Source organism: Streptomyces sp. NPDC059874, assembly GCF_042731135.1.
In the GTDB taxonomy this organism is placed as follows: Bacteria; Actinomycetota; Actinomycetes; order Streptomycetales; family Streptomycetaceae; genus Streptomyces.
In genome coordinates this window covers 55,691-143,952 of record NZ_JBHWJY010000010.1, presented here as the reverse complement: position 1 = coordinate 143,952, position 88,262 = coordinate 55,691, and the positions used below count along the sequence as shown (strand labels likewise).

The 88,262-nt window shown below is 72.4% G+C and carries 85 protein-coding genes and 1 pseudogene (1 of these 86 cut by a window edge); 40 read left to right on the top strand and 46 right to left on the bottom strand.

Annotation, left to right across the window (positions count from 1 at the left end; all coding sequences use genetic code 11):
* Positions 1 to 131 precede the first annotated feature (131 nt).
* Positions 132 to 743: a hypothetical protein gene (locus tag ACFV9H_RS08810; protein ID WP_385395286.1), complete on the top strand. Its 612-nt coding sequence runs from the start codon at positions 132 to 134 to the stop codon at positions 741 to 743.
* On the opposite strand, the gene ACFV9H_RS08805 is transcribed toward ACFV9H_RS08810, so the two are convergent.
* The 3 genes from ACFV9H_RS08805 to ACFV9H_RS08795 are packed head-to-tail and all read right to left on the bottom strand — an operon-like array spanning position 736 to position 5,885.
* A complete protein-coding gene (locus tag ACFV9H_RS08805; RefSeq protein ID WP_385395283.1) occupies positions 736 to 2,871 on the bottom strand; it encodes a bifunctional serine/threonine-protein kinase/ABC transporter substrate-binding protein in 2,136 nt (711 codons plus the stop codon). The two genes, ACFV9H_RS08810 and ACFV9H_RS08805, sit on opposite strands and share 8 nt — an antisense overlap.
* A gap of 6 nt (positions 2,872 to 2,877) precedes the next feature.
* Positions 2,878 to 5,037 carry an ABC transporter substrate-binding protein gene (locus ACFV9H_RS08800; protein ID WP_385395281.1) on the bottom strand — a complete coding sequence of 720 codons (2,160 nt, stop codon included), beginning with the start codon at positions 5,035 to 5,037 and terminating at the stop codon, positions 2,878 to 2,880.
* Positions 5,037 to 5,885, bottom strand: a complete 849-nt coding sequence (locus ACFV9H_RS08795; protein WP_385395279.1) for a hypothetical protein — start codon at positions 5,883 to 5,885, stop codon at positions 5,037 to 5,039. Before ACFV9H_RS08795 ends, ACFV9H_RS08800 begins: the two co-directional genes overlap by 1 nt.
* Before the next feature lie 89 nt (positions 5,886 to 5,974).
* Between ACFV9H_RS08795 and ACFV9H_RS08790 the strand changes: the two genes are divergently transcribed.
* Together ACFV9H_RS08790 and ACFV9H_RS08785 are read left to right on the top strand one after the other, a co-directional pair.
* Positions 5,975 to 6,511 (top strand): GNAT family N-acetyltransferase, encoded by a 537-nt coding sequence (locus ACFV9H_RS08790; RefSeq protein WP_385395276.1) that lies wholly within the window; start codon positions 5,975 to 5,977, stop codon positions 6,509 to 6,511.
* 58 nt (positions 6,512 to 6,569) lie between these two features.
* Entirely contained in the window at positions 6,570 to 7,847 is a 1,278-nt protein-coding gene (locus tag ACFV9H_RS08785) for a hypothetical protein (protein WP_385395274.1), read from the top strand.
* Between the two features lie 78 nt (positions 7,848 to 7,925).
* On the opposite strand, the gene ACFV9H_RS08780 is transcribed toward ACFV9H_RS08785, so the two are convergent.
* Positions 7,926 to 8,471 carry a class I SAM-dependent methyltransferase gene (locus ACFV9H_RS08780; RefSeq protein ID WP_385395271.1) on the bottom strand — a complete coding sequence of 182 codons (546 nt, stop codon included), beginning with the start codon at positions 8,469 to 8,471 and terminating at the stop codon, positions 7,926 to 7,928.
* Positions 8,472 to 8,653: 182 nt separating this feature from the next.
* Positions 8,654 to 9,418: an MBL fold metallo-hydrolase gene (locus tag ACFV9H_RS08775; RefSeq protein ID WP_385395268.1), complete on the bottom strand. Its 765-nt coding sequence runs from the start codon at positions 9,416 to 9,418 to the stop codon at positions 8,654 to 8,656.
* A 203-nt stretch (positions 9,419 to 9,621) separates the two neighbouring features.
* Between ACFV9H_RS08775 and ACFV9H_RS08770 the strand changes: the two genes are divergently transcribed.
* Positions 9,622 to 10,302 (top strand): TetR/AcrR family transcriptional regulator, encoded by a 681-nt coding sequence (locus ACFV9H_RS08770; RefSeq protein WP_385395266.1) that lies wholly within the window; start codon positions 9,622 to 9,624, stop codon positions 10,300 to 10,302.
* Here the strand turns inward: ACFV9H_RS08770 and ACFV9H_RS08765 are convergent.
* Together ACFV9H_RS08765 and ACFV9H_RS08760 are read right to left on the bottom strand one after the other, a co-directional pair.
* On the bottom strand, positions 10,278 to 11,078 hold the full coding sequence (locus ACFV9H_RS08765; RefSeq protein WP_385395263.1) for an SGNH/GDSL hydrolase family protein: 801 nt from the start codon (positions 11,076 to 11,078) through the stop codon (positions 10,278 to 10,280). The two genes, ACFV9H_RS08770 and ACFV9H_RS08765, sit on opposite strands and share 25 nt — an antisense overlap.
* Positions 11,065 to 11,634 carry a PadR family transcriptional regulator gene (locus ACFV9H_RS08760; RefSeq protein WP_385395260.1) on the bottom strand — a complete coding sequence of 190 codons (570 nt, stop codon included), beginning with the start codon at positions 11,632 to 11,634 and terminating at the stop codon, positions 11,065 to 11,067. The genes ACFV9H_RS08765 and ACFV9H_RS08760 overlap by 14 nt, the downstream gene beginning before the upstream one ends.
* Positions 11,635 to 11,739: 105 nt before the next feature.
* On the opposite strand from ACFV9H_RS08760, the gene ACFV9H_RS08755 reads away from it, so the two are divergent.
* Together ACFV9H_RS08755 and ACFV9H_RS08750 are read left to right on the top strand one after the other, a co-directional pair.
* Positions 11,740 to 12,171, top strand: coding sequence for a nuclear transport factor 2 family protein (locus ACFV9H_RS08755; RefSeq protein ID WP_385395257.1), 432 nt, complete (start codon positions 11,740 to 11,742; stop codon positions 12,169 to 12,171).
* A 141-nt stretch (positions 12,172 to 12,312) separates the two neighbouring features.
* The gene (locus ACFV9H_RS08750) at positions 12,313 to 12,999 is read left to right on the top strand and encodes a DUF4232 domain-containing protein (protein WP_385395254.1); all 687 of its coding nucleotides are present in this window, start codon (positions 12,313 to 12,315) and stop codon (positions 12,997 to 12,999) included.
* Between the two features lie 4 nt (positions 13,000 to 13,003).
* On the opposite strand, the gene ACFV9H_RS08745 is transcribed toward ACFV9H_RS08750, so the two are convergent.
* From ACFV9H_RS08745 to ACFV9H_RS08715, 7 genes are all read right to left on the bottom strand, one after another.
* Positions 13,004 to 13,936 carry a GNAT family N-acetyltransferase gene (locus ACFV9H_RS08745; RefSeq protein ID WP_385395251.1) on the bottom strand — a complete coding sequence of 311 codons (933 nt, stop codon included), beginning with the start codon at positions 13,934 to 13,936 and terminating at the stop codon, positions 13,004 to 13,006.
* Between the two features lie 136 nt (positions 13,937 to 14,072).
* On the bottom strand, positions 14,073 to 14,939 hold the full coding sequence (locus tag ACFV9H_RS08740; RefSeq protein ID WP_385395249.1) for an ATP-binding cassette domain-containing protein: 867 nt from the start codon (positions 14,937 to 14,939) through the stop codon (positions 14,073 to 14,075).
* Positions 14,936 to 15,910 (bottom strand): ABC transporter ATP-binding protein, encoded by a 975-nt coding sequence (locus ACFV9H_RS08735; protein WP_385395246.1) that lies wholly within the window; start codon positions 15,908 to 15,910, stop codon positions 14,936 to 14,938. The genes ACFV9H_RS08740 and ACFV9H_RS08735 overlap by 4 nt, the downstream gene beginning before the upstream one ends.
* Positions 15,907 to 16,815 (bottom strand): ABC transporter permease, encoded by a 909-nt coding sequence (locus ACFV9H_RS08730; RefSeq protein ID WP_385395243.1) that lies wholly within the window; start codon positions 16,813 to 16,815, stop codon positions 15,907 to 15,909. Before ACFV9H_RS08730 ends, ACFV9H_RS08735 begins: the two co-directional genes overlap by 4 nt.
* Entirely contained in the window at positions 16,812 to 17,795 is a 984-nt protein-coding gene (locus ACFV9H_RS08725; RefSeq protein WP_385395241.1) for an ABC transporter permease, read from the bottom strand. The genes ACFV9H_RS08730 and ACFV9H_RS08725 overlap by 4 nt, the downstream gene beginning before the upstream one ends.
* Positions 17,792 to 19,462 (bottom strand): ABC transporter substrate-binding protein, encoded by a 1,671-nt coding sequence (locus ACFV9H_RS08720; protein ID WP_385395238.1) that lies wholly within the window; start codon positions 19,460 to 19,462, stop codon positions 17,792 to 17,794. The genes ACFV9H_RS08725 and ACFV9H_RS08720 overlap by 4 nt, the downstream gene beginning before the upstream one ends.
* A gap of 63 nt (positions 19,463 to 19,525) precedes the next feature.
* Complete coding sequence (locus tag ACFV9H_RS08715) at positions 19,526 to 21,220, bottom strand: amidohydrolase (protein ID WP_385395236.1); 1,695 nt, start codon at positions 21,218 to 21,220, stop codon at positions 19,526 to 19,528.
* A 131-nt stretch (positions 21,221 to 21,351) separates the two neighbouring features.
* Here ACFV9H_RS08715 and ACFV9H_RS08710 point away from each other — a divergent pair, with 131 nt between their 5' ends.
* On the top strand, positions 21,352 to 22,047 hold the full coding sequence (locus ACFV9H_RS08710; RefSeq protein ID WP_385395233.1) for a TetR/AcrR family transcriptional regulator: 696 nt from the start codon (positions 21,352 to 21,354) through the stop codon (positions 22,045 to 22,047).
* Positions 22,048 to 22,068: 21 nt separating this feature from the next.
* Here the strand turns inward: ACFV9H_RS08710 and ACFV9H_RS08705 are convergent, their stop codons facing one another.
* Positions 22,069 to 24,090, bottom strand: coding sequence for a prolyl oligopeptidase family protein (locus ACFV9H_RS08705; protein ID WP_385395230.1), 2,022 nt, complete (start codon positions 24,088 to 24,090; stop codon positions 22,069 to 22,071).
* A gap of 66 nt (positions 24,091 to 24,156) precedes the next feature.
* Positions 24,157 to 25,230, bottom strand: a complete 1,074-nt coding sequence (locus ACFV9H_RS08700; protein ID WP_385395227.1) for an AI-2E family transporter — start codon at positions 25,228 to 25,230, stop codon at positions 24,157 to 24,159.
* 135 nt (positions 25,231 to 25,365) lie between these two features.
* Here ACFV9H_RS08700 and ACFV9H_RS08695 point away from each other — a divergent pair.
* Positions 25,366 to 26,384 (top strand): annotated as a pseudogene (locus ACFV9H_RS08695) (MFS transporter); the annotation flags it as partial.
* 354 nt (positions 26,385 to 26,738) lie between these two features.
* On the top strand, positions 26,739 to 28,070 hold the full coding sequence (locus tag ACFV9H_RS08690; RefSeq protein ID WP_385395295.1) for a nucleobase:cation symporter-2 family protein: 1,332 nt from the start codon (positions 26,739 to 26,741) through the stop codon (positions 28,068 to 28,070).
* A 60-nt stretch (positions 28,071 to 28,130) separates the two neighbouring features.
* Here ACFV9H_RS08690 and ACFV9H_RS08685 read toward each other — a convergent pair whose 3' ends face one another.
* From ACFV9H_RS08685 to ACFV9H_RS08675, 3 genes are all read right to left on the bottom strand, one after another.
* Complete coding sequence (locus tag ACFV9H_RS08685; protein WP_385395224.1) at positions 28,131 to 28,850, bottom strand: helix-turn-helix domain-containing protein; 720 nt, start codon at positions 28,848 to 28,850, stop codon at positions 28,131 to 28,133.
* 232 nt (positions 28,851 to 29,082) lie between these two features.
* Positions 29,083 to 30,036, bottom strand: a complete 954-nt coding sequence (locus tag ACFV9H_RS08680) for an aldo/keto reductase family oxidoreductase (protein WP_385395221.1) — start codon at positions 30,034 to 30,036, stop codon at positions 29,083 to 29,085.
* 10 nt (positions 30,037 to 30,046) lie between these two features.
* Positions 30,047 to 33,271 carry a BTAD domain-containing putative transcriptional regulator gene (locus tag ACFV9H_RS08675; protein ID WP_385395219.1) on the bottom strand — a complete coding sequence of 1,075 codons (3,225 nt, stop codon included), beginning with the start codon at positions 33,269 to 33,271 and terminating at the stop codon, positions 30,047 to 30,049.
* Positions 33,272 to 33,414: 143 nt separating this feature from the next.
* Here ACFV9H_RS08675 and ACFV9H_RS08670 point away from each other — a divergent pair, with 143 nt between their 5' ends.
* From ACFV9H_RS08670 to ACFV9H_RS08660, 3 genes are all read left to right on the top strand, one after another.
* Positions 33,415 to 34,164, top strand: a complete 750-nt coding sequence (locus tag ACFV9H_RS08670) for an SDR family oxidoreductase (protein WP_385395216.1) — start codon at positions 33,415 to 33,417, stop codon at positions 34,162 to 34,164.
* Positions 34,165 to 34,226: 62 nt separating this feature from the next.
* Positions 34,227 to 34,829: an NAD(P)H oxidoreductase gene (locus ACFV9H_RS08665; RefSeq protein WP_385395214.1), complete on the top strand. Its 603-nt coding sequence runs from the start codon at positions 34,227 to 34,229 to the stop codon at positions 34,827 to 34,829.
* Positions 34,830 to 35,161: 332 nt separating this feature from the next.
* Positions 35,162 to 35,896, top strand: a complete 735-nt coding sequence (locus ACFV9H_RS08660) for a class I SAM-dependent methyltransferase (protein WP_385395293.1) — start codon at positions 35,162 to 35,164, stop codon at positions 35,894 to 35,896.
* A gap of 67 nt (positions 35,897 to 35,963) precedes the next feature.
* Here ACFV9H_RS08660 and ACFV9H_RS08655 read toward each other — a convergent pair whose 3' ends face one another.
* Positions 35,964 to 37,517, bottom strand: a complete 1,554-nt coding sequence (locus ACFV9H_RS08655) for an MFS transporter (protein ID WP_385395212.1) — start codon at positions 37,515 to 37,517, stop codon at positions 35,964 to 35,966.
* Positions 37,518 to 37,775: 258 nt separating this feature from the next.
* On the opposite strand from ACFV9H_RS08655, the gene ACFV9H_RS08650 reads away from it, so the two are divergent.
* From ACFV9H_RS08650 to ACFV9H_RS08630, 5 genes are all read left to right on the top strand, one after another.
* The gene (locus ACFV9H_RS08650) at positions 37,776 to 38,981 is read left to right on the top strand and encodes a sensor histidine kinase (RefSeq protein WP_385395210.1); all 1,206 of its coding nucleotides are present in this window, start codon (positions 37,776 to 37,778) and stop codon (positions 38,979 to 38,981) included.
* On the top strand, positions 38,978 to 39,643 hold the full coding sequence (locus ACFV9H_RS08645) for a response regulator (protein ID WP_385395208.1): 666 nt from the start codon (positions 38,978 to 38,980) through the stop codon (positions 39,641 to 39,643). The genes ACFV9H_RS08650 and ACFV9H_RS08645 overlap by 4 nt, the downstream gene beginning before the upstream one ends.
* Before the next feature lie 135 nt (positions 39,644 to 39,778).
* On the top strand, positions 39,779 to 40,069 hold the full coding sequence (locus ACFV9H_RS08640) for an SHOCT domain-containing protein (RefSeq protein ID WP_385395206.1): 291 nt from the start codon (positions 39,779 to 39,781) through the stop codon (positions 40,067 to 40,069).
* Positions 40,066 to 40,923 (top strand): ABC transporter ATP-binding protein, encoded by an 858-nt coding sequence (locus tag ACFV9H_RS08635; protein WP_385395203.1) that lies wholly within the window; start codon positions 40,066 to 40,068, stop codon positions 40,921 to 40,923. The genes ACFV9H_RS08640 and ACFV9H_RS08635 overlap by 4 nt, the downstream gene beginning before the upstream one ends.
* Positions 40,920 to 43,490, top strand: coding sequence for an ABC transporter permease (locus ACFV9H_RS08630; protein ID WP_385395200.1), 2,571 nt, complete (start codon positions 40,920 to 40,922; stop codon positions 43,488 to 43,490). The genes ACFV9H_RS08635 and ACFV9H_RS08630 overlap by 4 nt, the downstream gene beginning before the upstream one ends.
* A gap of 6 nt (positions 43,491 to 43,496) precedes the next feature.
* On the opposite strand, the gene ACFV9H_RS08625 is transcribed toward ACFV9H_RS08630, so the two are convergent.
* On the bottom strand, positions 43,497 to 44,003 hold the full coding sequence (locus ACFV9H_RS08625) for an SRPBCC family protein (protein ID WP_385395197.1): 507 nt from the start codon (positions 44,001 to 44,003) through the stop codon (positions 43,497 to 43,499).
* A gap of 84 nt (positions 44,004 to 44,087) precedes the next feature.
* On the bottom strand, positions 44,088 to 44,993 hold the full coding sequence (locus tag ACFV9H_RS08620) for a LysR family transcriptional regulator (RefSeq protein WP_385395194.1): 906 nt from the start codon (positions 44,991 to 44,993) through the stop codon (positions 44,088 to 44,090).
* Between the two features lie 148 nt (positions 44,994 to 45,141).
* Between ACFV9H_RS08620 and ACFV9H_RS08615 the strand changes: the two genes are divergently transcribed.
* A complete protein-coding gene (locus tag ACFV9H_RS08615; protein WP_385395191.1) occupies positions 45,142 to 45,723 on the top strand; it encodes a dihydrofolate reductase family protein in 582 nt (193 codons plus the stop codon).
* Positions 45,724 to 45,745: 22 nt separating this feature from the next.
* Here ACFV9H_RS08615 and ACFV9H_RS08610 read toward each other — a convergent pair whose 3' ends face one another.
* Positions 45,746 to 45,994 (bottom strand): hypothetical protein, encoded by a 249-nt coding sequence (locus ACFV9H_RS08610; protein ID WP_385395188.1) that lies wholly within the window; start codon positions 45,992 to 45,994, stop codon positions 45,746 to 45,748.
* A 57-nt stretch (positions 45,995 to 46,051) separates the two neighbouring features.
* Positions 46,052 to 46,957 carry a LysR family transcriptional regulator gene (locus tag ACFV9H_RS08605; protein WP_385395185.1) on the bottom strand — a complete coding sequence of 302 codons (906 nt, stop codon included), beginning with the start codon at positions 46,955 to 46,957 and terminating at the stop codon, positions 46,052 to 46,054.
* A gap of 207 nt (positions 46,958 to 47,164) precedes the next feature.
* Between ACFV9H_RS08605 and ACFV9H_RS08600 the strand changes: the two genes are divergently transcribed.
* From ACFV9H_RS08600 to ACFV9H_RS08590, 3 genes are all read left to right on the top strand, one after another.
* Positions 47,165 to 47,827, top strand: coding sequence for a hemerythrin domain-containing protein (locus ACFV9H_RS08600; protein ID WP_385395182.1), 663 nt, complete (start codon positions 47,165 to 47,167; stop codon positions 47,825 to 47,827).
* Between the two features lie 200 nt (positions 47,828 to 48,027).
* Entirely contained in the window at positions 48,028 to 49,431 is a 1,404-nt protein-coding gene (gene lpdA, locus ACFV9H_RS08595; protein WP_385395180.1) for a dihydrolipoyl dehydrogenase, read from the top strand.
* Between the two features lie 113 nt (positions 49,432 to 49,544).
* Positions 49,545 to 50,012 (top strand): MarR family transcriptional regulator, encoded by a 468-nt coding sequence (locus tag ACFV9H_RS08590; protein ID WP_385395177.1) that lies wholly within the window; start codon positions 49,545 to 49,547, stop codon positions 50,010 to 50,012.
* A 31-nt stretch (positions 50,013 to 50,043) separates the two neighbouring features.
* Here the strand turns inward: ACFV9H_RS08590 and ACFV9H_RS08585 are convergent, their stop codons facing one another.
* The gene (locus ACFV9H_RS08585; protein ID WP_385395175.1) at positions 50,044 to 50,544 is read right to left on the bottom strand and encodes a hypothetical protein; all 501 of its coding nucleotides are present in this window, start codon (positions 50,542 to 50,544) and stop codon (positions 50,044 to 50,046) included.
* 233 nt (positions 50,545 to 50,777) lie between these two features.
* Between ACFV9H_RS08585 and ACFV9H_RS08580 the strand changes: the two genes are divergently transcribed.
* Together ACFV9H_RS08580 and ACFV9H_RS08575 are read left to right on the top strand one after the other, a co-directional pair.
* Complete coding sequence (locus tag ACFV9H_RS08580; protein ID WP_385395172.1) at positions 50,778 to 51,599, top strand: serine protease; 822 nt, start codon at positions 50,778 to 50,780, stop codon at positions 51,597 to 51,599.
* A gap of 86 nt (positions 51,600 to 51,685) precedes the next feature.
* A complete protein-coding gene (locus tag ACFV9H_RS08575) occupies positions 51,686 to 52,060 on the top strand; it encodes a toxin Doc (RefSeq protein WP_385395170.1) in 375 nt (124 codons plus the stop codon).
* 42 nt (positions 52,061 to 52,102) lie between these two features.
* On the opposite strand, the gene ACFV9H_RS08570 is transcribed toward ACFV9H_RS08575, so the two are convergent.
* The 10 genes from ACFV9H_RS08570 to ACFV9H_RS08525 form a co-directional block, all read right to left on the bottom strand.
* Complete coding sequence (locus ACFV9H_RS08570) at positions 52,103 to 52,489, bottom strand: hypothetical protein (protein ID WP_385395168.1); 387 nt, start codon at positions 52,487 to 52,489, stop codon at positions 52,103 to 52,105.
* Positions 52,490 to 52,822: 333 nt separating this feature from the next.
* Complete coding sequence (locus ACFV9H_RS08565) at positions 52,823 to 53,740, bottom strand: MurR/RpiR family transcriptional regulator (protein WP_385395165.1); 918 nt, start codon at positions 53,738 to 53,740, stop codon at positions 52,823 to 52,825.
* Positions 53,741 to 53,803: 63 nt separating this feature from the next.
* Positions 53,804 to 54,436: an NADPH-dependent FMN reductase gene (locus ACFV9H_RS08560; RefSeq protein WP_385395290.1), complete on the bottom strand. Its 633-nt coding sequence runs from the start codon at positions 54,434 to 54,436 to the stop codon at positions 53,804 to 53,806.
* Between the two features lie 169 nt (positions 54,437 to 54,605).
* Positions 54,606 to 54,947, bottom strand: coding sequence for a TcmI family type II polyketide cyclase (locus ACFV9H_RS08555; RefSeq protein ID WP_385395161.1), 342 nt, complete (start codon positions 54,945 to 54,947; stop codon positions 54,606 to 54,608).
* Between the two features lie 20 nt (positions 54,948 to 54,967).
* Positions 54,968 to 55,444, bottom strand: coding sequence for an SRPBCC family protein (locus ACFV9H_RS08550; protein ID WP_385395159.1), 477 nt, complete (start codon positions 55,442 to 55,444; stop codon positions 54,968 to 54,970).
* A gap of 1 nt (position 55,445) precedes the next feature.
* Positions 55,446 to 55,700: an acyl carrier protein gene (locus tag ACFV9H_RS08545; RefSeq protein ID WP_385395156.1), complete on the bottom strand. Its 255-nt coding sequence runs from the start codon at positions 55,698 to 55,700 to the stop codon at positions 55,446 to 55,448.
* A 48-nt stretch (positions 55,701 to 55,748) separates the two neighbouring features.
* Complete coding sequence (locus ACFV9H_RS08540) at positions 55,749 to 56,987, bottom strand: beta-ketoacyl synthase N-terminal-like domain-containing protein (RefSeq protein ID WP_385395153.1); 1,239 nt, start codon at positions 56,985 to 56,987, stop codon at positions 55,749 to 55,751.
* The gene (locus tag ACFV9H_RS08535) at positions 56,984 to 58,255 is read right to left on the bottom strand and encodes a beta-ketoacyl-[acyl-carrier-protein] synthase family protein (RefSeq protein ID WP_385395150.1); all 1,272 of its coding nucleotides are present in this window, start codon (positions 58,253 to 58,255) and stop codon (positions 56,984 to 56,986) included. The genes ACFV9H_RS08540 and ACFV9H_RS08535 overlap by 4 nt, the downstream gene beginning before the upstream one ends.
* Positions 58,252 to 58,695, bottom strand: coding sequence for a cupin domain-containing protein (locus ACFV9H_RS08530; protein ID WP_385395147.1), 444 nt, complete (start codon positions 58,693 to 58,695; stop codon positions 58,252 to 58,254). Before ACFV9H_RS08530 ends, ACFV9H_RS08535 begins: the two co-directional genes overlap by 4 nt.
* An 88-nt stretch (positions 58,696 to 58,783) precedes the next feature.
* A complete protein-coding gene (locus ACFV9H_RS08525; RefSeq protein ID WP_385395145.1) occupies positions 58,784 to 59,881 on the bottom strand; it encodes a SchA/CurD-like domain-containing protein in 1,098 nt (365 codons plus the stop codon).
* A gap of 277 nt (positions 59,882 to 60,158) precedes the next feature.
* Between ACFV9H_RS08525 and ACFV9H_RS08520 the strand changes: the two genes are divergently transcribed.
* Positions 60,159 to 61,790: an FAD-dependent oxidoreductase gene (locus ACFV9H_RS08520; RefSeq protein ID WP_385395142.1), complete on the top strand. Its 1,632-nt coding sequence runs from the start codon at positions 60,159 to 60,161 to the stop codon at positions 61,788 to 61,790.
* A 50-nt stretch (positions 61,791 to 61,840) separates the two neighbouring features.
* On the opposite strand, the gene ACFV9H_RS08515 is transcribed toward ACFV9H_RS08520, so the two are convergent.
* A complete protein-coding gene (locus ACFV9H_RS08515; RefSeq protein ID WP_385395140.1) occupies positions 61,841 to 62,101 on the bottom strand; it encodes an acyl-CoA carboxylase subunit epsilon in 261 nt (86 codons plus the stop codon).
* 305 nt (positions 62,102 to 62,406) lie between these two features.
* Between ACFV9H_RS08515 and ACFV9H_RS08510 the strand changes: the two genes are divergently transcribed.
* The 3 genes from ACFV9H_RS08510 to ACFV9H_RS08500 all read left to right on the top strand — a co-directional run bounded on the left by ACFV9H_RS08510 (position 62,407) and on the right by ACFV9H_RS08500 (position 65,485).
* Positions 62,407 to 62,637 (top strand): hypothetical protein, encoded by a 231-nt coding sequence (locus ACFV9H_RS08510; RefSeq protein ID WP_385395137.1) that lies wholly within the window; start codon positions 62,407 to 62,409, stop codon positions 62,635 to 62,637.
* 270 nt (positions 62,638 to 62,907) lie between these two features.
* Positions 62,908 to 64,326, top strand: coding sequence for a glycoside hydrolase family 16 protein (locus tag ACFV9H_RS08505; RefSeq protein ID WP_385395134.1), 1,419 nt, complete (start codon positions 62,908 to 62,910; stop codon positions 64,324 to 64,326).
* A gap of 97 nt (positions 64,327 to 64,423) precedes the next feature.
* Positions 64,424 to 65,485, top strand: coding sequence for a LacI family DNA-binding transcriptional regulator (locus tag ACFV9H_RS08500; protein WP_385395132.1), 1,062 nt, complete (start codon positions 64,424 to 64,426; stop codon positions 65,483 to 65,485).
* Between the two features lie 17 nt (positions 65,486 to 65,502).
* Here the strand turns inward: ACFV9H_RS08500 and ACFV9H_RS08495 are convergent, their stop codons facing one another.
* Both ACFV9H_RS08495 and ACFV9H_RS08490 read right to left on the bottom strand, forming a co-directional pair.
* A complete protein-coding gene (locus ACFV9H_RS08495) occupies positions 65,503 to 66,153 on the bottom strand; it encodes a DUF4360 domain-containing protein (protein ID WP_385395129.1) in 651 nt (216 codons plus the stop codon).
* A 112-nt stretch (positions 66,154 to 66,265) separates the two neighbouring features.
* A complete protein-coding gene (locus tag ACFV9H_RS08490; RefSeq protein ID WP_385395126.1) occupies positions 66,266 to 66,769 on the bottom strand; it encodes a MarR family winged helix-turn-helix transcriptional regulator in 504 nt (167 codons plus the stop codon).
* Positions 66,770 to 66,788: 19 nt separating this feature from the next.
* Here ACFV9H_RS08490 and ACFV9H_RS08485 point away from each other — a divergent pair, with 19 nt between their 5' ends.
* Positions 66,789 to 67,694: a DMT family transporter gene (locus tag ACFV9H_RS08485; RefSeq protein WP_385395123.1), complete on the top strand. Its 906-nt coding sequence runs from the start codon at positions 66,789 to 66,791 to the stop codon at positions 67,692 to 67,694.
* On the opposite strand, the gene ACFV9H_RS08480 is transcribed toward ACFV9H_RS08485, so the two are convergent.
* The 3 genes from ACFV9H_RS08480 to ACFV9H_RS08470 are packed head-to-tail and all read right to left on the bottom strand — an operon-like array spanning position 67,642 to position 69,047.
* A complete protein-coding gene (locus tag ACFV9H_RS08480) occupies positions 67,642 to 68,220 on the bottom strand; it encodes a HutD family protein (protein ID WP_385395121.1) in 579 nt (192 codons plus the stop codon). The genes ACFV9H_RS08485 and ACFV9H_RS08480 overlap by 53 nt on opposite strands.
* The gene (locus ACFV9H_RS08475; RefSeq protein ID WP_385395119.1) at positions 68,217 to 68,588 is read right to left on the bottom strand and encodes a DUF4180 domain-containing protein; all 372 of its coding nucleotides are present in this window, start codon (positions 68,586 to 68,588) and stop codon (positions 68,217 to 68,219) included. The genes ACFV9H_RS08480 and ACFV9H_RS08475 overlap by 4 nt, the downstream gene beginning before the upstream one ends.
* A gap of 15 nt (positions 68,589 to 68,603) precedes the next feature.
* Complete coding sequence (locus ACFV9H_RS08470) at positions 68,604 to 69,047, bottom strand: MarR family winged helix-turn-helix transcriptional regulator (RefSeq protein WP_385395116.1); 444 nt, start codon at positions 69,045 to 69,047, stop codon at positions 68,604 to 68,606.
* Positions 69,048 to 69,219: 172 nt separating this feature from the next.
* On the opposite strand from ACFV9H_RS08470, the gene ACFV9H_RS08465 reads away from it, so the two are divergent.
* Both ACFV9H_RS08465 and ACFV9H_RS08460 read left to right on the top strand, forming a co-directional pair.
* Positions 69,220 to 70,728, top strand: coding sequence for an MFS transporter (locus ACFV9H_RS08465; protein ID WP_385395113.1), 1,509 nt, complete (start codon positions 69,220 to 69,222; stop codon positions 70,726 to 70,728).
* Positions 70,729 to 70,795: 67 nt separating this feature from the next.
* Positions 70,796 to 71,308, top strand: coding sequence for a DUF664 domain-containing protein (locus ACFV9H_RS08460; RefSeq protein ID WP_385395110.1), 513 nt, complete (start codon positions 70,796 to 70,798; stop codon positions 71,306 to 71,308).
* 55 nt (positions 71,309 to 71,363) lie between these two features.
* On the opposite strand, the gene ACFV9H_RS08455 is transcribed toward ACFV9H_RS08460, so the two are convergent.
* Positions 71,364 to 72,725: an FAD-dependent oxidoreductase gene (locus ACFV9H_RS08455; RefSeq protein ID WP_385395108.1), complete on the bottom strand. Its 1,362-nt coding sequence runs from the start codon at positions 72,723 to 72,725 to the stop codon at positions 71,364 to 71,366.
* Positions 72,726 to 72,961: 236 nt separating this feature from the next.
* On the opposite strand from ACFV9H_RS08455, the gene ACFV9H_RS08450 reads away from it, so the two are divergent.
* Positions 72,962 to 73,153 (top strand): DUF5302 domain-containing protein, encoded by a 192-nt coding sequence (locus tag ACFV9H_RS08450; RefSeq protein WP_385395105.1) that lies wholly within the window; start codon positions 72,962 to 72,964, stop codon positions 73,151 to 73,153.
* A 153-nt stretch (positions 73,154 to 73,306) separates the two neighbouring features.
* Complete coding sequence (locus ACFV9H_RS08445; RefSeq protein WP_385395102.1) at positions 73,307 to 73,717, top strand: rodlin; 411 nt, start codon at positions 73,307 to 73,309, stop codon at positions 73,715 to 73,717.
* 42 nt (positions 73,718 to 73,759) lie between these two features.
* On the opposite strand, the gene ACFV9H_RS08440 is transcribed toward ACFV9H_RS08445, so the two are convergent.
* From ACFV9H_RS08440 to ACFV9H_RS08430, 3 genes are all read right to left on the bottom strand, one after another.
* Positions 73,760 to 76,540 carry an AAA family ATPase gene (locus tag ACFV9H_RS08440; RefSeq protein ID WP_385395100.1) on the bottom strand — a complete coding sequence of 927 codons (2,781 nt, stop codon included), beginning with the start codon at positions 76,538 to 76,540 and terminating at the stop codon, positions 73,760 to 73,762.
* A 237-nt stretch (positions 76,541 to 76,777) separates the two neighbouring features.
* The gene (locus ACFV9H_RS08435) at positions 76,778 to 78,538 is read right to left on the bottom strand and encodes a S8 family serine peptidase (RefSeq protein ID WP_385395097.1); all 1,761 of its coding nucleotides are present in this window, start codon (positions 78,536 to 78,538) and stop codon (positions 76,778 to 76,780) included.
* 422 nt (positions 78,539 to 78,960) lie between these two features.
* Positions 78,961 to 79,698, bottom strand: coding sequence for a DUF1838 family protein (locus ACFV9H_RS08430; RefSeq protein WP_385395094.1), 738 nt, complete (start codon positions 79,696 to 79,698; stop codon positions 78,961 to 78,963).
* 141 nt (positions 79,699 to 79,839) lie between these two features.
* Between ACFV9H_RS08430 and ACFV9H_RS08425 the strand changes: the two genes are divergently transcribed.
* The 6 genes from ACFV9H_RS08425 to ACFV9H_RS08400 all read left to right on the top strand — a co-directional run bounded on the left by ACFV9H_RS08425 (position 79,840) and on the right by ACFV9H_RS08400 (position 85,620).
* Positions 79,840 to 80,850, top strand: a complete 1,011-nt coding sequence (locus ACFV9H_RS08425) for a DUF1996 domain-containing protein (protein ID WP_385395092.1) — start codon at positions 79,840 to 79,842, stop codon at positions 80,848 to 80,850.
* 83 nt (positions 80,851 to 80,933) lie between these two features.
* Positions 80,934 to 81,548 (top strand): sigma-70 family RNA polymerase sigma factor, encoded by a 615-nt coding sequence (locus tag ACFV9H_RS08420; protein ID WP_385395089.1) that lies wholly within the window; start codon positions 80,934 to 80,936, stop codon positions 81,546 to 81,548.
* Positions 81,545 to 82,270, top strand: a complete 726-nt coding sequence (locus ACFV9H_RS08415) for a zf-HC2 domain-containing protein (RefSeq protein WP_385395086.1) — start codon at positions 81,545 to 81,547, stop codon at positions 82,268 to 82,270. Before ACFV9H_RS08420 ends, ACFV9H_RS08415 begins: the two co-directional genes overlap by 4 nt.
* 664 nt (positions 82,271 to 82,934) lie before the next feature.
* The gene (locus ACFV9H_RS08410) at positions 82,935 to 83,900 is read left to right on the top strand and encodes a RimK family alpha-L-glutamate ligase (protein ID WP_385395084.1); all 966 of its coding nucleotides are present in this window, start codon (positions 82,935 to 82,937) and stop codon (positions 83,898 to 83,900) included.
* The gene (locus ACFV9H_RS08405) at positions 83,897 to 84,715 is read left to right on the top strand and encodes a RimK family alpha-L-glutamate ligase (RefSeq protein WP_385395081.1); all 819 of its coding nucleotides are present in this window, start codon (positions 83,897 to 83,899) and stop codon (positions 84,713 to 84,715) included. Before ACFV9H_RS08410 ends, ACFV9H_RS08405 begins: the two co-directional genes overlap by 4 nt.
* 50 nt (positions 84,716 to 84,765) lie before the next feature.
* On the top strand, positions 84,766 to 85,620 hold the full coding sequence (locus ACFV9H_RS08400) for a DMT family transporter (protein WP_385395079.1): 855 nt from the start codon (positions 84,766 to 84,768) through the stop codon (positions 85,618 to 85,620).
* A 48-nt stretch (positions 85,621 to 85,668) separates the two neighbouring features.
* Here the strand turns inward: ACFV9H_RS08400 and ACFV9H_RS08395 are convergent, their stop codons facing one another.
* The gene (locus ACFV9H_RS08395; protein WP_385395077.1) at positions 85,669 to 86,358 is read right to left on the bottom strand and encodes a TetR/AcrR family transcriptional regulator; all 690 of its coding nucleotides are present in this window, start codon (positions 86,356 to 86,358) and stop codon (positions 85,669 to 85,671) included.
* Positions 86,359 to 86,456: 98 nt separating this feature from the next.
* Between ACFV9H_RS08395 and ACFV9H_RS08390 the strand changes: the two genes are divergently transcribed.
* Positions 86,457 to 88,223 carry an ABC transporter ATP-binding protein gene (locus ACFV9H_RS08390; RefSeq protein ID WP_385395074.1) on the top strand — a complete coding sequence of 589 codons (1,767 nt, stop codon included), beginning with the start codon at positions 86,457 to 86,459 and terminating at the stop codon, positions 88,221 to 88,223.
* On the top strand, positions 88,220 to 88,262 hold the 5' end (the start) of the coding sequence (locus tag ACFV9H_RS08385) for an ABC transporter ATP-binding protein (protein ID WP_385395071.1). The gene runs 1,673 nt beyond the window's last position; 43 of the gene's 1,716 nt are visible here — the first part of the coding sequence; its start codon is at positions 88,220 to 88,222; its stop codon lies beyond the right edge, outside the window. Before ACFV9H_RS08390 ends, ACFV9H_RS08385 begins: the two co-directional genes overlap by 4 nt.

Below are 88,262 nucleotides of genomic sequence, written 5' to 3'. Positions count from 1 at the left end.
TTTGACCCCCCCATACGCCGGGCGCCGGCCCAGCCGCCCGTCCCCCCGGCGCCCTTAAACCCCCCCGGGGCCGGGCCCCCCCGCGCGGCGGCCGTCCGCCGGACCCCTCATCCCGAGCGGAGCCCGCGACGATGACGCGCATTCGAATCGTTTTCACGACCGTACTGGCCGCACTCGGCCTCATGTTCCTGACGCCCGTCGCGGCCCACGCCCACGGGGACACCCTGAAGGTGGTGGTGACCGGGCAGCGGGAGGGCCGGGTCACCGCCGACATCACCTGGGAGAACGACGGGGACGCCGTCGAGGAGAACGTCGCCGCCACCGTGAACGCGACGAACCCGGACGGCTCGCGCACGCTCGGTCCCTGGCGGCTGGTCCGCGACACCGGCACCTCGAAGGCCGCGTGGACCACGACCGAGGCGCTCCCGCCCGGTTCCTGGAAGGTCACCGTGGACGTGGGCTTCCCGGCCCTCGGGCACGGGGAACTCGACGTCGCCGTACCGGTAGTGGACCCGGCGCCGGTCACGGGCACCGCTGCTCCCTCGACTCCGTCCTCGGTGCCTTCCTCCGCCCCGGCCACCTCGGCCGCTCCGGCGACCGCACCCGTCCCGACGCCGGAGCCTGCTGCCGACACCGCCGACTCCGGCCTGTGGTGGACGACGGCCGGCGTGGCGGTGCTCGCCCTCGCGGGGGCGGCCACCGGAATCCTGATCCGCCGCAGGCGCAGGCTCCGGCTCAGGTGACGTCGGGGTACAGGCCCAGGTATCGGTACGCACCCGATTCGACGCGGTAGAGGTGGGACACACGCGTTCCGATCAGGGCGTGGGTGTCGCCGTCGAAGGCCAGCGGCTTGGCCAGGCCCTGGTACGTAGCGCGGAAGATCCTGCGGGCCAGGCCGGCCCGGTCGCGGGCTTCCTCCCCCAGCCCGTTCAGGGCCTCGGCCAGCAGGCCCACGCCGTCGTACGCCTCCATGGCCCAGCGGGCGGGCGGTTCCCGGTACGCGGCCCGGTGCGCGGTCACGAACCCGGCGGCCGCCGGCACGGCCGCGGGGTCGCCGAAGAAGGCACCGAACACCCAGCCCTCGGCCGCCCGGTCGGCCGCCGTGAGGAACTCCGGCTCCATGACGGGCTGGGCCCCGACCCGGGGACCCCGGAACCCGGCATCGGTCAGGGCGCGGGCCAGCCGGGCCGCGCGCTGCGGCGACGTGCCCGCGTAGACCACGGCCTCCGCCCCGGCCTCGGTGAGCGCGCGCACGGCGCCCGCGAAGTCGGAGCCGCCCTCGGGAATCCTGTGGACGCTCACCGAACCCCTGGCCGGGGGACTCTCCTGCAGGCTGCGGGAGAACCGCCAGGCCGGATCCCCTTCGGCCGGATCCTCCACGACCGCCGTGCGGCGCGAGGGGTGTACGACGGTCAGGTAGTGGATCACCGGGTTGACCGGCCCGTCGTCCGTGGGGCGGGTGGAGCACAGCGTCCGCCATTGGACGTGCGCGCTCTCCGCTCCGGTCGCCGATACCAGGAGTTGTGTGAGACCGGCCGTGCTGCAGGCGGCGGCCAGGTCGGGTACGGCCGCATCCCAGGTGGGGCCGGTGAGCGCGAGCACGGCGGGGTCGGCGGCCAGTTCCTTGGCCACCTGCGCGGCGCGCGCCCGGTCGCCCCCGTCGTCGGCGACCCGCAGGGCCAGTCGGAACGCCGCGTCCGTACGGGCGTTGTGCCGGTCGACGGCCAGCCGCATGCCGCGCTCGTGTGCCAGGCCGGTGGCCTTGCCGGGGCCGGTCAGATCGGCCTGGAGCCCCAGCGTGAGCACGGGCAGGTTCCGGTCGGGTCCCGCCTGGGGCGGGGAGCTGCCGGCGGGCTTGCGCGTACTGAACCAGGCGACCGGTGCGCCGACGGCGACGAGGGCTCCGCCGGCCGCGAGGAGCCGCCGGCGGGTGAGGTTCCCCCGGGCAGCCTCCGCGATGTCGATCCCGGTGGGCTCGGGGGCGGGCAGGTCCAGGGCCCGGGTGGAGCGGTCCGCGATGAGCCGGAGCAGCGGGGCCGGCAGCCAGTCCGCCGCGTCCGCCGGACGGTGCCCGACGAGGAGGGCGGTGAGTTGCGCGAGCGTCGGCCGGGATTCCGGGCCCTTCGCCAGGCATGCGCTGACGGCCTCCAGCAACTCTCCCGGCAAGTCGCCCAGTTCGGGATCGTCGTGGACGGTGCGGAAGACCACCCCGGCCGCGTGCCCGCCGCCGAAGGGATTGCGCGCGGTTCCGGCGTACGCGAGGACGCAGCCGAGGGAGAAGACGTCGCAGGCCGGGCCCGCCACGGGGCCGCCCGCGCGGGCCAGTTCGGGTGCCAGGTAGCCGGGGGTGCCGACGACCGCGTCCGCCGCCGTCAGAGTGGTCGCACCGGCCGCGCGCGCGATCCCGAAGTCGATGAGGCGGGGGCCGTCGGGGGCGAGCAGGACGTTTCCCGGTTTGACGTCGCGGTGGACCAGGCCGGCCGCGTGCACTTCTTCCAGGGCCTCGGCGAGCCGCGCGCCGAGGATCCGTACGCTCCGGGCGGGCAGCGGACCGTACCCGCACACCGCCTCGGCCAGTGATGGGCCGGGAACGAACGGGGTGGCCAGCCAGGGCTCGCGGGCCTCCGGCTCGGCGGCGACCACCGGAACCACCCAGCGCCCGGTCAGCCCCGCGGCGGCCTCGGCCTCGCGGCGGAACCGGGCCCGGAAGGCGGGGTCCGCACCGTGGTCGGCGCGGATCACCTTGACGGCGACCAGGTTCCCGGCGGGTGACCGGGCGAGGTACACGGTGCCCATGCCGCCCGATCCGAGCCGGCCCAGCAGTCGGTTTCCGCCGATCGCGGACGGATCGGCCGGGAGGAGGGGACGCATCCGCCGCTACGCCGCCGGGGGTTCGGTGACCGGACCCACGTAGCGGATCCGGCCGCCCTCCACCCGGTGGACGTAGTAGGTGTTGCCCTTCACCTGCCGGTTCTGGTCGAAGACGTACTCCTTCGTCAGGCCGCGGAAGGAGCCCTGCCCGAGAGCGGACAACAGCTCGGCGCGGGCCGGGCGGGCGCCGCCCTGCGCCGCCGCCACGAGCCGGTCGATGACCAGAGCGGTCGCGTCGTAGGCTTCCGCCGTCCAGATTTCGGGCTCCGCGCCGTACGCCGCCCGGTGCGCGCGGGCCATGTCGGCGACCGCGGGGGCGTCGGGGCCGGTGTACGGGGTGAAGAACTGCCAGCCCTCGGCGGCCGGGCCGGCGGCGGCGAGGAACTCGGGGCCCGCGTTGGTGTAGTCGGCGATCCGGGGTCCCTTGAAACCGGCGGCGTCGAGCAGCCGGGCGACCTTGGCGGCGCCCGCCGCGCTGCCGGAGTAGAAGAGGCAGTCGATCCCGTGGGCGAGCAGGTCCGTGACGACCGGGGACAGGTCCGCGGTGCCGCGCGGGACCACCCGTGCGTAGGAGGTGGCCTGTGGGGAGACGAGGTCGAGGGTGCGGTTCACCTGGAGGACCGCCTGCCAGCCGTCCACGTCGCCGTCCCGGTCGAAGAGGGCGCCGAGGCGGCGCAGGCCCAGCTTCCCGGCCAACTGGAGGTTGACTGCTTGTCCTTGACCCAGGGAGACGGCGCTGGTCTGGAAGAAGCTGCGCCGGTCGGTGATGCCGAAGGCGGTGGCCAGGGCCGAGACGGTGAGCAGGGGCAGCGAGGCCTCACCGTACAGCTCCAGGCAGGGGGTGACGGCGGCGTTGCCGGTCGGGCCGATCACGGCCAGCACGTCGCGGTTGGCGATGAGGCCGGTGGCGGCGGCCGCGGAGCCGTCGGCCCGGCCGGCATCGTCGGCGGTGGCGACGGTGAGCGTGAAGGGCTTGTCCTTACGGGAGTTGAAGGCGTCCACGGCCAGCCGTACGCCGCGTTCCTGGGCCTGCCCTGCGGCCTTCTGCGGGCCGGAGAGGTCGGCCTGTACCCCGATCACCCACTGCCGTGACGCGGCAGCGGCCCCCTTCTTCTTCCGGTCGTCGTCCTGCAGGGCCAGCCAGGCGGCCAGGCCGCCGCCGGATGCGAGTACGGCGCCCGCGGCGGCGAAGCCGAGGAAGCGCCTGCGGGAGGGTACGGACCCGGCTCCGGGGGCGGGGGCGGCGTCCGGGTCGGCGACGGTCTCGTCGATGCCGGGCAGGGCGAGCAGGGTGGCGGCCCGCTCGGCGATGGTGGCGACGACCGGGTCGGGCAGCCAGGCGGTGCCCTCCTCCGGGGTGTCCTCGGTCAGCCTCTCGTCGAGCTCGGCGGCCGTGGGGCGGATGTCGGGGTGCTTGGCCAGGCAGGTCCGCAGCAGCTCGGCCAGTTCGGGGTCGGCGAGGACCTCCGGGCCGAACTCCGGCTCGTCGTGGACGGTGCGGTAGAGCACCGCTTCCACAGTGCCGGTGCCGTACGGCAGCCGGCCGGTGGCGGCGTAGGCGAGGAGGCAGCCGAGCGCGAAGACGTCACCGGCCGGTTCGGCGGGGCGGCCCTCGGCCTGCTCGGGCGGGATGAAGCCGGGGGTCCCGATCACCGCGTCGGTGACGGTGAAGGTGGCGTGTTCGCCGCCCCGGGCGATCCCGAAGTCGATGAGCCGGGGCCGGTCCATGCCGAGCAGCACGTTGCCCGGCTTGACGTCGCGGTGCACGAGGCCCTGGCGGTGCATCACTCCGAGGGCCTTGGCCATGGCCTTGCCGAGGATCCGTACGGCACGCAGCGGGAGCGGCCCGTGGGCCGCGACGGCCTCGGCGAGGGATGGCCCGGCGACGAAGGCGGTGGCCAGCCACGGTTCGTGCGCATCCGGGTCGGCGCCGATGATCCGGACGGCCCAGGGGCTGTCCACTTCGGCGGCGATCTGCGCCTCGCGGCGGAAGCGGGCCCGGTAGTCGGCCTCGTCGGCGTACTCGGCGCGGATCACCTTGACGGCGGCGAGCGCGCCGTCGTCGTTGCGTCCGAGGTAGACGACGCCCATGCCGCCGGCACCGAGCCGCCCGAGGAGGCGGTAGTCGGCGATCCGGGAGGGGTCCGAGGGGTGCAGCCGTTCCATCAGCCGGCCGCCTTTCCGAGCTCCTGCTCGGCATTCAGGAACATCCGGCCGGTGCCCTCCGCGACGAGAGTGTTCAGCGCCTCGACGGTGAAGCCCTCGGCGCCCTTGACCGCGACGGCGACGGTGACCGGCCCGAACTGCCCCTGGGACCAGATGTAGGGGTGTGGGCCGCCGCTCTCCGAGCTGACGTACTCGCCGGATTCGAGGAAGGCGTCCTCGGTCCATCTGTTCATCTGCTCCCCCTGGCTGAAGGGGGCTCCCCAGAGGTTCTTGAGCTCCTCGCCCGCCTTCAGCCGCTGATCGGGGCAGCGCAGGACTTCCTCCATCGCGTTCGCGGTTTCCCAGCCGGACTCCTGCCGGTTGCGGTGGACGGTGACGGTCGCGTTGATCTGCACGCGGCCGTGGCCCTCCTTGGCCGGGACGTGGAAGTAGCGGGTACTGGTGGCGAGTACGTCCTCGGGCAGGCGCGAGGTCCGCCAGACGCAGTCCTCGCCGAGGACGGGCCAGCGGGCCGGGTCGCTCTCGAACGGACTGCTGCGGACCACCTCGGGGCCCAGGACCTCCTGCCCGATGACGATGCGGGCGAGCAGGGCGCGGGCCTCGGCGCGCGTCTTGGGCTGCTTGGACTCGTCCAGCTCGAGGATCCGCTGGGCGGTGGACGTGCCGGACGGCGCGGGTTCGGACGCGGCGGGTGCGGACCCTGCGGGGGCGGACGTGCCCGTCGCGGACGGGGTGCGGTCGGCGCCGCCGCCCTTGCCGTCACCCCCGGCTGAACAGCCCGTCAGTACCAATAGGCCCGCTGCCACGCACCCGTAGGCGCGCAGCGCGGAGCTGCGTCCATATGTCATGTGACCCCCCACGGCAGCGATCGTACCCAGTCGTGGATCAGATGAACTGCCTTACGGAGAAGGGATCTTGAGGTGGAACAATGGGGTCCATGCGCATTCGAGCCGCACGTGACGTCGAACTGACCGCCCTCCAGGACATCGAGCGGGCCGCCGGGCTGTGTTTCCGGGACATCGGCATGCCGGAGATCGCCGACGACGAACCGCTCCCCCTCGGGGAACTCGCCCGCTACGTGGCGGCCGGCCTGGCCTGGGTCGCGGTCGACGGGACCGGGACCGGGGCCGACGCCGAGGCGGGGGCCGCGCCTCCGGTCGCGTACCTGATCGCCGACCGCGTGGACGGAGGCCTGCACGTCGAGCAGGTGTCCGTGCACCCGGACCGCGCGCGCCGCGGCATCGGTAGGGCCCTGCTGGACCGTCTCGCGGAGCGGGCCGTGCGCGAGGGGGCGCCTGCCCTGACCCTCACCACCTTCACCGAAGTCCCCTGGAACGCCCCGTACTACGAGCGCTGCGGGTTCCGGCCCCTGGACGACGGCGCGCTCACTCCGGGCCTGCGGGAGATCCGGGCGCGGGAGGCGGAGCACGGCCTCGACCGGTGGCCCAGGGTCTGCATGCGCCGCGTCCTGTAGCGAATCCGTAGCACTGCGCCCCTTCTGGCCTGCGGCGACAGGTCCGCATACTGACGCCGTGAGTGACAACGTCAAGTACCTGCCCCCGGCCGCGATACCCGAGGGGGGCGCCGCGAACTGGGCCGTCGACGACGCCCGGCAGTGGTGGGCGGCGCGGACGCCCGGCTTCTTCTCGCCCGCGGTCGGCGGTTGGGTCCTCGCCCCGCTCGTGCTCGCCGGGATGATCCTGATCGGCTGGAACGAACCGGAGGGCGACGGCCGGGGCACCGGTTGGGCCAACTACTGGTTCGTGGTCCTGCTGTTCTGCCTCCCCCTGTGGTTCCGGTTCCTGCCGGTAGCCGCGATGGTGGCCACCTCGGTGATCGCGGTGGCCGCCGGCATCGCCCTGAACGGTGCGGCCGAGGCCGGTGACACTGCGGGCCGGGTGGGTGCGTGCCTGGTCCTCGCGGGCTGTACGTACGCCTTCATGGGCGCACTGTGGCGCGTGGGCTCCCGTGGCAAGCAGCGCGAACTCGCCCTCGCCGCCGCCGGGAAGGCCCAGGCTCCGCTGCCGTTCACACTCCCCAGGGCCCACCTCCGGCGCGGCCTGCGGCTGATGCTCATCGGCGGCGGACTCTGCCTGGCCGCCGCCGCACTGCTCATCTGGGGCCTGGTCCAGGACCTCGGCGCCCGGCGCGGCGAGGCCCCGTACGACGCCGTCGGCCAGCAGATCCTCGCCATGTTGCTGCTCATCCCCGGCACTCCCCTGCTCGGCCGGGGCGTCACCGCCCGCCTGGCCGCCCGCAGGCTGCACTCCGGGCCGCAGCCCGTACTGCGCGTGGGAGTCCGGGCCCGCCACTCGAGCCACATGTGGCTGTACCCGGACGCCCGCACCACCGACGCGCCGGCGCTGATCGCCTTCCGGGACCGGATCGGGAACTCCGAGCACCGGACCAGGACCCTCCTGGGCGGACGCGAGGACCGGTTGCGGGTCAAGCACCACGACATCGACAAGGAGCGCGAGCCCTTCGAAGCACTGCTGTACGGCCTGCCGTTCGAGGGCGCCGAGATCGTCCTCGAATACGCCACGAACGTCGGCGGCAGCACCATCGACGCCGAGGTCATGGCGGTGCAGCTGGTTCCGGAGCGGCGATACAGGCCGGGATCGTGGACCGCGGGCAAGACCTCGCACCGGCTCCGGCTGCGCGAGGAGCAGGCCCGCCGCCGGGAGAGGGAGGCCGCGAGGAGCTCCGATTCGGGAGGCGGGGGCGGGGGCGGGGGCGGCTGCGGCTCGTCCAGCAGCTGCGGCAGCAGTTGTTCCAGCAGCTGTGGGGGCGGCTGCGGCGGAGGAGACTGAGCCGGGCTCGCGGCGGACCGGTTCGCCCGTCGCTCTCCCGCGTCGGCGGCCGGCACGTCACGGTGAGCCGGCGCACGGTCAGCGCACGGGCCTCGTCGCGACGATGACCGTGACGGCGACGGGCCGGTCCCAGGTGGTGGTCTCGATCCGGGAGAACGCCGACTTCGCGAGCCGGTCGGTCAGGTCTTCGAGGTCGTCCGGGGCGGCGATGAGGGCGAGGCCTCCCCGGGGCGCGAGAAGGGTGTCGAGGTCGGCCGGCAGCCGGTCCCGGTCCGTCCGGTGGAAGGCGTCGCCGATGACGCACAGGTCGATGCGCGGCAGGCAGAGTCGGGTGACGGCGGAGGCGTCGCCCTCCAGCCAGGAGATGTTCGAGCGGCCCCGCTCCTCGGCGAGGCGCGCCCCTTCGGCGAGTACGTCCGGTTCCGGATGGACGGCGTAGACGTGGTCGACCACCGCGGCCAGGGACAGCGCGAGCGCGCCGGGACCGTCCGGACGGGCGGAGCTCGCGCCCAGGTCCAGTACGGTCTGCGAACCGTCGAGCGCGAACCGGTCCGCGAGCAGCGCGGGAAGCTCCGCCTCGTACGGCGGCCGGTGGCGGGCGTCGGACGCGAAGGGCATGGACATGGGGTCCTCCTTGGCCGGGGTTGCGTCCGCCGATCGTGGATCAGAAGCGGGCGCGCGCGGCGGAGGTTAACACCTCATGTCCCCCGTATTGATTCCAGGTTACGACGCGGGATGGACGCCGCCGGCCGGCGGTATCGCGGCGGCACGGGGGCAGCGCGGCGCCCGGCCGCCGGTCGCAGGCGTCAGAGGTCCTCGGCCACGCCCGGGGTCAGGAGGCGCAAGCGGCCGGCGAGGTCGGGGGCGGCGAAGGCCTCCTCGATGCGGGCCGGGGCCTCGGTGAAGTGCTCCCAGGACTCGAAGTGCAGGGGGACCACGGTGCGGGCGCCGAGGGTGCGGGCGAGTTCGGCGCCCTCGGCGGCGCTGAGCGAGAAGGCCAGGTCCCCGGTGGTGGGGAAGTGCGCGTCGCCGAGGTGCAGGAAGGCCGTGTCGATGGCGAAGCGTTCGCCGATCTCGTCGAGCGCGTCGTGGCGGACGGTGTCGCCGGAGATGTAGAGCGTGCCACCGTCGTACTGGACCACGAAACCGGTGACGGTTCCGGTCACCGCCTCGGTGCCGGCCGGTCCGTGGCGGGCCGGGGTGGCCGTGACGTGCACGGTGGTGCCGCCGACGGTGACCTTGCGGGTCTCCCAGGGCTCCAGGCCCTCCACGTCGCTGCCCAGTCGGCCGGCCGCTTCGGGCGTGGTGAGTACGAGTCCGGCGCCGGCCAGGACCTCGCGGCCCGAGACGTCGAGGTTGTCGGCGTGCTGGTCGTGGGAGAGCAGTACGAGGTCGACGGGCGGGAGGTCGGCGGCCGCGAGGGCGGCTCCGGCGGTCCGGCGCAGCGGTCGCGCGGCCGGGTACTCGGCCGCGGCCTGGTCGAGGGCCGGGTCGGTGAGGACGGTCAGCTCTCCGATGCGCAGCAGGACGGTGGCGGTGCCGAGGTGGGTCACGGTGGTCGGTGAGGACATGGTCGACGCTCCTGGGCGAGTGAGGCGATCTCGACGAACTCCAAACTAAACAGCTTGGTTCAGAGTGTCAACTAAACGGTTCAGTCTTCATGGTGAACCGTTTGGTGTACCCTCCGTACCCTCCGTACCCTCCGTTCGACGCGGCGCCTCTACCAAACCGTTCAGTTCATATACTGAGACCCCCCACGATCCGAAGGACCCCCATGGACGCCGACACCACGAACGCCACGGACGAATACGGCATCCCGATCATCCCGGACCCCTCCGACAACGCCCAGCGCAAGCGTCAGGCGATCATCGACGCGGCCGTCGCGGAGTTCCTCGCCGAGGGGTACTCGGCCGCCTCGATGGATACGATCACCGCCCGGTCCGGCGTCTCCAAGGCGACGATCTACAAGCACTTCGGCAACAAGGAGCGGCTCTTCCTCGCCGTCATCGGCGGCATACTGCCCAAGACGTACGCCGGCCTGGAGCCCTGCAACTCCACCCTGGCGCAGGCCCCCGACCTGCGGGCCGCGCTGATCGGGCTGGCCGGCGACTTCGCGACCGTGCTGTTGCGCCCCGACATCATGTCCCTGCGCAGGCTGGTCATCGGCGAGATCGACCGCTTCCCGCAGCTCGGCCAGCTCTGGTACCGCGTCACGTACGACATGAACAACGGCCCGCTGACCGAGGCCATCACCGAACTGGGCAGGCTCGGCAGGCTCGACGTCCCCGATCCCGAGCTCGCCGCGCAGCAGCTCATCGCCGCCACGGTCGGCGTCCTCCAGCTGGTGCGCACCTTCGCCCCCGACTCCGAGATCGACCGCGCGGAGCTCACCCGCGTGGTCACCTCGGGCGTCGACCTCTTCCTGGCGCGCTACGCCGTCCCGCCCACCTCGTAGGCGTCCTCCATCGGCAGGAGCTGCGGGCGTTTGGCCGTCCGACCGTCGCCGGAGGAGCGGCCGCGCAGCCGGCGGCCGAGCCAGGGGCCGAGGAAGCCGGCCAACCAGCGCGCTTCGGCCACCGCCGTCCGCAGGCCCGTCGCGGGCGGGAGGGGCGGCAGCGGGTCGGCCCAGGTGCCGTCGCTGCCGGGCAGCCGGAGGGCGTGGGCGAGGGCGGCGGCGATCCGTTCGTGGCCGAGGGAGCTGGCGTGGAGCCGGTCCACGGCCCACATCCGCGGGTCGGTCGCCACGGCCTCGCGGCCGGTTTCGGCGACGGTGACCCCGTGCCGGGCGGCCGCCGCGCGGATGCGGTCGTTGAGGTCGAACACGCGTGGGCGAAGGGGCCGGGCGAGCGGCGCGATCTTCCCGATGTCGGGGAAGGTCACGGTCACCACATGGGCACCGGCGGCCGTGAGCGCGGCGAACATGTCCTCCATGTGCCCGACCGTCTCCGCGGCGTCGAACGAGGGCCGGAGCAGGTCGTTGACCCCGGAGACCACGCTGGCCAGGTCGGGGCGCATCGCCAACGCCGGCGCCAACTGCTCGGCGCGGACCTGGGCGGCGACGCGTCCGCGCACGGCCAGGTTGGCGTACCGGAGCCGCGGTTCGGCGGCAGCGAGGTGCTCGGCGAGCCGGTCGGCGAAGCCCCGGTGGCCGACGGTGTCGTCCCCGTCCCCGAGCCCTTCGGTCTGGCTGTCGCCGAGGGCGACGTAGCGCAGGTACTCACCGTTCGCCACGGGTTCTCCGCCTTTCCTGCAGGACGGCCATGGCGCGCAGGCACCAGTCCCGGTGGCCCTGTTCGAAGGCCACGCCCCGCAGGGCCGTCAGGTACCCGCCGACTCCCTCGCCCCGGAGCAGGAACTCCTCCTCGTCCGCGTCGCCGCGGATCTGGGCCAGCAGTTCATCGAGGTCCTCGATCCTGGCCTCGGCTTCGGCCGCACGCTCTTCGAGCTGTTTGATGACGGATTCCGTGTCGATTCCGTCGGCGGCCTGGACCATGACGAGGAGGTCGTCGCGGATGACCGTGGGCTTCAAGCGGGCCTCGGTGAACGCCTCCAGCTCGGCCCGACCCGCGTCGGTGACGTGGAACACGCGCTTGTTGGGCCGGGTCTCCTGGATCACCTCGCGCCCTGCCACGAGACCTTGCGTCTCCAGTTTGGCCAGCTCCGCGTAGAGCTGCTGGGGCGAGGCGTGCCAGAAGTTCGCGACGCCGAGGTCGAACACCTTCGTCAACTGGTAGCCGCTGTACTCACCCTCCAGCAGCGCCGCCAGCACGGCATGTCTCAAGGCCATGGAAGCAGTCCCCCTTCCCTTTTCGCGTCGTTCTCTGCATCCTACTCAAGAACATGATTAGTCAGAATCTTGAGTATGCAGATTCTTGAGCATCAAGGAGGGGTCATGGAGACTGCCGCACGCTTCCGCACCGCCGTGGAGAAGCGCGATCTGACCGTGCTGGACGAACTGTTCACCGACGACATCCGGCTGTACAGCCCGGTGAAGTTCAAGCCCTTCGAGGGCAAGCCCCTGGTCCTGGGCCTCTTCGGCGTGCTGCTGCGCACCTTCGAGGACATCCGGTACGTGGGCCACTTCGAGGGATCCGCGGAGACCAGCGGGGACGGGGCCGAGGCCCCGTCGGTGATCCTGCCCTTCCGGGCCACCGTGCGGGGCAAGGAGGTGCACGGGATCGACCTGTTGCAGTTCGACGAGGAGGGCCGCGTCAAGGAGTTCACGGTGATGGTGCGCCCGCAGTCCGCGGTGCGGGTCCTGGGTGAGGCCGTCCTGGCCGGCCTGATCGCCGACGGGCTCGTCCCCGATCCGGCCGCCTCCTAGGGCGTGTGTCCAGTGGACGGACATCGGCCACTTGGACGGAATGGTGACCTACACTTGCCGAGTCCGTAACGGTCCCACTGAGCAGGGATTTCGGGGATTCCGCCGGGGCAGAACCGAACCGTCGACCAAACGATTCGAGCCATGCGAAGGCACACGGGGGCCACCATGCACACCGCCCGCACCAATTGGAAGCGCTACGCACTAGGGGCCGCGGCCGTCGCCGCGCTCCTCTCGTCCACGGCCTGTGAGTCCGGGGGCACGAACGACGGCAAGAACGCCACCGCCTCCGGCGCTCCGAGCGTGACCGGCACTCCCGGCCCGTCGCAGAGCCCGGGTGGCGGCGGCTCGGCCACTCCCGGCGGTGGCGGTCAGACCACCGTCGCGGCCTGCAACGACAACGACCTCTCGATCACGACGTCGGCGTGGCGACAGGACTCCGGCCAACACTTCCTCATCACGGCCACCAACTTCACCGACAAGCCCTGCACCTTGTACCACTACCCGTACGTCCGCTTCGGCGTCGACATGGAGGATCCGATCGGGCCGATGGAGTCCAAGCCGAAGGCCATCGCCACGATCGGGCCGAAGGAGAAGGCGTACGCGGGCGTGTTCGTCTTCCGAGCGGGCCAGCAGACGAAGACCGTCACGTCGTTCGCCCTCGGCTACCAGGACCGCGCTCTCAACAGCAACCGGGACGTGGGGTCGTTCGACATCAGGTTGGCGGACGAGATCGGTTCCCTCACCGTCGGGCCCACGCCCAAGGTCACGTACTGGAACACCGATCTCGGCGCCGTCGAGGACTTCCTGTTCAGGTCGGGCAACAACTAAGCGCTCACAGGGCGCGGCCGAACTCCAGCCTGTCGGCGAAGTTCTCGTAGCCGGCCCTCGTGAACGCCTTCGCCATGGCCGTGTTGGCCGCGTCGCAGTCCCCGCGGATCTCGGCGGCGCCGTTCGCCGCCAGGATCCGCGTACCGCGGACCACGGCGGACGCGGCGTAGCCCTTGCCGCGGTGGGCGGGCGCGACGCCGACGAAGCCGATCACGTGCACGCTCGGGTTCCGCGCCGGCAGGCTGATCACCGCGGGGGTGCCGTCCGCGTCGTAGCCGATCTCCCACCATCCCGGCTCGTGCGCCAGTTCCGCCGTTTCCTCGAAGAGCCGCTCGGCCGCTTCGCGCGCCCCGTGGGTCCGGACGTCGTCGGCCAGTCGGGCGTCCGAGGTCTCGGCGAGCAGCTCCTCCAAGAGGTCGACGAACGGCCCGGGGCCGAGGTCGGCGAGGGAGCGGAACGTCAGCCGGGGATCGTCGGCCGGCAGCTCGTCGGGAACCCGCAGGCCGAACCTGCGCCCGTCGCGGATCACGCGGAATCCGGAGCCGCGCAGCAGTTCGCCCCGGCGCTCCGGATCGCGCTGGAACTGCGGCGCCTGCGCGGGCGAGTCGACGACGTGCTCCAGCTCCTCCGCGCCGAGCTCGCGCGCCTTCCGGGCCGCCGCGTCGAGCAGCTCGGCTCCCACCCGGGCATCCCCGGCCGGGGCCTCGAAGAGGACGAAGGCGTAGGGAACCTCGTGTCCCGGCAGGGTCCACAGCACGACGCTGCCCACCAGCCGCCCCTCGCCGTTCTCGGCGACCAGGCACCACTCGGGCCGGGTGCACTTCGCCTCCAACAGCCCGTCGAGGTAGGCGCGGGTCGCGGCGTTGCGCTCGGCGTCGTCCGGATACGTGAGCAGCGCGGGAAGTTCGTGGGGGTGTGCGGAGCGGATCGACGTCACCAGGCAGCCTTCATGGAGAGGGGAGGATCAAGATCGAACCGAACCTATCCCCCAACTCGGCCCCGGACCAGCCCTTTCCGCTCGGAGCGGCCTCCCCCGCCGGGGCCCCTGCTCCCGGGGCCCCGGCGCCCGCGCGTCATGGCCTCGGAGTGCCGCCCAGGAGGTCCGGTTCGCGGCGTCGGCGGCTGATCGAGTCGGGGTCCCAGCCCGGTCGGGGTACAGAGGCCAGCAGCAGCCGCGTGTAGGGGTGGTGGGGGTCGGTGAGGAGCTCGGTGACCGGGCGGTGTTCCATCGTGCGGCCCCGGCACATGACGAGTGCCTCGTCGCAGACGTAGCGCACGACGGCCAGGTCGTGGCTGACGAAGACCAGGCCGATGCCCGTGTCGCGGCGGATGTCCGCGAGCAGGTTCAGCACCTGCGCCTGGACCGAGACGTCCAGCGCGGACACCGCCTCGTCGAGCACAAGGACGGCGGGTTCGACCGCCAGCGCCCGGGCGATCGCGGCCCGTTGGCGCTGGCCTCCCGACAGGTGGCGGGGCAGGGCGGCCGCCTCGCGGTCGCCGAGACCCACCTGGGCGAGCAGCTCCCGGACCCGCGCGGCGCGAGCCGTGCGGTCGGTCGTGCCGTGCAGCCGGAGCACCCCGTCGATCGTGGCGCCGATGCCGATCCGGGCGTCCAGGGAGAGATAGGGGTCCTGGAACACGATCTGTACGGCCTTGGCTCTGGCCAGCCGCGCCGGTCTCCCCCGTACGGAGGCCGCCAACGGTGTGCCCTGGACGAGGATCTCGCCCGCGTCGGGGCGTTCCAAGCCGATCAGCATCCGGGCCGTGGTGGTCTTCCCGGAACCGGATTCGCCCACGATGCCGAGCGCCCCGCCCGCCCGCAGGGAGAAGGACAGGTCGTCGACCGCGACGACCTCCGTGCCGCCCGTGCGGTAGGTCTTGCGCAGGCCGGTCACCTTGAGGAGTTCCGCGCCGGGTGCGTCACTCGGCTTGGTGCTCAACTGTCCTCCTTGCGGGTGAGTTCGGCGACGCGGTGGCAGGCCACCTCGGCCGGGCCGTGCTGTTCGAGCTCCGGCGGGCGCCGGTCGCAGCGGCCGGGTTCGGCGAAGCGGCAGCGGGGTGCGAAGGCGCAGCCGGGCACGGACTCCAGGAGCCCCATGGGGGCGCCGGGGATGGGGGTGAGGCGGGTCAGGGGGCCCGTGAGTGGCGGGGAGGAGCCGAGCAGGCCCACGGTGTAGGGGTGCCGGGGGGCGGCGAACAGCTCTGCCACCGGGGCGGTCTCCACGATCCTGCCCGCGTACATCACGTAGATCCGGTCGCTGACGGAGGCCGCCAGCTCGATGTCGTGGGTGATGAGGAGGAGCCCCAGGCCCCGTTCCCGTTGCAGTCGTCCCAGAACGGCCAGGATCTCGGCCTGGGTGCTGACGTCGAGCGCGGTGGTCGGCTCGTCGCAGAGCAACAGCTTGGGCTCGGTGGTGAGGGCCGCGGCGATCACGACGCGCTGGAGCATTCCGCCGGACAGCTCGTGCGGGTACTGCCCCAGGTGCCGGGCCGGGTCCGGGAGGCCGACCGCGTCGAGCAGTTCGACGGCCCGGGCCGCGGCGCGCGTCTTGGTCCAGCCGTGGACGAGGCGCAGCGGCTCGGTGAGGAAGTCCCCCACCCGGCGTACCGGGTTGAGGGCGGCGCGCGGGTCCTGGTAGATCATCGCCGCCTTGTCGGTGCGTACGTCGCGCAGGCTCGCGGCGTCGGCGCCGACCAGGTCGGTGCCGTCCACCCGGACCCGGCCGCCGACCTCGGCGCCCCGCGGGAACAGTCCGAGGGCGGCGCGGGCGGTGACGGACTTGCCGGACCCGGATTCGCCGACGAGGGCGACGACCTCCCCGGCGGCGACCTCGAGGCCGACGCCGTCGAGGACCGGGCGGGCCATCGAGGGGAGGGTGACACGCAGGTCGTCGTATGCGAGCAGTGTCATCGGGAGTCCCTCCCCGCGAGCCGGTCGCCGAGGTCTTCCCCGACGACGTTGAAGGCGACGACGACCAGGACGATCGCCGCGGCCGGCACGATCGCGGACAGCGGCAGGCCCTGCAGGACGGCTGCCTGCCCTTGGTTGATCATGGCGCCCCAGTCGGGGGTGGGGGGTTGGACGCCGAGCCCGAGGAAGGAGAGCGCGGCGAGGTCGAGCAGCGCGTAGCCGAAGTTCACCGTCGACTGGGCGAGCAGGGTCGGGGCGATGTTGGGCAGCAGCCTGCGGACGGCGACGTACAGGCCGGAGTGGCCCTGTACCCGGTAGGCGGCGATGTAGGGGCGGGACTTCTCCTGGACGGCGAGCCCGCGGACGAGGCGTGCGGTGTACGGCATGTAGGCGATCGCCATGGCGATCACCGGCGCGGTCATCCCCTTGCCGAACAGGGCCACCGCGAGGATCGCCAGCAGCAGCGCCGGGAAGGCGAACAGCACGTCGAGGACCCGGCCGATGGCGGTGTCGATCCAGCCGCCGCGCCACGCGGCGAACAGGCCGACGGCGATGCCGAGGACGGTGGAGAACAGGACGACGGCGAGCGGGCCGGCGAGGCTGGTGCGGGCGCCGACGATGAGCGCCGAAAGGGTGTCGTGACCGCCCTGGTCGGTGCCCAGCCAGTGCTCGGGGCTCGGCCCCAGCAGGGTGTCGCCGAGTCGGCCGAACGTCGGGTCCTGCGGGGCGATCCAGGGGGCGAACAGCGCCACCAGGACGAACACCACGAGCAGTACCAGGCAGGTCCGTTGGAGCGGGCCGCCGCCGAGCCGGCGCAGCCGGGCGAACCGGTCGGGCCGGGTGCGTGGAGGGCGCGGGACGTTCGGGGTGCGGGTCTGGGTCCCGGCTTCGTGCAGGGTGCTCATCGGGCGCTCCCCGCCGCCGCCATGCGCGGGTCGATCAGCGGGTGGACGAGGTCCACGAGGGCGTTGACGACCACGAACGCGGCCACCACCAGCAGCACGATCGCCTGGACCACCTGGAAGTCCAGCTGGTCCACGGACTGCACGAGCAGGGACCCCACTCCGGACATTCCGAAGGCGGTCTCCACGATCGCGGTGCTGACGAGCATGCCGGAGACCAGGAGCGCGGAGACCGTCACGATCGGCCCGAGCGCGTTGCGCAGTACGTGGCGCCGGATGACGGTGCGCCGTGGGGTTCCCCGGCTCAGCGCGACCTCCACGTGTTCGCGGCGCAGTTCGTCGAGCATCGCCGAGCGGGTCACCCGGGTCACCAGGGCCGTGAAGGTCACGGACAGGGCGGCGGCCGGGAGGATCACGTGGTGCAGCCGGTCCAGCACGCCGGCGCCGTTCCCGATCGTCGGGAACCAGCCCAGGCGGACGCCCAGGACCGACCTGAGCAGCAGGGCCGCCACGAAGGCGGGCGCCGCGGCGCCCACGGTCACCATGAGCATCAGCGAGCGGTCGGTGCGCGACCCCCGGCGCAGCGCGCCGACGATCCCGGACCCGATGCCGAACACCGCGATCATCAGCGCGGACACGCCGATCAGCAGCAGGGACGAGGGCAGCCGCGACCAGATGACCGCGCCGACGTCCTGGTGGAAGAGGTGGGAGCGGCCGAAGTCGCCGTGCAGGACCCCTTCGAGCCAGTTCCAGTACCGGATCAGGAACGGTTCGTCGAAGCCGTACTGGCGACGGATCTCGGCGAGCTGCTCGGTGCTGGGGCTTCGCCCCTTGGTGAGGAAGGCGGCCGGGTCGCCGGGCGCCAGGAACAGGGAGGAGAAGACGAGGAAGGAGGTGACCAGCAGGGTCGCCGCCATGCCGGCGAGGCGGAGGAGCACCCGTGCGGCCCGGGCCAGGGCGGTGGTCGCCGCCGGGGCCGTCATCCCTTGGCTCCGATCTCGGCCGCCCACGGGTGGTAGAGGTAGGCGATGGAGGGCTGGACGCCGGTGATCCGCTTGCCTAGGAAGACGCTGACGGGCTGGGTGTACAGCGGCAGCCAGGGCAGCTCCTGCATGGCGATCTTCTGGGCCTCGGCGTTGGCCTCCGCGTGCAGGCCGGGTTCGTAGGCTCCGATGGCCTTGTCGACGGCCGCGTCGAACCCGGGGTGGGACCAGTTGCCGTAGTTGCTGTACGCGCCGGTCTGGAGGGAGCCGTACATGTCCAGCGGGTCGGTGATGGACGTGTACCAGAAGGTGAGGAAGAGGTCGATGCCCTCGCGTGCGGCCGGGTCGGTGAAGAGGGTCGTGTACTTCTCCGCCGACATGGAGTTGATCTCCGGCTTGAGGCCGATGGCGGTGGCGGCCTGGGCGACGGCCTGCGTGATGATGGTCGTCTGCGAGTCCAGCGGGCTCGTCGCGATCACGACCTTCTGGCCGTTGACTCCGGCCTCGGCGGCGAGCGCCTTGGCCTTGGCCGGGTCGTACGGGTACCTCGGCAGGTCCTGTCGGAGCTTGTCGCGGGTCGTGTCGGGGGCGTCGGCCCACAGGTTGTCGGTGACGAGCGAGTCGGAGACCTCGCCGACCCCGCCGGCGCCGGCCTTGACGATGCCCTTGCGGTCGGTGGCCATGAGCAGGGCCCGGCGCACCCGGGGGTCGCCGAGGGGGCCCTTGAGGTTGCTGACGACCTCGTCGGCGACGGTGGTGTTGCGGCCGAAGTAGAGGGTTCCGGCCTGGGTCGAGCCGAGTTGTGCGTACGCGTTCGGCGGGACCATCCAGCCGCCGTCGACCTCGCCGCTCTGGAAGGCGTTGACGCGGGTCGTGGCGTCGGCGAGGAAGACGAACTTGACCTGGTCGGACTTGGCCTTGAGGGCCGGGTTCCAGTAGTCGTCGAACCGCTTGAGGGTGAGCGACTGGCCGGAGGCCCACGAGTCGAAGGCGAACGGGCCGGTGCAGTTCACGCCGGTCTGCGGATTGCCGTAGTCCTTGCCGGACTTGGCGAGGGTGGCGGCGGACTCCACGGTGCCGGGACCGGCGGCGAGGTACTTGTTGAAGGTGGAGTCGGGCTGCGTGAGGGTGACGGTGACTTCCATCGGCCCGGTCTTGTCCACGGACTTGACGTTGCGGAGGGGGTTCGCCCAGACGCCGGCCGTCTCCGGGGCGAGGTTGCGGCGCAGGGAGGCGACGACGTCGTCGGCGGTGAGCTTCGTACCGTCGTGGAAGCGCACGCCGGGGCGGATCTGGTAGACCCAGGTGGTGGGCGTGGGGTTGGTGTACGAGGTCGCGAGGTTCGGCGAGGTCGTCAGGTCCGGGTTCCAGCGCAGCAGGCTCTCGCAGACGTTGGCGAGGATCTGGTTCGGCGGGTAGTCGAACGAGTAGGCGTAGTCGATGGTGGTCGGCTCGGCGTAGATGGACCAGGTGAAGGAGTCCAGCTGCCCGGTGGCGGCGAGTGTCCGGTCCGTGATCTTGTAGGCGACCGCCCCGTCCTTCGCCGGGTGTGCGGTGCCGCTGCACGCGCTCGTGATGAGCACGGTGGCGGCCGCGAGGGTCGCGGCGACGGTGCGGCGGGCGCGGCCGCGGCGGTGGAGCGGGGTTCTCGTACGGGCTGATGACATCGTCTGACTCCCTGAGGGATGAGCTCGGTGGGGTGGGTGACGCGGGTCGTCGCTTCGGATTGCTCAGTCGGTGGCGGCGAAGACCGGTTCGCCGTCGATGTACGTGCGCAGCACCCGGGTGTCGGCGATCTCCATCGGGGGGTGCTCGAAGGGATCCCGGTCGAGGACGACGAGGTCCGCGTACTTGCCCGCCTCGACGGTGCCGGTGACGTGGTCGAGGTGGTTCACCCAGGCGCTGCCGGCGGTGTAGGCGGTGAGGGCCTGGGAAAGGGTCAGGGCCTGTTCGGGGAAGAACGGCGGCGCCGGCTCGAAGGCCTCGGGCGAGTTGGGGGCCTCGTCCGGTACGGAGCGGTTGACGGCCACGTGGATGCCCCACAGCGGGTTGGGGCTGCTCACGGACCAGTCGCTGCCCGCGACGAGCCGGGCTCCGGCGCGCTGGAGATCGCCGAACGGGTACTGGAGGGCGGCCCGTTCGGGTCCGAGGAAGGGGATGGTGAGCTCGTCCATCTGCGGTTCGTGCGCGGCCCACAGTGCCTGGATGTTGGCGGCGGCCTCCAAGGTCGCGAAGCGGCCGATGTCGTCGGGGTGGACGATCTGGAGGTGGGCGAGGTGGTGACGGTTGTCGTTGGCGCCGTTGGCCGCGCGGGCCGCGGCCAACGCGTCGAGCACCTCCCGCACGGCGCGGTCGCCGAGGGCGTGGAAGTGGATCTGGAAGCCCGAGCGGTCGAGCCGGGCCACGGCCTCGGTGAGCAGTTCGGGGTCGATGAAGCTGAGCCCGGAGTTGCCGGTGGAGCAGCCGCAGCCGTCCAGGTAGGGCTCCAGCAGGCCTGCGGTGAAGTTCTCGGCGATGCCGTCCTGCATCATCTTCACGCTGGTGGCGTTGAAGCGGCCGACCCGGCCGGTGCGGCGGCGCTCCTCCAGTTCGGGTATCTGCTCCAGGCCGCGTTCGCGGTCCCACCACAGGGCGCCGACGACGCGGGCGCGCAGGGAGCCCTCGCTTGCGGCGCGCAGGTAGACGCCGAAGTTGTCGGGGTTTCCGGGGAAGGCGCCGATCATGGCGTCCTGCCAGCTGGTCACGCCCAGCGAGAACAGGTGCTCCTGCGCGGCGAGCAGGCCGGCGTGCGCCTCGTCCGGCGTCGCGATGGGCACGTGGCGGGCCACGAGGTCCATGGCGCCCTCCTGGAGGGTGCCGGCCGGGCTGCCGTCCGCCTCGCGCTCGATCCGGCCGTCGGCCGGGTCGGGGGTGGTGCGGTCGACGCCGGCGATCCGCAGCGCGCGGGTGTTGACCCAGGCTCCGTGCCCGTCCCGGTTGGTGAGGAGGACGGGCCGGTCCGGGACGACCGCGTCGAGCATGGTGCGCGTCGGGATGCCTCCGGGAAAGGCGTCCATCGACCAGCCGCCGCCGCGGATCCAGGCCGCGTCGGGGTGGTCCGTGGCGAATTCGGCGACCGCCGTCAGGTAACCGTCGATGGTGCGCTGCTCGCTCAGGTCGCAGCCGAGCATTTGGACGCCGGCCACCGCCGGGTGCACGTGGGCGTCCTGGAAGCCGGGGACGAGGAGCCCTCCGGCGAGGTCGACGACCTCGGTGGCGTCGTCCGCGAAGGCGCGGATCGTCGCCTCGTCGTCGACGGCGAGGATCCGGCCACCCCCTACGGCGACGGCCGCGTCGATCGGGGTGGGCGAGGTCCCCGTGAAGACCCGCCCTCCCACGAAGACGGTGTCGGCCCGTCGCCCGGTCCGTTGCCTGTTGCTGGCCATCGACGCATCCTCCGGCTCGGCGGGGCGAAACCCGCACGGCGTGTTCGTTGAGGAGGAGTGAACGGGAGCGCAACACTGTTGTCAACGGTGTTGCGCTCGCTCTGATCCAAATCGATACACTGGGCCGCACCATGCCGAAGTCATCTGAGACCACCACCCGGTCCAAGCGCGCGGGCAGCCAGCTCACACCCGACGCGATCATCGAAGCGAGCCTGCGCATCGCGGCCCGCGGCAGCGAGGACGCCTTCACCGTCCGACGACTCGGCGAGGAACTCGGCGCCGACCCGACCGCGATCTACCGACACTTCCGCGACAAGGACGACCTGCTGCTCTCGGTCGCCGACCGGACGCTCGGCGAGGTGCTCGACAGCATCCCCGAGGGCCTCGACTGGAAGGACCGGCTGCGGGCGCTCGCCGACGGCTCCCTCGAAGTCGCGCTGCGGTACCCGGTGGTCGGCTCGACCATGGCCAGCCGGACCACCCGCCGGCCCAACGAGTTCCGGGTCGTCGAGCTGATCCTCGGCGCCGTGACGGAGGCCGGCCTCGAAGGGGCCGAGGCGGCCGTCCACTACCGGATGGTCGGCGACTCGCTGCTCGCGTACGTCGGCCAGCGCGCCGCCTACCTGCTGTTCGCCCCGGAGATCCGGGAGGCCGACGAGAACTCGTGGAACCGCGAGTACCGCCTGGTCGACCCCGAGGGCTTCCCTCACATCACCCGGCTCAGCGGTGAACTGGCCGAGGTGACGGACGAACAGATCTTCAATGCCAGGGTCGAGGCATTGATCACCGCGATCGAGACGCGGGTCCGGACGCTCCGCGGCGCGTAGTCCGCGCCGGGGAGCGTCCGGTCACCTCCGCGGGGTCAGCCGCTCCCACAGGAAGGTGTGGACGAGTGCCTCGTTGAAGGCGGTCTGCCCGTGGTCGGTGGCGCCCGCGTGGCCCCCGCCGAGGTGCTCGTGGAAGAGGACGGGGTGGCCGTGCTCGCGCAGCCGCGCGGCCATCTTGCGGGCATGGCCGGGGTGGACGCGGTCGTCGCGGGTCGAGGTCAGCAGGAGCAGCGGCGGGTACGGCGGCCCGTCCGTCCGGATCCGGTGGTACGGGGAGATCCGTTCCAGGTGGGTCCGGTCGGCGGGGTCGTCCGGGTCCCCGTACTCGGCGATCCAGCTGGCGCCGGCCAGCAGCTTGTGGAAGCGGAGCATGTCGAGCAGTGGCACGTGGGCGACGACCGCGCCGAAGAGTTCGGGGTCGCGGGTGAGCATCGCGCCCATGAGGAGACCGCCGTTGCTGCCGCCCTCGATGCCCAGCTGCGCGGGCGTGGTGATGTCCCGGGCGACCAGGTCCCGGGCGACGGCGGCGAAGTCCTCGTACGCCCGGACCCGGTTCGCGCCGAGGGCCGCCTTGTGCCAGGCGGGCCCGTACTCGTGCCCGCCGCGGATGCCCGCGACCACGTACGTGCCGCCGCGCGCGAGCCAGGCGCGGCCGGTGACCGCGCTGTACCCCGGGACCATCGAGATCTCGAAGCCGCCGTACCCGTAGAGCAGGGTGGGTCCGGGGCCGGGGCGGTCCTCGGGGCCGACGACGAAGTACGGCACCCTCGTGCCGTCCGCGGAGCTCGCGAAGTACTGGCGTACCGCGAGTCCGGCGGTGTCGAAGAGCGCCGGTTCCTGCTTGAGGCTCTCGCTGTCCCCGCCCACCGTGCCCCGGTAGAGGGTGGAGGGCTGGAGGAAGCCGGTGACGTGGTGGAAGTACTCGTCGCCCGCGTCCGGGTCCGTGCAGGTGACCGAGGCCGTGGACAGCGGAGGTACGCCGGACAGCGGCGCCCGCCGCCAGCCGTCCGGGCCCGGGGTGAGCAGCTCCATCCGGGAGGAGACGTCGGCGCTGGTGCTGAGGATCAGGTGGTTGCGGGTCCAGCTGTAGCCGGCGAGCGCGGTTCGCTCGTCCGGGGCGAACAGCACCTCGGCCTCCCGCTCCCCCGCGAGGAAGGCCTCGAAGCGGAAGGCGAGGAGGGTGCCCTCGGGGTGGCCCAGCCACGGCGATTTGGTGGTGACGGTCAGCCAGTCGCGGTGGACGTGGGCGCTCGCGTCGTCCGGTACGTCGATCTTCAGCGGCGGGCTGCCCGCCTCCTCGGGGAGGAGGAACAGCTCCTGCTTCCAGAAGTCGATCTGGCGGTGGACGAAATCCCGTTCGAAGCCGGGCGTGTCGTCGCGCCAACCGGAGGCCGACAGGTCCGAGGGCCGTCCCTCGTAGACCTTCTCGGCCTCGGCGAGCGGCGTGCCGCGCCGCCAGCGGCGCACCTGGAGCGGGTAGCCGGACCCGGACATCGAGCCCTCGCCGAAGTCCGTTCCGATCCACACCCGGTCCCGGTCGATCCAGTCGATCCGGGTCTTGGCCTCCTCGACCGTGAATCCGTCCTCGACGAACTCCAGGGTGTCGAGGTCGAACTCACGCACCACGCAGGCGTCCGCGCCGTCCCGCGACAGCATGACCAACGCGTGCCGGAATTCGGGTGCCAGCACGGCCGCGCCGGCCCAGGCCCACTTCTCCCCCTCGGCCTCGGCGAGCGCGTCCAGATCCAGGAGCACCTCCCAGGCCGGCCGCTGCGTGCGGTACTCCTCCAGCGTGGTGCGGCGCCACACCCCGCGCACACGGTCCGCGTCCTGCCGGAAGTCGTACAGGTGCGGGCCCCGGCGGACGACGTAGGGGATCCGGCCGTCGTCGTCGAGCACCTCGCGAACCTCGCGTTCCAGCACCTTGAACCGGGGAGAGCCGGTCAGCGCGGCAACGGTCTCGGCGTTGCGCTCCCGCACCCAGGCGAGGGCTTCCTCCCCGGATACGTCCTCCAACCAGAGGTACGGGTCTTCATCAGTCATCCGCCGATTGTGCAGGACGCGATCGTGAGCCGCGGACCACCTCGCACAGGGCGGCTCCGCAGGAGATCACTCGCCGGCGCCGAGGCCGGGCGCGGGCACGGCCGCGACGCGGTCCTCGCGCAGGGCCGTGCGCACCGACCAGACCACCGAGACCAGAGGGACCGCGACCACGGCGCCGACCACTCCGGCCGCGATGGTCCCCGCGACCACCGAGATCGCCACGACGAGGGGGTGCAGCCGGACCGCCCGGCTCATCACCAGCGGATGCAGCAGATGGCCCTCGATCTGGCCGATGACCACGATCAGCGCGATCACCAGGCCCGCGACGAGCGGTCCCTTCGCGGCGAGCGCGACGACGGCGGCGACGGCCAGCGCGACCGGCGATCCCACCAGGGGGACGAAGGCCGCGAGGAACTCCAGCAGCGCGAGCGGAACGGCCAGCGGGACTCCGAGGAAGTACAGGGCCAGTCCCACGAGGACGGCGTTCACGGCCGCGACGATGACGATCCCGTGGGTGTATCCGGTGAACGTGCGCCAGGCCGCGCGCCCGGCGACGCCCACGCGGCTCCGCGCCGCCTCGGGCAGCTGCCCACAGAACCACGACCACTGCCGGTCGCCGCCGTAGAGGAAGAAGACCGAGCAGAAGACGGCGAGGGCGACGACGGTGAGGACGTGCACCAGTTGCCCGGCGCCGCTGACCGCCCTGCTGAGGAGGGTGGAGCGGTGGCTGGAGAGGTACTCGCCGACCCGCGACTGGACGTTGGCGAGCGCGTCCGGGTTCAACCGGAAGGGCGGCCGCTCCAGCCATTCCTCGATGCTGTCGAGTCCCCGGCGGAACTCCCGGACCAGGGTGGTGCTCTCCCCCGCCACCGCCTCGCCGACCAAGACCAGTACGCCCAGGAGCAGCGCCGCGCTGCCGAGGAGGCAGAGCGCGACGGCGAGCGACCGGGGCAGGTTCCGCGCGAGGCGCCGGGTCGGCGCGGACAGCAGCGCCGCCACCACCAGCGCCAGGAAGAGGGCGACGGCGATCTCGTGGAACCGGCCCAGCACGGCGAAGACCGCGTACACGGCGGCGCCGACGACCAGCAGACGCCAGGCGTACGACGCGGCCGTACGCAGGAATGGTGACACCGGCTGCATGCTCCATGGCTGCCACGGCCGCGCCGCGTTGCCACGCCCCGGGCCCCTGATTCCCCCGTCCGCCGGGGGCCGCGCCGCCGGTGACCCGAACGTCACCCGGGGAAATTCCGTTGCCCGGGCCCCGACGGGCACCGAGTCGGGGTGCTCGCCCACGTACTGCTGGTGAACGCGCTGCTGCCGGACCCGATGCTGTGGCCGCTGTACGTCGTCGCGGCGGGCGTGTCGGCGCTGACCGGGCTCCAGCGGCCTGCCCTGGATTCGCTGATGGCGCGGATCGTGCCGCACGACCAGCAGACCGCCGCCGCCGCGCTGAACGGGCTGCGCTACCAGTTCGGCGCGATCGCCGGGCCCTCGCTGGCAGGCGTGGTCGTGGCGTACGCCGGTTTCGCCGCGGCCTACACGGTCACGGTCGCCGGGTTCCTGGTCTCCGTACTGTTGTGCCTGCGGCTGCGCCCGGCTCCTCCCGCGGCGGGCGTGGAGCGCCCGTCGCTCCGGGGGATCGCGGAGGGAGCGCGGTACGCGTGGAGCCGGCCCGTGCTGCTCGGCACGTACGCCGTCGACCTGGCCGCGATGTTCTTCGCCTTCCCGAACGCCATCTACCCCTTCCTCGCGGACGAGCTCGACGCGGTCTGGGCCCTGGGCCTGATGTACGCGGCCGGCGCGGTCGGGTCGCTGCTGCTCGGGCTGACCAGCGGCCGGCTGTCACGGGTACGCCGGCACGGGCTGCTCGTGGTGTGTGGCGCGGCGGTGTGGGGGCTGGCGGTCGCGGCCGCGGGCTGGTCCCCCGACATCTGGATCGTGCTGCTGTGCCTGGCGGTGGCCGGCGCCGGGGACATGCTGAGCGGGCTGGGCCGCGCCACGATCTGGAACCAGACGATCCCCGAGGAGCTGCGGGGGCGGCTCGCGGGCATCGAGGTGCTCTCGTACAGCGTCGGCCCGCAGCTCGGCCAGGTCCGGGCGGGCACCATGGCCGGTTGGACCGGTACCCGTACCGCCTTCTGGAGCGGCGGTCTGGCCTGCGTGGCGTCGGTGGCGATCCTCGCGGCGCTGCTGCCGAAGCTGACCTCGTACGACGCGACACCGACGAGGACGCGCGGCTGCGCCGGGCCGCGAAGCAACGGGAGCGGGAGGACACGGTGTCGGTCCCGGAGTAGACGGCCAGGGGCGGCTCAGGGTTACTCGCGAGGAAACACAAGCTTTGGCTATGGTGAGCGCCCTCCGGTCGGACGACCTTCGGATCCCATGAACAAACGGGGTTCCGATACACCGATCGAAGAAGGTCCTGCCAATCCAGGACGCAATCGCATAGTGCAGAGCGACGTGGTGTCGGCAACACCGCCCGGCGTCGGCTCGGTACGAGCCGGCCTGCCCTCGCCCTGCCATCCAGGGATCGAGAGCGGCGGTCTTCTCATTCACCTACCTCGCAAGGCAAGGCAGAGATGGCACGCACCCCCCGTCGGTCCTCCCGGCAGTCCTCCCGACAGCAGACGCATCCCGTCGACGAGCTGTTGCCGGTCCCCCAGCTGGCGCTCTACGGCTTCCAACACCTCCTCGCGTTCTACGCGGCGGCGGTCATCGTCCCGGTTCTGGTCGGGAACGCGCTCGGACTCTCCCGCCAGGAGCTCGTCCACCTCATCAACGCGGACCTCCTGACCTGCGGTATCGCCACGATCATCCAGGCCCTCGGCGTCTGGAGGGTCGGCGCCCGGCTGCCCCTGGTCCAGGGCGTCACCTTCACCGCGGTCTCCCCGATGATCGCGATCGGGACGGGGGCGGGCGGCGGCACGGCCGGCCTGCTCGTCGTCTACGGAGCGGTGATCACGGCGGGCATAGCCACGTTCGCGTTCGCGCCGCTGTTCAGCAAGCTGGTGAAGTACTTCCCGCCGGTCGTCATCGGCACGATCCTCACGATCATCGGCATCACCCTCATACCCGTGGCCCTCCAGGACGCCGCGGGTGGCGCGCATCTGATCGGCACTCCCGCGTACGGGGACCCGAAGAACCTCGCGTACGCCCTCGGCACGCTGCTCTTCATCCTCTCGATGGTCCGGATCGGCAAGCCGTTCCTGAGCAGCCTCGCCGTCCTGCTCGGACTCCTCGGCGGCACGGCGGTCGCGTGGGTCTTCGGCGACGTGGACCTCTCGGCGGTGCGGGAGAGCGACTGGTTCGGGGTCACCACGCCCTTCCACTACGGGATGCCGCGGTTCGAGCTGCTGCCGATCGCCGCGATGCTCGTCGTCATGCTGATCACGATGGTGGAGACCACCGGGGACGTTTACGCCATCGGGGAGATCACCCGCAAGGACGTCGACGCCGACACCGTCGCGAGGGCGCTGCGCGCCGACGGGGCGGCGACGGTCCTGGGCGGTGTCCTCAACTCGTTCCCGTACGTGGCCTTCGCCGAGAACATCGGCATCGTGCGCATGTCCAGGGTGATGAGCCGTTACGTGGTCGTCGCGGCCGGGGTGTTCATGGTCGTGCTGGGGTTGCTGCCGAAGGCGGGCAGCCTCGTCGCCTCGATCCCGCACCCGGTGCTGGGCGGGGCGGCGATCTCCATGTTCGGCATCGTCGCCGCGGTCGGGGTCCAGATCCTGGGGAAGGTCGACCTGCGGGAGGAGCGCAACACCCTGATCCTGGCGGTCAGTCTGGGGGCGGCGCTGCTGCCGACGACGGTCTCGCCGTTCTTCGACCGGATGCCGGACGACGTACGGGCCGTGCTGGACAGCGGGATCACGCTGGGCGCGCTCACCGCCATCTCGCTGAACCTGCTCTTCAACGTGTTCACCAGCCGCACCACGATGGAGATCGACTGGGACGACATCGGAGAACCCGCCCGCTGAGGCCCGTCACGCCGACGCACCGCGGGCCGGGACGTCGTCCCGGCCCGCGGTGCGCGGTGCTCAGCCCCCCGTGGGGAACGGCGACGCCTCGCCGGCCTCGCCGATCAACTCCCAGAAGTGGTCGACGAGTCGGCGCAGGAAGGCGGCGCGCTCGGCCGCGATCTCCTTGAGTCGGGCGTCGTCGTTGCGGGCGACCAGGTGGCCCATGTACCGCTCGGTGAACCCGGCGAACTCGGCGTGCATCGTCCGCAGCGCGTCGCCCACGCTGGTCTCGTCGACGACGACGATCTCCGCCACCGGCTCGACGTACGTCTTCCAGCGCCCGCCGACGGCCGAGCGCAGGTACTCCTCCAGTTCCTCCACCCGGCCCATGATCCCGACCAGCCCCCGCAAGGACAGCCCCAGGGCCTCCACCAGCGCCCTGGTCTGCCGGGCGTCCCCGGACCACTGCCGCGCGTCCTCGGCGTCGCGGTACTCGGTCGGGTCCATGCCTATGCGGTACGCCAGCCGCTCCACGGTGAGTTGGCGGGCCAGACGATGCTCGGCCAGGGTCCGGGGTTCGATGCCCATGAGCGTGGTGGCGTCGCACCACAGGACGGCGGCCAGGGAGAAGAGCTGTCGGTCCGAGGGCGCGTGGGAGCCGTGCTCCCACGCGAGGACGGTCTGGGGGTGGACGGGGACGCCGCAGGCCGCCATGGAGTGGGCCACCTGTTCGGCGGTCAGACCCATGCGCGCTCGCGCGGATCTGGCCTCGACGGGGGAGAACGGAGTGCTGTACACGTACGAGAACACCTCGCAGCACCCTCGGGCACGGCGGCGCGCGAGGGGAGACGGATTGATGGATGAACACCAAGCGCGGGCACAGTAACAGATGTTCGACAGGGTGGAACCATCAATTCCCCTTGGATTCAAAGGCCAGGCCGAGGCGGGACCTCCCGCTCAAAGCCCCCGAGCGGCTGCTCCCGCGCCGGATCGCCGGCGCGCGGGGAAGGAGGCAGGACCGTTGTCCGGATCAGGGCAGGCGGATGCCGCGGGCCGTGGTCCAGAGCTCGTACCACTCCTCGTGCGTGAGGTCCGGCTCGCGGGTCGCCGCGTCGCGGCAGGCGCGGATCCGCTCCGGGCGCACGGTGCCGATGACCGGCGCGATGGCGGCCGGATGCCGGGTCAGCCACCACAGCAGCACCGACTCGGGGGTGGTGCCCTTGCGCCGGGCGAGATCGGCGAGGAGCACGGCGGTCGCCTGTTCGGCGGGCGTCTGCTGGAGGCCGGTGAACCGGCCCTGCGCCAACGCGCCCCAGGCCTGGAGGCGGATGCCGTGGTCCCGACAGTGCTCCAGGGTCCCGAAGGGGAAGCCGTTGCCCGTGGAGTGGGCGGTGTTGAGCAGCACCCCCGCCTCGACCCAGTCGCGGCTGTGCAGGCTCATCTCCAGCTGGTTCGCCACCAGCGGTACGTCGAGCCGGGCTTGGAGGTGCGCGATCTGCGGGGCGCCCATGTTGGAGACGCCGAAGTTCCGTACGAGGCCCTGCCGGTGCAGGGAGGTGAGCGCGGACGCGATCTCGTCCGGGTCGGCCAACGGGTCGGGGCGGTGCAGCAGGAGCACGTCGAGGAAGTCGGTCCGCAGCCGGGTCAGGCTCTCCTCCACCCGCCGGGTGATGGTGTCCCCGCGCAGGTCGTACATCCCCGGGCGGTCGCCGTCGGCCCGCCGGATCCCGCACTTGGTCTGGAGGGTGATGCGTTCGCGCAGCCCCGGCGTCCGGGCCAGCACCTCGCCGAAGACGGCCTCGGACTTGCCGCCGCGGTAGATGTCCGCGTGGTCGAAGGCGGTGATCCCGCTGTCGAGGGCGGCGGCGATCGCCGCCTCGGCCGCATCGATGTCGCCGGGGCCGTACGGTTCGGGCTCCCAGCTCCCGCCCAGCCCCATGCACCCGTACAGCACCCGCTCGCCCGCACCCGTGTTCGTCGTCACGGCCCCCACCCTAGAGCCCGTCCGTGAGCCGTTCGTAGGCCGTGTCCGCCGGCATCGCGGAGCCGCGGGTGAACTCCACGGCGAACCGCTCGCCGCCCAGGTCCTCTCGCGCGGCCGCGGTCGTACGGTCCACATCGGCGCGCTCCGCCGGGGGCAGCGGGGCGCCGGTCGAACGGCGGGCGGCGTCCGCCGCTCCGAGGAGGGCCGCGGCGGCGGCAGGGCGGCCGGCCGGGGCGAGGGCCCCGGCGAGCCCCTCCAGGGCGAGGGCGAGCGCGCGCGGGTCCCCGGTGGTGCGGGCAATGGCCAGGCCCTGCTCCTGGAGGGCCAGGGCGCCTTCGGTGTCGCCGCCGAGCTGCGCGATGTGGCCCAGCTCGGCCAGGATCAGCGCGTTGGCCCCGTCGAGGCCCACGCTGCGGTGCCAGTCCAGGACCCGGCGCATGTGCCGCTCGGCCGCCGGCAGGTCTCCCGCCCGGCGGGCGCCGAGTCCGAGGCCCAGTTCGGCGTTGATCTCGCCCGCCGTGAAGCCCTGTTCGGCGGCCTTGCGCCGGGAGCGTTCGTGCAGGTCGCGGGCGACGTCGAGGTCGCCGGTCAGCAGGGCACTGCGGCCGAGCCCGGAGAGGAGGTCCGCGGCCTGGGTGGTCAGGCCCAGGCTCTCCGCGGTCTCCAGCCCCTCGCGTTGGAGGCGGGCGGCCTCGGTGTAGTCGCCGTGGATCTCGGCGAGGGAGGCCAGCGGGTAGACGGTCCAGAGCCGGGCCGCGCCGTCGCCCGTTTCGCGGAACAGCTCGGCGCTGCGGGCTCCGTCGCGGGCGGCCCCGGCGAGGGCTCCCCCGAGGAGGAGCTGGACGGAGCGGTCGGCGAGGGCCGCGGCCGTGCCCCAGCGGTCGTCCAGGGCGAGGAAGCCTTCGAGCGCCCGCTCGGTGAGGCCCTGGCCGTTCACCGGATCTCCGGTCACGCTCAGGGCGTGGGCCAGGAACCAGCGCGCCCATGCCAGGCCGCCCCGGTCGCCGCATTCCTCGTAGGCGTCGAGTGCCGTACGGATACGGGTCGTTCGGCCGGCTCCCTCGCCCGCCAAGACCGCGAAGCCGGTGTGCCAGACGGCGGCGCGGGCGCACAGCTCGGCCGGTGCCCCACCGGGGGCGGCGAGTGCCGCCCGGAGCGAGCGTTCGCCCTCGCCGAGGCGGCCCCGCAGGACCCAGTACCAGGCCAGTGCGCAGACCAGGCGCAGTGCGGCCGTGCCGTCGCCGGTGGCGAGGGCATGGTCGAGGGCGTGGTCCAGGGCGGCACGCTGGTTGGCGCCCTCGGCGTCGAGCCGTTCCAGCCAGGTGCGTTGGGCGGCCGTGCGCAGCCGGGGTGCGCCCCGTTCGGCGAGGTCGAGGTGGTGGGCCAGGTGCCGGGCCCTGACGGCCCGCGATTCGCCGGCCTCGTCGAGGCGTTCGGCGCAGTACGCGGCCACGGACTCCAGCAGCCGGTAGCGCGGGCCGGCCGGGCCGGGGGCCGGCGCGACCAGGGAACGGTCGACGAGGCGGACCAGCAGGTCGAGCACGTCGGCGGGGTCCACTCCGTCGCCCGCGCAGACCTCTTCGGCGGCTTCGAGGGTGCAGCCCTCGGCGTGCACGGCCAGCCGGCGCAGTACGGCCTGCTCGGGGGCGGTGAGCAGGTGCCAGCTCCAGTCGATCACGGCGCGCAGGGTCTGCTGACGGGCGGGTGCCCCGCGCTGTCCGGAGGCGAGGAGACGGAAGCGGTCGTCGAGGCGCTCCAGGAGCCGCTCGACGCCGAGGGCGCGGACGCGGGTCGCGGCGAGTTCGAGTGCGAGGGGGATGCCGTCGAGTCGGCGGCAGACGGCCTCGACGGTCTCCCGGTTGCCGTCCGTCAGGGCGAATCCCGGGGCGGTGGCCGCGGCGCGTGACGTGAACAGCTCGACGGCGGCGCCGAGTTCCAGGGCCGGGACGTTCCACAGCGTCTCGCCGGCCAGGGCCAGCGGTTCCTGGCTGGTCGTCAGGATGCGCAGTCCGGGGGCGGTGCGCAGCAGGATCTCCGCGAGGGCCGCCACCTCGTCGACGACGTGCTCGCAGTTGTCCAGTACGAGGAGCAGTTCGCGCTCGCGCACCGCCCCGGCCAGGCGTTCGGCGGAGCCGGGGCGCTGCGCGGCGGAGGGCGTGCCCCAGACGGCGTCGTCGCGGATGCCGAGGGCGGCGGCCGCCGCCTCGGCCACCTCGCCCTTGGATCCGGCGAGTTCGACCAGCCACACCCCGTCGGGAAACATCCCGGTGAGGCCGGTGGCGCTCTCCACGGCCAGCCGGGTCTTGCCCACTCCGCCGGGGCCGGTGAGGGTGACCAGGCGGCGGGTGGCGGCCAGTTCGCGTACGGCGGCCACCGCCTCGTCGCGGCCGACCAGGGCGGAGAGGGCGGCCGGCAGGTTGGTCCGGGCCGTGGCCTTGGCGGGGTCCGTCGGGGGTGCGGGTTCGGGTTCGGCGGTGGGCGGCGCCTCCAGGCGGGGGTCCTGGGTGAGGATGGCCCGCTGCAGGGCGACGAGCGCGGGGCTGGGGTCCAGGCCCAGGTCGTCCGCGAGGCGCGTGCGCAGCTCCTCGTAGCCCGCCAGTGCCTCGCTCTGCCGGCCCGCCCGGTACAGGGCGCTCAGTTGTACGGCGCGCAGTCGCTCGCGCAGCGGATGCCGCTCCACGAGTTCGGCGAGTTCGCCGACGAGGAGGGCGTGTTCGCCGCGTTCGAGCCGGGCCTCGGCGTGTTCCTCCCGTACGACGAGCCGTTCTTCCTCCAGCCGGTTGGCCGCGGCCCGGGTGAAGGGCTCCTCGGCGAAGTCGGCGAAGGCCGGGCCCCGCCAGACGGCAAGGGCCTCGGCGAACAGGGCGGCCCGTACGCCCGGGTCGGAACTCGCGCGGGCCCTGGCCGCCAGGGCGGCGAACGCGGCGGAGTCCACGGCCTCCCGGGGGGCGGCGAGTACGTAGCCGGGGGCGCGGGTGGCGACCAGGTCGCGGGCGCCGGGCTCGGCCTCGTCCAGGACGCGGCGCAGCTGGGAGACCTTCGCCTGAAGGGCCCTCAGCGGGTTGCCGGGCTGTTCCTCGCCCCACAGGTCGTCGATCAGCCGGTGTGCGGAGACGGGTCGCCCCGCCTCCACGAGCAGTGAGGCCAGCAGGGTGCGCACCTTCAGCTCGGGAACCCGTACGGACATCCCCTCGGTCGTCCACACGCTCAGCTGCCCCAGCACTCCGAATCGCATGGCGTCACCGTAACCCGCGCCCCGCGCCCTGAGCTGGGGCGTAACAGAACCCGAACCGGGTCCGAGCCGGATCCGATGCGCCGCGCCGCAGGCTTCACCGCATCGAAGCACGAACCCCCGACAACACGAACGAGGAGCCCGTCATGGGAAAGCTCAACGGCAAGACGGCACTGGTCACCGGTTCGAGCCGCGGCATCGGCCGGGCCATCGCACTGGCGCTCGCCGCGGAGGGCGCGCGGGTCGCCGTGCACTACGCGGGGAACGAGGCTGCGGCGAAGGAGACCGTCGACACGATCGAGGCGGCGGGCGGCCGGGCGTTCGCGATCCGCGCCGAACTGGGCCTGCCCGGTGACGCGCAGGCTCTGTGGGCGGCCTTCGACGAGCACGCCGACGGAGTGGACATCCTGGTCAACAACGCCGGCATCGCCGGCCCCGGGCTGATCCACGAGGTCTCCGAGGCCGACTACGACAAGGTCTTCGCGGTCAACGCCAAGGCCCCCTTCTTCATCATCCAGAAGGGCTTGGAGCGGCTGCGCGACGGGGGCCGGATCATCAACGTCTCCTCCGGTGTCACCAAGGTCGCCTTCCCCGGCATGACCTCGTACGCCGCGAGCAAGGGCGCCGTCGAAGTGCTGACGCTGACCCTCGCCCAGACCCTGGGCTCCCGCGGCATCACGGTCAACGCGGTCTCCCCGGGCACCGTCGAGACCGACATCCACCCGTGGATGGCCGATCCGGCGGCCAAGGCCCACGCCGCCTCCTTCTCGGTGTTCGACCGGGTCGGGCAGCCCGCCGACGTCGCCGACGTGGTCTCCTTCCTCGCCTCGGACGACGCCCGCTGGATCACGGGCCAGAACATCGACGTCAGCGGCGGCTCCGGCCTCGGCGTCTGACCCTCCCTCCGTTCCGGCTGCGACCGCCCCGCCCGCCCGCTCCTCTCGCCATGGAGGCCTCCGTGTCCCGCACCCTGCTCGTCCTGGCCCACCCCCGGTCCGACTCCCTCACGGCGCAGGTCGCCGACCGTGCCCGCCGGCTGCTGGAGGCCGCGGGTGGCACCGTGGACCTGCTCGACCTGTACGCGGAGGGCTTCGACCCGCTGCTGACCCCGGCCGACGAGCCGGATTGGACGAACCGCGAGAAGGAGTACTCCCCCGAGGTCCGTGCCCACATGGGGCGGATCGAGGCGGCCGACGAGGTGATCGTGGTCTTCCCGGTGTGGTGGTTCGCCCCGCCAGCCGTGCTGAAGGGCTGGATCGACCGGGTGTGGAACTACGGCTTCGCCTACGGGCGGAGCAAGCCGCGCCTGGCCGGGAAGCGGATGTTGTGGCTGGCCCTGGCCGGCGGAGCAGGGGCGTCGGCACTCACCGAGGCTCTGGAACTCCAGCTGAAGACCGGTGTCTCGGAGTTCTGCGGAGTCGGCCGCGTCGAGTTCCGGTTCCTGTACGGGACGGAGTTCTCGGGCGTCCCGCGGGAGCTGCGGGCCGACCGCGCACGGGAGGTGTTCGCCGGGGCGGAGGCCGCCGTCGGCTCCCTGCGGGAGGCACCCGCGCTGATCTGAACGGCCGTCGAAGCGGCCGGCACGGCCACGGACCCGGCAGCCCGCCCCGGAAGGGGTGGGCTGCCGGGTCTTTCTCGTAATACCCGCCCCGCGACGGCCGCAGAGGCCCCAGGGAGGGCCTCGGGCGGACCCCTGGGCGGCCTGGCACACCCACCCGCGAGGGGAGGCGTCCCCGACTGCCTCCCAGGCCCTCAGGCGGCCACCCAGAGATCCCTAGAACCCGCCCTGACCTGGGCTTTTGGCTGGTTTCGACATACGATTCCCCCCTCGGGAAAGGGGACTTGATGGACCAGAACGTAGGCGTGAACGTAGGCGTGAACACGGGCCCGAAGGTGGACCGCGACATCCGCACGATGGAAGACGTACTGAGCCTCCTCGACGGCCTGTTCGCGCCGGAGGCCGACCGGTGGACCACCGACGCCGCCCCCTGGTGGGACGGCTTCTACGCCGACCGTTCGAGGCCGGTGCCTTTCTTCGTCGCGAAGCCCGACGAGAGCCTGGTCTCGTACCTCGACCGGGGCCTGATCTCCCCCGGCCGCGCCCTCGACCTCGGCTGCGGCCCGGGCCGCAACGCGCTGCGCCTCGCCTCCCTGGGCTTCGAGGTCGATGCCGTGGACCTGTCGCCGGCAGCGATCTCGTGGGCCGAGGACCGCGCCCGCGAGGCGGGGGCCGACGTGCGCTTCCACCGCGGGGACGCCTTCGCCCTCACCTCGGCCGAGTTGAGCGGCCCGTACGACCTGATCTACGACTCCGGCTGCTTCCACCACCTGCCCCCGCACCGCCGCGTCAGCTACCTCGCCCTGCTCGAACGGGCCTTGGCACCCGGCGGTCATTTCGCCCTGACCTGCTTCGCTGCCGGCGGGATGGGCTCCGAGCTGCCGGACGCGGAGTTCTACCGTGCGTCCGGTCTCCAGGGCGGCCTCGCCTACACGCCGGAGTCGCTCCGCCGGATCTTCTCGGACTTCACGGAGGTCGAGCTGCGTCGGATGCGCGACGAGCCCGCCGAGTCCGCGCTGTTCGGCGAGGACTTCCTCTGGACGGCCCTGTTCCGCCGGCCCACCGCCTGACCGGAACGCGCGAAGCCCGGTCGGCGAAATGCCGACCGGGCCGTGACGCGGGTGGGTGTGAGGGTTCTCAGTGCGTGTCCTGCGGCGCGTCGGCGCCGATCGGCGGGATGTGCCGGAGCAGGACCGCCACCACCACGGCCGTGGCCAGGGCCAGGCCCGCGCTGACCGCCGCCGCCGTGTGGAAGCCGGCGGTGAAGGCCTCCCGGGCCGCCGCGAGCAGTTCCTCGCCGAGCGCACCGGACAGTCCGGACGCCGCGTCCGCCGCGCCGCCGACCGTGTCCCGGGCCGCCTCCAGGGCGCGCTCCGGTACGCCGGCCGGCGCGGCGGCGGAGACCTCGTCGCGGTAGACGGCGACCGCGACGCTCCCGGTGCCCGCGATGCCGAGGGCCAGGCCGAGGTCGTAGGCGGTCTGGCCGGTGGCCGCCGCCGAACCCGCCTTCTCCGCGGGGGCCGCGCCCACCGCCAGCGCGGTGCCGAGCACGCTGATCGGCGCGACGCCCGCCATCACCAGGGCCAGCCCGACGGATACCGCCGCGACGCCCTCGACGGCCGACAGGGCGAACCCGAGGCCCATCACCACCAGGCCGCCGAGGATCACGTACGCGGGCCGCAGCCGTCGTGCCGGCACCGGGGTCAGCTGGGAGCCCGCCACCAGGCCCGCCGCTCCGGGCAGCAGCCACAACCCGGCCGCGAGCGGGGAGAGGTCCGCGACGGCCAGGAGGTACTGCGGGACGAGGTACTCGATGCCGTTCAGGGCCATCATGCCCAGCAGCAGCGTCAGCAGCGCCCCGGTGAACGCCCGGTCGGCGAAGAGCCGCACGTCCAGCAGCGGCGCCGCGAGTCGGCGCTGACGCCGTACGAACAGCGCCCCGAACAGCGCGCCGACGCCGATCGCCGCCACGTACAGCCCCTGCACCCCGAATTCGGCGAGCTTCTTGACTCCGTAGACGACCGGCAGGATCGCCAGGAGGAACAGCACCACGCTCGGTGCGTCGACGCGGCCGGCGGCCGGGTCCCGGTACTCGGGCAGCAGCCACGGCGCGAGCAGCAGGACGGGCAGCATCACCGGTACGCCGAGAAGGAAGACCGAGCCCCACCAGAAGTGGTCGAGCAGCACTCCGCCGATCACCGGTCCCACGGCAATGCCCACCGACAGCGCGGTCACCCACATGGCGATCGCCGTGGCACGCCGGCGGACGTCGGTGAACATGTGACTGATGAGCGCGAGGGTCGACGGCAGGACCGCGGCCCCGGCCACCCCGAGCAGCGCCCGCGCCGCGATCAGGGTCCGCGGGTCGCCCGCGTAGGCGGCGAGCAGCGAGGCCGCCACGACGCCCGCCGATCCGGCCAGCAGCAGCTTGCGCCGCCCGTGGCGGTCGCCCAGCCCACCCATGATCACCAGGAACCCGGCCGTCATGAACCCGTACATGTCGGTGGTCCACAGCAGCTCGCTGCTGGAGGGATGCAGATCGGCCGTCAGGAACGGCGTCGCCAGCCAGAGCACTCCGAGGTCGGCGGTCATCAGGGTCACCGGCAGCAGGAGAACGGCCAGGCCGAGCCATTCCCGCATCCCGGCCTTGGCCGCCGGCCCGGTCGTCGAACGCACAGTCGTTGAGGTCATGCCCACACCCTCGGCCCGGGCGGCTCGGGACCGGTTCGGACCCTGTTACGGCTCTGTTCGGATCGGCGTAGACCTTGTGGTGGCGCACGGCGACGGAGGTGGGGTTGGACAGTCCGTCCTCCGGCTGCAGCAGGACGGAGTGGGTGCCGTCGGGGCGGACGAGCGCGACCTGGTGACCGCGTACTACCTGGGGAGTACGCGGGAATCGCTACGTCGGGGTGACGCGGGTGACGGTGGGCGCGCTCTAGCGTGGCCGGTATGGAACAGCAGCGCGAACGCCAGGGTCCTCCGTGGCGGCGATGGGTGGAGCGGACCGGGCGGAGCCCGGCCTGGCGCTCGGCGCTGGTCGTCGCCGTCTTCGCCCAGGTCGGCTCCGGATGGGCCGAGCGGGCACAGACCGGGCGGGTGTCGCTGGACTGGTTCGGGCGGCTCCTGCTGCTGCTCGGGCCCGCGCTCCTCGTCGTGCGGCACCGGCATCCGGTGGCCGTGGCGTACGGGGTCGCCGTCGTCACCCTGGTGTACGTCGGGGCGGGTTTCCCCTACGGCCCCGTCTTCGTCAGCCTCGCGGTGGCCTGCTTCGCCGCGGTGATCGCCGGGCGGCGAAGAGCCGCCTGGGGCGCCGTCGGGGTGCTGTGGGCCGGGCATCTGCTCATCGGTCACTGGCTCTACCGGTGGCTCCCGCCCGCCGGCGACGGTCCGGCGCCCTGGGCGCAGGAGCTGGGCATCACCGCCTGGGTTCTGGCCATCCTCGCCGTCTCCGAGCTGGTCCGCGTACGCCGCGAGCAGTGGGCCCGCGAGCGGGCCGAGCGGGTGGCCGCGGAGAGACGCCGGGTGGACGAGGAACGGCTGCGGATCGCCCGCGAACTGCACGACGTACTCGCCCACAGCATCTCGGTGATCAACGTCCAGGCAGGGGTCGGGCTGGCCCTGCTCGACACCGATCCCGAGCAGGCGCGTACGGCGCTCACCACCATCAAGGCGGCCAGCAAGGAGGCGCTGGGCGAGGTCCGTCAGGTCCTCGACACCCTGCGGGCCCCCGGGGACGCTCCGCGTACCCCCGCCCCGGGTCTCGACCGGCTCCCCGAGCTGGTGGAACAGGCCGCCGCGGCCGGGCTCACCGTGGAGGTCTCGGTCGAGGGGTCCCCTCGGGCGCCGGCACCCGGCATGGACCTGGCGGCGTTCCGCATCCTTCAGGAGGCGCTGACCAATGTGGTGCGGCACTCCGGCTCGCGCACCGCCCGTGTCCGTCTCGGCTGGCAGCCGGGCGTCCTGGAGCTGCGTGTGGACGACGAGGGCCCGGCCACCGGCGACCCGGCGGGCGGCAGTGGCAACGGTCTGGTCGGAATGCGCGAGCGGGCATCGGCCCTGGGTGGCACCATCGAGGCCGGTCCGCGTCCGGACGGCGGTTTCCGGGTGGTGGCGCGGCTCCCGCTGAAGGCCGTCTCGATCCAGGAGGATCCGTGATCCGCGTACTGCTCGCCGACGATCAACTGCTGGTGCGGGCGGGGTTCCGGGCTCTGCTCGACGCCCAGCCGGACATCGAGGTGGCGGGCGAGGCCGCGGACGGGGAGGAGGCCGTCCGGCTGGTCCGGGAGCTGCGCCCGGACGTGGTGCTGATGGACATCAGGATGCCGGTGCTGGACGGACTGGCCGCCACCCGCAGGATCACCGGGGACGGGGAACTGGCTGCCGTCCGGGTGGTCATGCTCACCACGTTCGAGCTCGACGAGTACGTCTTCGAGGCAGTTCGCTCCGGCGCCTCCGGCTTCCTCGTCAAGGACACCGAGCCCGCGGAGCTGCTGCGCGCGGTCCGTGCGGTGGTCGAGGGTGACGCCCTGCTCTCCCCGGGCGTCACGCGCAGGCTGATCGCCGAGTTCGCGGCCCGATCGAAGGAGCCCGCCGCCGCGGCCGAGCTGGAACGGCTCACGGACCGGGAGCGGGAGGTGATGGCGCTGGTGGGCATGGGCCTGTCCAACGAGGAGATCGCCCGCCGTCTGGTGGTCAGCCCGCTCACCGCGAAGACGCACGTCAGCCGCACGATGGTGAAGCTCGGGGCCCGGGACCGCGCCCAGTTGGTGGTACTGGCCTACGAATCCGGGCTGGTGCGGCCCGGCTGGCTCGGCTGACGGCGGCGCCCCGCCTCGCCGTACTCCCGGGGAAGTAGCCGCGGTACAGCCGGCCGTACGACGACCGGCACCCCCTCCCGCGGCCACTCTCGAAGCAAGACGAGAAGTCCACGCTTCCCGAGGAGCTGAACCGACATGAACACCCTCACCACCCTCGCCCACGACGGGCCCGGCCCGTGGATCCTGTTCTTCCCGCTGGTCTGGGCGGCGGTCGTGATCGCCGTCGTGACCGTGCTGCGCCGCACGGTGTGGCGCGGCCGCCGGGCACCGTGGCAGAGCCGCGGCGCGGCGTACGGCGAGCACTCGCCGATCTCGATCCTGGGCCGCCGATTCGCCTCCGGCGAGATCGACGAGGACGAGTACTGGCGTCGACTGTCCGTCCTGGACGAGCAGTTCGGCCGCTCCCTCAAGGACGGTGCGGCATGAGCACCGCGACCACGGTTCCGGGCGGCGGCGAGGTCGTCGCCGCCCGGGTCGTCGACGCCGTGAAGGTCTACGGCCGTGGCGATACCGAGGTACGGGCCCTGGACCGGGTGAGCGTGGCCTTCCCGGCCGGCCGGTTCACCGCGATCATGGGGCCGTCCGGATCGGGCAAGTCCACCCTGATGCACTGCGCCGCCGGACTGGACACCCTCACCTCCGGGTCGGCCTACATCGGCGGTACGGAGCTGGGCGCCCTCGACGACCGCAGGCTCACCCTGCTGCGGCGCGAGCGCGTGGGCTTCGTCTTCCAGGCCTTCAACCTGATCCCCACCCTCACGGTCGCCGAGAACATCACGCTCCCTCAGGACCTCGCCGGCATCCGCGGGGACGCCGCCTGGCTCGACGGTCTCATCGACGTCGTGGGTCTGCGCGACCGGCTGCACCACCGGCCCGCCGAGCTGTCCGGCGGTCAGCAGCAGCGCGTCGCGGTCGCCCGCGCCCTCGCGGGCAGCCCCGACGTCGTCTTCGCGGACGAGCCGACCGGCAACCTCGACTCCCGCTCGGGCGAGGAGGTCCTCGGGCTGCTGGGCCGCGCGGTGCGCGAGATGGGACGTACGGTCGTCATGGTCACCCACGATCCGGTGGCCGCCGCCCATGCCGACGCGGTCGTCTTCCTCGCGGACGGGCGGCTGGTGGACCGGATGGAGGGCCCGACCGCCGACCGCGTGCTGGACCGGCTCAAGGCCTTCGACACGCGGACGCCGCGGGCGGATCCGGCATCGGCTTCGGCTTCGGCTTCGGCTTCGGCCAAGGCGGCCAAGGCGGCAGCCGCAGCTTCGACGGGGGCGGAGTCATGAGCGCCCCCCGAACCCTCTGGCGGCTCGCCGCCGCCTCGCTGCGCGCGCACGGACGGCGCTTCGCCGGGACCTTCTCGGCCGTCCTGCTAGGCGTCGCGTTCCTCGCCGGAACGCTCGTCATGGGCGACACCCTGCGCACGAGCTTCGACAGCATGTTCGCGAGCGCCGCGAGCGGGAGCGACGCGGTCGTCCGCAGCTCCCGCGTCGTCACCGTCCCGGGCGCGGCCCAGGGCAGCCGACAGCCCGTGTCCACCGCGCTCGTGGAACAGATCCGCCGTACGCCGGGCGTGGCCGCCGCGGCCGCCGGCATCGAGGGCGCCGGGCAGCTCCTCGGCGCGAACGGCGAACCGATCGGCGGCCAGGGCCCGCCCACCCTCGCCGGCAACTGGATCACGGACCCGGAACTCAATCCGTACCGGCTCGCGGAAGGCCGCGCGCCCGAGCGCTCGGGCGAGGTGGTCGTCAACCGGGCCACCGCCGTCAAGGGCGGGCTGAAACTCGGCGACACGACCGTACTGCGCACCCCCGACCCGGTCCGGGTGACCGTCGTCGGCCTGGTCACCTTCGGCGGCGCGGACGGCATGGCGCAGGTCACGTACACGGGCATGACCGAGGCGGACGCGGCGAAGTACCTGACGTCCGGCCCCGGCCAGGCGGCGGCCATCCACGTGCGGGCCGGCCCCGGCACCAGCGAGCGGGAACTCGTGGAGGCGCTGGAACCGGTGCTTCCACAGGGCGTCGAGGCGATCACCGGCCAGGAATCGGCCGAGGAGAACAGCGAGATGATCTCCGGAAGGTTCCTGACGCTGTTCACCACGCTCCTGCTGGTCTTCTCCGGCATCGCCCTGCTCGTCGCCACCTTCGGCATCCACAACACCTTCGCGATCGTCGTCGCCCAACGCACCCGCGAGAACGCCCTGCTGCGCGCCCTCGGTGCCTCGCGCCGCCAGGTCGTCGCAGGCACCCTGGCCGAGGCCGGCGTCGTCGCGGTCGTCGCCTCGGCGGCCGGACTACTGGGCGGCGTCGGCATCGCCGCCGGGCTCCAGGCCCTCTTCCCCGCGATCGGATTCCCCTTCCCCGAGGGCGACTTGGTGATCAGCGGCCTGTCGATGCTGCTCCCGCTCGCCGTGGGCGTCGTCGTCTGCCTCGGCTCCGCGCTGCTGCCCGCGATCCGCGCCGGGCGGACGGCTCCGCTGGCCGCGCTGCGCGAGAGCTCCGTGGACCACGCGGGGACCTCACGCACCAGGACGGTCATCGGCGCCGGGACGGGCGCGGCCGCCGTCGTGGCCCTCGCGGTCGGGGCGCTGTGGGTACCGTCGCTGTGGCTGTCCGGGGCGGGCGCGGTACTGGCCACGGCCTCGTTCGTCGTGCTGGGCCCGGTCGTGTCCTCGTACGCCGTACGGTTCCTCGCGCGCCCGCTGGAACGGCTGCGCGGGGTGACGGGAGTCCTTGCGGCGCGGGGCGCGCTGCGCAGTCCCCGCCGGACGGCTTCGACCGCGACCGCGCTGATGATCGGCGTCGCCGTCGTCTCGCTGTTCACCGTCTTCGGGGCCTCCCTCAAGGCGACCATGGACCGTACGGTGTCCCGGTCCTTCGCCGGTGACGTCGCCATCAGCGCGCCCGCGTTCGGCGCGGGCGGAAGCGGTCTCAGCCCCGGCCTGGCCCAGGCCGTCGCGGCGCTCCCCGAGGTGGCGAGCGCGGTCGGGCTGGGCAAGGGGGTCGCGGAGGTCGACGGCTCCGGGCGCGCGCTGACCGTCACCGACCCGGCCGCCCTCGCGGTCGGCCTGGACCTGGGTCGCGTCGACGGACGGCTGGACGCGCTCGGGACGGACGGGATCGCCGTGGCCGCGAAGGAAGCGGACCGGCACGGGTGGCGGCCCGGCAGCCCGGTCCGACTCGCCTTCACCGACGGGCAGGAGCAGACCTTCACGGTCCGCGCGGTCTACGCGAACGCGGAGCTCGCGGGCGACTACGTCGTCACGCGCGCGGCTTGGGCCCCGCACCGGGCGCAGGACACCGACTCGCTGGTCGCCGTGTCCTTCAAGGAGGGGGTGCCGCTCGCGGAGGGGGTGGCGGCGGTCGAGCGGACGGCCGAGCGCTTCGGCGGCCCGGAGGTGCAGACGCGCGAGGCGTACGCGGAGTCCTCGGCGGGCGGCATCGACATGATGCTCACCCTCGTCTACGCGTTGCTCGCCCTCGCCGTGCTGATCGCCCTGCTGGGCATCGCCAACACGCTCACGCTCGCGGTGCACGAGCGCACCCGCGAGTTGGGGCTGCTGCGGGCGGTCGGCCAGAGCCGCGCCCAGCTGCGGGCCATGGTCCGCTGGGAGTCGGTCCTGGTCGCCGCCTTCGGCACGGCCGGGGGTCTGGCGCTGGGCGCCGTCCTCGGGTGGGTCCTGGTGAAGGCCTCGGACGGGACGAGTGAGAGCGCGTTCGCGTTCGCCGTCCCACCGCTCCAACTGGCCGTGGTCGCGGCGGTGGGTGTTGCGGCCGGCGTCCTGGCGGGTTGGCGCCCGGCCCGACGGGCAGCCCGCCTGGACATCCTGCGCGCCGTCGCCGCCGAGTAGCCGGCCCTATGCCGTCTGGCGGCCGAAACCGGCCGCCAGACGGCCCAGGGTGGTGCGCATCCCCGCGCGGTTGATCTCGACACGGCGCTCCGGGCTCGTCCCGGCGAATACGGAGCCGAGGAGGTCGGTCAGCCGGGCACCGGGGCCCCGGCGCAGGTCCTGCCAGGTCTCGGTGACGAGCGTCCCGTCGCCCTGCGGCTCGAAGCGGTAACCCCACCGGGCGATGGGCAGCCCGAAGATGCCCACGTCGAAGGTGAACTCACCGTGTCCGGCGGGACCTTCGGGAGCCCGCAGGGCCACGATCCGGCCCACCGTGAACCAGAGGAACGGCCCGCGCCGGTTGAATCCGGCGAACCGGCTGCCGACGCCGGCCGGAGGGCGCGGCACCCACACCTTGCGGCATTCCGGGCTCCATCGGCCCATGTTCCGCAGGTCGGACACCACGGCGTGGACGTCCGCGGGCTCGGCGTCCACCACGATCTGCTCCTGCAGGCTCCACTGGCGCTCAGACACCGGTATCCCGCCCGGGCGCCGCGGTGGAGCAGGCCGAACAAGCGATCGTATCCATGGGCGGAGTGTACGGCCTGTCCTCGGCGGTCAGCGGGGGGTCCGTGCGGCCTCTGCCACTTCGAGGATCGTGTCCATGAACAGCCGGGCGCGGGCGGATTCGCTGCCGACGGGCCACATCAGCCCGTACTGGACGGGCGGCGCGTCCCGGAAGGGGACGAAGGCGACTCCGGGGTGCATGTGATGGTGGACGGCACGCGCGCAGACCGCGGTGACGCCCTTGCCCGCGCTGACCTCGGGGAGGACTTCCTGCCAATAGGTGACGGCGCGGCCGCGCGGGACCGGCTTGCCCGAGGGAGTACGGGAGGGGAAGTGCGACTCCTGCCAGTAGTCCGGGATGTCCCCGGCGATGGTGATGAGCGGGGCCTCGGCGAAGTCCTCCAGGGAGACGGTGTCCTGTCGGGCGAGCGGGTGGTCCGCGGGGACGAGGAGAGCCCGGGGTTCGTTGAGGACGACGGCGCCCGTGGTGATGTCCGGCTCGTCGATCGGGAATTCGGAGAGCTGGAGATCGAGTTCACCGGCGCGCAGGGCGCCGAGGGGGTCGTGGATGAGGACTTCCCGGATGCGGAGGTCGACATCGGGATGGCGCATGCGGAAGACATCGGCGGCTCGCACGACGAGATCGCCGCACCACAGGGTGGTGTAGCCGACGCGCAGGACGCCGCTGACCACGCCCGTCGCGGCCATCGCCTTCTGCAGGCCGGCCCTCAGCTGGTCGTACGCCGGCCGCAGGTCGTCGTGGAGCTGCTGTCCCGCGGGTGTGATGCACACGGTGCGGCTGGTACGGGTGAACAGCGGCGTCCCGATGCGGCGTTCCATCTGCTTGAGCGTCTGGCTGACCCGGCCGGTGCTGACGTGCAGCCGGGCCGCCGCGCGGCCGAAGTGCAGTTCATCGGCGAGGGCGAAGAGCGTTTCCAGTTCGAACCGTTCCAACACGCGCCGCTCCACACCGTTGAGTCTGCCTAAAGGAAGCGTTCCATGATCGCTCCTTGATGGGGGGTAAACCAACCCGCAGGGTATTCCTGGGTGCTCCGGAAACACGGCCTTCCGGGCAGCGACGGAACCCTTCCTGGAGGCACGGGGCATGAGCAAGCTGGTGGCGGTGATCTACCTGTCGATGGACGGTGTGGTGGAGGAACCTTCGTGGACGGCGCCTTTCCGGACCGACGATCACGGCAAGTTCCAGGCGGGCCAGCTGGCTCGGAGTCGGGCGCTCGTGCTGGGCAGGAAGACCTACGAAGGGATGTCGAAGGCATGGTCCACCATGGGGGACGCCGACGAGGGCGCGGCACGGTTGAACCACATGCCCAAGTACGTCGCCTCGACGACCTTGAAGAACCCGCAGTGGAACGCCGCGGTCCTGAAGGGGAACGTGGCCGAGGCAGTGGCCGGGCTCAAGGGCGAGCCCGGGCGGGACCTCCTGGTCTACGGCAGCGGCCGACTCGTCAACTACTTCCTCGAGCACCATCTCATCGACGAACTCAAGCTGTTCCTCCACCCGGTCGTCGTGGGCGGCGGGCAGCGGCTGTTCCCCGACAGTGGCGACAGCACGACGTGGACGCTCGCGGGCACGACCACCTTCGACTCGGGAGCGATCGTCCTCGACTACCGTCCGATCGCGGCGGCGGGGTCGGCGCCGGAAGCGAAGGCACGGCCCCCCGCATGACACGGCCGGACCGGGTCGTCGGTCAGGGCAGGTCGGCGGTCGGCGGGTCCGCGTCGTACACGTGGGGGGCGTCCGAGTCCCACTCCACCAGGGGGGTGTCGCCGAGGACGGCCTCGTCGGGATCCGGCAGGCCGGCCAGCCGGAGGAACTCGATGACGTCCTCATCGGAACGGGCCAGCCCCAGGGACTGCTCGCCTGTCCCGGTGCGCAGGGTCACCTGGCGCCCTCCCGAAGGGAAGATGCGGTGCACGACGACGGGTGCGTGATGCATACCCCCACCCTCTCCCCGCCGGCCCGCCCCGGCACCCCGGGGACTCCCGGGATGGGCTCAGCGGGTGGCGCCGGTGAGGTGGCGCGTGCCGAAGTCCCTCGCCGTCCGCACGAACGCTTGCAGCAGGGCGCTCTCGTCCGCGGTGGGCCAGACGAGCGCCCACTCCGTGACCGGGGCGTCGTGGATGGGCAGGAAGGCGATGCCGGGAGGCGTGTAGTAGTGGGGGACGTGGGCGTTGAGGGGGCAGGCCATCTGCCCGGCCGCGATGAGGGCGAGGATCTCGTGGAAGGTCCGGGCCGCCGGCCCGCGCTCGATACGGCGTCCATTCGGGGTGTACGCGGGGATCATGGCCTCGAACCAGTACCCGGGCACCTCGGGGCCCGGGTCGAGTACGCGCAGGTCGCCGAGGTCCTCCAGGGACGCCGTCCCTCGCTCCACCAGGGGGGAGTCCGCGGCGACGGCGAGCACGCGGTCCTCGGTCAGCACCGTGGGGCCGATGCTCAGGTCGGGTTCGTGGACGGGCCGCCAGATCAGTTGCAGGTCGATCTTGCCGGCGCGCAGCGGCTTGAACGGTTCACTGAAGTGGATTTCCACGATCTCGACATCACACTCGGGGTACCGGGCGTGGAAGGCATCGATCAGGGGGCGCAGTTCGTGGCCCAGTATGCCCATGGCGCCCAGCCGCAGTGTCCCCCGCACGCCCTGCGCGGCCTCGCTCGCCCGGGCGATCCCGCCCTGGATCAGGTCGTACGCCTGCTGGAGTTCGGCACGCAGGACCTTGCCGACGGGGGTCAGGGTCACGGTGCGGCTCGTCCGGTCGAAGAGGGTGGCGCCGATGCGCCGTTCCTGCTTCTTGATCGCCTGGCTGACCCGGGCCTGGGAGATCCGCAGCCGTTCGGCGGTCCGGCCGAAGTGCAGTTCTTCCGCCAGGGCCAAAAAGATCTCTATGTCACGTAGTTCCATGGCCGCCCCCGTACCGCGATAACCGCAAGGTTATTGATCAACCCAAGAAGTTTACGTTGATCGTGACGTGGCGCCGGTGGAAGGTGGAGCCGTCCGGCGAATGCCCCGGCCGATCCACCCGGCACCGGTTCCCTACTCCCCCGCCCCCCATTTCCCGGAGGAATCGATCATGCGCAGCCGCCTATCCGCGGGAGGAGAGAGACAGCCGTGAGCGACAGGCTCGACATGACGGTGATGTACGCGACGCACAACAAGCTGCGACGGGAGCTGCGGCACATCGCCCAGGCCACCGCCCGGTTCGAATCGGAACCCCGGTGCATCCTGCGCGTGGGCGCCGACTGGGAAATGTTCAGGCGGACCCTGTCCGCCCACCAGTCCGCCGAGGACGACGCGCTGTGGCCGCCGCTGCGCCAGGCCCTCGAGGGCCGACCGTACGACCTCACGCGGCTGGAGGCGATGGAAGCCGAGCACGCCGCGATCGCGGCGCTCGTCGGTGCCATCAACGGGGCCCTGACCGCCCCCGGCATCGCCCTGGACCTGTTCGGTGAGCTCACCGAAGCCCTGCTGTCCGGTCTGCGCGGGCATCTCGACCACGAAGAGGAGGCCTTGTTCCCGCTGGTCCAGGCCGCCTTGGGCGAGGACGCGTGGGACCGCTTCCGGCAGGTGCACGCCCGCCGGGTCGGACCGTACGCACCCCAGCTCCTGCCGTGGCTCCTGGACGGCGCCGACGAGCAGACGGTGTCCTCCGTGCTGGCCTCGTTCCCGGCGCCCGCGCGGCGGGCGTACGTGCACCGGTGGCGGCTCTCCTCCGAGGCACTCGACCGCTGGAGCGCCGAGGCCACCGTGCCGGCCCGGCCTGAACCGACCTGACCCGCCTGACCCGACCTGACCCGGCCTCACCACCGAGGCCCCGAGCCATCGGCTTCCGTATCGCTGCGGCGACGGCTGCCCTGGCGGGATCACGCTGCTGGACCGGTGCGGCGGTCCGGCGGCCGACCATCCTGCCGGTATGGCGGGCCCGCAGGGCATCCGCCTGATCCCCTTCATTTCCGACCCTCAAGGAATTCCTCATGTGCAAGCGCTTCGACGTCGTCGTACTCGGTGCGGGGCCCGGCGGTTACGTCGCCGCCATCCGCGCCGCCCAACTGGGCAAGCGGGTCGCGATCGTGGAGGAGAGGTACTGGGGCGGTGTCTGCCTCAACGTCGGCTGCATCCCCACGAAGGCGCTGCTGCGCAACGCCGAACTGGCGCACCTCTTCACGCACGAGGCCAAGACCTTCGGCATCGAGGTGGAGGGCCGGGTGTCGTTCGACTACGGCGCGGCGTTCCGGCGCAGCCGCCAGGTCGCCGACGGCCGGGTCAAGGGCGTCCACTTCCTGATGAAGAAGAACGGGATCACGAAGTTCGACGGCCGGGGCACCTTCCTGGACGCGAACACCCTCGAGGTCGCCCAGTCGGACGGCACCATCTGCGCGATCTCCTTCGACAACTGCATCATCGCGACCGGCGCCACACCGCGGCTGCTGCCCGGCACGCGGCGCAGCGAGCGGGTGGTGACGTACGAGGAGCAGATCCTCAGCGACGGCGTGCCGGATTCGATCGTGATCGCGGGCGCCGGCGCCATCGGCATCGAATTCGCCTACGTACTGCACAACTACGGCGTGAAGGTCACCATCGTCGAGTTCCTGGACCGGATCGCCCCGCTGGAGGACGCCGACGTGTCCGCCGAGCTCGCCAGGCGGTACCGCAGGCTCGGCATCGACGTGCTCACGTCGACCAGGGTCGAGGAGATCGACGAGTCGGGCCCGCGGGTGCGCGTGACGGTCACCGGGAAGGACGGCGCGCAGAAGGTCCTGGAGGCCGACAAGGTGCTCCAGGCGATCGGCTTCGCGCCGAACGTCGCGGGGTACGGCCTGGAGGCCACGGGCGTACGTCTCACAGAGCGCGGCGCGATCGAGGTCGACGGCCGCTGCCGTACCTCGGCGGCGCACATCTACGCCATCGGCGACGTCACGGCCAAGCTGATGCTCGCGCACACCGCCGAGGCGATGGGCGTCGTCGCCGCCGAGACGATCGCGGACGCGGAGACGATGGAGCTGGACTACGCGATGATCCCGCGCGCCACCTACTGCCAGCCGCAGATCGCGAGCTTCGGGTGGACCGAGGCGCAGGCCAGGGAGAAGGGGTTCGACGTCGCGGTCGCCAAGTTCCCGTTCACCGCCAACGGGAAGGCGCACGGCCTGGGCGACACTGCCGGCTTCGTGAAGCTGATCAGCGACGCCACACACGGCGAGATCATCGGAGCCCACCTGATCGGCCCCGACGTCACCGAGCTGCTGCCGGAGCTGACCCTGGCCCAGCAGTGGGATCTGACCGTGCACGAGGTCGCCCGCAACGTGCACGCCCATCCGACCCTGGGCGAAGCCGTCAAGGAGGCCGTCCACGGACTGGCCGGCCACATGATCAACTTCTGAGCCCGATCCGAGAGGCCCGGCCGCGCCCCGGAGCACGTCATCCCCGCGCCCGGCATCCACGGCCGGGGCGCCGGCGGGCCGACCCAACCCCAAGCACCAGGAGGAAACACCTCATGACGACCCAGCAGATCTCCGACGCCGAACTCGCCGGACAGCCCGCCGCCTACTGGACCGGAGTCGCCTACGAGGCGCTCGTCGCGTTCACCCGGGCGCGGATGAACGACAAGGGCTACACCCACCCCCAGCTGTGGCTGTTGCGCAACCTGTCGGAGAACGACATCTCGCCCGACGGCAAGGGGATGACCCTGGTCGAGCTGCGGGAGGCCATGGCCTCCTACATCCGGCCCGAGGACGACCTGGCCGCGGAGTCCGAGGTGCTGGTGGACCGCGGCTGGCTGACCCGGGACGCCGAGAACCGGCTGTGGCTCACCGAGGAGGGGGAGCAGGCCCGCGTCGACCTCGCACGCAACGCCCCCGCGATCCGTGCCGCCCTCCACGAAGGCATCGACGACGCGGACTACGTCACCACCCTGAAGGTGCTCCGGCAACTGATCCGCAACGCGGGCGGCACGGTCGCCTGACAGACCGAGCAGGCCCGATCCACAAGACCCCCTAGGCCTTGCGGCCACCGACGGGGGCGGCGGCGTCGGTGATGCGGAACATCGAGGGGTCCGGGTAGGTCGCCTTCTCCGCCTGCAGCACCTCCTCGATCGTCGTGCGGAAGGCGTCGTCGAAGAGGCCCACCGATTGCAGCAGCCGCAGGCCCCGCAGGGTCGGGTCGAGCAGCGGACGGGCCATCCGGGCGGCGCCGCCGGAGACGGCGGTGAAGCCCGTCCGCGACATCTCGTACCGTCCGGCCACCCGATCCTCGAAGCCCGCGCTCGCGTAGCCGACGACGAGCGCGAGGTCGGTGAGGAACTTGCGGGCGCCGCGGGCCATCTCCTCGGCGCCCTGGAGGGTCTGGACGGAGCCGCCCGCCACCTTGAAGTCGTCGCCGTTGCGCTGCAGACCGCGTGCCTCGTACACGGCGAGTGCCTCCTCGAAGAGCCGGCCCGCCTCGTCGACCGTCTTCATCGCCGTCACGAGCTGCTCGATGTCGATCTCGCGCTTCACTCTGCCTCCAGATCCGGAACGGTGCTGCACAGACCGTAGGAGGCGAAACCTCCGCTACGGAACACCCGTGCGGCGGCGAGATCTGCCCGCCCCCGAAGGGCTCCCGGCCCCTCCCCCGCTTCGGGTTCCCAACTCACCACGCCCTCTTGCGGCTTGAGCCCCCAGCTCTCAACAATGCGCATGACAACCGAAGGATCTTCGGTCGTGTTTTGTCCTCAGAGGGGAACCCCCACATGAAGAAGCCTCTCGTCGGCGCGTTACTCACCCTGCTCCTGATCGGAGCGGCGGCCGCCCCCGCGGCGGCCTCGGGCCAGGCCGCCGTCACGGTCGACTTCGCGGGCACCGTCGCGCTGAGCAACTGCTCCGGCTCCGTCGTCCGCGCGCCCGCGTCGCAGCCCAACGACCCCGCGCTCGTCCTGTCCAACGGGCACTGCCTGGAAACCGGCTTCCCGGCGGCCGGCGAAGTCATCAAGGACCAGCGGTCCAGCCGCTCGTTCAGCCTGCTCAACTCGTCCGGAACCAAGGTCGCGACGCTGCGCGCGAGCAAGATCTCGTACGCGACGATGACCGACACGGACATCTCGATCTACCAACTGACCAAGACCTACGCCCAGATCCAGAGCCAGTACGGCATCAGCCCGCTGACCCTGAACGACGCGCACCCGGTGCAGGGTTCGGCGATCAGCGTGGTGTCGGGGTACTGGAAGCGGATCTACAACTGCGACATCGACGGCTTCGCCTACCGCCTCAAGGAGGGCGACTGGACCTGGAAGGACTCGGTCCGCTACACCTCGTCCTGCAACACCATCGGCGGCACCTCCGGTTCGCCGGTGATCGACAGGACGACGGGCAAGGTCGTCGCCGTCAACAACACGGGCAACGAGGACGGCGCGAGCTGCACCGTGAACAACCCGTGCGAGGTGGACCAGAACGGCAACGTGACGGTCCGCCAGGGCATCAACTACGCGCAGGAGACGTACATCATCGTCCCCTGCATAGGCCCCAAGAACGTGATCGACCTGAACCGGCCCGGCTGCGTCCTGCCCAAGCCGTAGCACCCCGCGCGGGCATCCCCGCCCGAGTCTCCCCGCCCGACCCGAAAAGCCCCACGGCCGGGCCCCGGGCGGGGATACTCGGACGCGTGGAACTGCACATCGATCACCGCTGGCTGCTGGAGCGGCAGGAGGCCCTGTTCAAGGACGTGGAAGTGGCCGACCACTCCGCCCTGGTCGCCGCCGTCGCCCGGCACCGGGTCAACACGCCGAGCCTGGACGTGGACGACCCCGACGCCTATTGGCGCGCGGCCGCCCTGCTCGAAGCGATCGTCCTGCTCCGCCCGCTCCCGGACTCCAACGAGTACTTCGCGTACGGGGTCGCCGTCGCGTACGTCGAGGCGTCCGGGGGGACGGTGGACGCCTCCTACGAGCAGTGGCGCGAGCTCATCACGGACATCCGCACGCTCCGCGCCACCGTCTACGACGTCGCCGACCGCCTGCGCTCCTGGCGGAGCGCGTAGCGGGAGCGGGAGCAGGAGCAGGAGCGGGAACCGAGGCCGGGGTCAGCGCCTGCGCTGGGCTGGGGTCCCGACGAGGAGCGCGTCGCTGACGAGCCGCGCGCCGCGGGAGAGGCGGCTCAGCTGTTCCAGCTCCACCGCGTACATCCGGATCGTGTTCTCTATGACGGACTCGGCCATGCCCAGCATGGGCAGTTCGGCCCGGCTGGTCTGCATGGCCACCCGTACCGCGCGCATCTCGTGCTGCAACTGGAGCTGGACGTGCCGGGCCAGGAGTGCGTGGTGGCGGGTCAGGGTCAGGTAGCCGCCGTAGCGGGCCGGCAGGAGGTCCCGCAGCCAGCGCGTGGCGCTGCGTTCCCAGTCGTGGGTCCCGGGGGCCTTGACCTGCAGGGGCCAGTCCGGGCTGCGCGTGAGGGTCGCCGTCTGGGGCATTCTCGTCACTTCCGAGTGGTGTCGAAACTCTGATCGAGACGTTGCTTGGGGGCGGCCTCGGTCCAGGGGTTGACCGAGGCCGCCATGGGCGCCCTGCGGGATCCGTAAGCCTGGACTCGGCATTCGTCACGACGTGAGGAGGTTCGTCGTGCCGGCTGCCCGTTCGGGAGGACTTGGGGAGAGTCCTCCTTGGCATCTTGGTGGATCCGGAGCGCCGCCGTCAGTAAACATATATACCGTCGAGTAGGCAAGGGTATGAAAAATTTCATGCACCTTGATGCATGAATATGTCCAGGTCGAAGCCGGTTCGAGCGGCCTCGGGAGGGGGCGGTCCTACAGGAAGAAGTGGTGCTGCTCGGCAGCGTGCTCGTACTGCTCCAGCCGGGCCTGCGTGCGCTCCGGGTCGGCGTCGGCCATCGACTGGAGCAGGGCCGCGGAGAGCATCCCGGGGGCCGCGTACGAGTCGAACACCAGGCGCGAGCCGGTCCCGGCGGTCAGCACCACGTCCGCCTCGTCCACCAGCGGCCCGACGGTCGGGTCCGTGATCAGTACGACGCGCAGCCCCGCGCTGCGGGCGGACCGGAGCGCGGCCAGGGTCTCCTTGGCGTGCCGGGGCATGGCGAAGGCCAGCACCCACGTCCCGCCGGCCGCCCTGGACTGGAGCAGGGCGTCGAAGGCGACGCTCCCGCCGCGGGTCACCAGGCGTACGTCGGGGTGGATGCGCCGGGCCGCGTACGCGAAGTACTCCGCGAGCGAGACCGAGATGCGCAGGCCGAGGACGGTCAGGGGGACCGAGGCCGCCAGGTCGCGGCCGATGTCGAGCACCTGGTTGGTGTCGGCGAGCAGCCTGCGTACGTTCTCCAGGTTCTCGATCTCGGCGTCGACGGCGGCCTGCAGCTCGTTGCGGCGGATCTGCTCGCGGGTGTCGGGGGCTCCGGCGACCGCGCTCAGCGCGATCGGCTGGAGCACGTCGCGCAGGGCCGGGTAGCCGCTGAAGCCGAGGGAGGCGGCGAAGCGGGTCACGGACGGCTGGCTGACGCCCACCCGCTCGGCGAGTTCGGTGATCGAGAGGAACGCGGCTTCGGTGAGGTGGTCGATCAGGTACTGGGCGATGCGCCGCTGGCCGGGGGACAGCCGGTGGCCGTCGAAGAGCGCGAGGAGCCGGTCGGCCGGAGGGCGGACCTCCTGGGACGACTGATCGCTCGGCTTGATCGCGGCCGCCTGCGCGCGTGCCTGCTGCCCCGATGACACGGGAGGGCCTCCTTCTCACCGACACTCGCGCTCAAACATAACTCACAGCGCACCTTACGAAGATCAATCCTGGGCGCGGGAGGTGACCGGGGCGTCGGTGCGGTCGCCCAGGAACTCGTACCAGCGACGCTGCAGGGAGAGGTAGCGGGTGTCCGCCTCGACGAGGTCGAGGAAGGAGCCGATCGTCGTGGCGAGCCGCTCACCGAGGCCCTCGTCGGCGAGGGCGCCGGTCTCCGCGAACGCGTGGTGCGCGCCCGCGAGGCTGAACATGTCGGGGTAGACGCGGGCGCCGAGGTGCTCCAGCGGGACGCGCAGGGCCCAGAGCCCGCGGTTGCCGCCGACCATCGAGGGCGAGGCGGAGACCAGCATGGCCTGCTTGTCCTTGAAGGGCTGCGGGCGGTACCGGGAGACCCAGTCGATGGCGTTCTTCAGTACGCCCGGGACGGAGGCGTTGTACTCCGGGGAGGCGATGACCAGCGCCTGCGCGGCCTCGATCCGCTCGCACAGGGCCAGCGCCCCCTTCGGCAGCCCCTCGTCGGCCTCCGCGTCGCCGTCGTAGGGCGGCATGGGGAAGTCCCCGAGCGTGGCGGGGTCGGCGACCGCCCCGGCCCGGCCGATCTGGGCGGCGACGAGGGCCGCGAGGCGCGCGTTGACCGATCCCGTGCGGGAGGACCCGGAGAGGACGAGTACGCGCAGGGAGCCGCGGCCGTGCTCGCCGTCGTGCGGACGGGCCGGATCCGTCGGGAAGTGGTCGGGGTCGTGATCGGTCTGGGTCATCACCGTCTCCTGATCTTCCTGCTGGGAGGTGGGGCACGCGCGGCGGGACCCGCACACGCGGTGTGCGGGTCCCGTCCGGGCCGCCGGGTCACTTGGCGCGGGGGTTCTCCCAGCGGTAGAACTCGTGGGCCATCGCGTCCTTCGGACTGCGCCAGGTCTCCGGGTCGTGCGGACTGACGTACGCGGTCAGCCGGTCGCTGAGCTGCCGGAACTCGGGGTGGTCGGTGACCTTCGCGATGGCCGGGCCCGGGGGCCGGTCCGACTCGATGAGGTGGAGGTACACGTCACCGAACTGGAACAGGCTTCGGCGGGTGACCCCGACCAGGTGCGGGAGTTCACCGGCGTCCGAGTCGGCGAACAGGTCGGCGATGTCGGGGGCCGACTCCGGCGCCATCCGGGCGACGATGAGAGCGCGGTGCTTGCTGTGCATCCTGCTGTGCGCCTTTCGTTTCAGAGACGGTCGGCGGCGGGGAACCGGCTCGCGTGCTGCTCGATCTTGTCCCGGATCAGCGCCATCTGGATCTTGGAGTTCCGGTTGATGTTGTCGGTCATCCACGCGTCGTCGACCGGGGCCGTCGGCTTCATCGCGAAGTCCTGGGTCCACTTCATCCGCGTGCCGCCGCCCGGCACTTCGGAGTACTGCCAGTGGATGTCCATGTGGGCGAACGGGCCGGTCTCCACGCGCCGCGCCCTGACCTGGAGGCCCTTGCGGTCGACGGTCCGCTCCGAGACCCAGCTCCACACGGTCCCGTTCTCGTCGGGGTGCATGGTCAGCCGGAAGCGGGTGGTGTCCCCCTTCTCTTCGAGGATGTCGAGCGAGGCGTACTCGCTGAACAGCTTCGGCCAGTTCGGCAGGTCGTTGGTCACCTCCCACACGATGTCGACGGGCGCGTTGACGGTGATCTCGTTCTCGGTGTGTCCTGCCATCTCATGCTCCGGTCATCAGGCTGTTGTTGACGAGGTCGAGGAATTCCCCGGGGGTCTTGCAGCGGTCGGCGTCGGTGGGCAGGGCCCGTCCGCGCCGGTTCTCCAGCTCGCCGACGATGCCCAGCAGGCCCAGCGAGTCGAGGCCGTAGTCGTCGAAGGCGGAGTCCGGACGGTTCGCCATCTCGGAGGGGTCGACGGTGATGCCGGCGGTCTTCATCAGGGCCGCCAGCTCCTCCAGGGTCAGTCGGTCGGACATGGTCGCTTCTCTCTCTTCGTGGAACGGGACCGCACGAGTCCCTCCGGACTACTGGGGCGCCGAGGTGCCCTTGCGAAGGACGAGCGCGGAGTTCGAGCCCATCCGGCCCCGGCTGAGCACGAGCGCGGTGCGCAGCTCCGCGGGGCGGGCGCTGCCGGTCACCACGTCGAGGTCGTGGCACACGTCGTAGACGTTGGGGGTCGGCGGGACGACGCCGTGCTCCAGTGCCAGGGCCGCGGCGGCCGTGTCGAGGGCGGGCGCCGCGCAGTAGGCCCTGCCGGTACCGGACTTGGGTGCCGTGACGGGCACCTTGCGCCCGTGCCCGCCGAGGGCCTCGGCGATGGCCGCGGCCTCGGCGGCGTCGGCCTCGGGGGTGCCGAGCGCGTCGGCGAAGACGACGTCGACCTCCTCGGGGGCGCAGCCGGCTTCCCGGAGCGCGCCGCGGATGGCGTGGGCGAGGCCCTCGCCGGACTCCTCCGGGCGCAGGGTGCCGGTGAAGGTCGCGGCGTGGCCGGCGAGTACGGCGCGTACGGTGGCGCCGCGGCGCCGCGCCGCTTCCTCGTCCTCGACGACGAACATCGCGCCGCCCTCCGCGGGGACGTACCCGCAGGCCTTGGCGGTGAACGGCCGGTAGGCCCGCTCGGGGTCGTCCCGGGTGCTCAGTCCCTCGTACTCCAGCTGGCAGACGATGGAGTACGGCGCGAGCGGCGCCTCGGTGGCGCCGACCAGCATCGCGCGGCTGCCCTGGCGGATGGCCCGGGTGGCGTGCGCGAAGGCGTCCAGTCCGCCCGCCTCGTCACTGGCGACGACCCCGCAGGGGCCCTTGAGGCCCCGGCGGATGGAGATCTGGCCGGTGCTCGCGGCGTAGAACCAGGCGATGGACTGGTACGGGCCCACGTAGCGCGGCCCCTGCTCCCAGAGGTGTTGCAGCTCGCGCTGTCCGAACTCGCCGCCGCCGGATCCGGCCGCGGTGACGACCCCGATGGAGTAGGGGTCGCCCTCGTAGTCGGCACGGCCGAGCCGGGCGTCCTCCAGGGCGAGGTCGGCCGCGGCGAGCGCGTGGTGGGTGAAGCGGTCGGTCTGGACGAGGAAGCGGTCCTCGACCATCGTGCCGGGGTCGAATCCGCGCACCTCGCCGGCCACGCGCAGCGGGAGGTGCTCGCACCCGGCCCTGGTGACGCGGTCCAGCACGCTGACGCCGGACTGGGTCGCCTTCCAGAAGGCGTCGACGCCGATGCCGTTGGGCGAGACGACCCCGATGCCCGTGATGACCGTTCGACCGGTCATGACACCTCCTCCTTTGGTCGGGACATGACGACGGCGGACTGGAACCCGCCGAAGCCGCTGCCGACGGACAGGACGTTGCGCAGGGTGCGGGCGCGGGCGGTGCGCGGGACGTAGTCCAGGTCGCACTCGGGGTCGGGCGTCTCGTAGTTGGCGGTCGGCGGGACCACCTGGTGCTTCATCGCGAGGACGCAGGCGGCGAGTTCGATCGCCCCGATGGCGCCGAGGGAGTGGCCCACCATGGATTTGATGGACGTCATCGGCGTCTTGTAGGCGTGGTCGCCCAGGACCCGCTTGACCGCCGCCGTTTCGTGGCGGTCGTTCTGCTTGGTCCCGGAACCGTGCGCGTTGACGTAGTCGATCTCGTCGGCGCCGATCCGGGCCTGGGCCAGGGCTGTCTCGATCGCGCGGGCCATCTCCAGGCCCTCGGCGGTCAGACCGGTCATGTGGTGGGCGTTGCCGAAGGTGGCGTAGCCGCCGATCTCGCAGTAGACGGTCGCACCGCGGGCGCGGGCGTGTTCCAGCTCTTCGAGTACGAGGATCGCGCCGCCCTCGCCGAGGACGAATCCGTCCCGGTCGGCGTCGAACGGCCGGGAGGCGTGGGCCGGATCGTCGTTGTTCGGCGAGGTCGCCTTGATGGCGTCGAAGCAGGCCACGGTGATCGGCGATATGGGTGAGTCGGAGGCGCCGGCGATGCACACGTCCATCCGGCCCTCCGCGATGGAGTGGACGGCGTACCCGATGGCGTCGAGTCCGGACGTGCATCCCGTGGAGACCGTCTGCACCGGGCCGCGCGCTCCCGTCTGCTCCGCGACGGCGGAGGCGAGCGTGGCGGGCGTGAACGCCCGGTGCAGGTGGCGTCCGGCGAGCCGGTGGTCGACGTCCCACCAGGCACCGGACTGGCTCACGGCCACGTAGTCGTGCTCCAGACGGGTGGTGCCGCCGACGGCGGTGCCGAGGGAGACCCCGGTCCGCCAGGCCTCGTCCGTGGTGAGGTCGAGTCCGGAGTCGCGCAGCGCCTCGCGGGCGGCGACCAGGGCGAACTGGATGTACCGGTCGGCCCGGGCCGAGTCCTCCTCGGTGAGGCCGTGCGCGGCGGGGTCGAAGTCGACCTCCGCGGCTATCCGGGAGCGGAACCCCTCCGGGTCGAAGAGGGTGATCCCGCGGGTCGCCGTACGACCGTTGGACAGCAGGTCCCAGAAGGCCGAGACCCCGATCCCGCCGGGGGCGACGACGCCGACCCCGGTCACCGCCACCCGGCGGCCGGTCACGAGACCGCTCCCGTGCGGTCCGGGGGTTGCGCCCAGGCGGTGCTCTCCGGGTGCGGGGCCGCCTCGGTGTCCACGTGGCCGAGCTCGGGGCGCGGGGCGAGCGGGCCGAGGTGGAAGACCATGCGGGCCTCGGTGTCGCCGACGTTGCGGAACCGGTGGCGCACGTTGAGGGGTACCAGCAGCCCCTGGTCGACGCGCAGCGGATGGGCCTCACCGTCGAGGTCGACCTCCAGCCGGCCGGCGACCACGTACACGAACTCCTCGGAGTACGGGTGGTAGTGCTCGGCGATGGACTCCCCGGGCGCCATGATCGCCATGCCCATGAAGCCGCTGGTGGAGCCCACCGAGGTCGGGGTGAGCACGGCCCTCAGGTCGCCACCGCGCCGGCGGTTGGGCGGCGTCTCGCTGAGGTCGACGATGCGTGGGCGCTGTTGGGTCATGGCGGGTTCCTCCTGGCGTGTGGGGTGCCTGGACGGTGATGTGGGGTGGAGATCGGAGTGGTCTCCGGGGTGGGGGGACCGAGCTGGATCAGGACTGCGCGGGAGCCCGCCGGTCGGTGATCAGGTTCATGGTGTGACGCGCGGCGCGGGCCCGCCCGCCGGGCGCGGCCATCAGGCGCTCCAGCACGGCGGCCTTGCGCGGGTTCGAGGCGCCTAGGGTCGCTGTCGGCTCGGCGTCGAACGGGCCGCTCACGTCGATCAGGCGGACGACGATGTCGTCGCGCTGGAAGATGCTGCTGCTCCGAACGGGGCTCGCGGGGACGTGCGCGGCGGCCTCGTCCTGCCGGGCCAGGAACTTGGCGAGCGCGGCCCCGCAGCCGGGCTTGGCCGGGTAGAACAGCGCGTGGCGGCTCACGTCGGCGGAGTCGGGCTCCTCGGCGGCGATGTGGTGGACCGCCGGGAGGGCCGCGCGCATGAAGAACATGCGGGCGGACTCGGGGTCGCCGAGGTCCCGGTCCTGTTCGAGGTAGGGGTTGATGGCCTCCTCGACGGCGCGCACCTCGGGCTGTTCGGAGACGTGCCGCAGGGCCGCCATCAGGTCGCCCTGGACCTCCACCGTTCGTACCACCCGGTTGCCGTGCATGAAGAGCGAGGTGCGGCACAGGCGGGTGTGGTCGTCGACGCGGGCCGCCGGGGAGGCGTAGCTGGAGAGGATCTCGGCGACCTGCTTCTCGCTGCCCGGCTTGACGGTGAAGGTGAGGGCGTGGCGCACGATGCCGGCGCCGAGCCGGGGCACGGGCTGTAGCCGGGCCGTGGCCGGGCGCGAGGCCTGGCGGTAGCCGCGGCCGGTCTCGCGCAGAACGGTGAACTTGAGCGGGCGCATCGCGCGGGCGCAGGCTCCCAGCGGCTTCACCTGTTGGGCGTGGTGCTCGCTGTTGACCCAGGCGAGGTACTGCGGGGCGCTCTCCCACTCGCTCGTGATGAGCCATTGGGAGGGATTCTCGAAGGACTGGCACAGCTGATCGCTGATGTGTCCGGGAACCGACGCGATGTCGTCGCGGAGTTTCTCGTACGCCTCGAAGAACTCCTGCTGGCGCCCCTCATGGAGGTCCATCAGCAGGACGACCCGGAGCATGGAGCCGTCGAAGGCTGACTGCGACACCCGTTCGGACAGGGTGGTTGTCATCTACTCACTCCTTCATGAGGGGGTGGAGATCCATCGCGTACGGACCCCTCGTCCGTCACCGGTGGCGTCCACCCGGGCCGGCGGCCGCCTCTGTCGGGAACGGCAGGCCGGGCGCGTCTGTCGGGGGCGCCGCTGTCGCTCATCGTCGTCCGGGTGAGGGCGTACCGCTACATGTCCGGATCAAGCGGGTGACAACCGGCGAATCAACCGGGCCTGATCTCCGATCGGTGGCATAAAGACTCCACTCCCCCACACAGAAAACAGGAGCCCGCAGCTGATGGAAGACAAAGCCGATGTTCGCGTACCGGTTCTCGTCGTGGGCGGCTCCCTCGTGGGCCTGTCCACGTCGCTTTTCCTGAGCCGCCACGGAGTGAGACACCTGCTCGTCGAGAAGCACTCCGGTACCTCCGCGCACCCGCGCGGCCGGGGCATCAACGCCCGGACGATGGAGCTGTTCCGAACGGCGGGAGCCGAGCACGCGATCCGCCGAGCGGCGTCCGTATTGGAGGGCAACCAGGGCATTCTGCAGGCCACGTCATTGGTCGACGGCGAGCGCAACTGGCTGATCAAGTCCATCGATCCGTCCGGGGCGCTCAGCCGGTTCAGCCCGACCGGCTGGTGCCTGTGCAGCCAGAACAACATCGAGCCGGTGCTGGCCGCGCAGAGCCGCGCGCTGTGCGCCGACATCCGCTTCTCCACCGAGCTGATGACCTTCGACCAGGACGCGACGGGGGTGAGCGCCATCGTGAAGGACCGGGAGACCGGCGAGCACACCACCGTGCGCGCGGACTTCCTGATCGCGGCGGACGGGCCGCGCAGCCCCGTCCGGGAGCAGCTGCGCATCCCCCAGACGGGGGGCGGCGAGCTGTTCCACAACGTGAGCGTGACCTTCCGCTCGCAGCGGCTCCCCGAGGTGCTGGGCGATCTGCGGTTCATCGTCTGCTACTTGATGCGCCCGGGCGCCGACGGGGCGCTGCTCCCGGTGGACAACGGCACGCAGTGGGTGTTCCACGCCCCCTGGCACCCGGAGGACGGCGAGACGCTGGAGGACTTCACCGACGAGCGGTGCGTGGACCAGATCCGGGCCGCGATCGGCGTGCCCGACCTGGACGTGGTGATCAGCGGCAAGGCGCCGTGGCACGCCGCCGAACGGGTGGCGCAGCGGTACTCCTCCGGTCGGGTGTTCCTGGCCGGGGACGCGGCCCACGAGATGTCCCCCACCGGCGCGTTCGGTTCGAACACCGGCATCCAGGACGCCCACAACCTGGCCTGGAAGATCGCCGCGGTGCTGGACGGCTCGGCCGGCCCGGGACTGCTCGACACGTACGAGACCGAGCGGCTGCCGGTGGCCATCGCCACGAGCGAGCGCGCCTCGGCCCGTTCGGCCGAGCACAGCCACCCGGGGTACGCCCCGCCGCCCACGATGGGTGGCGGGCCGGGCAGTGGGGTCCTCACCACGGCGATGGGCTACTGCTACCCGCGGGGCGCGGTCGTCGGCGGAGACCCCGGCAGGCCGATCATCCCGGAGACGCTGCACATGAAGGGCGAGACCGGCACCCGGGCCCCGCACATGTGGCTGACCAGGTCCGGTGAGCGGATCTCCTCGCTGGACCTTTACGAGCGCTCGTTCGTGCTGCTCAGCGGCGCGGGGACGCCGTGGCGGGCGGCCGCCGAACAGGTGGCCGGGGAGCTGTCGGCGCGGCTGGACGCCCACACCATCGGCTCCGGGCCGGGCGCGGACCTGGTGCCGGAGGGCGACGCCGACTGGGCGCAGGTCCACGGGATGAGCCCCGAGGGCGCGGTGCTCGTACGGCCGGACGGGTTCGTGGCGTGGCGCTCGGAGGGCGCCGTGCCCGACGCCCGGGCGGCGCTGCTGGGCGCCCTCTCGACGGTGCTGCGCCGGGCGTGACCACCTTGTTCCTCCTTCCGCCGGCCGTGCGCGCGGCCGGCGGAAGGGGTTCAGCGGCAGGCCCAGCAGCCCGCCCAGCAGCCGGTGTTCGACCGGGCGGGACGATGTCCGGGGCGGTGCCCGGCGCCCTTCGCCGCGCCCCAGGCGCGGTCCCGGACGCCGCCGTCGGTGGAGGTTCGCCGCGCGCAGCAGGCGACCACGAGTGCGATCGCGGCCAGTTCCTCGGGCTCGGCGTGACCCCTCTCGACGCGGAACAGGCTCGCCGTCGGGGCGGTCGGGGTGCTCGGCGCTATCGGGGCGTCGTTCGTCATCGGCACGGCCTCTCTCACGGGGGCTGCGCGTGCGCCCGGTCGTCGGGTCGCGCGGGGCGGACCGGCTCGGCGCCGGCGCGGGCGGCACACGTACGGCTCGGTGCGCCGGCGGGACGTGTTCCGCGGATGCGAACCGGCCTGCGGAGTCCTGTCGGGTCATCGGGACTCCTGACGCGACCGACGCTACAAGCGGGCGGCGTACCCGGCACTCGGGGGAATCCGTTCCGCCATCCGGCCGCCGCGCCGGCGGCCGGATGGCCGCCGGCGCCTGCCGGAGCGCCTCCCACCGCGTCCGCGGAGCTGCCGTGAGCAGCCGTCTGCCCTTGTTCTGCCGGGGCTGCGCCGGTCAGTTGTACGCCGTCTGCACCACCGATCGCGGGGGCCGCGGCGGCGGCCGGAACACGGTCGGCGAGTGGGAGGTGGACCACGAGATGCCGGGGCTGTGCCCGCTCTCCTCCCTGCTGCCGCTCACGGGGACGGCGGCCTCCGTCCACGAACTCCCGGGCGCGCAGGAGGTTCTCGGCCCGGCCTACTGAAAGTCGCACAGGGGATTGGGCCTGACGGGTGACGGCCGTCCGCGGTGCGGTCGGCGCCGCCGCCCGCGCGCCGAGCGTTCGACGAATGAACCGCTCCGGCCCCACAGGCCCTTTCCCGGTTCCATCTCTTGACGCCCGATCGGGTGGGGAGCACAGTGTCCAGCGGCGCCCCTTGAGAGCGCTCTCAAAGGCTCGCGAGCGGCTCTCGAACGGCGAACTCCCCTGGCTCTTCCCCCCACCGCGCCGCACGGCGCTACAGAGAGGGCACCCATGCGAGAGACACCCCGTAGGAAACGGCCGCCCGTCCGGCGGGCGGTCCTGGCCGCGCTCGGCACGGTCGCCGTGGTCGTGGCCGTCGCTGCCCTGCCCGCCGGCGCCACCGCTCCCCCGACCCCGGCCGGCTGGTCCCAGGTGTTCCTGGACGACTTCAACGGGCCCGCCGGCTCCGGCGTGAACACCACCGACTGGCAGTACACCACCGGTACGAGCTACCCGGGCGGCCCCGCGGCCTTCGGCACCGGCGAGATCGAGACGATGACCGCGGACCCCGCCAACGTCTCCCTCGACGGGGCGGGCAACCTGCGGATCACTCCGAGGCGGGACGCCGCGGGCAACTGGACCTCCGGCCGCGTCGAGACCCGGCGGTCCGACTTCCAGCCGGCGGCGGGCGGCAAGCTGCGCGCGGAGGCCCGCATCCAGATGCCGAACGTCACGGGCCCCGCGGCGAAGGGCTACTGGCCCGCCTTCTGGATGCTCGGGGCCCCCTACCGCGGCAACTGGTGGAACTGGCCGGGCATCGGCGAGCTCGACATCCTGGAGAACGTCCAGGGCATGAACAACGTCTGGGCGACCATGCACTGCGGCACGACCCCGGGCGGCCCCTGCAACGAGACCTCCGGGATCGGCGGCCAGCGGGTCTGCCCGGGCACCAGCTGCCAGGGCGGGTTCCACACGTACGCCGTGGAGTGGGACAGGTCGACGGCCGTGGAGGAGATGCGCTTCTACGTCGACGGGATCGGTTTCCACACCGTTCGCGCGTCACAGGTGGATTCGGCCACCTGGACCAACGCCACGAACCACGGCTACTTCCTCATCCTGAACGTCGCCATGGGCGGCGGGTTCCCGGATGCCTTCGGCGGCGGCCCCGACGCGGGCACCGAGCCCGGCCACCCCATGGTCGTGGACTACGTGTCCGTGCTCCGGTCCGCTGGAGGCACGCCGACGACGCCCCCGCCCACGACACCGCCGCCGTCGACCACCACCCCTCCGGCGGGCAACCGTGACGCCTACACCGCCATCCAGGCCGAGTCGTACGACGGCCAGGCGGGGCTGGCCAGGGAGACCACCTCCGACACCGGCGGCGGCCAGAATCTCAGCGCCATCGGCAACGGCGACTGGGCCCTGTACCGGGGTGTCGACTTCGGGTCCACGGCCGCTCGGCAGTTCTACGGCCGGGTCGCCTCCGGCGCGGCCGGCGGGGTCGGCGGCCTCGTCGAAGTCCGGCTGGACAGCCGCACCAGCGCGCCGATCGGCAGCTTCTCCGTGGCCCACACCGGCGGCTGGCAGAGCTGGCGGACGGTGCCGGCGAACATCAGCGGCGTCACGGGCACGCACGACGTCTACCTGACCTTCACCAGCGGCCAGAGCGCCGACTACGTGAACGTCAACTGGTTCGACTTCGGCCACTGACGGGCCGCGGACGGCCCGTACCGCCCGGCCTCCCGGCGGTACGGGCTACCCTGCTGCCCGGCGCGACGACCGCCCGCGGACCCCAGGAGGAACGCCCGTGCCCGAACAGCGTCCGGGGAACCGGCCCACCCTGGAGGCCGTGGCGACACACGCCGGGGTGTCCCGGGCCACCGTGTCCCGCGTGGTCAACGGCGGCGACGGGGTCCGCGCGCACCTGGTGGACAAGGTGCGCGAGGCGGTCCGCGACCTGGGCTACGTGCCCAATCCCGCGGCCCGCACTCTGGTCACGCGACGCACCGGCGCCGTGGCGGTGATCATCGCCGAGCCGGAGACCCGGATCTTCTCCGACCCGTTCTTCTCCCGCCAGCTGCGCGGCATCAGCAAGGAGTTGACCGCGCACGACACCCAACTGGTGCTGCTCCTGGTGGAGGACCGCGGTGACTACGAGCGGATCGAGCGCTACCTGGCCGGCGGGCACGTCGACGGGGCGCTCGCCTTCTCCCTGCACACCGACGACCCGCTGCCCGCGATCACCCGCAGGATCGGCATGCCCACCGTCTACGGCGGCCGGCCGGGCTGGACCGACGGCTCCGGGGAGCCGACGGAGTCGGACAGGCCGGGGGGTGCGGCGTACGTGGACGCCGACAACCGCGGCGGCGCGCGCGAGGCCGTACGGTACCTGGTATCGCGGGGGCGCGAGCGGATCGCCCACATCGCCGGCCCGCTCGACCAGACGTCGGCCGTCGACCGGCTGAGCGGCTTCCGGGACGTACTGCCGGGCGCCGACCCCGCACTGGTCGCCGAGGGCGACTTCACCGTGGCGGGCGGGGCTCGCGCGATGGGTGAACTGCTGGACCGCTGCCCGGACATCGATGCGGTGTTCGCCGCGAACGACCTCATGGCCACGGGCGCGCTGCGGGTGCTGCGGGAGCGCGGCCGGGCGGTTCCGGCGGAGGTGGCGTTGGTCGGGTTCGACGATGCCGAGGCGGTGGCGGAGAGCGCCGATCCGCCGCTGACGACCGTACGTCAGGACATCGAGGGCATGGGGCGGCTGATGGCGCGACTGTTGCTGGAGACCCTGGGCGGGGGCCCCGAGGGGCGCGCCGCGCCCAGATCGGTGGTCACCACCACGTCACTGGTGCGGCGCGCGTCGGCCTGAGGTCGCCCGGGGTCCGGTCAGCGCACCGGGCACTGCTTCCAGGAGAAGTGGTACACGCTGTTGATGCTGCCGTCCGTCGAGTCGAGGGCCATGAAGCTGACCTTCGACGGGTCCGAGGTGCCGACCTCCGCCCGCAGCTCGGTGTTGATGTTGAAGTTGCGCTTCTCCCCGCAGGGCGCGAAGACCAGGGCCTCGACGCTCGTGGTGTCGGTCGCCTGCCAGTTGTCGTCGAGCGCGCCCGTGAACTTGTGGGTGCGCTGGGCGGTCTGGCTCATGCCCTGGAAGTAGTAGCTCGCCTTCTGCGTGCCGATCGCGCCCGACTGCAGACTGCCGAAGCCCCGGTAGTCGACCTGGGCGACGGCGTAGGTGAAGCCCTGTGGGACGTGCACGACGAGGGACAGGAGGCAGTTCTTGCGGCCTTCGACGGCGGAGACGCCCCCGCCGGCTTGGGCCAGGTACTCGCTGTAGGTGACGGTGAAGGCGGAGTTGTCCGGCGCCACGGCGACGGTGGCACTGCCCGGACGGCAGCCCGACCCGTTCACGGTGGCGACGTCCACTCGCACCTGGTCGGTGGGAGCCGAGGGGGACGCCCCGGCCGACGGATTGAGCGTGACGAGAGCTGCGGTCACGGCGGCTGCGGTGAACCCGGTACGAAGCGACTTGATCACGTCCATATGGATAGCGCTCCGCGGCGGCCCCGGGCGGTCGGCGCGGGCGACAGGACCCCCGCTCTCACCTCTATGGCCGCAGGGGGTGCGGCCGGGAGCCCGTCGACCCCGGTCACGGGGCCGGCGGCTCGACCTTCGCCAACCAGCCGGCCAGGATCCGCTCCAACTGCGCCGCCTCCCCGGGCTCCAGGTCCTCGAGGAGCCGGTGTTCGTTGCGCATGTGCTCGGTGAAGGCCCTGTCGATCAGCTCCCGCCCCGCGGGGGTGAGCGCGACCACCCGGCCCCGGCCGTCGGCGGCCGACCGGCGTCGGGTGACGAGGCCGCCGTCTTCGAGCCGGTCGATCCGCTTGCTCATCGCGCCGGTGGTCACCATCGTGTGGGCAGCGAGTTCGCCGGGGGCCCGCTCGAACGGCTCGCCCGCGCGCCGCAGCGTGGCCAGGACGTCGAACTCGCCCTCGCTCAGGCCGTACCGGCGGTAGACGAGGCAGAGCTGTTCCGTCAGGAGCAGGCCGAGGCGGTGCAGCCGCCCGATCACGGCCTGCGGGCTCACATCCACATCCGGCCGCTCACGGGCCCACTCGGCCTGGATGCGGGCGACATGGTCAATAGCTTCCATGGAAGATATAATACCTTCCATGGAAGCCAATCTGCGGTGGTCCCTGGTCACGGCCATCGCGCCGGTCGCCTGGGGAACGACCTACTTCGTCACGCGGGAGTTCCTGCCCGCCGACTCCCCGTTGTACGGAGCGGTGTTCAGGGCGCTGCCCGCGGGGCTGCTGCTCCTGGCCGTGCGCCGGAAGGTCCCCAGCGGGTCCTGGTGGTGGAAGTCCCTGCTGCTCGGCGTGCTCAACATGGGCGGCTTCTTCGCGCTGGTGTACCTCGCCGCCCAGCGGCTCCCGACGAGCGTGGCCACGACGGTGATGGCGACCGGGCCACTGGTCATGATGCTGATCGCCTGGGCCCTCATCGGAGAGCGGCCCGGACGGCGACACCTGGCCGGCGCGGGCCTCGGCGTGGGCGGCGTGTGCCTGATGCTGCTCACCTCGACCGTGGCGCTCGACGCGCTCGGTCTGCTCGCCTCGGTCGCCGCCATGGGGATGTCCGCACTGGGCTTCGTCCTCGCCAAGCGGTGGAGCACCGACGTCGAGGTCCTCGCCGCCACCTCCTGGCAGCTGCTGGGCGGCGGCCTGGTTCTGATCCCGCTCGCCGTGATCGCGGAGGGAGCACCCCCGACCCTCGACGGGCCCGCGCTCGCGGCCTTCGGCTACGTGACGGTGGTGTCCACTGCGCTCGCCTTCACCGCGTGGTTCGCGGGCCTGCGGCGCCTGCCCGCCGCGACGGTGGGGCTGCTCGGCCTGCTCAACCCGGTGACGGGCGTCCTGCTCGGCACGGCGGTCGCGGGCGAGACGCTCAGCCTCCGGCAGCTGTGCGGGCTCGCACTGGCCCTGGCGGGAATCCTGCTGGGCCGCCCCTCGTCCCGGGCGGCGGCTAGCGAAGCCGTACGACCGCCGCGCGCCCGGAGATTCGTACGAGGTCGATGAAGGAACTCGTCAACAAGGCCGCGTCGTACGGGCCGAGAGCGAGGGCACGGCCCGGGGGCACTTCGAGCGCGATCGGGTCCTGGAGCGCGACCACCAGCACGGCCTCGTCCACCTTGACGTCGAGCGTGAGCTCGCCCCGCACGACGGCGGTCTCCACCTCCGCGGCGCCCCGGCGGTACATCACGTTGAAGTTGACGACGGGTCCGTCGAGGAGGCGACAGTCGGTCGGCTCGTCCCCGGGGAAGTCCTGCGGCGCGAACCGCTCGTCGACCAGGCGGCGTTCACCCCCGACGTCGAGGTCCATGCCCACGCCTTCGACCAGGGTCAGGGTGCGGGTGACGCCGGGGAAGGCGGAGAACGGCCCGTCGGCGGCGACCTCGGCGAGGCTCGCCCGCCAGACGAACTCGTCCATGCCGGCGCCCTCGGGGAAGACGGCGATCTCGCGGGTGACTCCCCCACCGTTCTTCCAGACGGACGCCGCCCGGTCGGCGGCCCACAGGATCCGGACGTCGAGCGCGCCCTTCACGCTTCCGCCCCGGCCAGTCGCTCGCGCAGCTCCGCTTCATCGGCGAGGAACCAGGTCTGGGTGCCGCGGTTGCACTCGCGGACGAAGTCCCGCAGCGCCGAACTGGCCTCGATGTGGCGGGAGATGTCGCCGAGGACGACGATCCCCATCCGGTACTGGACGAACTTCTGGATGATCGCGCCCGCGACGCGCGTACCGAGCCGGAAGAACGACTCGTCGAAGCGTCCGGCGGGGATGACCACCCACTGGGCGCCCTGGTAGCCGGCGTTGCCGATGCAGTCCAGGGCCTCGCGCTCGCCCGCGATGACCTCGCCCTCGGCCGCGCACATCAGCACCGGTACGTCGTTGATCGTCCGCAGAGTACTCATGCGGACGAGGCTACTTCAGGCGTCCTTCTCCATGGTGGGGCGCAGCCGCTCCAACAGGGCGTAGAGCGTGGCGCTCTCGGCCTCGTCGAGGGTGTCCAGGGCGCTGTGGGTGGCCTGCATCTCCTCCCGTACGCGGCGGATGATCTCGCGGCCGGCGTCCGTGGCGACCACGTTCTTGACGCGGCGGTCGGTGGGGGCGGGCTCGCGGCGCACCAGCTCCCGGGCCTCCAGGCGGTCGACGATGCCGGTCACGTTCGAGGCGTCGCACACGAGCAGGGTGGCGAGGCCGCGCATCGGCACGGGGCCGTCGAGCTGGGCGAGCACCCGGGCCTGGGTGGAGGTGAGGCCGTACCGGGCGGCGGCGGCCGCGAAATCCCGCCACTGGGCGGTGCCGATGGCGGCGAGCAGTTCCAGCAGCTGGAGCTTGGCGGGGGCGTGAGGGGCGGCGGTGTCGCTCATGCCTGGAGCGTACTCAAGATGATTGACATTATCAATTGTTTACTTGACCACCTTAACCATTGAGGTCTACCTTCGATCGAGTTACTTGAGGACATCAAACATCTCCACCCTGAAGCTCCACCCTGAAGCTCCGCACGCCGAAGCCCGAAGCCCGAAGAAGGACCTGCCCGCCATGAGCACCCCCTCCCCCGCCGCCGCCCCGGCCACCGGGCGCAGGAACGAGACGGTCATCGTCTTCGCCCTGAGCCTGGCCGCCATGGTCGTGTCGATGATGCAGACCCTGCCGGTCCCGATCCTGGGCCTCATCCGCGCCGACCTCGGCGCCACGACCGCCGGCGTGAGCTGGGTCACCACCGCCACCCTGCTCTCGGCGGCCGTCTTCACTCCGCTGCTGGGCCGCTTCGGCGACCAGCACGGCAAGAAGCCCACCCTGGTGGCGGTGCTCGGCGTCATGGTCGTCGGCTCCGTGATCGCCGCGCTGGCCTCCTCGCTGCCGCTGCTGATCCTGGGCCGGGTGCTCCAGGGGGCGGCCACCGCGATCTTCCCGCTGGCGCTGTCCGTGCTGCGCGAAGAGGTCCGGCCGCAGAAGCTGCCGGGCGCGATGGCGCTGGTCAGCGGCACGCTCGCGTTCGGCAGCGGTCTCGCCCTCGTGGCCACGGGTCTGCTCACCTCGGGCTCCGGAGCCGACTACCGCAACGCCTTCTGGATGGCGACCGGCTTCGCGGTCCTCGCACTGCTCGCCGTGGTCTTCCTGGTTCCCGCGACGCGCCACAAGACGGGCGGGCGCACCGACTTCCTCGGCGCGCTGACCCTCGGCATCACGCTGCTGCTGCTCCTGCTGCCGATCTCCCAGGGCCACGAGTGGGGCTGGGACTCCGGTCGCACCCTGGGCAGCTTCGCCGGCGCCGCGGTCATGGCCGCCGTCTGGGTGCTGACCGAGCTCAAGGTCCGCGAGCCCCTCGTCGACATGCGCATGTTCATCCACCGCCCGGTGCTGATGGCGAACCTGGCCGGCATCCTCGTCGGCTTCGGGATGTTCGCGAACTTCCTGGGCGTCTCCTACCTCGTCCAGATGCCCGAGGCCCTCACCGGCTACGGCTTCGACGCGTCGATCCTGCGCGCGTCCGTGCAGTTCCTGCTGCCCGGCGCGATCGTCTCGCTGCTCGCCTCCCCCATCGGCGGGCAGCTGGTCCGCCACCGCGGTCCGCGCGTGGCACTGGGCCTGGCCGCGGGGCTCGGCGCCGCCGGGTTCGCCTGGCTGGCCCTCGACCACGCGCACACCGTCTCCGTGATCGGCGCCGGACTCGTCGTCGGCGCGGCCGTGAGCTTCGGCTACGCGGCGATGCCCGCCGTGATCATGGCGAGCGTCCCGCACCACCAGAGCGGCATCGCCAACGGCATCAACTCGATCTCCCGCTCCACGGGCAGCGCGATCGGCAGCGCCGTCGTCACCACGATCCTGGCGTCGAAGACCATCGAGCACCTGCCGGCGGGCGTGCCGCCGCTGCCCGCCGAGTCCGGCTTCACGCTCACCTTCGGCATCGGGGCCGCGGCCTTCGCCCTGGTCGCGCTGATCAGCCGGTTCGGCCTGCGCGGCCGCCAGGGCACGGTGACGGCCGCGTCGGCCCCGGCCGAGGCCTCCGTCGCGGCGACGCCCGCGAAGGCCGACGCGACCGCCTGAGCCGGTCGCCCCACCCGCCGCGTGTCGCGCCCGGCGGGTCGGCCTCCGGGCCTTGCATGGTGGGTGCATGAAGGCAACGGAGGTCATCACCGACGGCTTCGGGCGCATCCGGGAGCTCGTCCACGAGGTCGTGGACGGGCTCCCGGCGCAGACGCTCAACGCACGCGTCGACCCGGCCGCGAATTCGATCACCTGGCTGGTCTGGCACCTGACCCGGATCCAGGACGACCACATCGCCGACGCGGCGGATCTGGAGCAGGTCTGGCAGTCCCAGGGCTGGTCGGACCGCTTCGCCCTGCCCCTGCCCGCCGCTTCGACCGGGTACGGGCACACCGCGCGCCAGGTCGCGGCGGTCCGGGTGGAATCGGGCGAGCTGCTGCTCGGGTACTACGAAGCGGTCCACGAACAGACGATCCGCTTCGTCCACGGCCTCGGCGCCGCCGACCTGAACCGCGTGGTCGACGAACGCTGGGACCCGCCGGTCACCCTGGGAGTCCGCCTGGTGAGCGTCCTGGGCGACGACTGGCAGCACGCGGGCCAGGCGGCGTTCGTACGGGGCCTTCTGGAACGCAGCGGGTAGGGCGTGTTTTTCGGATCAGGCCGGGACCGCGTGCGAGTCCCGGCCCTCCCCGCGGTTACGCGCCGCTCGCGTCGAGCATCTCCTCGCGCTCGACGATCTTCACGCGCTCGCGGCCCTGCGGCTCGCCCAGCGCCCTCTCGGCGGCGTCCAGCTTGTACCAGCCGTCCCACGACGTGTAGCGGATGCCGCGCTCGGCGAGGAAGGCCTCGACGGCTTCCGGCTCGGGCGCGGACGGCGTGGCCAGGCGCCCCTCCGCGTGGTCGGCCAGCAGGTTGGCGACGGTCTCGTTCGCGTCGCCCTTCGTGTGGCCGATCAGGCCGATCGGACCGCGCCGGATCCAGCCGGTCACGTACGTCGACGCCAGGTGGGCGCCGCCTTCGATCACACGACCGCCCTCGTCCGGCACGGTGCCCGACTCGACGTCCCACGGGAGCTTGGGCAGTTCGTCGGAGAGGTAGCCCACGGCCCGGTAGACGGACTGGACGTCCCAGTCGGTGAACTGCCCGGTGCCCTTGACGTTGCCCGTGCCGTCGAGCTCGGTGCGCTCGGTGCGCAGGCCGACGACCTTGCCGTCCTCGCCGAGCACCTCGGTCGGGGATTCGAAGAAGTGCAGGAACAGTTTGTGCGGGCGGTCGCCGATGTCGCGGATCGCCCAGTTCTCCAGGGTCTTGGCGACCATGTCCGCCTGCTTGTTGGAGCGGCGGGTCGTGATCGAGCCCTCGTCGTAGTCGATGTCCTCGGGGTTGACGACGACCTCGATGTTGGGCGAGTGGTCCAGCTCGCGCAGCTCCATCGGGCTGAACTTGGCCTGGGCCGGCCCGCGGCGGCCGAAGACGTGCACCTCCAGGGCCTGGTTGGCCTTGAGGCCGTCGTAGACGTTCGCCGGGATCTCGGTCGGCAGCAGCTCGTCGGCCGTCTTGGCGAGGATGCGGGCGACGTCGAGCGCGACGTTGCCGACGCCGAGCACGGCGACCTTCTCCGCTTCCAGCGGCCAGGTGCGCGGGACGTCGGGGTGGCCGTCGTACCAGGAGACGAAGTCGGCGGCGCCGTAGGAGCCGTCGAGGTCGACGCCGGGGATGGCGAGCGCGCGGTCGGCGGTGGCGCCGGTGGAGAAGATCACGGCGTCGTAGAGGGACCGCAGCTCGTCGAGGCTGATGTCGTTCGGGTAGTCCACGTTGCCGAAGAGGCGGACCTGGGGCTTGTCGAGCACCTGGTGCAGGGCCGTGATGATGCCCTTGATCCGGGGGTGGTCCGGCGCGACGCCGTAGCGGATCAGGCCGAACGGCGCGGGCATCCGCTCGAAGAGGTCGATGGACACGCCGGGCTCGGCGGCGGTCTCGGACTTCAGCAGGGCGTCGGCGGCGTATATGCCGGCGGGTCCGGCACCGACGATTGCTACTCGCAGAGGGCGAGGCATGGCAATGGTTCCCTTCGAGCGACAGCAAGGTGGATCATGCCGAACCCTAAACGAAGGGCACCCTTACCTAGCACCCGGTGTCGACTTATGCCCCCATAACTCAAACTTATGGGGTGCCAAAGTCCCGTTTGGACCTCCCCGGGGCGCCCGCCCCCACGCCTCCCGGGAACGAACTCGCTGGTCAGCGGGGACGCCAGCTGACAGACTGAAATCGCTTGATCACCCCAGGAGGACACATGGCAGACGAGACGCAAACCCCGCAGGACGAATCCCCGGCCGAAGCCGCCAAGCGCAAGTTCCGGGAGGCCCTGGAGCGCAACGCCGCGAATGCCCAGTCCCAGCAGGCGCACCAGAACCGGGCGAAGGTCCAGGGTGCCAGCAGCGGAGGCGGCGGCAAGAACAAGAAGGTCCGCCGCAAGACCGGCTGACCCCCGACCACGGGAGTCCAGCCCGGGTGGCCCGGTGTGGCAATTGGGCCACCCGGGTGACGGGGGATAACCCCTGGCGCCGCCGGCAGTTGATCAGCTCGTCCCGCCGAGGGCAGCTATCTCATGCGACAGTGCGACAGAAGGATCCCCCACATGTTCAAGAAGCTCATGGCCACCGCCGCGGTCACCGCCTCCGTCCTGGGCGCGGGTGCCGCCGTAGCCACCCCGGCGATGGCGATCGGCAACGACAACGGCGTCAACACCATCAACGGCAACGGCGCCACGCAGATCTACGGCAACCAGGAGACCCACGGCCTGATGAGCCCGCAGGCGAGCCTGGTCCAGGGCTCCCTCAACAAGCTCTGCGTCGGCCTGCCGGCGAAGGTCAACGCCCAGTCGATCCTGGCGCTCGTCAACGTGGGCGTCCAGGACATCAACGTCCTGGCCAACCCGCAGAACCAGCAGTGCGCCGAGAACTCCACCCAGGCCAAGGGTGACGACTCCGCCTCGCACATCGCCAGCAACATCCCGATCCTGTCCGGCAACCTCTCCAGCGGCAGCTGATCCCCGGACTCCGATCCCGACCACGCGTCGGCGTAGCCCCCGCTACGCCGGCGCGTTTCGTTTGGCCAGGGCGGTGGCCAGCTGGGCCCGGGAGCGTACGTCGAGCTTCTGGTAGATACGGGTCAGCCGGGCCTCCACCGTCTTGACGCTGAGGAAGAGCTTCGCCGCGGCCTCCTGGTTGCTGGCCCCTTGGCTGACGAGCAGCGCGAGCCGGGCCTCCCCGTCGGTGAGGGTCGCCGCCGCTGCCGATTCCGTGGGGGTTCCCTCGCCCGGAGCGGCTTCCCTGGCGAGTTCCGCCCACGGGGTGGCCCCGGCCCGGCCGAACACCTCGGCCGCCGCCGCGAGCGCGGCCCGGGCGGGTGCGCGCCGGCGGCGGCGCCGCTCGACCCTGGCGAGCGCGAGGAGCGTACGGCCGCGTTCCAGCGGCAGCCCGAGGACTTCGAACCGCTGGGCGGTGGCCTCCAGCAGGTGGACGGCCGCTTCGGCCTCGCCCCGGGCCGACAGGCACAGGCCCCGCGCCCGGTCGAGGGCGGCGACGACCCCGGTGCGGCCGAGGCCGACGGCGACGGTGCGGACGGGGTCGATCAGCCGGGCGGCCTCGTCGGGTGCGTCGGCGGCGACCAGGGCCTCGGCGAGCTCCCCGTGCCAGCGCAGGATCGAGGGGTCGGCCACCTTCTGCGCGGCTTCCAGTTCGGCGACCCGGCGCAGGGTCGCGACGGCCTTCGCCGCCTCTCCCGTGGCCAGTTCGACGAGGCCGAGCGCGTGCAGACTGCGCGAGAGGAAGACCTGGTCCCGCTCCTCACGCGAGGCCTGGATGCCGCGGCGGGCGTATCCGGCGGCGCGTGCGAAGCTGCCGCCCGCGGTCTCGGCCATCGCGGCGAGGTACCAGGCGGGGCCGGGCGAGAGGCCCGCCTCTATGGTCAGCTCCAGGGCCTGGCGGGCGCGCGTGGACGCGGCCTCGCAGCGGCCGCCGCGCAGTTCGACCTCGGTGAGGCTGCGCAGCACCTCGAACACGTCCTCCGCGGAGCCGGTGCGCTGGACGGCCGGGAGCAGCACCATCAGCTGGCGGCGGGCGTCGTCGAGGCTGTCGTCGAAGAGGGCGTGCCGTACGGCGAGGTATTGGGGTGCGTTGCGCATGCCGAGCGGGACTTCGGGCGCGGGCAGCGCGAGGGCTTCGGCAAGGATCGCCTCGGCGCCCGGGTCGCCGAGGATGCGGCCCATCCGGGCCCGTACCGTCAGGGCCATGGCTTCGGCGACCTGGTCGCCGCCGAGCGCGGCGAGGGCTCCGGCCCGGGCCGCGGCGTCGCGGGCGCGTACGGGGTCCCCGTCGCTGAGGTTGTGCTTCCAGGCCATGCGCAGCTGGACCGCTGCCTGCAGCGAGGGGTCTCCGGCGGCGTCGGCCATGGCGCACGCGAAGGTCTCGTCGAGGGTGCCGAGGGCCTGTCCGGCGGCGTCGATCACGGCGAGCCGCGCCCTGACCCGGTCGGCGGGCGAGGCGTCGCGGGCGAGTACGGCCCGGGTCGCGCGGCGCGCGAGGTCGGCGCGGCCGGCCCAGCCCGCGTCCTCGGCGGCCGTGACGAGCCGGGCGAGTTGCTCGCCGGCCAGGCAGGACGGGGTGCGTTCCGCGGCGAGCAGGCCCAGTTCGGCGGCGAGGGCGCGCTGACCCCGGCGGCGGCAGACCGCGGCGGCCTCGGTGATCTCGGCGGCGAGCCACTGGTCGGGGGTGTCCACGGCGAGTGCCCGGTGGCGCACGGCCTGGACGGGGTCGTCGACGGCGTCGGCCAGTGCCGCGTGTCCGGCGGCGCGTTCGGGCCAGCCCGCGTCGGCGGCGAGCGCGGTGGGCAGGGCGCCGGCGGTGAATTCCACGGTGCCGTCCTCCCCCACCCGCAGCAGCGCGGCCCGTTCCGCCGCGGCCAGTTCGGCCTCGGCGTCGGGGCGGCCGGCGCGGCGCAGCACGGCTGTGGTGGGACGCGCGGCGAGGGCGGCGAGGAGCAGGGTGCGGCGGGCCTCGGCGGGGACTTCGGCGAGCAGTCTGCGGGCGACCTCGCGGGCCTGGCCGGCGACGGGCAGGGCGTCGGCGTGGTGGGCGCTGCCGTCGCGGGCCTCGGCGGCTTCGGCGAAGGAGTGGCCGAGGGCGAGGGCGAGGCGGGGGTTGCCGCCGCTGGCCTGGTGGATGCGGCCGGCGAGGCGGGCGGGCAGGTTGTGGCGGACGAGGAGTTCGGCGACCTCGTCGGCGCCGAGCGGAGGGACGCGGATCGCGGGGGTGTCGGGGCCGCAGAGGGGTTCTCCGGCGGGGGCGCCGACCTGGACGCGTTGGGCGACGAGGACCCGCACGTGGGTCGGGGTGAGGCGGAGGGCGAAGCGGAGCAGGTCGGTGCTCTCGGCGTCCATCCACTGGGCGTTGTCCAGGACGAGGAGGACGGGGTGGCGGGCGGCGAGCGTCCGCAGCACCTCGACGACGGCGAGGCGCAGGGCGACGTGGTCGCGGCCGGCGCGCGGGGCCTCCGTCTCCCGGCACAGCAGGGCGATGGCGGTGCGCTGGGGCCCGGAGAGGGGCTCGAAGGTGGCGCAGGGCACGGAGGCCAGCAGGGCCGCGGCGGAGGCCTCGGGTATCCACTGGTCGGCGGCCTCGGGGGCGAGGCGGAGCACGGTCTCGCGGCGCGACTCGGCCGCGGCCGCGACGGCGCGCACCAGTTCGCTCTTGCCCGCGCCGGCGGGTCCGGTGATGAGCGCCCGGCCGTGCGTGGTCAGCGCGCGGTCGACCGCCTTGATGAGTTCAGCGTGTCCGACACTTGTGTCAGCGTGCCCCGTCGCCGCCACCACGCACAGCCACCAGCCTCTCGGTCCCCAGCTCCTGTGCCTTTCCTGTGAGACGCGACAATACGAGGTCAAACGGCAGGTGGGCCCCGATTGTGACGCAGAAATCAGCCAGCCGACCGGAAAACCCGTCGGACCTGCCGATACGAGGTGTATCAGCAGGTCCGCGGGTTCAGTTGGTCCGTACTATCGCTCCGTCAGGCCGAGTTGGCGGTCCGCAGCGGTGGACGGGCTCGGGCTTGGTCAGAAGCCGAGGTTCCAGGAGTCGATCTTGCCGACGTCGCCGCCCGCGTTGTCGTTGACCCGGAGCTTCCAGGTGCCGTTCGCGACCTCGGTGGAGGCGTTCACGGTGTAGACCTGGTTGATGTTGTCGGCGCTGCCGCCGGACCGGTTGTGCAGGTTGTAGACGCTGCCGTCGGGGGCGATCAGGTCGACCTTCAGGTCACCGATGTAGGTGTGCAGGATGTTCACGCCCACCTTGAGGGTGGCCGGGGCGTTGCCGGTGACACCGCTGACGGTGATCGGGCTCTCCACGGTGCCGTTGTCGACGATGGAGAAGTCCATGGTGTTCTCGAAGCCCGTGGTGGGCGGGATCGAGGTCACCGCGTTGACGGTCGCGGCCGCGTCGGCGAGGCCGGCGCCGCAGCCACCGGTGCAGGTGCCGGCCAGCGGACGGGCATTGGTCTTGATCGCGGACTCGATCTGCGCCGGGGTGAGGGCGGTGTTCGCCGACTTCATCAGGGCGGCGAGACCCGCGATGTGCGGGGCGGCCATGCTGGTGCCCTGGTAGGGCTTGTAGATCTCGGCGCCGGGGGTGGTGGTGCCCGCGTTCAGCGTGGAGAGGATGGCGTTCTCGGGGGTGGTGACGGTGCCGGGCGTGTCGGTGGCGCGGCGGGTCTCACCGCCCGGGGCGGCGATGTCGATGATCGCGCCGTAGTTCGAGTAGTACGAGCGGTCGCCCGCGCGGTTGCTCGAGGCGACGTTGATCACGTTGTTGCAGCTGGCGGGCGAGAAGTTGGCCGCGTCCGCGTTGCTGTTGCCGGCGGCGACCACGACGGTCGTACCGCGGGCGACGGCGGCGTTGATGGCGTTCTGGTAGGTGGAGCTGCAGGCGCCGGAGCCGCCGAGGCTCATGTTGATGACCTTGGCCGGGGTGGCGTTGGCCGGGACGCCCGCGACGGAGCCGCCGGACGCCCAGGTGATGGCGTCGACGATGTCCGACGTGGCGCCGCCGCACTTGCCGAGCACGCGGACGGGCTGGATCTTCGCGCCGTACGCGATGCCCGCGACACCCTTGGAGTTGTTCGTGGCGGCCGCGATGGTGCCGGCCACGTGGGTGCCGTGCCAGGAGGAGTTGCTGGCGGTGGAGCCGGTGCCGCACTCGCCGGCGGCGGTCCAGTCGCCCTGGTCGGCCGGGTCGCTGTCGCGGCCGTTGCCGTCACGGGCGGCGCTGGAGCTGGAGATGAAGTCGTAGCCCGCGACGATGTTCGTGGCGAGGTCCGAGTGGGCGACGTAGCCGGTGTCGATCACGGCGACGGTGACGCCGGAGCCGGTGGTCTTGTCCCAGGCGGCAGGAACGTTCATGCCGGCGGTGGGCTCGAAGAGGTCCCACTGCTTGGCGTACTCGGTGTCGTTCGGGTTGACGGCCAGCGCGTAGGCGCGGGAGTCCACCTCGACGTAGGCGACGTCCGGGTCGGCGCGGAACTGGGCCATCACGTCGGCCGCGTCGGCCGGGGCGACGGTGCCGCCGAGGTTGACGAGCGCGGCGCCGGTGCCGAGGCGACGGTCGAACTTCGCCTTCTTGCCGGCCTTCTTGCCCTTGGCGGTGGCGTCGGCGGCGGCCGCGGTGTTGGAACTCGCCTCGGAGGCCGAGGACTTGTATCCGACGATGAGGTTCTCCACCGGCGCGGTGCCAGCCGCGGCGGCCGGGGCCCCGACGGGGGCCTCGATGGCCACGGAGGCGGTGGCGGAGCCGGCGAGCAGGGTGACGGAGATCGCCGCCACGGATATGAGCCTACGACGTCTGGATGCGTGCACTTTGTTCCCTTTCGATGGCCGTTCCCGGGCAGGCCGGAGCGGCCGGTCGGTGCATTGTGGGAGGTGAACCGGCGGCTGCGGGGCCGGGAGAGCTGGTCGAACTCACCCCGGCCGCCACCGCGCGCCACGTCGCTCCGGCCTCGACGGCGGGGCAGGGCAACGGCGGTACCGACGGTCCGCCGGGAGGTGCGGATTCACGCCATGTGGGGTTGGCGTGGGGTCCGACCGTCCCGGAGGAAGATCGCCGATGGGCAGACATTAGGCAACGCGGGAATGAACTGGATACGGGGAAAACCCTTGTCGGCCCCCGGATACCCCCTCGTCGGATACTAGGCGGGGCGTTCGGCGGGACGTACGGCGGGGTCTCCCATCGGATTCCGGCCCGCCGCTCAGCCGGAATGCCCGAGCTTGCGGAAGTACGTCCAACTCGTCTCGTTGGGCTCGGTCCACTTCTCCGGGGCCCGGGCGAATTCCGGCTGCCTGGCGGCGATGTACGCGCGGGTGCGCTCGGGCACCTCTGCATAGGAGGCGAGCTTGCGGCCCCGGCAGTGGAAGGTGAGACCGCCCGGCCGCGGGCCCTGTTCCATCCAGGGCAGCCAGGGGGACATCCGCGTCCACGACATGGTGGCGGGCACGCTCGGCGCGTCGGTGGCCGTCACGGTCGCGGGCGCGAAGAACTGGAAGAGCTCCAGCGCCCGGTAGGTGTCGTCCGCGGAGTTGAGCGGGAACTCGGCGACCGGCAGCGGCGACGGATAGGCGAGCGGGATCTCCAGGCTGAAGCAGACCTGGTCACCGAGCTCGGTCATGGGGACGGGAAACGGCCGCAGCTTCTGGTTCGCCGGGTCGTTCCACACATGGATGACCGGTTTGTCCTGCCAGGTCTCCAGGATCTCCCGGCTCACCGGGTCCAGGTAGAACGCGGCCTCCCGGGTGAGCAGTTGCCACCCACCGGTCTCCTCGTCGGGCAGCAGACGGGCGACGTTGACCCCTTCGAAGCCGAAGAGGCGCCGGTACGGCTCCCCCGGGGCCCACGCGTGGACGTCACCGCACCACCAGAACGTGACCTCGGCGCCGTCGAGCGACGCGCGGGTGCGGGCGAAGGCGTTCAGGAGCTCAACAGGTGTCATGGGACGTACTGTGCGCACCCGCCGGGCCGCCGGGCAAGAACGCGAAGGCCGACGAGGCCCGCGGCCGGGTCGCCGCGGCTCGGCGCCCGGCATGCGGATGCCCCGTTGACTGCGCCGGCGCCACCGGCAACCGTGACCGCCATGGGGAACGAACGCCGACTGCTCACTCTCGTCGTATGCCTGGTCCTGGGGGGCGGGCTGCTGCTCGCCGCCGCACTGGGGGCCTCGCGAGCGGCCGGTCCGCGACCGGGGCACGGCGCGGCCGGGCCGGCGGCCTCCGACTACGTGGACATCAAGGACGTTCCGCCCTCCCCCGACCCCGCTCCGGCGGCCGGGGCGGCGGCATCTACGGGGTCCGCGGGCTCGGTGGTGGTGGAGTGCGGACGCAACGAGGAGGGCCACTACAACGAGGACAACCTGGTGGTCTCGCCCGGGCTCCGCGCCGGCGCCCACCACACGCACGCGTACGTGGGGAACCTGTCGGCGGACGCCATGTCCACCGACGCTTCCCTGAGCGCGGCCGCCACGAGCTGTACGGGCGGCGACCGGTCCACGTACTACTGGCCGGTCCTGCGCCGCACCGACCGGCCGGGGTCCCGCCCGCACGAGACCTCGGCCGGGCACGGCAACGCGGGCGAGATCCTGCCGGAGGCCTCGGTCCGGGTGGAGTTCCGCGGCAATCCGGTGAGCGAGGTGGTGCCGATGCCGCGGTTCCTGCGCGGGATGACGGGGGACGCCGTGGCGTTCACCGCGGGCACCGGCGCCGACGTCCGGGCCAGGTGGGGCTGTTCCGGTTCCCCGGACCGCTCCACCACCCGCTACCCGCGCTGCCCGGCCGGCGACCGCGTCACGCGCACCCTCGCCTTCCCGAGCTGCTGGAACGGCCTGGACACGGCCGGCGCCGGGCACCGCTCGCACCTGCTGTTCCCGGGGGCGGGCGGCGTCTGCCCCCGGGGCACCTTCCCCGTGCCCGAACTGCGGCTCACGCTCGCCTACGAGGTCCCCGCGGGCGCGCCCATCGCCCTCGACTCCTTCCCCGAGCAGCGGCACAGCCCGACGACCGACCACGCCATGTTCGTGAACGCGATGACCGACGGGCAGATGGCCGGGGTCGTCGACTGCCTCAACACGGGCCGCGACTGCCGCGCTTGAGTGACGTACGTCACGTGAACCGGCTCCGCGCGAGCGGCGTGTTCCGAGCGCACGACCCAAGCGCGGAAGACGGAGAGGGTGAGATGGCCGGACCACTGTGGCCCCGCACTCGGCGGGGCTCGACCGACGAGGCATTGATCAAGTCGGTGTACGAGGAGCACGGTCACGCCCTGCTCGCGTACGCCACCCGGCTGACCGGGGACCGGGCCGCCGCCGAGGACGTGGTCCAGGAGACCCTCATCCGGGCCTGGCGGCACTCCGAAGTCCTGGTGAACGGAAAGGGTTCGGTGCGCGGCTGGCTGCTCACGGTGGCCCGCAACATCATCACCGACCGGTACCGCGCCAAGGCGGCCCGGCCGCCGGAGGTCTCCGGAGCCTCGGCCGCTCCCCCGGTCGAGGCGGATCACGCCGAGTCCGTGGTGGACGCCATGACGGTCCTCGGCGCCCTCGACCGCCTGTCCCCGGAGCACCGGGACGTGTTGACGGTGCTGTACTACCGGCAGCTGAGCGTCGCGGAGGCCGCCGACAGCCTCGGCATCCCGGCCGGTACGGTCAAATCGCGCTCGCACTACGCGCTCAAGGCCCTGCGCGAGCTCTTCACCGACGGCGGTGGCGGCAGGGACGGCAGTTTCAGAGACGGCAAACGATCGGGCAGGCCGCCCCAGCAGCCCGCCGGACTTCGTGAGGTGGTGGCATGAACCGGCAGCGGCACGAGGAGGAACTGCTCGGCCCGTACGTCCTCGGTGTGCTCGACGAGGAGGAGGTCCGCCGGGTCGAGGAGCACGTGAGCGGATGCGTGGGGTGCCGGGAGGAGGTGGCCGCGTTGCGGGAGATGGAGGCGGCGCTGGGCGAGGTGCCCGAGGAGGCGTTCCTGGACGGGCCCCCACAGGGCGGGGACCTGCTGCTCCAGCGCACCCTGCGGCAGATGCGCGGCGAACTGGAGGGCCGACGGCGCCGGCGCACCGGGCTCGTGGCACTGACCGCGGCGGCTTCGCTGGCCGCGGTGTTCTGGGCCGGCACGCAGCTCGGCGCCGGTGACGAAGGGGCCCTGGCCGTGCCCCCGGTGCCGTCCCCGACGGTGACGACGGCCCCTTCGACACCGGTCCCCGGGACCAAGGTGGCCTCCGCCACCGATCCCGGCACCGGGGCGCGCATCACCGTACAGATGACGCCCGCCGCGAAGTGGGTGCGGCTGAACGCGGCGGTCACGGGAGTGCCGCCGGGCGAGCGGTGCCGGCTGGTCGTGGTCGCCGACGACGGCACGCGCACCACAGCCGGCGGCTGGGTCGTGGGCAGTGCGGAGAACGGTGAGGGCAAGGGCGCGTCGCTGGACGGCTCGGCGGCCGTGGACCCGTCGGCCGTCAAGGAGATCCGCGTCGAGAACGAGGCGGGCCGCGCGTTCGTGTCCGTACCGGTCTGACGGGCCCGGCGGGGCGGGCGTGACGGAGCCCGGGAGCACATCCAGCTCCCGGGCTCCTGCGTGCCACCCAATTGCGCGCACCGGCGCGTTTAAGACAGCGTGTGTGTCGTACTGCCAGGACGGACACCTATCGTCGTACGGATGCGCGGCATCGCGCCGGAACCGGACCGGCGCACTGGCAATCCGCAGATACCGCCCGGAGTCCTTCGCCCCGTAATTCCCTGCCTTCAGGTTCGCCTTCCGCGTCGAGTACGCGTCAGCGACCTTACGGATCACGTGAAGGGCGGGCTGAACGGACAAGCCCCGGACCTTGAGTTCCGCGTAGGCGAAGGACTGCAATGCCATGCGGGTGCGGTCCCGGTCGTTCTCACGGCTCTGAGCCGGCAGGGAAAGCCAGTTCCGCTTCCAGCGCCGCCGTCTCCTCGGGCGACGGCAGGAGCTTGACCTGCACTACGATCCTCACCCGATTGACTGTGGCGTCGGCGCCCGGCCGGGTCGTCCTTGATCGGGCCTCCCGCACTCGGGCGAGGGTGGGAAGACATGCGGGACGCCCAGCGATACTCGTACAGGTGGACCGATCGTCACATTGGGGTTCATGACATCCTGTGACGTCACAACTCGCCGGACGGGATCGGCGGACGTCCGGGGAATATGGGGAAGGTCCATGAGGCTCTGCTTCCTGGTGGAGGAGCACTACCGCCATGACGGCATGCCGAACGAGGTGATCCGGCAACTGACCGCGTGGGGCCACCGGGTCGACGTGGTGCGGCCGGGCGGATCGTTGCTGCGCATGAGCGAGGCGGTCGACGCGGGCGCGCACGACGCCTGGGTGCTCAAGACGGTCTCGGGCGGGCCCGGGCTGACCCTCCTCGAAGCCGCCGCCGCGGCCGGGATGACCACGGTCAACGACGCCCGATCGATCCGGGGGGTACGCGACAAGGCCCTGGCCGCCGCCATCGGGCGCGGGCAGGGGCTTCCGCTGCCGGTCACCTACGCGGTGGCGCTCCCGGAACTGCTGCGGGAGATACCGGCTGCGGAGTACCCCCTCGTCGTCAAGCCCGCCGACGGCAGTTCCGGGCGGGCCGTGCACCTGGTGTCCTCGCCGGAGCGGCTGGAGGCGATGCTCCCCGGGCTCGCGGGCGAGGGCATGCTCATCGCCCAGCCGTACGTGCCCAACCGCGGTACGGACATCAAGGTGTACGGGGTCGGCGGGGAGCTGTTCGCGACCGAGCGCTGCTCCCCGCTGCACCCGGACGCCTCGGTGCCGGAACGGCGCGTGCCGCTGTCGCCGGAGGTCGCGGAGATCGCCGCGCGGGTGGGGGTGGTGTACGGGCTCGACCTGTACGGGGTCGACGTGCTGCTGGGTCCGGACGGGCCGGTGGTCGTCGACGTGAACGACTTCCCGAGCTTCCGGCAGGTACCGGACGCGGCCTCGCGGGTGGCCGGAGCGGTGCTGGAGCTGGCACGGGCCGGCTCGGGCGGGCGCCCCGCTCCGGCCGCCGCCCTGCCGTACACGTTGCCGGTGTCGATTCCGGTGCAGGCGACGTCGGCGCAGGTCTCGTCGGGCCAGGTCACCTCGGGCCAGGTCTCCTCGGCGCAGGTCGCCGCCCGGGCGGGGGACGGCGCGTGAGGATCGGCCTGATCACCCCGGAGCCCGGGCATCCGCTGCTCGCGGCCGCCACCGCCCTGCTGGCGCCGGAGCACACCGTCGAGGTGCTCGACCCGGCATCGCCGGCCGGAGCACCCGCACGCCCCGCCGACGTGTACCTGCTGAAGTCGGGTACCGAGCGGGCGCTGGAGCTCGCGCGGGAGCTGGAGGCCCGGGGGGCGGTGGTGGTCAACTCCGCGGCGGCCACCGCCCTGTGTCAGGACCGGACCCGGATGGCGGAGCTCGCCCTGGGCGCCGGTCTGCCCTTCGCCGACACCCGCACCCACGGCTCCCTCTCGGCGTGGGCGTCCGACGCCGCGCTGCCCGCCCCCGTGGTGGTCAAGAGCCGGCGCAACCGCCGGGGCGACCTGGTCGCCCGGGTGGACGACGGCTCCCGGCTGCGGCAGTTGGCGGAGGTCTGGCGGCACGAGCCGGTCGTGGTGCAGGAGTTCGCGCCCAACAGCGGCTGGGACCACAAACTCTGGGCGATCGGTGACGAGGTCTTCTGCGCGTTGCGCCGTTCCGAGCTGTCGCCCGAGGGCCGGGGCGCCACCCGGTCGCTGCCCCTGGACGAACTGCCCGCGGGCTGGGCCGATCTGGTGCGGGAGACCGGCGCGGTGTTCGCGCTGGAGGTCTACGGCGTGGACATCATCGACGTCGGGGACGGCACGCCGCTGATCGTGGACGTCAACGCCTTCCCGGGGGTCCGCGGTCAGGCCGGCGCCCCGGAGGCGCTGGCGGCCCTCGCCCTGCGGCGCGTGACCGGGCGGACCGGTCGGGCCCACGCCACCCGATAGGCGCGGGTGTCGCGGCCCCGACCGACGGGGGCATCGGTGAGGATCGGGGCATGGGCGTCGTCCTGCCGGTCTTCTTCGCGCTGTTCGCGGCGTTCTCCAACGCGCTCGCCACCGTGCTCCAGCGGCGGGCCGCGCTCACCGTGCCGCAGAGCGACGGCTTCCGCTTCGGCCTGATCCTGGACCTGCTGCGGCGCCCGCTGTGGATCGGCGGGATCCTCGCGGTCATCGCGGCCGGGGTGGGCCAGGCCGTGGCGCTGGGTACCGGCGCGCTGGCCCTCGTACAGCCCCTGTTCGTGATGGAACTGCCGCTGGCGCTGCTGATCGCCTCGCTGTTGGGGCGTCAGCGGCTGCCGGGGGCGTTGTGGGTGGCGGTGGCGGTGCTGGTGGCCGGGCTCGGGGTCGCGATGGCGGCGGCCTCGCCCGAGGGCAACCGTACGGACGTCCCCTTCGACCGTTGGCTCCTGGCGTTGGCGGCCTGCGCGGTGGCCGTCGCCGCCCTGGCCGTGGCCGGACTGCGGCGCCCGCCGGGCCGGGCGCGGGCCGGATGCCTCGGCGCGGCCACCGCCGTCTGCTACGCGCTCACGGCGGCCCTGATGAAGTCCGCCGTGCACGTCCTCGACGAGGGCGGCCTCGGCGCGTTCCTGACCGCCTGGGAGACGTACGCCTTCGGCGCGACCGGCATCTGCGCCCTGCTGCTGCTCGAACACGCCATGCAGGGCGGTCCGCTGGTCGCCTCCCAGCCGGCGCTGACCCTGGGGGACGCGAGCGTCAGCGTCGCGCTGGGCGTGTTGCTCTACGAGGAACACCTGCGCTCGGAGTGGTGGCTACTCCCCCAACTGTTGGGCGTGGCCCTGATCTGCGTGGGCGTGCTGGCCCTGGCCCGGGCGGGTGAGGGGGCGCCGTGAGGGGAGGCGCGTCCGGTCTTCTCGTGGTGGCCGGTTCGTGGTTCGCGCTCAACCGACGCCACGGGCAGTGGCCGGTGTGACCTGCGCGAGCAGTCCGTCGACGAACGTGCGCAGCCCCTGGGGGTAGATGTCCCGTGCGGCCAGCGCGGCCCAGCGGACGCCGATGGCGGCCAGGTGGGGCACCTGGGAGGGGTCCAGGTCGTCGCGGTAGGCGAAGGGCCGGCCTTCGTCCCGTCGGCGGGCGGAGTGGGCGCGGACGAGGACCTCGCCGACGGTGTAGTACCAAAGGCTGCGGAAGACGTCGACGCTCTGTTCGCGCGTGCATCCTCGGTCGTGGGCGCCGGCCACGATGGCTTCGACCATCCACATCGCCGATTCGTCGAGGAGACCGACGAAGCCGTCCGCCGAGAGGACCTCCGCGGCCCACGGCCAGGCCGCGAGGGCGTCGTGCAACGCGGTGGCGGCCGTGACGATACGGTCCCGCGGGTCATCGGGCAGCACGGGGCGCTCGATCCCGGTGATGTGGTGATTGAGCATCAGGACCAGCAGGTCGTCCTTGTTGCGGATGTGGTGGTACAGGGTCGTCGCCCCGATGCCGAGCTCGGCGGCCAGCTTCCGGATGGTCAGCTTCTCCCAGCCGTCCCGGTCGATGAGCCGGCGGGCCGCCTCCTGGATCTGCGCACGGGAGGTCACGGGCGGCCGGCCGGTGCGGCCGTGCGGTGCGGGCGGTCGAGGCATCGTCCCATCATGCCGTCCCGCCGTACCGCGCCGCGAAGCCGTCGCGGGCTCGGCCGTTCGTGTTCACGGCGACACCGACTCGATGCTACTTTCGGAACATGTTCCGAAACTCGTTTTTACGACCCTACGGCTGGACCTTCGCCGCCGTCGTGGTCCTTCAGGTCATAGGCGCCGTCGCGGGCCTGGCGCCGCTGTTGGCGGTCGTCGAACTGGGTCGTGCCCTGTTGTCGCCCGGTCCCGTCGATCGGGCACACGTCTGGATCGTCGTGATCGCGGGTGCGGCGGGCATGTTCCTCCGGCTGCTGTTCACGGCCGCGTCCTCCGGCATCGGGCATCTCCTCGACGGGCGGGTGCAACTGGCGTTCCGGCGGCAATTGGCCGCGCGACTGGGACGCGTACCGCTCGGCTGGTTCGCACGGCGCCGGACCGGCGAGCTGGCCAAGCTGGTGGGCGAGGACGTCAGTGCCGTGCACCCGCTCATCGCCCACACGCCCGGCGAGCTCGTCTCCGCGTTCGTGGTGCCGCTGGTGTCGCTGGTCTACCTGTTCGCCATCGACTGGCGGCTCACGCTGATCGCGCTGGTACCGGTGGTGGTGGCCCTGGCGATGGTCCCGCTGTTGATGACCCCGGCCCGGGTGCGCGAGCAGCGGGAGTTCGACGCCGCCATGGGACGGATCTCGAGCTCCGTCATCGAGTTCGTCCAGGGCATCGCGGTGGTCAAGGCGTTCGGCGGGGCCGAGCGCTCCCACCGCAGGTTCGTCACGGCCACCGACGAGTTCGTCGGCGTCTTCCGCCGGTGGGTGCGCGGCGTCTCGGGGCCGGCCGCGGCCATGCAGCTGGCGCTGTCACCGCCGTTCGTGCTGCTGGTCGTACTGATCGGCGGTACGGCTCTGATCGCGGACGGCAGCCTGGCCCCGGCTGACCTGCTGCCCTTCCTGCTGCTGGGACTGGGCCTGACCGCTCCGGTGGCGGCCCTCGGCCACGGCTTCGACGAGGTGCAGACCGCCCGGCGCGCGGTCGGCCGGATCCGCGACGTGCTCGGGGTGCCGGTGCTGCCGGAGCCCGCGCACCCGCTCGCGCCACAGGGTCACCGGGTGGAACTGCGTGACGTCCGGTTCGGCTACGAAGCCGATCACGAGGTGCTGCGCGGGATCGACCTGGTGCTCGAACCGGGGACGGTCACCGCGGTCGTCGGACCGTCGGGCAGCGGAAAGTCCACGCTCGTCCGGCTGTTGCCGCGGTTCTTCGACCCGACGCACGGTTCGGTCGTCCTCGGCGGTGTCGACCTGCGCGAGCTCGGCAGCCGGGAGCTCTACCGGACAGTCTCCTTCGTCTTCCAGGACGTCTCCCTGCTGCGCGCGTCGGTGGCGGACAACATCGCGCTGGCGGCACCCGACGCCGACCTCGACGACGTGGTGCGCGCCGCCCGACTGGCGAACATCCACGAACGGATCCTCGAACTCCCGCGCGGATACCAGTCGGTGATCGGCGAGGATGCCGGACTGTCGGGTGGCGAGGCACAGCGGATCTCGATCGCCCGCGCGCTGCTCGCCGACACGCCCGTCCTGGTGCTCGACGAGGCGACCTCCTTCGCCGACCCGCAGACCGAACAGGCGGTGCGCCGGGCACTGGCGACGCTGGGCGACGACCGGACGATCCTGGTCATCGCCCATCGTCTGGAGACGGTCGCCGATGCCGACGCCGTCGTGATGCTGGAGAACGGGTCGATCGTCGAACGGGGCGAGCCCGCCGAGCTGTTGGCGCGGAACGGAAGGTTCGCCGCGTTCTGGCGATCCCACCGACCGGCGACGGCCGACGAGATCCGACCCCACGTGGGCGCACTGCGAGGAGAGGGGTCCCGATGATGCGCATGCTGCTCCGCGTGCTGGGACACGAGTACGCCC

What these genes read in the sequence shown, in the direction of transcription:
- ACFV9H_RS08780 (WP_385395271.1), bottom strand. Translation starts at nt 8,471, where the DNA reads ATGTCCATGCCCTTCGCGTCCGACGCCCGCCACCGGCCGCCGTACGAG.
- ACFV9H_RS08395 (WP_385395077.1), bottom strand. Translation starts at nt 86,358, where the DNA reads ATGCCTCGACCGCCCGCACCGCACGGCCGCACCGGCCGGCCGCCCGTG.
- ACFV9H_RS08425 (WP_385395092.1), top strand. Translation starts at nt 79,840, where the DNA reads ATGGGGAACGAACGCCGACTGCTCACTCTCGTCGTATGCCTGGTCCTG.
- ACFV9H_RS08635 (WP_385395203.1), top strand. Translation starts at nt 40,066, where the DNA reads ATGAGCACCGCGACCACGGTTCCGGGCGGCGGCGAGGTCGTCGCCGCC.
- ACFV9H_RS08470 (WP_385395116.1), bottom strand. Translation starts at nt 69,047, where the DNA reads ATGAGCGACACCGCCGCCCCTCACGCCCCCGCCAAGCTCCAGCTGCTG.
- ACFV9H_RS08705 (WP_385395230.1), bottom strand. Translation starts at nt 24,090, where the DNA reads ATGACTGATGAAGACCCGTACCTCTGGTTGGAGGACGTATCCGGGGAG.
- lpdA (WP_385395180.1), top strand. Translation starts at nt 48,028, where the DNA reads ATGTGCAAGCGCTTCGACGTCGTCGTACTCGGTGCGGGGCCCGGCGGT.
- ACFV9H_RS08775 (WP_385395268.1), bottom strand. Translation starts at nt 9,418, where the DNA reads ATGTCCTCACCGACCACCGTGACCCACCTCGGCACCGCCACCGTCCTG.
- ACFV9H_RS08390 (WP_385395074.1), top strand. Translation starts at nt 86,457, where the DNA reads ATGTTCCGAAACTCGTTTTTACGACCCTACGGCTGGACCTTCGCCGCC.
- ACFV9H_RS08650 (WP_385395210.1), top strand. Translation starts at nt 37,776, where the DNA reads ATGGAACAGCAGCGCGAACGCCAGGGTCCTCCGTGGCGGCGATGGGTG.
- ACFV9H_RS08800 (WP_385395281.1), bottom strand. Translation starts at nt 5,037, where the DNA reads ATGGAACGGCTGCACCCCTCGGACCCCTCCCGGATCGCCGACTACCGC.
- ACFV9H_RS08490 (WP_385395126.1), bottom strand. Translation starts at nt 66,769, where the DNA reads ATGGAAGCTATTGACCATGTCGCCCGCATCCAGGCCGAGTGGGCCCGT.
- ACFV9H_RS08615 (WP_385395191.1), top strand. Translation starts at nt 45,142, where the DNA reads ATGAGCAAGCTGGTGGCGGTGATCTACCTGTCGATGGACGGTGTGGTG.
- ACFV9H_RS08590 (WP_385395177.1), top strand. Translation starts at nt 49,545, where the DNA reads ATGACGACCCAGCAGATCTCCGACGCCGAACTCGCCGGACAGCCCGCC.
- ACFV9H_RS08530 (WP_385395147.1), bottom strand. Translation starts at nt 58,695, where the DNA reads ATGACCCAACAGCGCCCACGCATCGTCGACCTCAGCGAGACGCCGCCC.
- ACFV9H_RS08460 (WP_385395110.1), top strand. Translation starts at nt 70,796, where the DNA reads ATGAAGGCAACGGAGGTCATCACCGACGGCTTCGGGCGCATCCGGGAG.
- ACFV9H_RS08420 (WP_385395089.1), top strand. Translation starts at nt 80,934, where the DNA reads ATGGCCGGACCACTGTGGCCCCGCACTCGGCGGGGCTCGACCGACGAG.
- ACFV9H_RS08730 (WP_385395243.1), bottom strand. Translation starts at nt 16,815, where the DNA reads ATGAGCACCCTGCACGAAGCCGGGACCCAGACCCGCACCCCGAACGTC.
- ACFV9H_RS08710 (WP_385395233.1), top strand. Translation starts at nt 21,352, where the DNA reads ATGCCGAAGTCATCTGAGACCACCACCCGGTCCAAGCGCGCGGGCAGC.
- ACFV9H_RS08515 (WP_385395140.1), bottom strand. Translation starts at nt 62,101, where the DNA reads ATGACGAACGACGCCCCGATAGCGCCGAGCACCCCGACCGCCCCGACG.
- ACFV9H_RS08670 (WP_385395216.1), top strand. Translation starts at nt 33,415, where the DNA reads ATGGGAAAGCTCAACGGCAAGACGGCACTGGTCACCGGTTCGAGCCGC.
- ACFV9H_RS08790 (WP_385395276.1), top strand. Translation starts at nt 5,975, where the DNA reads ATGCGCATTCGAGCCGCACGTGACGTCGAACTGACCGCCCTCCAGGAC.
- ACFV9H_RS08640 (WP_385395206.1), top strand. Translation starts at nt 39,779, where the DNA reads ATGAACACCCTCACCACCCTCGCCCACGACGGGCCCGGCCCGTGGATC.
- ACFV9H_RS08605 (WP_385395185.1), bottom strand. Translation starts at nt 46,957, where the DNA reads ATGGAACTACGTGACATAGAGATCTTTTTGGCCCTGGCGGAAGAACTG.
- ACFV9H_RS08445 (WP_385395102.1), top strand. Translation starts at nt 73,307, where the DNA reads ATGTTCAAGAAGCTCATGGCCACCGCCGCGGTCACCGCCTCCGTCCTG.
- ACFV9H_RS08450 (WP_385395105.1), top strand. Translation starts at nt 72,962, where the DNA reads ATGGCAGACGAGACGCAAACCCCGCAGGACGAATCCCCGGCCGAAGCC.
- ACFV9H_RS08400 (WP_385395079.1), top strand. Translation starts at nt 84,766, where the DNA reads ATGGGCGTCGTCCTGCCGGTCTTCTTCGCGCTGTTCGCGGCGTTCTCC.
- ACFV9H_RS08760 (WP_385395260.1), bottom strand. Translation starts at nt 11,634, where the DNA reads ATGGCCTTGAGACATGCCGTGCTGGCGGCGCTGCTGGAGGGTGAGTAC.
- ACFV9H_RS08545 (WP_385395156.1), bottom strand. Translation starts at nt 55,700, where the DNA reads ATGTCCGACCGACTGACCCTGGAGGAGCTGGCGGCCCTGATGAAGACC.
- ACFV9H_RS08720 (WP_385395238.1), bottom strand. Translation starts at nt 19,462, where the DNA reads ATGTCATCAGCCCGTACGAGAACCCCGCTCCACCGCCGCGGCCGCGCC.
- ACFV9H_RS08750 (WP_385395254.1), top strand. Translation starts at nt 12,313, where the DNA reads ATGCGAAGGCACACGGGGGCCACCATGCACACCGCCCGCACCAATTGG.
- ACFV9H_RS08630 (WP_385395200.1), top strand. Translation starts at nt 40,920, where the DNA reads ATGAGCGCCCCCCGAACCCTCTGGCGGCTCGCCGCCGCCTCGCTGCGC.
- ACFV9H_RS08735 (WP_385395246.1), bottom strand. Translation starts at nt 15,910, where the DNA reads ATGACACTGCTCGCATACGACGACCTGCGTGTCACCCTCCCCTCGATG.
- ACFV9H_RS08725 (WP_385395241.1), bottom strand. Translation starts at nt 17,795, where the DNA reads ATGACGGCCCCGGCGGCGACCACCGCCCTGGCCCGGGCCGCACGGGTG.
- ACFV9H_RS08700 (WP_385395227.1), bottom strand. Translation starts at nt 25,230, where the DNA reads ATGCAGCCGGTGTCACCATTCCTGCGTACGGCCGCGTCGTACGCCTGG.
- ACFV9H_RS08805 (WP_385395283.1), bottom strand. Translation starts at nt 2,871, where the DNA reads ATGCGTCCCCTCCTCCCGGCCGATCCGTCCGCGATCGGCGGAAACCGA.
- ACFV9H_RS08540 (WP_385395153.1), bottom strand. Translation starts at nt 56,987, where the DNA reads ATGACCGGTCGAACGGTCATCACGGGCATCGGGGTCGTCTCGCCCAAC.
- ACFV9H_RS08555 (WP_385395161.1), bottom strand. Translation starts at nt 54,947, where the DNA reads ATGCACAGCAAGCACCGCGCTCTCATCGTCGCCCGGATGGCGCCGGAG.
- ACFV9H_RS08715 (WP_385395236.1), bottom strand. Translation starts at nt 21,220, where the DNA reads ATGGCCAGCAACAGGCAACGGACCGGGCGACGGGCCGACACCGTCTTC.
- ACFV9H_RS08770 (WP_385395266.1), top strand. Translation starts at nt 9,622, where the DNA reads ATGGACGCCGACACCACGAACGCCACGGACGAATACGGCATCCCGATC.
- ACFV9H_RS08755 (WP_385395257.1), top strand. Translation starts at nt 11,740, where the DNA reads ATGGAGACTGCCGCACGCTTCCGCACCGCCGTGGAGAAGCGCGATCTG.
- ACFV9H_RS08610 (WP_385395188.1), bottom strand. Translation starts at nt 45,994, where the DNA reads ATGCATCACGCACCCGTCGTCGTGCACCGCATCTTCCCTTCGGGAGGG.
- ACFV9H_RS08455 (WP_385395108.1), bottom strand. Translation starts at nt 72,725, where the DNA reads ATGCCTCGCCCTCTGCGAGTAGCAATCGTCGGTGCCGGACCCGCCGGC.
- ACFV9H_RS08570 (WP_385395168.1), bottom strand. Translation starts at nt 52,489, where the DNA reads ATGCCCCAGACGGCGACCCTCACGCGCAGCCCGGACTGGCCCCTGCAG.
- ACFV9H_RS08525 (WP_385395145.1), bottom strand. Translation starts at nt 59,881, where the DNA reads ATGACAACCACCCTGTCCGAACGGGTGTCGCAGTCAGCCTTCGACGGC.
- ACFV9H_RS08520 (WP_385395142.1), top strand. Translation starts at nt 60,159, where the DNA reads ATGGAAGACAAAGCCGATGTTCGCGTACCGGTTCTCGTCGTGGGCGGC.
- ACFV9H_RS08655 (WP_385395212.1), bottom strand. Translation starts at nt 37,517, where the DNA reads ATGACCTCAACGACTGTGCGTTCGACGACCGGGCCGGCGGCCAAGGCC.
- ACFV9H_RS08795 (WP_385395279.1), bottom strand. Translation starts at nt 5,885, where the DNA reads ATGACATATGGACGCAGCTCCGCGCTGCGCGCCTACGGGTGCGTGGCA.
- ACFV9H_RS08505 (WP_385395134.1), top strand. Translation starts at nt 62,908, where the DNA reads ATGCGAGAGACACCCCGTAGGAAACGGCCGCCCGTCCGGCGGGCGGTC.
- ACFV9H_RS08410 (WP_385395084.1), top strand. Translation starts at nt 82,935, where the DNA reads ATGAGGCTCTGCTTCCTGGTGGAGGAGCACTACCGCCATGACGGCATG.
- ACFV9H_RS08430 (WP_385395094.1), bottom strand. Translation starts at nt 79,698, where the DNA reads ATGACACCTGTTGAGCTCCTGAACGCCTTCGCCCGCACCCGCGCGTCG.
- ACFV9H_RS08415 (WP_385395086.1), top strand. Translation starts at nt 81,545, where the DNA reads ATGAACCGGCAGCGGCACGAGGAGGAACTGCTCGGCCCGTACGTCCTC.
- ACFV9H_RS08485 (WP_385395123.1), top strand. Translation starts at nt 66,789, where the DNA reads ATGGAAGCCAATCTGCGGTGGTCCCTGGTCACGGCCATCGCGCCGGTC.
- ACFV9H_RS08580 (WP_385395172.1), top strand. Translation starts at nt 50,778, where the DNA reads ATGAAGAAGCCTCTCGTCGGCGCGTTACTCACCCTGCTCCTGATCGGA.
- ACFV9H_RS08810 (WP_385395286.1), top strand. Translation starts at nt 132, where the DNA reads ATGACGCGCATTCGAATCGTTTTCACGACCGTACTGGCCGCACTCGGC.
- ACFV9H_RS08675 (WP_385395219.1), bottom strand. Translation starts at nt 33,271, where the DNA reads ATGCGATTCGGAGTGCTGGGGCAGCTGAGCGTGTGGACGACCGAGGGG.
- ACFV9H_RS08475 (WP_385395119.1), bottom strand. Translation starts at nt 68,588, where the DNA reads ATGAGTACTCTGCGGACGATCAACGACGTACCGGTGCTGATGTGCGCG.
- ACFV9H_RS08550 (WP_385395159.1), bottom strand. Translation starts at nt 55,444, where the DNA reads ATGGCAGGACACACCGAGAACGAGATCACCGTCAACGCGCCCGTCGAC.
- ACFV9H_RS08465 (WP_385395113.1), top strand. Translation starts at nt 69,220, where the DNA reads ATGAGCACCCCCTCCCCCGCCGCCGCCCCGGCCACCGGGCGCAGGAAC.